This is a genomic window from Collinsella sp. SGI.241 (assembly GCF_050312955.1).
Lineage (GTDB): Bacteria > Actinomycetota > Coriobacteriia > Coriobacteriales > Coriobacteriaceae > Collinsella.
In genome coordinates this window covers 1-95,604 of the sequence record NZ_JBNPKM010000007.1, presented here as the reverse complement: position 1 = coordinate 95,604, position 95,604 = coordinate 1, and the positions used below count along the sequence as shown (strand labels likewise).

Sequence of the window (95,604 nt, the reverse complement as noted above, 5' to 3'; positions counted from 1 at the left end):
TGCCCTTCACCAAAAAATGAGCGTGGATAATCTTCCGTTTTTGGCCTCGTACGGGTTCAAAGCGGGAGATTATCCACGCTCGTTCCCATCGGATTACATTGCCCGTGGCCGGCGGCCGTGCGGCATCGGTCCGCGTGGCGGCGTATAATCGGCGGCAGATGACTTGGACGTTAGGAAACCATGACCGATAGCATGCAGCAGATGGCGCTCGATACGCTCGGCGCCTATTTTGGCTACACCTCGTTTCGCCCGGGGCAGGACCGCATGGTCGATGCGATCCTTGCCGGCCGCGATGCGCTGGGCGTTATGCCCACGGGGGCCGGCAAGTCCATTTGCTACCAGGTGCCCGCGCTCATGCTGCCCGGTATCACCTTTGTGGTGAGTCCGCTGCTGTCGCTTATGGAGGATCAGACCCGTGCATTGCTCGCGGCGGGTGCGCGACCCAGCTATCTCAACTCCAGTCTTACTCCGGCCCAGCAAAACACCGTGCTCAAGCGGGCGCGCGAGGGCCGCTACCAGCTTATGTACGTGGCGCCCGAGCGTCTGCTCGAGCCGCGCTTTTTAGCTTTTGCGCGGGAGGCCGCGGCCGCCGCCGGCATTGGCGTGCCGCTCGTGGCCATTGACGAGGCCCACTGCGTAAGCCAGTGGGGCCAGGATTTCCGTCCCGCCTACCTGCAGATTCGCGAGTTCATCGATTCCCTGCCGCAGCGCCCCATCGTGGCGGCCTTTACCGCTACGGCGACCGAGCGCGTGCGTGCGGACATTCAGCAGATGCTCGGCCTGCAAAACCCCGCGACGGTGGTGACGGGCTTCGATCGCAAGAACCTCTACTTTGGCTGCGAGGAGATGGGCGACAAGGCCAAGGCCGCGTGGGTGCGCGACTATGTGATCGCACATTCGAGCGAAAGCGGCATCGTGTATTGCTCGACTCGCAAGACCGTCGATGCGCTGGCAAGCGAGCTTGCCGAGGCGCTGGGCTCCAGCGGCATTCGCGTTGGCCGCTACCATGCCGGCATGGGCAACGACGCCCGCCGGCAAAGCCAGCGCGCCTTTATCGACGACGATATCCAGGTAATGGTTGCCACCAACGCCTTTGGCATGGGTATCGACAAGCCCAACGTGCGTTACGTGATTCACAACAACGTGCCCGAGAGCATCGAGGCGTACTACCAGGAGGCGGGCCGCGCCGGCCGCGATGGCGACCCAGCCAGCTGCCATTTGCTGTGGAACGGCAATGATTTTCGTATGCGTCGCTTTTTGATCGATCGCGGCGATGTTGCCGACGAGGCGCTCGATGACGAGCAACGCGCGTGGGCGCTCCAGAATCGATACCGTCTGCTCAGCCAGATGGAGGGCTACTGCAATACCACCGGCTGCCTGCGCGAATACATACTGCGCTACTTTGGCGACGAGGCTGCGGCCGAGCATACCGCCGCAGCCGGTGCTAGCGGTGCCGCCACGGACGACGCCGAGGGCTGCGGCAACTGCAGCAACTGCCTCACGCAGTTCGAGGTCGAGGACGTCACCGATATGGCCCGTGCCGCCGTGCGCTATGTGGCTACGCGTCCCATGCGTTTTGGCAAGTCGCTGATCGCCGACGTGCTCCACGGCGGTAACACCGAGCGCATTCGCCAGATGCATCTGGACGAGGACCGCGGCTACGGTGAGCTGTCGAGCGAATCGGTCGGGCGCATCAAGGACATTATCGGGCAGCTGTGCGGCCGCGGTTATTTGGCAACCTCACAGGGACAGTACCCGGTCGTGGGGCTGGGCCCGCGTGCCGGCGAGGTCGAGGACGAGGCGTTTGCCTTTACCGTTAAGCGTCGTGCATCCAAGCGCAAGGCCTCGGCCCGCGCCCGCCGTGCGGTGGATCTGCTGCGCGAGGAGGCCGAGCTGGATCAGCGCCCGCGCGTGGGCGACGATGCCGAGCTGTTCGAGCGCTTGCGGGCACTCCGCAAGGAGATTTCGATCGAGCTGGAGATGGCGCCGTACATGGTCTTCTCCGATAAGGCCCTGCGCGGTCTGTGCCGCCTGCGCCCTCAGACGCGCGACGAGCTTATCCGGGTCAACGGCATTGGCGAGAAAAAAGCCGACGCCTTTGGCGAGCAGTTTATGGCGGCGATTGAAGAGTTTGAATCCGAGCATGCACGGGATGGAGCGTAACGATGGCAGCCGATAGCAAGACCGACCGTACTGACGTGTCCGCCGTGCCGCTGTACCAGCAGGTTATGGACGACCTAAAGGGCGAGATCGCGCGCGGCGTGTACGCTGCCGGCTCGCGCATTCCTTCCGAGATGGAGCTCGCGAAGTCCTACGGCGTGGGGCGCATTACCGTGCGTCGCGCCATTGAGGAGTTGTCGCGCGCGGGATATCTCAACCGTCAGCAGGGGAGGGGCACGTTTGTGTGTGCGCCCAAGCTCAAGCGCAAGATTGTCCAGAAAGGCGACGTCCAGAGTTTTACCGAGGCCTGCGCTGCCAACGACATGGCGGCCGGAGCGCGCCTGGTATCGCGCACGGTGGTTGCGGCGACGCGAGAGGACGCGGCGTTTTTTGGCGTGGAACCCGGCTGCGAGCTCATCGTGGTCGAGCGCGTGCGCACGGCCGATGGCGTGCCCGTCATGCTCGAGAACAACGCCTTTGTGCTGGCCGACCATCCCTATCTGCAGCAGCTTGCCGACGAGGACCTCGCCGACAATTCGATTTTTGCGATCGTTGCCGTGCATTCGGGCCGCGCACCGCTCAAGTCCGATCCCTGTACCGTGGAGATCGCGCTCGCTGATGCCCAGACGGCCCCGCTGTTGGAGGTGCCGGTCGGCGAGCCGCTCTTTTATATGGAGGCGTACTTTACCGATGCGGACGAGCGGCCCTTGCTGCTCGGGCGCCAAAAGATCGTGGGCTCGCGCTACGTGTTCGACATCTAACGTCCATAGATAGAACAATACAGAACAAGTTTGGTGAAATGAATTCACCTGCGACAGCTTGCGTGTTATAAATAGGACAACATAGAACGACCGCAGGTACGAGCTTTCGTCGCTCAAAGCCGCCACACAGGGAGGAACGTCACCGTGAACGCACACGATCTGGTTCAGGAAATTATCGAGCGCAAGGGTAAGATCGAGAATGTCTTTTGGATCGCCTGCGGCGGTTCGATGATTGACCTTATGCCGGCTAATGAGCTGCTCAAGCGCGAGGCAACCACGTTTACCTCGACGGTCTACACGGCGCGCGAGTTTTGCCTTATGGCCCCCAAGAGCCTAGGGCCGAAGTCACTCGTCATCGCCTGTAGCCACAGCGGTAACACGCAAGAGGTCGTCGACGGCTGCGAGATGGCGCTGGCCGCCGGTGCCGAGGTCGTGACTATGACTGACTACGCGGGCTCCAAGATCGATAACGGCAAGTGGACCACCTGGGTTTACCCGTGGGGCAAGGGCGAGTCGCAGGCCGAAGTTCCGCAGGGCATCGGCGCTCTGATCGCCGCCGAGCTGCTCGACCAGCAGGAGGGCTACGAGGCGCTCGCCGACATGTACGCCGGCCTTAAGCAGATGGACGCACTGCTGCCCGCTGCCCGCGAGAAGGTCAACGCCGAGCTGGGCGATCGCTTTGCCGAGCTCTGCCAGCAGCACAAGTTCTTCTATATCCTGGGCTCCGGCCCCAACTTTAGCCAGACCTACGCCATGGCCATCTGCTCGCTCATGGAGATGCAGTGGCAGCACTGCTGCTACATCCACTCCGGCGAGTATTTCCACGGTCCCTTCGAGGCTACCGAGCCCGGCGTGTTCTACTTTGTGCAGCTTGGCGCTGGCGAGTGTCGCCCCATGGAGGAGCGCGCACTGGCATTTCTCAACACGCACACCGATACAGTCATGGTGCTCGATGCGCTTGAGTACGGCGTGGGCGAGGTGCCCGCCAGCGTGCGTTCGTACCTGGAGCCGATCTTCTTCTATGCGATGAGCTGTGAGCTGCGCGCCGCCCGCGGCAAGGTATTTGACCACAGTCCCGAGGTTCGCCGCTACATGGGCGTCGAGCGGTACTAGGTAACGGGGAACGCGATTTTTCATGACGGGTCCTTCGCCAAGCGCGGGCTCCGTTTGCGTTACGGCGCCCCTTTCTGTTTGTCGAAAAACGAAGTCAAATACTTTTTCCGAGAAGTGAACGACCTATTTTGAACCCCCGAAGCATCGACATTTTTTGACGCCAAAACAGCAGGAAAATCTTAATGGAACTGCAGGAAATGGTCTCCACAAAGTGCCGATGCTTCGGGGGCTCGTTTTTGCTCGTTCACTTTTCGGGAAAAGTATTAGACCTAAATCTGCAAGCGTGTCGCGTGAGTCAAAAAACGGGCTGCGCCGGTGGGTTTCCGGCGCGGCCCGCTTTACATTGTGTCCGTATGAGTGAGTTGTCGCATCAACCGGCGGACTACCTGGCGTCGTAGGCCTCGGCGTCCCACCAGTCGAGCTGGGCGATGTTGTCGCGGATATGCTGACAGCTCTTGTGGAAGCCCTCGAGCTCGTGCTCGGAAAGGTCGAGCATGTAGACCTCCTCGACGCCCTCGGCGCCGATCACGCACGGCAGGGAGGTAAAGATGCCCTCCTCGCCATACTGGCCGGTCATAAGCGTAGAGGCCGAAAGCACGGCGTGCTCGTTGTGCAGCACGGCGGCGCAGACGCGCGCGGCGGAGTTGGCAACGGCGTACTCGGTGCACTGCTTGCCGGCGTAGGTCACATAGCCGCCCTTGCGTGCGAGCTCCTCGACCTCCATGTGGTCGAAGGCGTACTTGTCGGGGTTCTCGGCCTGAAGCTCGTTGAGGCTCTTGCCGGCGATGGTTGCGGCCTTAAAGGCGGCCAGCTGGCTAAAGCCATGCTCGCCGATCATGTAGGCGTCGATGGACTTGGGGCTCACCCCGACCTTCTTGGAGATCTCGGTGCGCAGGCGGGCAGAGTCCAGGCCACAGCCCGAGCCGATGATCTTCTTGGGATCGTAGCCGGTCAGATGCCACAGCTCAGTGCACACGACGTCGCAGGGGTTGGAGATGCTCACGAAGATGCCGTCGAAGCCGGCATCGACGATGCGCTTGGCAAAGGTGCGGGCGGCGTCGGTGGTAAAGAACAGCTCGCCGTCGCGGTTGCCGGCGGCCAGTGCGACCTTGCCGGCGGCGTTGACGATGACGTCGCAGCAGGCCAGCTCCTCGTAGTGGTCGTAGCAGTTGACGATCTTGGTGTTGTACGGAACAAACGAAAGGGAGTCGCGCAGGTCCTGGACCTCGGACGTCACCTTTGCTTCGTTGATATCGCAGAGGTACAGCTCATCGGCAATGCCCTGCATGAGCAGGCTGTTGGCGACATGTGCTCCTACGTGGCCCTGGCCGACCACACCGATCTTACGCGTCTGGTACATATACGTATCCTTTCGGCCGAGTTTTTCGCATCGAACCATTGTAGCGTCCTGCTGCCACTTTGCTAGGCTAAAGCGCCGTAGATTTTTGGGACATGCCTTAATCTCTACTTTTGGAGTGATTTGGGCCGCTGACGGTGTCTCGGGGCGATGCACTCGCGCGGATGGGGCCGCTCGTTGTACCATAGCTGCAACTGACTCGTAAGGAGCATCCATGCCCATTCGCATCCCCGACGCCCTCCCTGCCGCCGCGCAGCTCGAGAGCGAGAACATCTTTGTCATGACCGAGTACCGCGCGCTGCACCAGGACATCCGTCCGCTGCGCGTGCTCATCCTCAACCTCATGCCAACCAAGATCGCCACCGAGACGCAGATCATGCGCAAGCTCTCCAACACGCCGCTGCAGGTAGAGGTGGACCTGCTACGCACCAAGACGCACGAGGCCACGCACGTGTGTGCCGGCCACCTGGAGACGTTCTACCGTACGTTCGACGACATCCGCGATATCCACTACGACGGCCTGATCATCACGGGCGCGCCGGTGGAGCAGATGCCGTTCGAGGAGGTCGACTACTGGCCCGAGCTCTGCCAGATCATGGATTGGTCCACCACGCACGTGCACTCTACGCTGCATATTTGCTGGGGTGCACAGGCAGGGCTCTACCATCATTACGGTATCCAGAAGTGCGACCTGCCGGCCAAGGCGAGCGGCGTGTTTGAGCATTATCTGGTGAAGCCGCAAAGCCCGCTGGTCCGCGGCTTTGACGACCGCTTCTATGCCGTGCACTCACGCAATACCGATGTGCGCCGCGAGGACGTGGAGGCCGAGCCGCAGCTTGAGGTCGTGGCCGTATCAGACGAGGTGGGCCTGTACATCGTCAAGTCGACCGACAGCCGCCGCTTCTTTGTCTTTGGCCATCCCGAGTACGATACCGACACGCTACGCCTGGAGTACGAGCGCGACGTGAAGCGCGGGCTCAACCCCCAGGTGCCGGCGCATTACTTCCCAGGTGACGACCCCACCGCCGAGCCGCGCAACGTCTGGCGCAGCCAGGCCCAGCTGCTCTACACCAACTGGCTCAACTACTACGTCTACCAGACCACGCCCTACGACCTGGCCCGCGCCGGCGAGGAGCACTAGGCTACGGCCGCGGTTGCGGTTGTGGCTGCGGCGTGACGAGCGTGGATTTTCGGATGCCCATCTTGCGGGTGCGATACAACGGCGGTTAGGCGCTGATGATGTGGGGTAGCGGCAGGTCGTGGGTGTCGGTGGGAACGTGGTCGACACGCTGCTCGTCAAAGGCGATGCCGATGATTTGGCATGCGGGCGAGATCGTGGGCAGGTAGCGGTCGTAGCAGCCGCCGCCGTAGCCCAGGCGCGCGCCGGTGTGGTCGAAGGCTACGAGCGGCACGACGATCATATCGAGCGCCTCGGCAGGCACGATAGGAAAACGGCTGCTGTCGACGTCCGTGGCTGCGAAGGCCCGCGTAGGGTGGGCGATAAACGGGGCCTCGGACGCATCGCCGGCAGCAACTGCCCGCATGTACATGCGCTGGCCACAAGCCACGGTGTCAGCTGCCGAGAACATGCACGGATAGGCCACGCGCCAGCCGTGTTTTGCGGCCGCTGCGGCAAACGCGGCAGGATCTGCCTCGGAGCCCATGGCGGCATAGACGGCAACGGTGCGCGGGGCCACGGGACCCGAGCCGCCCAGCAACTCAACGAGCCGCGCGCATACAGCAGCAGACTTTGCCGCCCGCATATCCAAATCTAGAGCATCGCGCCGGGCAATTACCGCCCGCCGCAACTCGGCCTTATCCATCCCGGCCCCTCTCTCAAACCTACCAAAAAGGGACAGGTTTATTTTGGTAGGTTTTATCTGGTCAAATGACGAAACCACCACGCAAACCATCGCAAGGGGAGCAGTTCATGGACACCTTCGTGGGTTTTGACGAAGAGTGGGTGTTCGCGGCGGTGTGTCTCGATCTGTAACAGTAACTCGGCAAAATCGGGCCTAGATGTTACAGATTTAGACAAAGGGCCGGCGTCATCCGAAAACGTCTCGATTTGTAACATCTGGAGCCAATATTCCCGCCTGGATGTTACAGATTTAGACAAACTGGTGTGACGGGCTGAGCTGCCCCGCCCAAGCATCGGCAAAAGAAAAGGTAGATTTTCAGGCATGTCCCAAAAATCTACCTTTGCTGTGCGTTAGCCCAGCAGGTCGATGACGTTGAAGCCGGCGTTGCTCTTGGCGATGACGTCTCGGCCGCCAAAGACGCAGGTGGGCGAGACGGCTGCGATGCGCGTCACGTCGGCGCCGAGCGAGCGCAGCTCACCGGGCGTGGCGGCGAGCATCTGGGCGCGGCGCTCCTCGCGTGCATGTGGATCGAGTCCGGCCAGGTAGGTCGTGTTGCGGCGTTTGGTGAGCGCGTACGGCTTCACCGGCGCATCCATGCCGCTCACGCAGCTCACGATAAAGCCCTCAAAGGCTGCCTCGTCGGGCTCAAAACCGCCGAGCCATTCGCCTGCGCGCGCCACGCGCTCAATCGAGGGGTCGATTGCCGGGTCGCGGTAGGTGTAGAACGCCGCCTGACGCTCACCTGCCGCGCGGAATCCGCAGCCGTACGCCCCGCCCTTCACGCGGATCTCGTTCCACAGGTAGTCGTAGGAGAGCGCGTTGGCGGCAACCGCCCAGGCGCCCGTCACGTCAATGCCCAGGCGACGCGGGTCGCACGCGCTTGCCGCAAAGCAGATGTCGCTGGGGATGACGAAAGCCTCGTGGCGGTCGCACGGCGTCGGCACCACGAGCGCGTCGCGGCCGGCAACAGCACCGTCGCCCGCGCCCAACCCCAGGTCGCCCGCGGCGGCCCAGTACGCGTCAAAGTCCTCATCGCTGCCGGTAAAGCTCGCCAGACAGCCATCGGACACAAAGATGCGGCCTGCCAGCTCGGCAAGCTTGGCGCGCAGGTCGTCCAGGCGCTCATCAAAGTGGTCGAGCAGATCGCGCAGGAACAGGTAGAAGTCCACGCCCGAAAGCTGCTCGCGCACCACGGCCGAAGGCGAACTGTAGCTCATCGCGCGACCGAGCGCCGCCGAGTGACCGTTGTTAATGAAGCCCTGCTCAAGCCCAATGCGAATCTGCGTGAGCACGTCGCGCACGCGGTCGGCGTCGGCATCAAGCAACAGCGTGCTCGACCACACCTCGCGCGGCAGGCTCGCCAGCGCATCGATCTTTTCGGACAGGGCGCCGGCGCTCACCAGCAGGTAGGGGCGCACGCCGTCCACGTCGGGCTGGGTCATGACCTCGGTCGTAAAGCTCAAAAAGCCCAGCTTGCCGGCGATAAGGTTGTCGAGCTCCTCGGCCGAGTGCTCGCTCGTGGGCAACTGCTTGAGCAGGCGGCAGAGCAGGGTCACATAGGGCAGGTCCTCAAACGCGACGCAGCTCAGGTCGAAATACTGCATGGCGTAGGCCAAGCGGTTGGTGGGGATGCCGTGGCGCAGGCAGGGGATGGGCGCGGTCGTGTCCACGACCAGCGGCGGCTCGGGGCGCGCCTCGCCAATGTCGGACACGCGCAGGCGTGGCAGCGTGGCCTTGGCCTCGGGCGCGTCATCCGCCTCCTGCGCGGCGCGCAGCGCAGCCGTGCGCTCGACCACATCGGCCAGCTCGGCATCGGTCATGGTATCGCGCTTGGCTGCCAGCTCGGCAGCCTCGGCACTCTCCGCACCCTCGGCGGCATCCACCGGCACCAGCTCGACCAGCGCCATGTGGTCATTCTCCAGCACCAGCTCGCGCAGCAGGTCCTCAAAGTAGCTGCCGTCCAGCTCGCCGCGCAGCTCCTCGTACACCGGGCCGTACTTGAGCGCCAGCGTCGCGGCGTCGTCATCGTAGAGCCAGGTGCTCAGCGCGTCGCACGCAATGGCCACGCCGTCGGCGATACCGTAGTCGCGCTGGCGCAGGTCGTATTCGTTGCTGCTGATGATGGCCTCCAGGCGCTCGCGCGGAACGCCGTGCTCGCACAGGTCGCGGCAGGCGTCCTGGAACACGCGGCGCAGCTCACGCGCCACGCCGGGCTGCGCGTTTTGCAGCATGATGAGCTCGTAGGGCTGCAGGCTCTCGGCCGCGGTGTAGCTCACCACGTTGCCGCCCAGGCCGGCGGCAAGAATGGCCTTCTTAACCGGCGCCTCGTTGGAACCCAGCAGTGCCTCGAACAGGATGTCCGCCGCGATCGTGCGCTTGCGGTCGAGCGCGCTGCCCAGCACAAGACCCAGGCCCACCAGGGCGTTCTCGGGTGTGGTGGCCATCTCGACGCGCTTGTACTCGCAGGTCACGGGCGCCTGCACGACCAGCGGATTGGGCGCCAGCGTGGACGGGTCCTCGCCGGCTGCAACGGCAGCGTCCATGCGGCGGCTCGCGGCACTCGGCTGCGACAGATAGCGCTCGTCCAAAAACGCCAGCGCGCGGTCCACGTCCAGGTCGCCGTAGAGCGTGATGTAGGAGTTGGAAGGATTGTAGTGGCGCGCGTGCGTGTCCAGGAACTGCTCGTAGGTGAGCGCAGGGATCGCGCGCGGGTCGCCGCCGCTCTCGTGCGCATAGGCGGTGTCGGGATAAAGCGCGGCGTTGACGGCGTCGTCCAGCACGCTCATGGGGTCGGACAACGCGCCCTTCATCTCATTGAAAACCACGCCGTTATAGTGTAGGGTTCCCTCGCGCAGGCTCGCGGAGCTGCCGTTGCCCTCGCCCTCGGCGCCCTTCGGCAGGTCCAGCTCGTAGTGCCAGCCCTCCTGCTCAAAAATGGTGGGCTTGGTATAGATGGCCGGGTTGAACACCGCGTCCAGGTACACGTCCATCAGGTTGTACAGATCCTGCTCGTTGGTGGTGGCAACGGGGTAGATGGTCTTGTCGGGGTAGGTCATGGCGTTGAGGAACGTCTGCATGGAGCTCTTGATCAGGTCGACAAACGGCTCCTTGACGGGAAACTTGGCCGATCCGCACAGCACCGAGTGCTCGAGGATATGGAACACGCCGGTGGAATCGGCCGGCGGCGTCTTAAAGCCAATGGCAAAAGCCTTGTTTTCGTCGTCGCACGCCAGGTACAGCAGGCGGGCGCCCGAGGCGGTGTGGCGCAGCACGTAGGCGTCCGAGTCGAGCTCGGGCACGGTCTCGCAGCGCTCGACGGCAAAGCCGTGACAGGTGGTGCCGGGCACCAGCAGCGCGGCGGCAGCGGCGCGCGGGTCGGTTGAGGTGGTGGGCATATGCAGTCTCCTTTGACGCCCCAGCGGGGGCGAATCGAGTCGAATCCTCGTGAGTATACCCATATGGGGCTGCGGCTCTGCGGCGAACTGGAGACGATGTCGGCGGATTGGACAAAGGCCCCGCGTGCCCGCCGCGCGAGCGTGGAAACTTGGACGCCTATCGAATGAGAGTGGATTTTCGGACGGAATCAGCCTCAAAACGTCCAAAAACCGTCCAAATATCCACCCTCATTTCCCGACCGTCCAAAATCCACGCTCATCCGCCGCCCGCGCATCTCTCATCTCTCATCTCTCATTCGTCACTAATACGAGAGATAACAGAAAGACGAGAGATGAATATGAGAGATAACTGAGCAGCAAAGAGACAAGAAATCACGGTATTGTCTCAATACTGATTGTTCTACCAGCAAAAACATGTTTAAATGAAACAGATGGTAGATATCTTATCTCTCATCTTTCACTCATCTCTAATACGAGAGATAACAGAGAGACAAGAGATAATTACGAGAGATAACTGAGAGACGAAGGAAATCTATTCGCGGCATTCTCCGCCGGACCGAGCGAAAGGACGTGCAGATGAACGAGAACGAACTGATCGGTCTGCTCGAGTCTTTAAGGCGCATGGGCTCGGACGATCTTAGCGTCGAGGTCAAAGAGAGCGCCACGACGCTTTCTCGCGACGTATGGGAAACGGTTAGCGCATTCGCGAATACCGCCGGCGGAATTATCGTGCTCGGCGTGAGCGAGCGCGCGGGCTTTGTCCCGGTTGAGGACTTTGAGACCGAGAAGGTGCTCAACCAATTTGTCGCAGGCATGGGTGATGCCGGCGGTCGCGGAAAACTGGCCAATCCGCCCAAATACACTATTGAGCGCGTGGAGCTTCGGGGCACCGTGGTTCTCGTTATCACGATTGAGGAGCTCGACCCGTCGAGCAAGCCCTGCTATGTAATAGAACGCGGCGCCCAGGGCGGCAGCTACAAGCGCATTGATGACAAAGACGTGCCACTTTCATCGACCGAGGTTTTGGCACTGTCGTCATACGAGCGGACGAGTCCTAGCGATCGCGATGCAGTGCCCGGCGCGGTTGCAGGCGATCTTGACGAGGCACTGGTCGATCGCACGATAGAGCGTGCTTTCTCGCTGACACCTCGGGCAATGCGCGGCGCGCCGGACAAGAAAACGAAGCTGGAGCGCCTGAATTTCCTCGACTCCCAGGGCAAAGTTACTAAGGCCGGGCTCCTGGCTGCGGGTGCCTATCCTCAGCAGTTCTATCCTAAGCTCTTTATCGATGTGGCGGTCTATGCCGGAACGCAGAAGGGCGCGGCGGGGTCGTTGAGGTTCATGGACCGTACGATCTGCGAGGGAACGTTGGGCGAAATGATCTCGGATGCCGTCGCGGCAGTCGCCAAGAATTTGCGGCGAACCTCGACGATCCAAGGCGTCTCGCGTGTCGACTCGCTGGAGATTCCCGAGGAGGTCCTGCGCGAGGCAATCGCCAACGCCGTAATCCACCGAGAATACGGAGATCGGTTCTGTGGGCAGTCGGTCGCTGTTGACGTCTTTGATGACCGTATCGAAGTGACGAACCCCGGCGGCCTATACGGAGGAAAGACTCGCGAGAACTTGTTTGACGGCAGCTCCCGGTGCCGCAACGCGACGCTCATGAAACTCATGTCGATTGTTCCGCTGCCGGATGGCGCAGGTTCGCCGGCTGAGGGCAATGGCTCGGGCATTCCGATGATGATCGACGCCATGTGTGCTCATGGTTTGGCCGAGCCCCTGTTCTGCCCGGGATTCGATCGGTTCAAAGTGGTTCTCTATCGCTCAAAGGTCGAGCCGGTCGACCACGGCGGTGACTTAATTGTGGCGGCACTTAAGCGTTGCGGTGAGCTGGGTACGCGCGAGTTGGCGGAGCACACAGGGCTCACAATTTCCCAGGTTAGGTCGCGCGTCAACACACTCATTGCTCAAGGCGAGCTTGAGCCTACAGCGCCGGCGACGAGTCGCAACCGCAAGTATCGACTGTCGGAGCGTGCGGAATAAATGCGCCAGCGGACGAGGTGACCCAATAATCGACTCTCGATTGGCGCCCGCTAAGGTAAGGCGGTTGTTGCCCAGTCGACGGCGAAGTTAAAAATCCGGCTTACGCTGGCATAGTCCCGAACCCATCCATCAGGAACAGCCTAAGAACCAGCTTGATGACATTTCCCGGTTTGATTTCTGCCGTGCCAAAGACGTGGCGCTCGGCGAGCTCGCTGCAGTATGCATAGATGTCGCGGATAAGGTCCGCGCCCGAAAGCGTAAACATGTAGCCCGCGTCCGAAAGTGCATTGGGCGCGGCGGGCAACTTGGCCATGTGGCAGAACGTTTGCAGGTCGGGCGCCATAACATTCTGGTAGTCGAGGTGGCCGCTGGCATCCTGTGCGGCAAGCTCCAATTGGCGCACAAAATCCAGCGCCGCCGCTAACACAAAGCTCGGCGTAGGCGCATTGACGTCCTCCGTGGTCGCCACGAGCCTGCCCGCCGCCTGCGTGACAAGCCAAGCGACCTCGCGCTGGCAGCGCACGGCCTTGCGCGTCACCGGCTTGATGGACGAAGAAGAAACGCTTCCCTTAGGCGGATTCGAAGCAGCCATAAGACCCTCCCATGAACAATCCGGCCCAATAAGCCCGGATGAAACATGTGCTACATCAGTATACAGGGGAGTGGGATAGCGGGGTATGAGCGCGCCAGCGGCAAACCGAGAGCATCAACGATGTGCCGATCGCGGAATGAGATCTCGTAATAATTGACTCTCGGCCATATTATTGAGGGGCATGACTCGCGTTCGTATGGTTGTAGGTGCTGGCGATGAACGACATTGACCTTGCTGCTCCGTTGATGGATGGACCAAGCTATGACCGTGCCTGCAGTCTCGTGCCTTCCGAATACGTTGAGGCATGGGAGTGGTTTCTGGGTGAGGAGCAGCGCGGCGGCGTTTGGACCAGCCTTCCGCACCGCACCAAGGAAGATAGCCCTCAGTATCAGTATCGTTTGAGAATTGGCGCGGACTTCTTTCCCGTAACGCGGGATTCAGGGATCTTCTGGCCGGGCCAGGATCGGGTGAAGCAAGATCCCAATAAGATCTTTGCGCTTTCGGTCCATAACTCTAAAAAGAGCTTCTACACCGATGTTCCTCCGCTCTATTTGGATGACGGTACGTGGGTCATTAAGTATTCGGTTCAAACGCCAGGTGTCGTTGGTTCTCGAGACCAGAATTACAACCGTAAAATGCTCAACTGCATGGAATATGGCGTTCCAGTTGGAGTCATATTTGCAACCGAGGTGGGCTATAAGGTGCTCGGCCTTGCGTTTGTTGAACGGTTTGAGCCCGAAAACGGCTGGTTTGTTCTGCATGGTCCCGTTCATAAAGGCGGGCCTGATCCTCGTTTTGCGTCCGACATGAGCTATCTGAAGCACATGTCAGCCGACATTGAGTTTGCCGGACAGAGTGCGACCGATGACGAAAAAGCTCGCTATGCGTTGAGACGCGAGCGATTGGGGCAGCAATGGTTCCGCAAGCAGCTCATTGCCGCCTATGATGGTCGCTGCGCGGTGTCGGGTTGTGGGGTTAACGAGGCACTGGAGGCTGCACATATCGAGAATTACTCGGGACCCAAATCGCAGGTTGCCAGCAACGGCATTCTACTTCGGCGCGACTTTCATGCTCTATTCGATGCTCATCTGATTTCGTTTGAGCCTGTTTGCGGCGAATATCGACTGTGCGGATCGTACCTGCTGGATAAGACCGACTACGCTTCCTTTGCAGGTGCGACGCTAAGGCAGCCGAATGAGCGTCAGTGGCGACCCAATGCGGTGTTTCTCGAGGCCCATCGCATTGAGTTTGATCGCTCGGAAAAGAAGCGTGAAAAGGCGGGGCTTCTGCCGTATTAGCGTATTTGGCTTCGGCGGTCTTTTACGATCGTGTTGTTTGATCGGATCGCGTGGCGATGCAATCTCGTGCACGCCCGCCGGTGCATGCTCTTCCTGATTTGGATAGCGAGAGAGGAGCGCGTGTGAGCTGGCGAGGCGATATTGCGATGGGGAAGTACGGAAAACTGCCGTGTGCCCTTATCGACAACAATATGTTTCCGGGCGTAGAGGTTGATTGCGGGTCGTTTGCCGTCGCCTGTCCTTATTGCGGCTCACAAATATCGTGTCTCGATATTCGGTTCATCGATGCGCGCGACAGACTCAGCGACGAAGTGAGAAAACGGACGGGCGTTCATATGCCGGTGTATCCGGAGAAATGCCCTGTTTGCGGCCTCGATATCGTGTATGACGTTTGCGACGAGGGATAGGCGATGCGGAGGAGCTGGCTGTGAAGGCCTCTCCGTCTCTACAAATAAATTCCCTCACCGAGCTTCTTGTGGAACTCGGCGTGATGGTCGCGTGCCCAGGTAAAGAGTGCCTGGTCAAAATTGGTACGCGTGGCCGGGACGCCAAAGACGCCGGCAACTTCGACGCGCACAAACTCCAGTGCCGGCAGCTTGTTGATGGCAGTGAGGGCAAACGGGGACGTGGGTTCTTCGAACAGATAGCGGCTGCCTTGCAGCGCGTCGCAACTGGTGCACGTGTTGCCGAGCGATGGGGCTTTGGAGGCTCGCGCGCCTACGGGCTTGTAGCCACAGCGCTTAGAAAGATAGTCGCGGATCTCGCCCGGGACGCAGCCAAGAGCGGGAACAATGGCGAGCGCGTTGGCATTGGCTGTGTCGATGGCAATATGCCCGGCCTTGTTGGGTGCGTGCGCAATGGCGATGCCCTCGCTGTCATCGGTTCGATAGGGAATGCCGAAGGCCGCGACCGAGGTCTCTTTGTGACATTTCCAGCATTCGCGCTTGCCCAGTACTAGATATATATACGGCGCAGAGGGGTCGGATCGGTCAACACCGGGCAGCCACTCGGCAAAGGGCTCGGGGTTGACGCCGCTGGGTACATACCAGATCTTCTTGGTCCGGTCCCATTTGGCGCCCAACGCTTTGGCTTCTTCTTTGTGTGAAAAGGGAACATCGAGCTCGGTGCGCATGGTGGCTCCTTGGTGCTGCAGGTGTAAGTGGCTCAAGGATACCGCAGGGTGTGGACGTTGTGGCGTTTTGCCGAGAAGCCGCGGTGCGGACTGGTTGGTTACGCCTTGGATAAACTGGCAAGTAGATGGTCGGCTTTTGGCCAGTTGGGCGGCAACCTTGCCAAAAGCTTGACGGATTGCGGTTTGGGCATCGGCGAATGAACACTTTGGCGCACCTCGGCGAAAAAACCGCCGGTCGTTTACCGGAAACTTAGCAGAACCGCCAGCCGCCGCCGGCGTGCGTGCTATCTTCGCGCCATGAGGTACTTTATCGTTTCACATAACGCCGCATTGGCGCTGTTGGCGCACATGCCGAACCCTCGCTTTGGGGATTCGGAGCCAGAGGTCGTGTCGATTGCAGGTGCCTGTGCGCTCTTGGACCAAGAAGCGCAGGAGGTTATCGATCGCTATGACCTGGGGATCGAAACGCTGGATTTGCTGGTGCCGTCGCGCGCCGGCCGTCGGCAGAGCAAGCATGTTAAGACGCATCTGTGCACCAACGAGCTCCCGGCGGGTTCGTTTATCTCGCTGGGCCACTGGATGGGCGACCTTGATGCGTATGTGTGCTCTCCCGAGCTGGCGTTTTTGCAGGCTGTGCACGATGGCGATGTGGCAGCGGCCGTCTATGCCGGCTATGCGATGACATCGGATTACCGGCTGGATAACCTTGCTCCCGGTGGGGTAACAGGCAGGGATGCGGGCATGCGCGATAGCAGGCTCACGACTAAGGAGCTCATCGCGGCGTATATCGAGAAGTCACCCAAGGTGAGGGGTATCGCGAAGGCAAAGGCGCTGCTTGCATATGTGATCGAGGGGTCGCGCTCTCCGAGGGAGTCGGGGCTCTGCATGTTTATGTCGCTGCCTGCGCGCTACGGCGGGTATGCATTGGGCAAGGCCGAACTTAACAAGAAGGTCTTCATTCGCGATGGATACAATGACGGACGTGATCACAAGCTTCGCGTGTTGGAGCGCACACCCGACATAACGCTTACGGCTAAAGTCGAGGTGGGCATGGATAAAGTAAAGGCCGGGCTGCTGCCAGAGGTGCTGACCGCGATGGTCGATTACGACAGCGATGCCATTCATGACGGACGCGAGAAGATTTACAAGGATGCCGAGCGCCGCAACGAGTTGGAGCTGTTGAGCGGCGTGGCACACTTCACCGTGACGACTGAGCAGGCAAATGACTACGACAAGCTCATTCGGCTGTGCGAACGCATCCGACGGAAGCTGCACCGGAACAAGCGACCCATTTTTAACAAGCCCATGAGCGAGGAGCAGCGATACTTTGCCCTCAAGCGCGTCGAAGCGAAGCGGTTTAAGCTTTGGCAGGCCGTAATCGAGGCGCGTCAACATTGGTAGGGGCGGTTGCTGGGCATGGGACCAAGGGCCTCATTGTCAGGTCTAATACTTTTCCCGAGAAGTGAACGAGTCAAAACGGACCCCCGAAACATCGACACTTTTGGTGGCTTATTTCCTGCGGTTTTATCATTGGAATCCTGCGGTTTTGGCTGTAAAAAGTGTGGATGCTTCAGGGGTCCAAATAAGGTCGTTCACTTCTCGGGAAAAGTATTAGACCTGGTTATGGGAAGGCTGTCCGGATGTGGCCGCGAGGCTTGCGAAGGCCAGATCGGGGCGGTCGCCAAGGCTGTTTGGGTAATTTTGGGGCTGATTGGGGCGGTCGCCGGGGTTGTCTGGGCGACTTTGGGTGTGGCAGGGGTAATTGCCGGCGATACCGAAGCAACTTGGGGTCTGCCGGGATGATTGCCGGTTATGTAGAGGCGGTATCAGCCTCGATTGGGATGGTTATTGGAGCTGCCGAAGCGGTTTTGGGTGCCACGGCGCCCTTTTGGCTTAGCACATAAAACAAAACAGCCCAGAGGCATAGCATCTGGGCTGCGAACATTTGGTGGGCGTTAGAAGATTTGAACTTCTGACCTCTTCCGTGTCAGGGAAGCGCTCTCCCCCTGAGCTAAACGCCCGATCAAGGGTGCGCAAGTGCGCAAGGGATAATATAACGGAGCTTGAACTCGGTGGCAAGAATATTTTTTAAAATCGCTAACGTTGTGGAATCAAAGGGCTTTGTCGCGCCCATTTTAAAAGAGCTCGCTGCCGTGATTTGGCTATCGCATAATGCAAAGCCGTTGCGATGCCGAACCATGGAAGAGACGTCCGCGGAATTGTCCTACCGATAAGCGGACAAGCCCCCAGCTGGTGCCTTCGCCGTGGTAAGGTAAGCCGAATTGTTTCCAGGCTGTTTCGGGGGAGCGGGATGAGCAAAGAGCGTGTCGAGCAGGTCGAAGGCGCAGGGGCTTCGGTGCCGATGACCGATATATCGAACATTGATGTGCCCGAGGGCACCGATGAGCTCAGCCGCAGCACCCGCCGTGCATGGCGCGACCGCCTCAACGATGCCCAGACGCGCAAGATGATCGTGGGCATGTTGGCTACGCTCGTGGGCGGCTCGTTTTGGGGCTTCTCGGGCACCAGCGCGAGTTTTTTGTTCGATACCTACCATGTCGATACGCTGTGGCTTATGAGCATACGACAGATTCTCGCCGGCCTGCTCTTTATGGTCGTGGTTGTCACGCGCGACCGCGCACGCCTGGTCAAGCTTTGGACGACGCCCGCTGATCGCAAGCAGCTGCTGCTCTTTACCGCTTTTGGCCTGCTCTTTAACCAGTTTTGCTATCTTTCGGCCGTGCGCCTGACCAATGCCGGAACCGCGACGGTCCTTCAGTGCCTGCAGCTGGTCATCATCATGGGATATACCTGCATCACCGATCGCCGCAAACCGCGCATGCGCGAGGTTATCGGTATTGGCCTGGCCCTTGGCGGCACGTTTTTGATCGCCACCGGCGGCGACCCCACGAGCCTGAGCATCTCGCCGCTCGGTCTGGTGGCGGGTCTTATGTGCGCGGTGAGCGCCACCTGCATGGCGGTGATTCCCGCCAAAATTCTGCCAGAATACGGCAGCCCCATCGTTACGGGCTCAGCCATGCTCACGGCAGGCGTGGTCTCGTGCGTTTTCGTGCAGCCGTGGGCCCATATGCCGGCGCTCGATGCCGCCGGCGTCGAGGCGCTCGCGGTGTTTGTGGTCGTGGGCTCGTTTTTGGCGTACATGCTCTATATGCAGGGCGTCAAGGACATCGGCTCGGTGCGCGCGAGCCTCATCGGGACCGTGGAGCCGGTCTCGGCAACCATTACCAGCGCCGTTATGCTGGGCACGGTATTTTTGCCGACCGACCTTATCGGCTTTGCCATGATTATCGTAATGATGTTTTTAACGGTGTAGCCCCCGCGGTTGCTATTAAAGGATAATGGGCTGGCGGCGCGTTGCTTTGGCGGCGCGCCTTTGTCTATAGAGAGGACCTCTTATGAAGTACTTTGGCACCGACGGATTTCGCGGCGAGGCCAACGTTGGGCTGACCGTGGAGCACGCGTACAAGATCGGCCGCTTTGTGGGCTGGTATTACGGCGCCAGGCGCGGGGCCAAGGCGCGCGTGATCGTGGGTAAGGACACGCGTCGCTCGAGCTATATGTTCGAGGCGGCGCTGGTGAGCGGTCTGGTTGCGAGCGGTGCAGACGCCTATATGCTGCATGTGATTCCTACGCCGGGCGTGGCGCACCAGACCGTGGAGGGCTGCTTCGATTGCGGCATCATGATCAGTGCGAGCCACAATCCGTTTTGCGATAACGGCATTAAGCTGGTCAACAGCGACGGCTTTAAGATGGACGAGGACGTGCTGGAGCTCATCGAGGACTACATCGATGGCAAGAGCGAGGTGCCGCTGGCCACGGGCAACCACATTGGCGCCACGGTTGACTACATGCAGGGCCGCAACCGCTACATCGCCTCGCTCATTGCAAGCGCGAACTTTTCGCTGCAGGGCGTCAAGATTGGCATTGACTGCGCCAACGGCTCGGCGTCCTCTGTCGCCAAGCCGGTGTTCGATGCGCTCGGCGCCGATGTGCGCGTGATTAACGCCGCACCCGACGGCTTTAACATTAACGTCGACTGCGGCTCTACGCATATGGAGCGCCTGCAGCGCCATGTGGTGGAGCAAGGCTTGGACGTGGGCTTTGCCTACGACGGCGATGCCGACCGCTGCCTGGCCGTGGACGAGCGCGGCCGCGTGGTCGACGGCGACCAGATTCTGTACGTGTGCGGCGTGTATCTTAACAAGCACGGGCGCCTCTCGGGCGGTACCGTGGTGCCGACGATCGCCAGCAACTTTGGCCTGATTAAGTCGCTGGAGCTTGCCGGCCTGAGTGCCGTGACCAGCGGCGTGGGCGACCGCCACGTGTATGCCAAGATGCGCGAGGGCGGCTACAGCCTGGGTGGCGAGCAGACGGGCCATACGATCTTTGGCGATATCGAGCGTACGGGCGACGGCATTATGACCTCGCTGCGTGTGATGGAAGTGATTCGTGCCGAACGCGAGACGCTTTCGCAGCTCGCGGTGCCGTGCAAGCTGCTGCCGCAGGCGCAGGTTGCCGTACGCGTGGCGGACAAGGATGCTGCGCTGGGCAACATGGGCGTGCAGGCCGCCATTGCCGAGGCCGAGGCGGCGCTGGCGGGCGAGGGCCGCGTGCTGGTGCGCAAGAGCGGAACCGAGTCGGTGATTCGCGTTTTGGCCGAGGCCCCCGACCAAGACGCCGCCGACGCCGCCATGAAGCGCATCGCCGCCGCGCTGGAGGCTCTGTAGTTACGCGGTTTTACCAAACCGCGTAACCGCTCGACGCTACAAACGGCCCCAAGCGGCAATCTGGCGTTCAATTTCAAGGGCGCGACCAGAAGGTCAGCGCCCTTTCATTTCACGTCACCTTGCTCGCTTGGGGCCGTTTTCGCTGACGTTGCCAAGACATCGACGTCAACATGGTTGGCGTTGGCGATGGCGTGCTGGTCAATCCTTACAGCTGGTACAGCGTGGTGAACTTGTCCTGCAGGTAGCTGCAGTAGTAGCGGGCATCGAATGCCATACCGCACGCGCCCTTGATGAGCTCCGGCGCGTCCTTGGCGCGGCCCCACTGCCAAATGTGCTCGCCCAGCCAAGCGCGGACGGGTGTCAGGTCGCCGCTCGCACAGGCGCCGTTAAGGTCGACACCGTCGCGGCACATGGCCGGCACAAACATGGCATCGTAGGCGCTGCCCAGCGCATACGTGGGGAAGTAGCCAAACGAGCCGCCGCTCCAGTGCGTATCCTGCAGGCAGCCGCGCGTGTCGTCGGGAACAGGAATGCCCAGGTACTCGTCCATAAAGCGATTCCAAAGCGCGGGGATGTCCTTGGCCGTGGCCTCGCCGGCAAACAGCATGCGCTCAATCTCGTAGCGCACCATAATATGCAGCGGGTAGGTGAGCTCGTCGGCCTCGGTACGGATCAGCGACGGCCGAGCGATGTTCACGGCGTGGTAGAGCGTGTCCTCGTCCACGTTGCCGTAGACCTCGGGCGCGTGACGGCGCAGCACTTCGAGCAGCGGGCCCATAAAAGCGCGACTACGGCCTACGGTGTTCTCGAAAAAGCGGCTCTGGCTCTCGTGAATGCCCATGGAGGTGCCGCCCTCCAGACACGTGCGCGCGTAAGCGGGATTGACGCCCAGCTCGTACATGGCGTGCCCCGCCTCGTGGATGATGCTATAGACGTTGGAGATGCAGTCGTCCTCGTAGATGTGCGTGGCGATGCGCGCATCGCCCACCGAGAAGCCCTCGCTAAACGGGTGCTCGGTAAAGGCGAGCGTGGTGTCGTCCAGGTTAAGGCCGACGAGCTTCATCAGGTCGAAGCTCATGGCGCGCTGGGCGGCCTCGGGCACGCGGGCATGCAAAAAGTCGGCAGTAGGCTGCTGTCCGCGCTCGCCGATGGCGTGAACGAGCGGCACGACGGTGGCCTTGACCTCGTCACAAAACGCATCGAAGCTCTTGGCGGAAAGGCCGCGTTCGTACTGGTCGAGCCAAACATCGTATGGGTCGTGCTTGGGGTCCATGAGCTGGGCCTGATGCTTGAGCTGGGCGACGATTCTATCCACGTAGGGCTCAAAGCTCGCCCAGTCGTTGGCCGTCTTGGCCTTGTGCCACACGGCGTCGGCCTCGCAGGTGAGCCTGGTCCAGGCCTCGGCCTCCTCAGTAGGGATAACGCTTGCCTCGCGCTGGTCGCGGCCGAGCACACGGATCTCGTCGAGCAGCTGCGGGTCGTCGATCTTGCCGCCGGCGACGGTCTCGTGTGCCAGCGAGCCTACAAGCTCGACGGACTTTTTGCTGGTCAGGAGCTTGTGATGTTCGCCGGCAAGGGTGCCCATGGCATCGGCGCGGGCCGCAGCGCCGTTGGCGGGGGCAATCGTCGCGCCATCGAACTCGGCAATCTTGAGCAGGTACTCGCGGGTCCATAGTTTGCCTTCGAGCTTGCGGAGCTTCTTGATGCCCTTGCCCGCCTTGGCGTTCTTAGAGGCCTTGGCCACGGCGGCCTTGGCCTTCTTATCGAGTTTCTTTCCCATACCTATATCCTTGATCTCGCAGACCGGACGCCACGGGTGGGCGTGCGGCCAGTTTGCACAGCTACCTGCCTTGTACCCAGTGCGAACAAAACGGAACGCGGCGATATGCTCGCAGAATGTGTTATCCTATAGCCCAATGCGTTGACGGAGAGGGTTTTGCCCGCCGCGTCGCCGGCAAGAGAGGGAAGGTCATGGGCTGCAAGCCTTCCTGCGGTGGCAAGGGCCAAGCGTTCACTCCCGAGCAGCAACCTCAACGGGCGCGCGGCCAGTGGCGGCGAAGCCCCAGTAGGGAAGCCGTGAGCCTCGCGATAAGGGGCACAGAGTGGGCACGGCGGGCCAGACATCCGCCGGGTCAAACAAGGTGGTACCGCGGAATTCAACCGTCCTTGGGCAATGCACATGCCCGAGGACGGTTTTTTGTTACCGAACCGGGCCGCGTTTTTGCAACGCCAGACGGCGGCAGTCGTCCTGGCGAGCGGGGAACGCGAGAGACGAAAGGGAAGACATGAGTCTGATTGATGATCTGGTCAAACTCGAGGAAGAGGCCAAGGAGCTCGTCGCAGGCGCCGACGACGCCGCCAAGCTCGAGGCTGCGCGCGTTGAGCTGCTCGGCCGCAAGGGTCGTATTACCGGCCTGATGCGCATGATGGGCAAGCTCGCCCCCGAGGATCGCCCCGTGATGGGCAAGCGCGCCAACGAGATGCGCCAGCTGATCGAGGGCATGCTCGACGAGCGCACCACCGAGATGAAGGCCGCCGCCCTCAAGCACGCACTCGAGCACGAGGCCGTCGACATCACGCTGCCGGGCATTCGTCCGCAGATCGGCCACCAGCACCTGATCAAGCAGATCATCGAGGAGGCCGAGGATATATTTAGCGGTATCGGCTACACCGTCGAGTCCGGTCCCATGGTCGACACCTCCTACTACAACTTCACCGCGCTCAACGCCCCCATGGATCACCCGAGCCGCTCGGCCCGCGACACCTTCTATGTGGTCGACAACAACCCCGGCAGCGTCGCGCACCCCGAGGCGCATGCCCACGGCGAGTCCGACGTGCTGCTGCGCACCCAGACCTCGGGCGTGCAGATTCACACCATGGAGTCTCAGAAGCCGCCCATCTACATGATCTGCCCGGGCACCGTCTACCGTCCCGACACGGCCGACGCCTGTCACCTGCCGCAGTTCAACCAGATCGAGGGCCTGGTCGTCGACGAGGGCATCACCTTTGGCGATCTTAAGGGCACGCTCGACTACTTTGTTAAGTGCATGTTTGGCGAGGACCGCAAGACGCGTTACCGCCCGCATTTCTTCCCCTTCACCGAGCCTTCCTGCGAGGTGGACGTGAGCTGCCACGTCTGCGGCGGCAAGGGCTGCAACTTCTGCAAGCACAGCGGCTGGATCGAGATCTTGGGCTGCGGCATGGTCGACCCCAACGTCCTGATCAACTGCGGCATCGACCCCGAGAAGTACACCGGCTTCGCCTTTGGCATTGGCGCCGAGCGCGTCGCTGCCCTGCGCTACGACCTGCCCGACCTCAGAACGCTCATGACAGGCGATATGCGTTTCCTGAATCAGTTTTAAGTTGACCTGTCCCGGCGGCTTCCCGAGCCGCCGCACCTTGCCCCTCAAACCGTCGCTTGCGTACCCAAGTACGCGGCGCTCCTCTTTCGGGGCAATCTGCGGCACCTCGGAAACCCGTCTCCGTAGCTGGAGTTTTCCGTCTGTTTATTGCAGACGTTACAGATGAAAGGAGACCAGTTAGATGCGTGTTTCTTACGACTGGCTCAAGACCATGATCGATATTCCGGAGGATCCCAAGACCCTTTCGGACGAATATATCCGTACCGGCACCGAGGTCGAGGCGATCGACACCGTGGGCGAGTCCTTCGACCACGTGGTGACTGCCAAGGTGCTTACCAAGACCCCGCACCCCGATAGCGACCATATGTATGTGTGCTCGGTCGACGTGGGTGACAAGAACCTCGACGCCGACGGCAACCCCGCTCCGCTGCAGATCGTCTGCGGCGCGCAGAACTTTGAGGCCGGCGACCACATCGTCACGGCCATGATCGGCGCTGTCCTGCCCGGCGACGTCAAGATCAAGAAGAGCAAGCTTCGCGGCGTCGTGTCCATGGGCATGAACTGCTCCGCGCGCGAGCTCGGCCTGGGCGGCGACCACTCCGGCATTATGATCCTGCCCGAGGATACGCCCTGCGGCATGCCGTTTGCCGAGTACGTGGGCTCGAGTGATACCGTGCTCGACTGCGAGATCACGCCCAACCGCCCCGACTGCCTGTCCATGATTGGCATGGCCCGCGAAACCGGTGCCATTTTCGATCGCGATTTCCACGTTGAGCTGCCCGCCATCAAGGCGGAGACCGGCCGCGCGACCGACGACGAGCTTTCGGTCGAGATCGCCGACGAGGGCCTGTGCGACCGCTATGTCGCCCGCATTGTGCGCAACGTGAAGGTCGGCCCCTCGCCCGACTGGATGGTCAAGCGCCTTAACGCCCTGGGCGTGCGTCCGCACAACAACATCGTCGACATCACCAACTATGTGATGATGCTCACCGGTCAGCCGCTGCACGCCTTTGACCTGGACACCTTTGCCGAGCGCGATGGTCATCGCCGCGTGGTGGTTCGCGCCGCCCAGCAGGATGAGAAGTTCACGACCCTCGACGGCGAGGAGCGCACGCTCGACGCCGGCATGGGCCTTATCACCGACGGCGAGCGCCCCGTGGCGCTGGCCGGCGTTATGGGCGGCATGGATTCCGAGATCGAGGACGACACCGTCGACGTGATGGTCGAGAGCGCCTGCTTCGACGCCGGCCGCACCTCGCACACCAGCCGCGACCTGTCGTTGATCTCCGACGCTTCCATCCGCTTTGAGCGCCAGGTCGATGAAACCGGCTGCGTGGATGTGGCCAATGTTGCCTGCGCGCTCATCGAGGAGATCGCCGGCGGCGAGGTCGCTCCCGGCTACGTAGATGTGTTCCCCGCGCCCAAGACCATCGACAGCATAAAGCTGCGCCTGGCCCGCGTGCACGCCATCTGCGGCGCCGACATCGAGCCCGATTTTATCGAGCGCTCGCTCACCCGCCTGGGCTGCACCGTCGAGCGCGACGGCGAGGACTTTATGGTTACCCCGCCGAGTTTCCGCCCCGACCTGCCGCGCGAAATCGACCTGATCGAGGAGGTCCTGCGCCTGTGGGGCATGGGCCGCGTGACGGCGACCATCCCGGCTGCCAAGAACCACATCGGTGGCCTGACCCGCGAGCAGAAGCTTACCCGCAAGGTCGGCGAGATCCTGCGCGCCTGCGGCCTCAACGAGACCACGACCTTTGGCTTTGCCGCGCCGGGCGACCTGGAGAAGATCGGCATGTCCACCGAGGGCCGCGGCTGCCCCGTGGTACTTATGAACCCGCTGGTGGCCGAGCAGACCGAGATGCGCCGCTCGCTGCTGCCGGGCCTGCTGCAGTCTGTGGCGTATAACGAGGCCCATGGCACGCCCAACGTGCACCTGTACGAGGTCGGCAGCCTGTTCCACGGCCGCGAGAACGCCAGCCTGCCCAAGGAGACTAAGTCCGTGGCGGGCGTGCTCTCGGGCCAGTGGAGCGAGCAGTCTTGGAACATGAAGTACCGCAAGTTGCGTTTCTTCTTTGGCAAGGGCATTGTCGAGGAGCTGCTCGCCCAGCTGCGCATCGAGAAGGTTCGCTTCCGTCCCATCGAGGGCGAGGGCTATGCCTTCTTGCAGCCGGGCCGTGCCGCCGAGGTTCTGTCTGGCGGCACCGTGCTGGGCTGGGTCGGCGAGATCCACCCCGAGGCGCGCGAGGCCATGGGTATCGACGAGGTCGTCGTTGCCTTTGAGCTCGACCTGGACAAGCTGATCAAGGGCGCCCGCAACCAGGAGAACTACCGCGAGTTCTCGCAGTACCCGGCTGTTGAGCACGACCTGGCTATCGTGGTCGACAACTCCGTGACTTGCGAGGACCTTGAGCGCCGCATTACCAGCGCCGGCGGCAAGCTGCTCGAGGGCGTGCGTCTGTTCGACGTCTACCGCGATCCGGTCCGCGTGGGCGTGGGCAAGAAGTCCATGGCCTTTGCGCTTACGTATCGCTCCGACGACCACACGCTTACCAGCGAAGAGGTCGAAAAAGCGCACCAGAAGATCGTCACCAAGGTGTGCAAGGGCGTAAACGGCGAGGTCCGCGGCTAGGTCCTGCACTGGGGTATGGGTCAGCGGTGGTTGCTGCCGAGCCTTACGTGACTGCTATCCTCGGTATAAGGCGCTGCTGAGCCTGCATATATGACACGCGCATTGCATAACGGCGTGCTGCTTTGTCGGCAGTGCGCCGTTTTGCTATGATAGCCCGTGGCGTGTTACGAATCTGACAATACGTAACACTGGCAAGGTGATTTAAGCGGCGTTGTAATTCTGTGCGCCGATAACCGGGAGGCGTACATGCACATTCCAGATAATTATCTGTCCCCGCAGACCGATGTCGTCATGGCAGTGGCGATGGTGCCCGTTTGGGTTCACTGCATCAAAAAGGTGCGCGCCACGCTCGACCGCGAGCACATGGCGTTCCTGGGTATCTGCGCCGCGTTCTCCTTTTTGCTCATGATGTTCAACGTGCCGCTGCCCGGCGGTACCACGGGTCACGCCGTCGGCGGCGCGCTCATCGCGCTGCTGCTGGGCCCGGAGGCCGCGGCCATCGCGGTTTCGGTCGCGCTGGCGCTGCAGGCGCTGCTGTTTGGCGACGGCGGCATCCTGTCCTTTGGCGCCAACTGCTTTAACATGGCCTTCGTGCTGCCGTTTGCCGCCGCTATCGTGTTCCGTGCGCTCAACAGCCGTTTGCACGACAAGAGCTGGGGCACCTCGGTTTCGGCCGTCGTAAGCGGTTGGGTCGGCCTGTGCCTGGCGGCCCTGTGCACGGCGATCGAGTTTGGTATTCAGCCGATGTTCTTTACCAACGCTTCGGGCGCTCCGCTGTACTGCCCCTTCCCGCTCTCTATTGCCATTCCGGCCATGATGATCCCTCACATGTTGGTAGCCGGCGTGGTCGAGGGCGTGGTGACGGCCGCCATCTACGGTTTCATTAAGAAGACGGCGCCGAGCGTTATCGTCGGGCCCGAGGCCGCCGATGGCCAGCTTGCTGCCGAGGGCGCTGCTGCCAAGAAGACCTCACTGGTCCCCACGCTCATCCTGGTCGCCGTGCTTGTCGTGGCCACGCCGCTCGGCTTGCTTGCCACGGGTGACGCCTGGGGCGAGTGGGACGCTGAGGGCGCCGCGACCGCCGTTCAGGAGGCTGGTGACGACAGTCTGCAGACTTCGGTCGGTCTCGATACCCCGACCTTTGCCGATGCACTGCCCACGGGCGATTATCTGCAGGCCTATTCCGAGGAGCAGGGCCTTGGCTTTGCCGGCCAGGCCGCGATGTATATTCTTTCGGGCGTGATTGGCGTGGCGGTGCTCACCATCGCATTTCGCCTGATCTCGCTGACGGTTAAGGAAAGCGGTGCTCATGGCGACGGTCGAGCTGCCTAGCTGGCTTGCGGCCGAGCAGCGTTATGAGCCCGCGGGGGCTCGGCATCGTGTGATGCAAAAGAATGTCCTGCATCTGGCGAGCCTGCTTGAGCGGGTTCGCCTAGGTGGCGGCGTGCATAAGGGCGGGTCGATTATCGACCGCGCCCTTTCTTCCGTTTCGGCGCCAGTGCGTTTGGTGGGGATGTTCGTCTGCGTCCTGTGCGTATGCCTGACGCAGAGCCCGCTGTACTTGATGCTGATGACAGCGATCGCGTTGGTGCTCGTTGCGGTGCGCCCCGTACGCGGGCTGCACGCGACCTTTGTGCCGGCGTTGGCTGCCGCGGGGTTTGCCGTGGTTTTGGCGCTGCCTGCCCTGCTGCTGGGCGCTTCTGCCACGGGCGCCATGCTCAAGATTGCGCTCAAGACCTTTGTTAATGTGTCATTGGTGCTGGGCGTTTCGTGGACGCTTACCTGGAGTCGCATGTCGGCGGCGCTTAAGATGCTGCACCTGCCCGACGAGGTTATCTTTACGTTTGATATGGCGCTCAAACACATCGAGGTGCTGGGTCGCACGGCGCACGACCTGTGCGAATCGGTCATGCTTCGCAGTGTGGGCCGCGCGCCTGCAGGATTTTCGCGTACCGATTCGATCGCGGGTATCATGGGCATGACCTTTATCAAGGCGATGGAATGCAGCCGCGCGATGGACGAGGCTATGCTTTGCCGCGGTTTTGCCGGCGCATATCCGGCGCCTACACGGAACGGCTTTGGCTGGCGCGACGCGGTCTATGCGGCTGTTGTGGTGCTGCTCGCCGTGTTGTGCGCGGTGCTGTAGCGCGGGCGGTCAAGCCGTCGATGTGAATAGGGAAGGGCGACGTTTTGGCAAACGATACAAATGGTGCGATGGGTGCGAGCGGTGCTGCCGGCGCCAAGGCCACGCCGCTCATCGAGTTTCGCGACGTGGTGTTTTCCTATGCGGGCCATACGGTGGTCGATGGCGTGTCGCTGCAGGTTAATCGCGGTGAGCTGGTTGCGCTGCTTGGACCCAACGGCTGCGGCAAGACGACGATCATGCGGCTTATCAACGGGCTTGAGCTTGCGGATGCGGGTACGTACCTGTTTGATGGACATGTGGTCGATGCGGCATATCTCAAGGATTCCGCGATGGCCCAGCGGTTCCATCAGCGCGTGGGCTTCGTGTTCCAAAACGCCGATGCACAGCTCTTTTGCGCCACGGTCGGCGAGGAGGTCGCGTTTGGCCCGGCTCAAATGGGGCTTTCGGCGGACGAGCTCGGGCGCCGCGTCCGTGATGCCATGGAGCTGTTTCAGGTTGCCGATCTGGTCGATGCTTCGCCCTATCAGCTTTCGGGCGGGCAAAAGAAGCGTGTGGCGCTGGCTGCCGTCGTGTCGATGAACCCCGATATTCTGGTGCTCGACGAGCCTACCAACGGACTTGACGAGGACTCTTGCGACATCGTGGTCAACTTTCTACTGGCCTATGTTGCTGCCGGTAAGACGGTCTTGATGAGCACGCATCATCAGGATTTAGTACGACGTCTTGGGGCCCGTGCGATTTATATCGATCGATATCACCACGTGGTCGAGGCTCCCGTGCCATCATATGGAACCGAAAACGGTGCAGCAGAATAGTTGCCGCATAGTGGGGTTGCGGCCGCGCGCGTGACTTGCTGCGAATGGTATAGTTATCCGGGTTTTTACGGGGGTAGCTATGCCAAGTTGGAATATTCATATCGCTCAGACGGAACGACTTCTGGCGCGTGCCGGCGCGCTTGCCGATAACGTGCGCGACCGCAATGCCTTTTTGTTTGGCAGCGTGGTTCCGGACATTTTTGTGGGGTACATGGTTCCCGGTATTGCCGACCCCATCCCGTATCGCATCACGCACTTTGCCAAGCCCGAGCCCATTCCTAAGCCACGCGAGCATGAGTTTTGGGACACCTATGTGGCGCCGTTGCTTAAAGGTGCGCCGGCGGGTGCGCCGACTGCAGCGACCTCGATTGTCGAAGAGCGTGAAAGGCTCAATCGGGTGCACTATCCGCAGCGCTACAAAGACGCCGAGCCGGTTGACGGCCCCGGCGCCGCCGAGTTTTCGCTTGCGCCCGATGACGTGGCGCAGTCGCTGCTCGATTTGACGCTGGGCGTTTGGTCGCATCTGGTGGCCGATACCGTGTGGAACACGCGAGTGAACCAATATCTCGAGGCGCGCGGCGGCAAGCCGTGCGAGGAGTTCCGCATTAAGAAGCAGGGAGACTTTGACTGGTTTGGCAAGACGCTCGGCATCGTTTCTATCCCGCGTGTGACCGATCGCCTCTATACCGCGGCGGCCCAGTTTGGTCAGTATTCGATTCCACAAGAGTATGTGCTCAAGACCATTGGCGTTATGCACGAGATTGTGCGCGAAAACCCCGGCGATCCGGATCATCCGCCGTACCGTCTGCTGACCGAAGAGTTCTTTGACGCAACGTTTACCGAGGTCGTCGAGCTAACCGAGGCGGGTTTTGCCGCCCGCGTTGCCGCTTCTGACGTCCCCGCAGTCCCTCTGATCGCTAGCTGCTAACCGGCTGACTTCGCGGTGAACAGTTCATCCCAATTGACCAATAGCTCCCGCCGAAGGGTTTCTGCGGCAGTGAGTTCCAGCTTAGATTTTGGAACGTAAGGGAGCCCCGCCTTTTTATGAATTAGCTCGGCGATGCTGTTAAAGCTCTTCGTGTCCTTGATTTGATCATAGGTTATCTGGATAGCGTCATAGCCCATGCTTGTGAGGGCGGTGGTGCGCTCGGCATCGGAGAGGCTCGCGGCTTCGCTGTCATGGGCGGAGCGGCCTTGGCATTCCAGAATGACGCCCATGCTGTCGGTGCTGCTCTCTATGAGGATATCGGCGTAGCAGCAGGTTTTGTCATACAGTGAGCGCGCGGCGTCGCTGAGTGGGATGCGCACGTTGTTTGCGATATTGATGCCCATGCCGCCCTCGTTGCGGGGGAGCGAGACAAGCATGGAGGTCTGTACTTCGAAGGGCGAGGCGGTCTGTCCCGTCATGTGCTCGGCCGCCCAGCGCAGTTGTTTAACGCCGCGCAGGCCTGCGGCCTGCTTGGCGAACGCGGCGATATCCGCTGCGGAAAGAAGCGGCGTGCGCTTCCACAAGTTGGTGTCATTGCCCTTGGTGTCGACAACACGTTTCCAACCACAGTCGGGCGGAATGAGCTTAAGCGAAATTGCTTCATCGAGCTGCTGCTGCGCCCGTTTACAAGGCGTGAACACTGCAAAGGAGCCGCACATCTCGTAGCAAGCCATGAGTAACTGGTTGCGTGAGACCTGCGTAGCAAGGTTGAGCAGCGTAAACTCGGGCGACGTGACATCAAATCCATGCTCAGTCTGCCTAAACGACCCAGGAGGCGGTTCCTGGGTTAGCAGACGGCTATGAAATAGCTTTCCGTTCGCGCGCTGTTTTCTTTCGCCCACGAATCTCCAGACTGGTGTGCCGAGCAAGTCTTTAAATACTGGTTGTTTTGAGTAATGCACCAAGCGATGGTCATGGTCGGGCGGCAGGATTGCCGGATAGAGTCCCAGTATCTGGGGCGGTATGCGATAGTACTGAAAAGCCGTGGGTCCGCAGGCAAGAAATGACATAGCGATCCGATCGTTTGAGCGTAGTTTGGGCTAGAAAAGCCATCGGTTTCGGAAGTGCGGGGAAAAAGACAAACAGGTCAACCACAAGCGGTATTTAAGCCAACTTTATCAGGGGTTTTGTTGAAATAAAAGGGCTTGTGCTCGGGGGTAGGCAATTTTTCCCCGCACTTCCGAAAACGTGGTAGATTTAGACCTTGCTAAAACGATTTATCAGCCCTGTGTGAGGTGCGGGTTTGCCACCGGGCGAACACTTTTAGCGCTTGGGGCTTTATTTTTTGGGCCTCGGAGGGCGGATTTCGCGCTTTTGGTAAAGAAATGGGTGCGTGTCATGCCGTGCGGTAGGCATCGGCGCACAGAAAAAGGGCCCGGAAGGCAAAGCCTTCCGGGCCCTTTTTAATGCAAATGTGCTTGCAAGTGCGATTTAGCGCACCTGAGCGACGTAGGCGACGTTGGTCGAGGAGACCTTGTCCTCAAGCTGGACGCTCATACGGGGATCGCCGGCGGTAGCGACGGTCAAATCGCCGGTCTCGACGTAGCCGAGCTCCTTAGCGGTCTCGATCGCCTTGACGATCGTGCCGTTGACGGTGCCCTGGGTAATCTCGGCCTTGTGCGGGATAACGCCCCAGTACATGATCATCTGCTGGACGGCCCACTCGTGGCGGGAGAACGCGCAGATCGGCATGTTGGGACGGAAGTGCGAGATCAGGCGAGCGGTACGGCCGGTGGTCGTCGGCACGGTGATGCACTTGGCGCCAACGGTGGTGGCCATGTTCACAGCGGACATACCCACAACGTTGTTGACGACGCGGGTGCCGTGAGCATCGGTCGGAACCTCGAGCGGAGCGTGAGCCGGGAGGTACTTCTCGGTCTCGAGAGCGATGCTGGCCTGCATCTTGACGGCCTCGACCGGGTACTTACCGGCAGCGGACTCGCCGGACAGCATGACGGCGTCGGTACCGTCGTAAATGGCGTTAGCAACGTCGGCAACCTCGGCGCGCGTCGGGCGCGGGTTCTGCTGCATGGAGTCGAGCATCTGCGTAGCGGTGATAACGGGCTTGTAGGCCGCGTTGCACTTGGCGATGATCTCCTTCTGGATGTGCGGAACGAGCTCGGGCTTGATCTCGATGCCCAGGTCGCCACGGGCGACCATGATGCCGTCGGAAGCCTCGAGGATCTCATCGAAGTTCTCGACGCCCAGGGCGCACTCGATCTTCGGGAAGATCGTCACGTGCTCGCCGCCGTTCTCGCGGCAAAGCTCGCGGATGCCGCGGACAGACTCGCCGTCACGGATGAAGGAAGCGGCGATGTAGTCGATGTTCTCGGTCAGGCCAAAGAGGATGTCCTGACGATCGCGCTCGGTGATGGCGGGCAGCGAGATGTTGACGTTGGGCATGTTGACGCCCTTGCGCTCGCCGATCAGGCCGTCGTTCTTGACGACGCAGGTCATGTCCTGGCCGTCGACGGACTCGACCTCGAGAGCAACCAGGCCGTCATCGATCAGGATGAGGGAGCCCTTCTCGACCTCGGAGGGCAGAGCCAGGTAGTCGAGGGAGATGTGCTCAGCGGTGCCGTGGAAATCCTCGGACGTGGGCTGAGCGGTGACGACGATCTTGTCGCCGGTCTTGACGGCAACCTTCTTGCCGTCGACCAGAAGACCGGTGCGGACCTCGGGGCCCTTGGTGTCGAGCAGGATGCCGACGGGCATACCGAGCTCCTTGGAAATACGACGGACGCGCTCGATGCGACCGTGGTGCTCGTCGTAGGAGCCGTGCGAGAAGTTAAAACGGGCGACGTTCATGCCCGCCTTGATCATCTCGCGGATGGTCTCGTCGCTATCGCAGGCGGGACCCATGGTGCATACAATCTTAGTGCGCTTGTACATTCAGACCTCCATCTGACATCGTCTTGCGCTGATAGATAAACCATAAGAAATAAAACTGAGTTGATTATAACGAAATACCGACCGAATACCCCAAAAAATCGACCGTATGCCGAATTAGAAGTTCTTTTTTTACGGGAAAAACGGTATATGAAAAAACTTTACCAACCGCTCTAACCGCTGCTATCTGGGCGATATTTTAGTTTGGCGACGCGCCTAAGAAAAACGTTTTATCAGTATTGAGCATCACACGGTCCGCATCGTTGCATACGGACCATATTTCCAAATGGATTGTTTTGGCTAGACGCGTCGCTTTGGGGTACCATAGCTCCACTATCAACTGCCGCTCAGCACGGCAGCCTTGATGAGCCCTTGCCCTTCTCCTGGGAATTATGATCGGGCATCAATCTGCTGAGTGGCCCGAATCCCAGGAGGGGACTCTATATGCAAAAGGAATACCTGTCCGCCGCGGCGGAGGTGCTCAGCGACCAAGGTGTCGATGAGAACCTCGGCCTGAGCAACGACGAGGCGTCGTCGCGCCTCGCCAAGACAGGCCCTAACAAGCTTGAGGAAGCCGAGAAGACGCCGCTGTGGAAGCGTTTCTTTGAGCAGATGGCCGACCCCATGGTCATCATGTTGATCGTTGCCGCCGTTATCAGTGCGCTCACGGGCATGGTTAAGGGCGAGGCGGACTTTGCCGATGTCGCCATCATCATGTTCGTCGTTATCGTCAACTCGGTGCTGGGCGTGGTCCAGGAAGCCAAGAGCGAGGAGGCCCTCGAGGCCCTTCAGGAGATGAGCGCGGCGCAGTCCAAGGTTCTACGCGACGGCAAACTCGTGCACCTGCCGAGCGCCGAGCTCGTACCCGGCGACGTGATCATGCTCGAGGCGGGCGACTCCGTCCCGGCCGACTGCCGCGTGCTCGAGAGCGCCACGATGAAGATCGAAGAGGCCGCGCTCACCGGCGAGTCGGTGCCGGTCGAGAAGCACGCCAACGTGATCGAGCTTGCCGCGGGCACCGATGACGTGCCGCTCGGCGACCGCAAGAACATGTGCTACATGGGCTCCACCGTTGTGTACGGCCGTGGCCGCGCCGTCGTGGTCGGCACCGGTATGGATACCGAGATGGGCAAGATCGCCGGTGCCCTGGCCGAGGCCAAGGAAGAGCTCACGCCGCTGCAGGTGAAGCTCGCCGAGCTCAGCCGTATCCTCACCATTATGGTGATCGTCATCTGCGTCGTGATCTTTGGCGTCGACATCGTCCGCCACGGCGTGGGCAACGTCCTTACCGACCCGACTGCCCTGCTCGACACCTTTATGGTCGCCGTCTCGCTCGCCGTCGCTGCCATCCCCGAGGGCCTGGTCGCCGTCGTGACCATCGTGCTGTCGCTTGGCGTGACCAAGATGGCCAAGCGCCAGGCAATTATCCGCAAGCTCTCTGCCGTCGAGACTCTCGGCTGCACGCAGACCATCTGCTCCGACAAGACCGGTACCCTTACCCAAAACAAGATGACCGTCGTCAAGCACGAGCTCGCTGCGCCTAAGGAGAAGTTCCTGGCAGGCATGGCGCTGTGCTCCGATGCCCAGTGGGACGAGGAACTGGGTGAGGCCGTGGGCGAGCCGACCGAGTGCGCGCTCGTCAACGATGCCGGAAAGGCGGGCCTCACTGGTCTGACTGCCGAGCACCCGCGCGTGGGCGAGGCCCCGTTTGACTCGGGCCGCAAGATGATGTCCGTGGTCGTTGAGACCCTGGACGGCGAGTACGAGCAATACACCAAGGGCGCGCCCGACGTGGTGATCGGCCTGTGCACCCACATCTACGAGGGCGATAAGGTCGTCCCCCTGACCGAGGAGCGTCGTGCCGAGCTCGTGGCCGCCAACAAGGCCATGGCCGACGAGGCCCTGCGCGTGCTGGCGCTGGCAAGCCGCACCTACACCGAGGTCCCAAGCGACTGCAGCCCCGCCGCGCTCGAGCACGACCTGGTCTTCTGCGGCCTGTCCGGCATGATTGACCCGGTCCGCCCCGAGGTCGCCGACGCCATCCGCGAGGCCCACGATGCCGGTATCCGCACCGTCATGATCACGGGCGACCACATCGACACCGCCGTGGCCATTGCCAAGCAGCTGGGCATCGTCGCCGATCGCAGCCATGCCATCACCGGTGCCGACCTCGATCGCATGAGCGACGAGGAACTCGACGCGCACATCGAGGACTACGGCGTGTACGCCCGCGTCCAGCCCGAGCACAAGACCCGTATCGTCGAGGCTTGGAAGTCGCGCGACCAGATCGTGGCCATGACGGGCGACGGCGTCAACGACGCCCCGTCCATCAAGCGCGCCGACATCGGCGTCGGCATGGGCATCACCGGTACCGACGTTACCAAGAACGTCGCCGACATGGTGCTTGCCGACGACAACTTCGCCACCATCATCGGTGCCTGCGAAGAGGGTCGCCGCATCTACGACAACATCCGCAAGGTCATCCAGTTCCTGCTTTCGGCCAACCTTGCCGAGGTGTTCTCGGTATTTATCGCCACGCTCATCGGCTTTACCATCTTCCAGCCGGTGCAGCTGCTGTGGGTGAACCTGGTCACCGACTGCTTCCCCGCGCTCGCGCTGGGCATGGAGGATGCCGAGGGCGACATCATGAAGCGCAAGCCGCGCAACGCTAAGGACGGCGTCTTTGCCGGCAATATGGGCCTGGACTGCGTGGTCCAGGGCTTGATCATTGCCGCGCTGGTGCTGGCGAGCTTCTTTGTGGGCGTGTACTTTGACATGGGCTACATCCACATCTCCGATATGATCGCCGGCGTCGCCGACGAGGAAGGCGTGATGATGGCCTTCATCACGCTCAACATGGTCGAGATCTTCCACTGCTTTAACATGCGCAGCCGCCGCACGTCGCTGTTTAAGATGAAGAAGCAGAACAAGTGGCTGTGGGCCTCTGCCGCGCTGGCGCTGGTGCTGACGGTGATCGTAACCGTGCAGCCGACGCTTGCCGAGATGTTCTTTGGCCCCGTGACGCTTGAGCTCAAGGGCGTTATCGCCGCGCTGGGCCTTGCCTTCCTGATCATTCCGCTGATGGAGATCTACAAGGCGATCATGCGCGCGGTGGAGAAGGAGTAGGTCGAAAGGCCATCCTTCCCACCGGCCCGACCGCCTGCGGGGTTTCTTCTTCGATGGTCCTCGCGCTTCGCGCTGCGGGATCGTTCGGGAGAAAGGGCTTCCGGGGCGGGCCCTGCGGTATCCTTGCTGGCTTTTCTCCCGCGCGGATGATAAAGGGCTGAGGGAAAGTATGTGAGCTGGTCGGGCTTTGCCCGGCCAGCTCTTTTTGATTTAAAATACCTGCTCAGTTGTGATTTGTGGTGCTGGGAGGCGCTTGTGGGCAAGGCTAGGGCTAAGGCGAAGAAAAAGACGACGGGGGCGCGGGCCAAGCGTGATCGTCGTCGGAAGCTTGCGACCGAAGCCCCCGCGTCTGCCGAGGAGCTGCTGGCGAGCGTGCCGGGACTCGATGCGCTGCAGGATGTTCCGGCGTTTGGCGATCTGCCGGTCGCCGCGGCTCAGCAGGCAGCATTTGACGATTTTTGCGCCCAAGCCGAGGAGCCCGAGCAGATGCAGCTGGGTGCCGTGGTGCGCTTAGATCGCGGGTTTCCGCTGGTGGCGACGGCCGACGATACCTTTCGTGCCGAGCATGCCGTGGGGTTTGCCAAGTCGCGCGGCGAGGACGAGGTGCTGCTGCCGGCTGTGGGCGACCGCGTGGCGGTGCGTCGTGCGCCCGGGCACGACATGGGCGTAATCGAATGCGTCCTGCCGCGACGCACGAGTTTTGAGCGTTGGCGTGGCCGCGCCCGCGGCGAGCGTCAGGTGCTTTGTTCCAACGTGGATAGCGTGCTGATCGTGCAGGCACTTGGCGCCGGCGAGGTGCTGCTCGACCGCGTGGCGCGCTCGCTGGTGTTGGCGCTCGACTGCGATGCCGAGCCGGTGGTGGTGCTTACCAAGGCCGACCGCTGCGAGGCCGCGGAACTCGAGCGCGATCTGGATCGCGTGCGCCGTCTGGTGGGCCCGGACGTGCGCGTTATCGTGACGTCCTCTGCCGAAGGCCGTGGTTTGGATGAGGTGCGCGCCTGTGTTCCGGCGGGAACGTGCGCCATGATCCTGGGTGAGTCGGGGGCCGGAAAGTCGACGCTGCTCAATGCGCTGCTGGGCCACGATGCGCTGGCTACCGGTGGTGTGCGCGAGCGCGACGACCAAGGCCGCCATACCACGGTCGCGCGCGTGATGGTGGCGCTGCCGGGCGACGCCGGCGTCATTGCCGACGCTCCGGGCCTGCGCAGTTTGCCACTCGTTGGTCACGAGCGGGGCCTGGCGCGTGCCTTCCCCGAGATCGTCGAGGCGTCGCGTGCGTGTCGGTTTGGCGACTGCACGCATACCCACGAACCGGGCTGCGCCGTTCGCGAGGCCGCCGATGCCGGGCAGATCGATGGCCTGCGCCTGGAAACGTTCCAAAACTTGGCGTCATCCATGCGCGTGAGTGCCCAAATGCTCGATCCCGATGTCCATCTGTAATTGAATTTATCTATGACAGCCGTCTTCCAACTGTGCGGGAGGCGGCTTTTTTGCTGCCGATGCACCCTTAAATGAGCGTTTTGCCGAGACGCTGACCAAAACCTTGCCGCGGGCTTGACGGGTTGGTCAGCTCTTGGCTGGTAATTGGTTTGACACTTAAAACCAAGATGGTGATCGCGCTGTTTTGTTGCTTGGCCGCTCGGACAATAGTGGTACGGGCATCCCATCCGCCCAGTGCTGTCTTGAGAGGAGCTGCCGTGAACAAGAGCAAGCGCATCGCCATCAGTCTGGCAGCGGGCGTGCTCGCCGCGGCACTTTGCATGGTTTACGGGTCATCGGTTCGTTCGCGGGCTGAGCAGGCCCAGGCCGAAACCTTGGCCAAATACGGCGGCGATCGCGTCGAAGTTTGCGTTGCCGCACGTGATATCGATGTGGGTGAGACCCTCGACGAGACCAATGTCATAACCCAAGAGTGGCTCGCGAGCCTGCTGCCGCGCGATGCGGCGACCGAGCTGCGCCAGGTGCGTGGCGACGTGACGACCTCGCGTATTCCCAAAAATGCCGTGGTCTGCGATGTCTACACCAAAGCCGAGAGCCATACGCTCGAGGTGCCCAAGGGCAAGGTTGCCGTTTCGGTGGCGGTCGATGCCGAGCATTCGGTGGGCGGAGCCGCAGGCGTGGGCAGCTACGTGGATGTGTACGTGCAAAAAGACGGCGTGACCGATCGGCTGTGCGGCGCGTATGTGATCGATACCAGCGACGAGGCCGGTGCCACGCGCGAAGGCAAGGTCGAGTGGGTGACGCTGGCGGCCGACCCCAAAGACGTCAAGGAATTGCTGGGAGCCTCGGGCAAGGGAACGGTCAGCTTGACGATTCCCGCCACGGCACGCGGCAAAAAGAGCGGAGGCGACGAGTGATGAAGGCGATCTGGCTTGCGTGCTGCGCGTGTGGCGATTACGGACTGCTGCAGCAGGAAGTCGAGGGCCGCGATGCGGGCGCGCAGGTGCTTCGCGTGGGCGACCTAGACGGGTTGGTGTCTATGGCTCGGGCGTTTCCTTCGCGCCGTGGCGCTGCCATTATCGCGGCATCCCTGTTTGATACTAAAGATGTGCGAGAGACCGTCGCGCGCCTGACTGCCGAAGGACGCGTGAGCCGCGTCGTCGTGTTGATAGAGGCGCTCGATCCGTCGGATATCGAGGGGCTGTTTCGCGCGGGGGCGACCGAGGTCATCGCTGCGCACAGCATATGCGGCAGCGGACATGTGGGCGAGGGAGCGGTTGATTCCGATTGGGGCGTGTCGCCTGAGCCCGATGTTTTTGTTGATAGGGAACCCGGGGCGCCTCGCGCTACAAGAGGCCCGCGTGTTGATGACTATGGGAAAGCGGAAGCCGAGCATGTTCGGCGCCCCCCGGGCCCCCTTGCATGTGATGACGCCGGAGCGTCGGTGCCGTATGGTGAAGACCTCCTGGCCGTAGATATGGGATACGTGCACGGCGTGAGCCTGGCCGATGGACTCGATGAGGTCGAGGGCCTTGTCGCGGGTGATGGTCCGCACGTCGACGTGACAGCGGAATCCCCAGTTCCGCCCCTACCGTTTGAGCAGCCTGCCGTGCCGGCGTGGACGCAGCACTTGGGTGCGGCTGGCGAGACGGGGACGTTGCCGCCCACGTCGTCAGCCCCTGCACCGCTGGCAGACACTGCGTCGACGTCGCATCGAGCTCCGGTCATCTGCGCCGTCTCGGGATCGGGCGGATGTGGCAAATCGACGATTGTCGCCACGATGGCGCATGCCGCTTCGTTGCTGGGTCTGCGAGCTGCCGTACTCGATTTGGACCTAATGTTTGGAAATCTCTATGACTTGCTGGGCGCCGATGCCCCGCATGACATGGCGACACTTATCGAGCCGTCGGTCGCGGGCGCACTTGCGGAGCAAGACGTGGTCGCTGCATCGATGCGCGTTGCCCCAGGCGTTACGCTTTGGGGGCCTGTCGCAGCGCCCGAGCGCGCCGAGCTCATGGCGCGTCCGGTAGAGCTGCTGCTCGACATCTTGCGTCGTGAGTCCGACGTGGTCCTTATCGATACCTCGGTCTTTTGGGGCGATGCCGTGGCGGCTGCGGTGGCGGCGTGCGACCGTTGCCTTGTCGTGGGTGATGCGGCAGTTTCTTCCGCGACGTCTGCAGCGCGCGTCATTGAGCTGGCGAGCCGTGTGGGCGTGCCGCGCACGCGCATGAGCGCCGTATTCAACCGATTTGGCGCGCGTGGGGCGGACGAGGATGTCGCCATGCGCTTTGAGATTGCCTGTGCGTTGAGCTCCAAGATTCGTATCGCCGATGGCGGGCAGGATCTCGCCGCGCTCATGGCGTTTGGGCGCGCTGACGAGGCAGTGGGGCAGACCAGCGCTTTTGCGACCAGCGTGCGCGAGGCCACGCGTGAGATGCTCGTGGAACTGGGGTGCGCCGTAGGGCCTTGGAGCGATATGGTCGCCGACCGTGCAACGCGCACCGAACGCCCGCGCATCCGCCTTCCCTGGTCGCGTGAGGGTGATTGCCGATGAGCCTGCAAACGAGAATCAAAGCAGCCGGTGCGGCAGCGGCGACGGCACCTGTCGATGTGGGATGGCGCCGTGCGGTCAAGCGCCGCACCAAGCGGGCCGTGATGGACCGCGTGGGCTACGACGAGGTGGCACGCATCAGTGCCTACATCGATCCGGTTCTTGCCCGCTCGGAATTGCGTCCTGCGGTGGAGGCGGCACTCAACGTGGAAGAACCGACCGACCTGGCGACGCCCGAGCGTGAGACCATCATCAACGAGATCTTGGATGACGTGGTGGGCTTGGGCCCGCTGCAGCCGCTCATCGAGGACGACACCGTCACCGAGATTATGGTCAACGGTTGCCGCTCGGCTTTCTTTGAGCGCGGCGGGGTCTTATACCCCATCGAGCATGCGTTTGAGGATGACGAGCAGATCCGCGTGCTCATCGACCGCATCATCTCGCCGCTGGGCAGGCGTATCGACGAGCGCAGTCCCATCGTCAACGCCCGCCTCAAGACAGGTTATCGCGTCAACGCGGTGATTCCGCCCGTGGCGATCGATGGGCCGATCCTCACTATCCGCAAGTTCTCGGATCGCATCTGTTCGTTGGACGAGCTTGTGGGCCTGGGGTCGCTGCCGCTTTGGTATGCGCAACTGCTTTCGTGTGCGGTGTCGCTGCGCCAAGATTTGGCGGTTGCGGGCGGTACGGGGTCGGGCAAGACTACGCTGCTCAACGCGCTATCGTGCGAGATATCTACCGGCGAGCGCATCGTGACGATCGAGGATTCCGCCGAGCTCAAGTTCGCGCATCACCCGCATGTGGTTCGCCTGGAGGCGCGCGAGGCTTCAATTGAGGGTGAGGGTGCGGTGACAATCCGCGACCTGGTGACCAACGCCCTGCGTATGCGTCCCGACCGTATTGTGGTGGGTGAGGTACGCGGTGCGGAATGTTGCGACATGCTGCAGGCCATGAACACCGGGCACGATGGGTCGCTCACCACGCTTCATGCGGGCACCGAGCAAGAGACCGTGGTGCGTTTGACGCTGCTTGCGCGCTATGGCATCGATCTGCCGAGCGAGCTTATCGAGGAACAAATCGCTATGGCGCTCGACGGCATCGTGATGTCCGAGCGCCATGCGGACGGCCGGCGTTTTGTGTCCTCCTATTCGGGGGTGCGACGCGGCGCGTCGGGTGGCGTGGAACTCGAGCGCTACGTGACCTTCGATGCCGCCGAGCGCACCTGGACCCTCAACCGCGAGCCGCCGTTTATCGCAGAGGGCTTGCGCTCGGGAACGCTTACGCAGGAGGAGGTGGACGAATGGAGGTCGTTGTGCCCCTCGTCGTAGGGGGCCTTGCCGGGTTTTCGGTCGCGACGGTATGCGGAGTGGAGCCTCATGTGCCGCAGGTGCCGCCGGCGGAGCTGGTGCGCCATATGTTTGAATCGGTGGCCGAGAAGCTGCCACGCGAGCTGGTGAAAAATGATCTTCTAAAAAAGATCGCCCGCTCCTGGGTATCGTTGGTTCCCGTGCGCCGCATCGGTCTTGTCGTTGAGGATGATGCTTCACGCTTAGCGTTCCTGTTGCTATCGAGTGGCGTCTGCTGCCTTGCGCTTGCCGTGGTGTCGCTATCGCCCATCGGCTTTGTTTTGGGGGCGGTTGCGCCCTTTGCCGCGGGTGTCGCACGCGACATCTTTGACCACCGACGCGAGCAGCGCGATGTGGAGGAAGCTATGCCCGAGGCCTTTACGGCACTTTCCATGTCGCTTGCCTCGGGACATTCGCTGGCCCAGGGCATGCGGTTTGTGGGCGCTCACGCGCAAGAGCCGGTGCATACCGAGTTTCTGCGGGTGGCGGCGGCGATCGACTGTGGCATTTCGGCTGCCGATGCGCTCGACGACCTGCTTGTCCGCATCGACGCCCCCGGGCTTTCGCTTGTCACGTTGGCGCTCAAGGTGTCGCAGCGGACCGGTGCCCCGCTTGCCGATCTGCTGTCCGAGGCGTCGAGCATGGTGGGGGAGCGTATCGAGCTCAAGCGCCGCCTGGATGTCAAAACGTCGCAGGCGCGCATGTCGGCGCATATGGTCGCGGCGATGCCGGCGGGTATGTGCGCGGTGCTGGCCCTGCTTTCGGCAGATTTTCGCTACGGTCTCGCAACGCCGGTAGGCGCCGGCGCCGTGGTTCTGGGGCTTGCCCTTAACGGCGTCGCCCTAATGGTTATCCGGCGCATTATGCGGGTGGAGCTGTGAGCGCCCTGGTTGCCGCCGCGGCTTGCCTGTGCGCCTTCGGCGTATTTGTCGCGACGGGCCTGGAGCGCTCGGATGTGCGCAAGACCATGGAGATTTTCAGGGGCGAGGCGGTGCTGGTCGTTGCTGCGGCCCATTCGGTGATCGATGCCGCTATTGCGCGGGTGAGGGGCGCATTTGGCGTGGACAACTCAGCGCAGGTTTCGCTCGGTGAGGTGTCCGAGATGATTGATGTGGTGCGCCTGGGGCTTTCCGCCGGCCTTTCGTTCGATGCGGCGCTCGAGATCTTTTGCGCCAATCGTCGATCGGCGCTGACTGTTCGGCTTGAACGGGCATGCATGGCGTGGCAGGTGGGCGTGGGAGCGCGCGAGGACGAGTTGTTGGCGGCCGCGCAGGACCTGGACGTGCGGGCGCTCGAGACCTTTGCCATTACGGTGGGTCAAGCGCTCGCCCTGGGTGCCCCGCTTGCCGAGACCCTTGCTGCCCAAAGTCGCGAGATCCGCGCCGCCCATCGTGCCGCGGTCGAGCGCGAGATTGAACGAGCGCCCGTCAAGCTGCTGGTTCCCACCGGCACGCTCATCTTGCCGGCACTGCTGTTATCCATATTGGGCCCGCTGCTGGGAGCAGGCGGGATGATGTAGGGAGGAATACATGAACAAAATGGCTGACGTTATGGGTAGGGTTTGGAGTCGGACGCTTTACCGTGCAATGCGTTCCTGTCAACGTGCCAAGGCGCTGGTGCAGGAGGAAAGCGCGCAGGGTACCACCGAGTACGCCATCCTGGTCGGCGTGCTCGTGGTAATCGCGATCATTGCCATCGTTGCATTTAAGGGCAACGTCGAAAAGCTATGGAACGCGATCAAAGACGGCATCAACAGCCTGTAGAAGGCGGGCATTCTGTTGGCGTGCTGCTGGTGCTCGCTTGCCTGATTGTGGCGATAGCGGCGACGCTCTGGGGGCTGAATGCCGTGCGACAGCAGCGTTCTGGGGCCGTCGCGGATGGGAGCTCGGGTGCGGTGGCGCCTCCCGATGACAAAGCGCGGGACACGGCCGACAGGGATGCCGCCGTCACGGCACAAACTTTTCTGCGCGCCCTCGACGAACGGGCGGATGCTGCGGCGGGTCCATCTGCGGACAACGCAGTCGCAGCCCGGCTGACATGGGCCGAGGAGCGACCGATGACCGAGGCTGCCGCGGACCTGTTGCGTGTCTATCGCGAGGTGCCCACAGCCCAGCTCGCTCTAAGCGGTTACCTCGACATCAAGGGCAACGTATGGGGCGCCATCGTGCGCGATGGGCGCGGCTGGGTCGACATGGTGACGGTTGCCGCGGATGCCGGCGACGCCTCGTGCCGCTTACGCGCGGTGCGCTTGGTTCCGCAAGCATCGGGGTCAAAGGAGGGATCGTGAAATGCATGGCGTTCTGCGTGAAGAGGTTGCCCAAGCGACTGTGGAATACGCCATCGTCACGGTGGCGATGTTATCGATCGTGCTGGCGATCGCGGGGCTTTGGCGTGCTGGCACCGATGGGCGCTTGGCGGCGCTGGTTGAGCGGGCGGCATCCCATGGCGTTGCCTCGACATCGGTTATCGACGCCGCCGCAGGCGCCAAAGACATCGCGCTCTATTGATATCGCGCGCGAGGACCGGGCGCAGTCTACGGTCGAGGCCGCTTTTTTGCTGCCGACGTTTCTGACGCTCATCCTGCTTGCGCTGCAGCCGGTGTGCCTGCTCTATACGCGCGCGGTCATGGAGTCTGCCGCCGCCGAGACCGCGCGGCTCATGACCACGACGACGGCGGAGGACGACGACCTCAAGGAGTTTGCCCGCCGCCGTCTCGCCGCGGTGCCCGATGTCTCGATCTTTCACGCCGGCGGACCGTTGTCGTGGGATATCGAGCTTGGCCGGGCGGGCGCAGGGGGCGTTTCGTCTGTATCTATCGCGGGTGATGTAAAGCCGCTGCCCGTGATCGGCGCGTTCGCGCAGGCCATGGGCAATGTGGGGGGAGGAGGAGATGTTGAGTTGAAAGTCGACGTTTCGTACCGATCGCGTCCCGGATGGCTGGAGGGAGACTATGATTCGTGGATTGCCGCGTGGGATTAGGCGTCGCCTGCTGCGAATGATGCGAGGGCTCGTGTGCCGTTGCCGGTCGAATGCCCGCCGCAAGCGGGGCGGCTTCATGGGCCGCTCCGGTATCGACTTGTTTATCGAGGACGGTGCCTACACTACGCTTTCTTCGGCGGTCGTCATACTTGTGGTGCTTACGCTGCTGTTTTCGTCGACGGCGGCGATATGGAGTGTGTCGCGTGCCGGGGATACCCAGGTGGCGGCCGATAGCGGTGCTCTGGCGGGTGCCAACGTGATATCGTCCTACCATACAGCGGCCACGGTGGTGGATGCGAGCATTTTGAGCTTGGGCCTGGCGGGGTTTGCCACAATCGGCACCGGCTTGGTTGCCATGCTGGTGCCGGGTGGGAAAATAGCCGCAAGCGATATGGTCGATACCGGGATTGAGATTATTAAAACGCGCAATAGGTTTGCCAAAAGTGCGTCGGAGGGTTTGAAAAAAGTCGAAACGGCTCTGCCATATCTGGTTGCCGCGCGAGCTACGCAGGCTGTTTCGGCGCAGGATACCGATAACGTGACCTATACCGGCACAGCGCTCGCCGTGCCCAGGACATCGGAGTCGGACTTTGTTGCGCTCGAGGGGTCAGAAATCTCGACCGATGCCATCGAGAGCACCTCAAAAGACCTTGACTATGCTGCCAAGGAACTGAAGAAAGCGTCCGAGAAAACGTCAAAGGCCAAGGAACGCGCCTGGCTTGCCGACTGCGGCGGATCGGACAGAGGCGCAGTCGGAAGCTGTTCGTGCATGTGGGAACGCGCGAGGAGCTTGGCGAAGCTTTCGGATATTGAGAATCCGCACTATGCCTCGAGTGTCACATGGGAGCCGCAAGTGGCGCTCGATCGCGCGAAGGCCTATTACCGCTCGCGCCTTGCAAACGAGGCACCTCAGGGCTCAAGCGTCGAGACGAAGGCGGAGTCGGCGGCGCGCAAGGCGTTTTACACCTATGCGAGTACAGAGGTCAATCGTGCATATGTAACCGAGGACGGAGATGAAGTCACTTCCCATATCCCGCTGTTGCCGCGCAACTCTGAAGAGGTGCGAGCGACGGAACTCTATACCGATGCGGCGTGGCCAATTAGTACCATCGATGACAAGACGTATCTGCATTACGGAACGAGTTGCCCCAACTATAAGAAGGGGTCGCCAGGCGGGTTAGCCTCGGTTGCCGATTATGACGGGCAGGACAGATGCAACAGATGCCATTTTGGCGTTTCGTCGCTCGGTGCCGTTGCAGCGCCTTCGACTTCTATCGAAAACGGCTTCGAATACCACTTTGACAAGTTCAAAGATGCCCTGGAAGACTACGTCGACTGCCGCAACAAAGAACTCGAACTTGAGCGTCAGACCGAGGATGAGGCCGACCGTGCGGGCAATGCGTTTGACCAGGCCATCAAGGCGCTTTCGGGCGAGCGGCCGCGTATCGCCCCGCCCGGCCGAAGCGGCGTGGTCTCCTTTGCGGTCTCGGGCGATATGACCAGTCCCGGTAAGCTCAACTCTTCATTCAATAAGCCGGTTACGCTCGGCAGTCGCGGTGCAATCTCTGCCGCGGTCTTGGCTCCCGACAACGCGACGGCGCAAAACAACGTGCTCTCGCGGTTTTTCTCGACACTGGAAGAGCGCTCGGGCGGCGTTGCCGGCGTACTCGATGGCGTCATGGATGTTTGGGGACGCCTGCTTGTGGGATACGGAGACATCCAAGGTTCGGCCGACGAACTTATGGACGAGATGATTAAAGACCTAGGAGGGGGCAGCGGCGCGTTGGGCTCCATTGCATCGTGGCTCGGCGATACCGTTTCGGCGTCCGTGGCGGCGCTGGGTTTGGAACCGTGCGACTTGCGCCTGCGAAAGCCGGTGCTGACCGATTCCGCTAACGTCATTAAGAGTCCGGGGTCTGACATTGCCGGTCTCTCTCAAGCGCAAGACAAACTGCGAAGTATTCCGTTGGGCGTGACGGATCCCAAGGCGCTCTGCGAGGCGTTGGAATATCAAGTCGAACGCACCATTAGCGGTACGGTGTTCACACTTGCGGAGATTCCGTTGCCCGGCGGTGGTTCCATCCCGCTTACCGTCGATGTCGCTACGCTGGCGGGCGCCTTGGGCGGTGGATCGTAATGGGCGTTGGTGCAGTCTTGTACGAGGAGCGCGCCCAGGCGACGGTCGAGATGGCCGTGGTCGCTCCCGTTTTGCTGGCGCTTGCGCTCATTGTGTACAGCGTCATGGTCTTTGCTGGCGCCGTTGCGCGCTTCGATCGCGTGGTGCCCGATATCGTGCTGGCGCACGCTGTGGCGCCGGAAGGGGAGGGCGATGAGAGCTCTGTCGATGCCTCGATGCGTGTCCAGTCCGAGATTCAGGCGGCTATGCAGGGCTATAATCTGCAGGTCGAGGTCTCGAGCGAGCAGAGCTCGGCGTCGTCTGACGGCGGCTTGCTCTCTCTGTCCGGGACGTTTAGGACCTATGCCTGCGTCATGTACTATGAGCCGTGGCCTAGATTGCTCAGCATTGCCGGCGTTTCTCTGGGGACGCCGGCGAAGCTGTCGCACGAGCGCGCGGTTACGGTCGATCCGTGGCGACCGGGGGTGGTCATGTGAGCGCCGTCTTGTCTTATATCGCCTACGCGCGTGCGCTCAATAGGCTCGGTTGGTCGCCGGCAGAGTTTATGGTGGCAGAATCGTTTGGCGCACGCTTGCGCGGCATGCTGGGCCGCGTGCCGATTACGGCTGACGGACTGCCGCTCGTCATGGCGTTTCCGTGCTGCTCTTCGGTTCACACCTGTTTTATGGCTTATCCCATCGACATTGCCTTTATTGATTGCAGCGGCAATATCCTTGCACGCTACGAAAATGTCCGCCCCTGGCGCATGTGCTCCTGTCCCGGTGCTTGGGCGGTGCTGGAACGCCCTTCAATCCTTGTATCGCCCACTGTCTTGCAACGAGTGCAGGCTTGAAGGCCCTGGGCGAAAAACTTTTTGCGGCCGGTTGATGTCTCTGACGTGCTGCTTTACAGAACCGAGGCGGTGTCCAAAAACTTTTTTCAAATTCTCGGTTGACCGGAGCGCGTCCTTGGTTATACTAATCAAGCCTTGAAACAAGGCACACCTCAAATGGCTGGGTAGCTCAGTTGGTAGAGCAGAGGACTGAAAATCCTCGTGTCAGGGGTTCGATTCCCTTCCCCGCCACCTTGAATTGACTAGGACCTCTGCAAAGAGGTCCTTTTCTTTTATGTAGCCCCTGCACGGAATCGAACCCCGCGAGGGCGCGGAGCTGAGGAAACGCGATAGCGTTTGCCAGCGTAGCTCGCAAGGCGCGCAAGCGCCGCAGCGGTCCGTCCGCGCAGCGCGCGGACGCGATTCCCTTCCCCGCCACCTTGAATTGACTAGGACCTCTGCAAAGAGGTCCTTTTCTTTTATGTGGACCCGCGGAAAACGCATCCCAGAATTTCAATCCTGAGCGGGATGCGCTTTCCGCTTTAGGGGCGCTTGGGAAAATGCGACCCGGAATGACGTGAAATTACGGGACATGCTTTCCGGTTGGGCCTGCTGGCGGAAAATGCATTCCATTATTGAGCAAGAAAACGGGATGCGCCTTCCGGCGCCTGCCTTCGGCGTGCGTGCACATCTTGGCGTACCATCTCGGGTGTGCCCGCCCAGACATTACTCCTACTTTTGCGCCACTTTGCAGACCGTTCGATCGGCTGTCCGTGTGCGCGGGTATACTCAAAACGATACTTTTCCTATGCAATACGATGCGGGTTCGCCCTGCACGATTCGAAGGGGGCCGTGATGGAGAGGATACTCGGCGTTAATCTCTCTGGCTGGTTTATTCCCGAGCCTTGGGTGACCCCGTCGCTGTACGCGGCGACAGGTGCGTCCAATGCGGCGGAACTGCAAGAAGCCATGGGCACTGCTGCCTATAACGAGCGCATGCGTCGCCATTATGAGACATTCGTAAGCGAAGATGATTTTCGCCGTATGGCGCAGATTGGTCTCAATGCCGTGCGTTTGCCGGTGCCCTGGTATGCCTTTGGCTCGCAGGAGTCCGATGCGTCCTACATTTCGGTTATCGACTACATTGACCGTGCAATTGAGTGGGCTGCCAAGTACGACATTCGCGTGCTGCTCGATCTAGCGACTGTGCCCGGTGGCCAGGGCGATTCCAACGATTCGCCCACCACGCCGGAGGCTGTTGCCGAGTGGCATTCGTCCACCAACGGTCGTCACGTTGCGCTCGACGTGCTGGAGCGTTTGGCCGATCGCTACGGCGAAGCCGAAAGCCTTCTGGGCATTGAGCTGCTGGATGCACCTCGAATGAGTGTCCGCAAGAGTCTCTTTACCATGACGGATGGCATTCCGGCCCACTACCTGCGCAATTTCTATCGCGATGCCTACGAGCTCGTCCGTTCGTATATGCCCGAGGACAAGATCGTCGTCTTTTCGTCCTCAGGACATCCCAGCGAGTGGAAGCATTTTATGCGCGGCGCCAAGTACAAGAACGTCTACATGGACCTTCACCTGTACCATTACCGCGACGAGCATGCGCTCGACATCACGAGCCCCCGCGGGCTGACGACGGCGATTTCCCGCAACAAGCGCGAGCTTAAAGAAGCGATTTCGACAGGGTTCCCCGTGCTGGTGGGCGAATGGTCGGGCGCGGCGATCTTTGCCAACTCGTCGGTTACGCCCGAGGGCCGCAATGCCTACGAGCGCGTGTTTATCGCCAATCAGCTGGCTTCGTTTGCGCCGGCTGCCGGTTGGTTCTTCCAAACGTGGAAGACCGAGAAACGCATCGCAGCATGGGACGCCCGCGCGGCGCTCGGTACGCTCGAGCGCGGCATGATTGAATAGGTTGATATGACGCAAAACAGCGCCCGTACGGGCAAACTCTATGTGGTCGGAACACCCATCGGCAACCTGGGCGACCTGTCTCCGCGCGTTGGCGAGGCGTTTGCCGCCGCCGATGCGATCTGCTGCGAGGACACGCGCGTGACCTCAAAGCTACTGATGCACCTGGGCATTTTCAAGCCGCTTGTCCGTTGTGACGAGAATGTGATCGCCAGCCGCGCCGCCGGCCTGGTTGACCGCCTGCTGGCGGGGGAGACCCTCGCTTTTGCCTCGGATGCCGGCATGCCGAGCGTGTCCGATCCCGGCCAAGCGCTGGTCGAGGCGGCGCGTGAGGCCGATGTGCCCGTCGAAGTTATTCCCGGGCCCTCTGCTTGCGTCACGGCGCTCGTTTCGTCCGGCATTCCCTGCGAGCATTTTTTCTTCGAGGGCTTTTTGGGCCGAAAACACGGCGACCGTGTACGCCGTTTGCAGCGCCTTGCCGTGGTGCCTGGCGCGCTCATCTTCTACGAGTCTCCACATCGCATCGTGGCGACGCTCGAGGCCGTGGCAGAGGTCTTTCCCCAGCGTGAGGTTGCCGTCTGCCGCGAACTCACCAAGCTGCACGAGGAGGTCTTGCGCGGGCCCGCCGCCCAGCTTGCCGAGGGGCTGCGTGCTCGCGGCGAAGTAAAGGGCGAGATTGCGCTGGTCATCGCGCCACCGAGTGAAGATGAGGAGGCCGGCATCGTGCCGGTTGGCGCAGCGGCAGCGGATCCCGATGAGGCCCTGCGCGCGGATATCCGTGTCGCGCTCGAGGAGGGGGAGCCCGCCTCTGCGGTGGCCAAGCGCCTGTCTCAGAAGTATTCACGCCGCAAGCGCGATGTCTATGCCATGGTGCTCAATATGCAATAGATGGAGGATATCCAGCCCTTGCGTTAGAATCATCCCCTGTATGCAACGTTTTTCTGGAGGACAAACCCCATGGATCAAAGCAAGCCTTCGTTCTTTATCACGACGCCCATCTACTACGTCAATGCCGATCCGCATCTGGGCACGGCTTATTCCACTATCATCGCCGACGTCCAGGCTCGCTATCGCCGCTCCGCCGGCTATAACGTCAAGTTCCTGACCGGCATGGACGAGCACGGCGAGAAGGTCGCCGAGGCCGCAGCCAAGCATGGCATGACGCCGCAGGAGTGGACCGACAGCCAGGCTCCGCACTTCAAGGAGCTTTGGAGCAAACTCGAGATCTCCAACGACGACTTCATCCGCACCACCGAGCCGCGCCAGCATCATGCGGTGCAGTATCTATGGGAGCGCATGAAGGAGTCTGGCTACCTGTATAAGGGCAGCTACGACGGTTGGTACTGTGTGCCCGACGAGACTTACTTTACCGACACGCAGGTCCAGAAGGGTGACGAGGAATACGGCAGCGTCGGCCAGCACCTGTGTCCCGACTGTCATCGTCCGCTCGAGCGCGTGCAGGAGGAGTCCTACTTCTTCAAGCTTTCCGCTTTCCAGGACAAGCTGCTCAAGCTCTATGACGAGCATCCCGATTTCGTCGAGCCTGCATTCCGCATGAACGAGGTGCGTAGCTTTGTCGAGGGCGGCCTCAACGACCTTTCCGTGAGCCGTACGAGCTTTGACTGGGGCATCCAGGTTCCATTCGATGAGGGCCATGTGACCTATGTGTGGTTCGACGCGCTGCTCAACTACATGACGGCTGTCGGCTACGGTGTCGACACCGACGAGGCCCGTGCCGAGCTGGCCTATCGCTGGCCTGCGCAGTTCCACATTGTGGGCAAGGACATCATTCGCTTTCACTGCGTCATTTGGCCCGCTATGCTCATGGCCATTGGCGAGGCTCTGCCCGAGCACGTCTTTGCTCACGGCTTCCTGACCGTGCGCAATGCCGAGACTGGCAAGGCCGAGAAGATGTCCAAGAGCCGTGGCAACGCCATTGCCCCGCAGGATGTTATCGACATGCTGGGTGTCGAGGGTTATCGCTACTACTTTATGACCGACGTGGTCCCCGGCACCGACGGCGCTATCAGCTTCGATCGCATGGAGCAGGTCTACAACGCCGATCTCGCTAACAGCTGGGGCAACCTCATCTCGCGTTCGCTCAATATGAGCGGTAAGTACTTTGATGGTTGCGCGCCCGCCAAGCCCGCATCGTTCGATGCGTTCGATAACCCGCTGGCAAAGATCGCCGATGGCCTGGCCGAGCGCTACATGGCCAAGATGGATGTGCTCGATTACGGTGGAGCCAAAGACGAGGTTATGGAGCTCATCCACGCCGCCAACCACTACATCGAGGACTCCGAGCCCTGGGCACTTGCCAAGGACGAGGCCAAGGCCGACGAGCTGGCGTTTGTGATCTACAACCTCCTCGAGGCCATCCGCATTGCCGCTCACCTGCTGATGCCGCTCATGCCCCAGACTTCTACCGAGGCCCTGCGCCGCCTGTCGTGCGAGGACGAGGCCGCGAGCGACGATCTCAAGGGCATTTGCGCTTGGGGTCTGCTTGCCGGTGGTCAGCCCGTCGAGAAGGGTGAGCCGCTGTTCCCGCGCCTGGGTTAAGACGCCGCGCGCCATATCGGCAATCTGCTGTTTAGGTGTAAGGGCATGGCCGCAACGGTCCATGCCCTTTTGTTTCAAGACGCCGCCACCATGCTAAGGAGGCAACTATGACAACTTCGCCTTTGGCAAACCCCACGGCAACAAGGGAGCTGCTGGAGGAGTTTGGCCTTGCGACCAAGCATCGCCTGGGCCAGAACTTCCTGATCGACAACCATGTGATCGAGCGTATTTGCGAGCTTTCCGAACTTGCGGGCGATGAGCGCTTGCTCGAGGTCGGTCCGGGCGTTGGAACGCTCACGCTTGCGCTGCTTCAGGAGGCGGCGTGCGTCACGTCGATTGAGGCCGATCCCGAGCTCGAGCCGGTGCTCGATGCCCATGCCGCCGACTATGCTAACTTCCGCTTTATCATGGGCGACGCGCTCAAGGTGTGCCCGGAGCAGATTGAGCAGGCCGCGGGCGGTGAGCCGACGGTATTTGTCGCGAACTTGCCCTATAACGTGGCAGCGACGATCATTCTGCAGTTCTTCCAGACGATGCCCGCGCTCAAGCGCGCCGTCGTCATGGTTCAAAAGGAGGTTGCCGATCGCATTGCCGCAACGCCGGGCAACAAGACCTACGGCGGCTATACGGCAAAGCTCGGCCTGTATGCGCAGGTGACGGGTCGCTTTGAGGTGCCGCCGCGCTGCTTTATGCCGGCGCCGCATGTGGATTCGGCCGTCGTGCGCATCGACCGTGTTGACGGCGTAGCGCCCGAGGGGCTTGATCGTGAGTTTGTGGCCCGCGTGATTGACGCTGCGTTTGCTCAGCGTCGCAAGACCATCCGCAATTCCATGAGCGCCAACGGCTTTGCCAGGGACGTGCTCGATGCCGCCTTTGAGGCTTGCGGCATCGCACCCAGCACGCGCGCCGAGACGCTTGGCGTTGCCGATTTTGTCCGTCTAGCTCAGGAGCTAATCCATGATGCCTAATGACGAGCGCGTGACGTTTACCAAGAAAAAGAAAACGGTTGCTTGCCCCGTGCCCTTGGCGCCGCTTGCCGATACGCACGCGCACTTGCTCTCGTTTTGGGGCAAGGAAGTACCCGAGACGCTTGTGCGCGCCAAGGCTGCAGGCGTCGACCTGTTGGTGACGATTTTTGATCCCATTGCCGACAAACGCAGCGTGACGGACTATAGCGACTGGCTGGTGCGCGAGATCTTGCCGATGCGGGATATTCCGCAGATAAAATATCTCGCCGGTGTGCACCCCTATGGCGCGCCGGACTATACCGATGACATTCATGCACAGGTCGTTGCTGCGATTGATGATCCCTTATGCGTCGGTATCGGCGAGATCGGTCTGGACTACCACATGGATTACGACGACGACATCGCGCCGGCGCCCCACAGCGTGCAGATTGACTGCATGGCACGTCAGCTCGAAGTTGCCGTACGCCGCAATGTGCCGGTGGAGTTGCATCTGCGCCACGAGGACGCGGATGGGGAGCGCTCCTCGCATGTGGATGCGTACAACGTGCTGCGCGAGGTGGGTGTGCCTCAGGCCGGTTGCGTGCTGCACTGCTTTGGCGAGGATCGCGCCACGATGGAGCGCTTTGTGGGTTTGGGCTGCTATATCGCCTATGGCGGCGCGGCCACCTTTAAGCGCAACAATGATGTGCGCGAGGCATTTGCGTCAACCCCGCTCGATCGAATTTTGTTCGAGACGGATTGCCCGTATATGGCTCCGGAGCCCATTCGCGGTCTTGAGTGTGAGCCGGCAATGATTTCCATCACGGCAAACGCGCTGGTCAACGACCGTGTCGATCGTACTGGAGAGAAAGCAGAGACAATTGCGCAAGCTGCGTGGGACAATGCCTGCAAACTTTTTCAAAAATAGTTCTTGCGTTCACGGTGGCGCTCCGTTATTCTAATTCCTGCACGCGGGCGTGGCGGAATTGGCAGACGCGTACGGTTCAGGTCCGTATGGGGGCAACCCCATGAAGGTTCAAGTCCTTTCGCCCGCACCATTGATTGAAAGAGCTCCCAGCAATGGGAGCTTTTTTGTTATGGGCCCATCGCAGGGACTTGAACCTGCGAAGGAGCGAGCGTCAAGAAAACGCGGAGCGTTTTTAGCGAGCTGGCGAGTCCGCCGGCAGGCGGGCGAAGCCGGTGCGGATCCGCGCAGCGGATACGCGGACGTCCTTTCGCCCGCACCATTGATTGAAAGAGCTCCCAGCAATGGGAGCTTTTTTTGTTATGGGCCTCCTGATGGTGTCACATGGCTGCTTTGTGCGGGTATCCTAGTGCCAACGTGTGCCCATCGGAGGAGAGACCATGCTGTTATCCGGTATTATCGCTGCCCTTACGAGCCTTCTACTTCCCATCATCATTTTGTTGCTACTGCTTCCCAACGCCTGCTATGTCGTTGAACAGCAGCATGCTGTGATCATCGAGCGCCTGGGCAAGTTTAACCGCATCGTCAACGCGGGTTTCCACATGAAGGTGCCCGTGATCGACCGCAAGGCCGCCACGGTGAGTCTGCGCACCATGAAAAACGGTTTTGGGATCGACGTTAAGACCCAGGACAACGTGACTATCGGCCTTGAGGTCTCTGCTCAGTACCACGTGAGCTATGACATGGGAGCCGGCCCGGCAGATTCGGGCATCTACAAGAGCTACTACATGCTGCAGGAGCCCGTCGACCAGATGCGCGACTTCATTACCGATGCCCTGCGCTCTTCCATCCCTGTCTATACCCTTGATGAGGTCTTTGCCAAGAAGGATGACATCGCCAAGGACGTCAACGCCACCGTATCCGAGCAGATGGCCGCCTACGGCTTTACCCTCGTGTCGACGCTCATCACCAAGATCGCGCTGCCGACCGAGGTCGAGAACTCTATGAATGACATCAACGCCGCCCAGCGTAAGCGCGCTGCTGCGCAGGAGCTCGCTGAGGCCGACCGCATCAAGCGCGTTACCGAGGCGACCGCCGAGGCCGAGGCAATGGAAAAGGCGGGCGAAGGCATCGCCAACCAGCGCAAGGCCATCGCGCTGGGTATCAAGGATTCGCTCGAGATTATCCAGGAGACGGGCGTCGGCAACGATGAGGCCAACCAGCTGTTCATGTTTACGCAATGGTCCGAGATGATGACGGAGTTCGCTCGCACGGGTAAAACATCGACGGTCGTGCTGCCGAGCGACTTTTCGCAGTCGGCCTCTATGTTCGAGCAGATGCTGACCGCCGGCAAAGTTCAAAACGATTCGAAGGAGTAGGCGCGCGTGAAGTGCACCGTTGTATGCGTCGGTAAGCTCAAAGAGCGTTTTTGGAAGGATGCCTGCGCCGAGTACACCAAGCGCCTGGGCGCCTATGCCAAGGTGGATATGCGCGAGGTGGCCGATATCGACCCGGCCAAGGCGGGCGGCGTGGATGCCGCGCGCGACAAGGAGGGAGCGGCGATTCTTGCAGCCCTGCCGCCCCGAGCGCATGTGATCCTGCTGGCCATTGAGGGCAAAGAGCGCTCGAGTGAGGAACTCTCGGCGCGGCTCGATGATCTTATGTTGCGAGGCAACAGCGACATCGCCTTTGTGATTGGCGGATCGGACGGCGTGAGCGACGATGTTCGCTCACGAGCTGACGAAATGCTCAGCTTTGGACGCATTACCTTGCCGCATAACTTGGCGCGCGTGGTGCTGCTGGAGCAGGTCTACCGCGCCTGCAAGATTAGCCGTGGTGAGCCGTATCACAAATAGGTCGGCAACACGAAACAATGCCGTGGGACAATAGCTCTCGATTTGAAGAACCTGTCTGAGAGGACTATGAGATATGAAGATTGGATTTGTCGGTTTTGGCAATATGGCGAGCGCTATGGCCGATGGCTGGATTGCCGCCGGTGTGGCTGCGAGCGACATGTGTGCCTGCGCGGGCCGCTACGATGCCCTGGTTGAGCGCTGTGAGGCGCGTGGGATACTTGCCTGTCGTAATGCGGCGGAGGTTGTCGCTGTATCCGATATCGTGGTTGCTGCGGTCAAGCCGTACATGATCGAGAAGGTCTTCGCTCCGCTCAAGGATACTCTTGCCGATAAGGTCGTCCTTTCGGTCGCCTGGACTTGGGACAGTGTCAAGTGGGAGCAGGTTCTGCCGGGTGTCGCGCACATCTCGACGGTCCCCAATACACCGGTTTCGGTGGGCGAGGGCGTCATCGCCTGCGAGAAGTCCTCTACGCTCAACGGCGAGCAGCGTGCCGTGGTGCTCGACCTGCTCGGAAAGCTTGGCACTGTCGTTGAGCTCGATACGAGCTTGCTGTTTGTGGGCGGTACCGTGGGCGGTTGCGCCCCGGCATTTGTTGCCATGGCGATTGAGGCCCTGGGCGACGCGGCCGTCAAGCACGGCATTCCGCGCGCCGACGCCTATCGCATTGTGAGCCAGATGGTTCTGGGTACGGCGAAACTGCAGCTTGCAACTGGGCAGCATCCTGCGGCGATGAAGGATGCCGTGTGCTCGCCCGGCGGCGCAACCATCAAGGGCGTCGTCGCGCTCGAGGACGCCGGCATGCGCAGCGCCCTGGTCAAGGCCATCGACGCCACCCTTCAGTAAACCTGCCATTTAGGGACAGGTTTATTTTGGCAGATTTTTCCTGCGGTTTTATCTCTATAGCGAAAAGCGCCCCGCAACCGGGTTGATACCGGTTGCGGGGCGTTTGCGTTTGCCCAGATGAAACCGACCAAAATAAACCTGTCCCTAAATGGCAGGTTAGTCCCAGAAGCTGTCTTGATCTTCTTCGGATTTGGGCCCGCGGTCGACGTAGAGCTTATGGGTGCGCTTCTCCATTACAAAGGCAAGAATCGCAAACAGCAGGATGCCGCCGGCGAAAAGGATGGCAAAACCGGTGCGGGTGCCAAACAAAAAGGAAAAAACTGCGTCCATTGGGTGCCTTCTTGCGTAGTTGAGTTGGGTCGTAAACGCTCATAAGTATATACTTGCCCATACATGTACAAGGTTGCAACCTAAATGGAATGTATATCGCCGGAGGATCTAATGCTTGATATCAAGTTTGTTCGCGAGAACCCCGATGCCATCGATACCGCCATGGCTAACCGCCAGACGTCTTGGGATCGCGAGAAGTTCTTTGAGCTCGACGATGAGCGTCGTGCCGTCATCACCGAGGTCGAGGAGCTCCAGGCCACGCGTAATGCCGAGTCCAAGAAGATCGGCGCCCTGATGAAGGAGGGCAAGAAGGACGAGGCCGAGGCCGCCAAGGAGGCCGTGCGCGCCGTCAACGAGAAGATCGACGGTCTGGCCGAGCGCCGCACCGCTCTCGAGCAGGAGCAGTACGACTTTATGGCTCACCTGCCCAACATCCCCTGCGAGGCCACCCCGTACGGCAAGGACGAGGACGAGAACATCGAGCGCCGTCGTTGGGGCACCCCGCGCGTGTTCGACTTCGACTTTAAACCGCACTGGGATCTGGGCACCGACCTCGACATCCTCGACTTCGAGCGCGGCAACAAGCTCTCCGGTAGCCGCTTCACCGTTCTCGGTGGCGCCGGCGCCCGTCTGGAGCGCGCCCTCATCAACTTCTTCCTCGATACGCACACCAGCCGTGGTTTTAAGGAGTGGTGGCCGCCCATCGTCGTCAAGCGCCAGACCATGTTTGGCACGGGCCAGCTGCCCAAGTTCGAGGACGACGCCTATCATGTCTCGGGCGATAACTTCCTGATCCCCACCGCCGAGGTCGTGCTTACCAACCTGCACGCCGGCGAGGTTCTCGATGCCGACACCCTGCCGCGCCGCTACACCGCCTTCACCCCCTGCTTCCGCGAGGAGGCCGGCTCTGCTGGTCGCGACACCCGCGGCATCATCCGCCAGCACGAGTTCGACAAGGTCGAGATGGTCAAGTTTGCCAAGCCGGAGGAGTCCGACGAGGAGCTCGAGAGCATGACCGCTGAGGCCGAGTTCCTGCTTCAGCAGCTGGGTCTTCCGTATCGCGTGATTAGCCTGTGCACCGGTGACCTGGGCTTCTCTGCCCGTCAGACCTACGACATCGAGGTCTGGCTGCCGAGCTACAACGCCTACAAGGAGATTAGCTCCTGCTCCAACTGCGGCGACTTCCAGGCTCGCCGCGCCAACATCAAGTATCGCGATCCCGAGAATTTCAAGGGCTCGCGCTACCTGCATACCCTTAACGGTTCCGGTCTACCGGCTGGCCGCACCATGGCCGCCATTCTGGAGAACTACCAGAACGCCGACGGCACCATTACGATCCCCGAGGTTCTGCGTCCTTACATGGGCGGCCTCGAGAAGATCGAGCCGGTCGCGTAGGTTTGCTGCATAAGCGATTTTCGGGGGCGCCCCTATCCGGGGCGCCTTTTTTGTGCTCGGAGCCTTACCATGTCGCGCGGACAGCTCAATAGAAAATACACGAACAAGTGTTCTGTATACGGTCGTCTACCTGCTATGCTTTTACTAGATACGAGCGAGAGAAGGGGGATGTGATGGACCTGTTTGATGAGCGGGTAGTTTTGTTTGAGAGCGATGAAGGTGGGGAGCACCTGCTAGTTACGTGTGAGCCATCGGGTATGGGTGGCTTGGTGGTGAGGCAAACGAGTGAGGGTCCGTTGACCCAATGGTGCTTTGAGGAGTCGCCACATGTAGTTGAGACCTTTGTGACGCACGAAGGGCTTGCAACACTCGAACGGTTCTATGGAGTCGGGACTTCTAACCAGGTGGCACGCATGCTGAGTATCTCGTTTGCCGAGTATGATTGCGCCCAGCGGGTGCGCTCGCTATTGAGGGATCTCGGTGTTGGGTTCGATGTGGTTGAAAAGCCGATCGATCGTATGGGAAACGGTGATACATGCGGAGCTGCATGAGGAAAATGGTCTAGAAAAAAATCAAGATTGTGCTTGACTCCAATTAACTAAAATGGTTTCATATGTCTTGCGCTGCGGCGTTACCTCAGCTGGATAGAGGGTCTGACTACGAATCAGAACGTCATAGGTTCGAATCCTATACGCCGCACCAATCGAACTTAAAGCCTCCGGCAACGGGGGCTTTTCTTTTTTGGAAGCCATGCATGGATTCGAACCTCGGTCGAGGCGCGAGCGTAAAGAAAACGCGGAGCGTTTTTAGCGAGCGGGCGAGCGCGCCGGCAGGCGGGCGAAGCCGGTGCGGATCCGCGAAGCGGATGCGCGGAATCCTATACGCCGCACCAATCGGACTTGAAGCCTCCGGCAACGGGGGCTTTTCTTTTTTGGAAGCCATGCATGGATTCGAACCTCGGTCGAGGCGCGAGCAGCATAATCACCACATCGTAAAATTTTTTCAAATTGTCGCTTGACCCGTCGGGGCCTCGCGTGCATAATAATCCGTGCGTTGCGGCGTTACCTCAGCTGGATAGAGGGTCTGACTACGAATCAGAACGTCATAGGTTCGAATCCTATACGCCGCACCAATTGACTTTAAAGCTCCCGGCAACGGGGGCTTTTCTTTTTTGGAAGCCATGCATGGATTCGAACCTCGGTCGAGGCGCGAGCGTAAAGAAAACGCGGAGCGTTTTTAGCGAGCGGGCGAGCGCGCCGGCAGGCGGGCGAAGCCGGTGCGGATCCGCGAAGCGGATGCGCGGAATCCTATACGCCGCACCAATTGACTTTAAAGCTCCCGGCAACGGGGGCTTTTCTTTTACGCCGCCATTCGACCCCAGACACTCGACTGGAATCGTGCGCCTCCGCCCGCGGGAGACTATTTCTTATCGACTCGTGTAAGATTCCGAGTAGATGTCGCGGTCCATCCGCGACCACTCCTTCGCTAGACGACCGATCAGGGTGATATTTCGTGGCAGAGCGTCCGACATACAAGCTCAGGTTTCTCGACCCCAAAAAGCGTTTTCCATCGATGCCAGAGCAACCCGCGGGGCGCTCGTATGGTGTTGTCTGGAAAGTTTTTGGCGAGGATCCTAAAGAGTCTTGCTACGTCGTCGAATTCGTAGGCAAAAGCCACATATCGCTTTTGGGCTACGTGAGCGTGTCAGGTGAGGTCTATAAGATTGACGGCCCTGTTCAGAAAGTGCCATTGCCCAAGAACCCCGACATGAAATTGGTCCTTGACGAGTCCGATTCCAGTGTTGGCGAGATTTTGGTGCGGGGAGCCAACGGTGCAATGCGCGCTTGCGCGCGAACGGTCGGCTCTCCCAAAGGGCCCATGCGTGAGCAGTCCGACCACGAGACATGGAATTCGAGCCGTGCTCTCCCTTATGGCGAGTTTATGGCCTCGATGTTCTTGCGCTACGTGATATTTGCCGACCCCGAAAACGCTCTTGCGAACACGGTACCTGCCGACGAGCTCGATGAGGGTATAAAAAACACCGCCAACAAGATCAAACTCGTAAAGTTGCCCGAGCCGGTCGAGGTGTTTTTGGGCTTTAACACGGCACCGCTCCCCGATGCTATCGAGACGCTGCTCTACCGCGTTGACCATGCCGATAATCCGAGCGGTATCGAGCGTTATGCCGCCGCCCTTATGAGCGAGGTCGATTTGCCCCGACTGCGCACCATCGCTGCCAAGTCCGAGATGGGCCTAGCGCGTATCGACCGCTCAAAGCTGTTCTATCTCAATTTTGATCGTAGCCTGCTGGACCAGGACGAGATTGACATGCTGCTTGCTATCGAGTGTCGTCTTAACCGCCTCTCCGGCATCCTTGAGCGCATCGGGGCCGGATTGGCCCCTGCGGCATCCTCGCCGAGCCTTGAGGGCTGCGCGCTCTTTGACGCGTGGCATATCGCCAAGACGACCAACGATGTTCCCCGACTGCTCGATACGGCCTCGAGTGACAACCCGTGGGGCAAACCGGGTACGGTAGCTTGCCAGCCAGGCGGTGAGTGGGACGTGCGCACCCGTTTTGCGCGCGCGGTCGAAGCCCTCAACGTTGTCTCGCGGCTTGACTATACCTATCGGGCAAACGTTGCCGAGGGGATTATGCTCGTTCGGTTTGGGCGCTCGGTCGTGGATGCCATGCCCCAACGTGAATACGACGCCCAGGATGACGTCTGGCGTGAGTTGGACGAGGACGTACGTGCGATTTGGGCCGCGGAGCACGACGCGCGCGTGGCGCTCACGCTGGCAGCGGCTTGTTTTGCTGCCGGTGCCAGCATTACGCGCTGCTACGTTCAGATTGCGGCTCCCGATGGCGAGCAGGGCGAGCGCGTCATTGCAACATATTCCTTTGGGCGTGCGGCCTATCTGGCCAATTGCGTTCCCGCCGCTAAGAATTTTGAAAGCATGGATATGGATGATATGCCGTGCAAGCGCATGCTTGAGGCATATGAGTCGGCCGCGCCGGATGCGATTGAGCCCGCTGAGGTTCATGCTCGCCCGCGTGACGACCACCGTTCGCTGCCGCCGGCGTTGCGCGACCTGCTGCTTGCCGATACGGCTGATGAGCTTGAGGTTATGGAGGAGGGCGATGACCCGTATGTGGCGCGCGTCGCTGAGTTGCGCGAGCGGGCAAAAGTCGACCGCGCGGGTGCGTTTGAGGGCTTTTCCCGTCTTGTTGAGGAGCTGGAGGCCAAGTGCGCCGTTGCCGAGCTTTTGGCGACAGGACCGGTCCAGACGCTGTTCTGCGACAACCAACTGGTGCGTATGGTGCTGCCGGTAATGGAGGAAGACCGCTCCGTTCGTATTTTGCGCGCTCCCGATGCGCTGTACTTTGCCCAGCATGAGATTTGCAGCTTTTACGCCGATCAGGAGGATTTTGAGCGGGCATTGCCCGAGGTGCGTCATCTTTACGATCTGGCGCGCTCATCCATGCAATCACACTTTGCACTCATCAACGTGCTGGCGCGTCTGGAGCGCTATGACGAGGTCATTGAGGTGGCGCGCCACGGCCTGCGCATTGCCAGTGACCGTTCCTCAATCGGCTACCTGTTCTATCGCCTAGCGTTTGCCTACTGGAACTGCGATCAGCTCGAGCTGGCGTTGGCGTGCTACCGCTTGGTACCGCGCGGTGAGGAGTCGGGTGGCAACGCACTGGAGGAAATGCAGGGCCTTATGAACGAGATTGGTGTCAATGAGCCACCGACGTTCGAGGAAGCGGTTGAGACCATCAGTAAGGCGGGGCTCGAACTGCCGCCGGTGCCCGCCGTGTCCAACCAGCTGGCAGACGCTGCTGTGCAGCTGGTCGATAACGGTTTCTTTTTCCTGGCACGCGTCTGCATCTTCCAAATGTGGCGCACGATGGGAAACGATGAGCTCGGCTCCCTCAGCCGCTCGTTGGGGTAGGGGTTTGATTTATGGGGGAGGAAAGCCTGCCGGCCAATTATCAAAATTTCCCCTTGCCCGGATTCGAGTGTTTGGTTACTATGGAACGGCTGTTACGGAGAGCTGACCGAGAGGCCGAAGGTGCTCGCCTGCTAAGCGAGTATGCCCCAAAAGGGCATCTGGGGTTCGAATCCCCAGCTCTCCGCCAGTATGACTTGAAAGAAGGGTCCCATTTGGGGCCCTTTTTTGATTAGAAGAATGTTAACTGGGGATTCGAACCCGAGAGGGCACGGGCGTTAAGCAAACGCGAAAGCGTTTGTAGCCCGTGGGCGAAAAGCCGCCAGGCTTTGAAGCCGGAGGGCATGCGCAGCATGCCCGGACATCCCCAGCTCTCCGCCAGTACGAATTTGAAGAAGGGCTCCGTAAGGGGCCCTTTTTGGTATGGAGAACGTTAGCTGGGGATTCGAAACCTCAAAAAATGAGGCGCCCCGTTGGACGCCTCATTTGGTTCGATGTGATAACGCTTTGGCCCTACACCTCAGGAGCCTTGGCTACGGTCTCGCTCTCGGCTGTGAGCGGGCGGTTGTCGATGCGGCGGCCCAGGCGGTCGAGCTTCACGAGCAGCCACTCGATGGGATTGGGCCCCGTTCCTTCCTCGTCGGCAACCAGGTCCATGACGGCAATCTTGGTGCCGTCCTGCTTAAGCGTAACGCTGCCCACCTTATCGCCAACATGCACCGTGCCCGAAAGGTCATCGTAGCTAACCTTTTCGGTCACTTCGCCGGCGAGTGAGAACACCGTTGCCTGCGCGGTGGGGTCGGCAAGCGTGGCGTCGATCGTTTTGTCTGTCCAGTCGGTTTGACTGACACGTGCCATCAGCGGATTTCCGTTGGCGGTCTTCTTTTGCGTATTGGCGATTTCGACCGTTACCTTGTGGTCGTAATACCAACTAGCAAGTGTAGCCGTATCGGCAAAACGCTGGTCGGTGGTGCTGGAGTTCAAGACAACGGTATAGATCTCGTCGCCATCGCGATTGTAGGCGCTTGCAAAGCAGTATCCGGCATCGTCGGTGGTGCCGGTCTTACCGCCGATATTGCCGTCTTGGTCCAATAAAACATTGTGCGTATCCATGGAATGCGAATGATCGGAGCCGTCGGCGCCCGTCACTTCGATCCAGGGATCTTTGATCGCCATGACTTCGCGAATCGTGTCGTCCTTCATGGCCTCTTGCATCATCAATGCCACATCGTGTGCGGTTGAATGCATATCGCCGGCCCATTCGTCAAAATCCAGCCCGTGCGGGTTTTCGAAGAGCGTTCCCGTGCAGCCGAGCTTCTTGGCCCGCTCGTTCATGGCTTTTACAAACGTAGCGACGGCATCTTTGGTCTTGGGGTCAAGTTTTTTGCCCACGTGTTCGGCAAGCGCGATGGCGGCGTCGTTGCCTGAGGGGATCATCAGGCCGCGCAGCGCTTGCTCGACGGTGAGCTCGTCGCCTTCGAGGAGTCCCGCGGTCGAGTTGCCTACGGCTGCCGCCGCGTTGCTCACGGTGATTTTCTCGTCCATTTTGCAGTTCTCGACCGCGAGGATTGCAGTCATGACCTTGGTGATCGAGGCGATTTTGACTTGCTCGTCAGCGCTACGGGCATAGTAGACGGTGCCGTTTTTACCCATGACAAACGCATTGGAGGCATCGATATCGGGCAGGTCTTCGGCTGCAATGCCGCGTGCATCGGCGGCTTTGCCGCAGATGTTATCGGTCGTGAGCACTTGGGCGCCGGCGACGGACGGAATACCGGCGACAAGGGCGACGGCGCAGGCAAGGCCAACGGTCAGCTGCGCGGAACGCTTTACAAGAGGGGTAAGATGCTTCACTGATTTCGCTTTCGACGGGATGGTCTCCTTTGGCTCTAGAGTATATCGTTTACCGGCTGTGCCGCTTGGGGTTTGGCGCGTAAGGTTTATCTTCGTGTCTGAGCGGACGCTTGGGTGTGCACGGTCGATATGATTGCCCGTCGCGTATCGAGGAGGTCCTTACAAATACTTGACAATACCCTCACGCATATATGAGCTGCGATTTTTACTATCGATACTGCTGATTTGATATCGATGTGGAGGTATGCGGTATGACGGCTGCTGCGGCTGTGGGGCCCACGGAGCTCGAGGAGCTAATGGAAGCGCAGGCCGAGGCCGCGCATGAGCGCGAAGTTGGGGATGCGACTCGCCCCACGGCAGAGGACCTTGCCGCCTCGCCGACGCGCATCGATGTCGAGGGCCTCGACCTGTTCTATGGCGATCACCACGCGCTTAAGGATGTGTCCATCAAGATCCGCGACAAGCAGATTACCTCGTTTATCGGTCCTTCGGGCTGCGGCAAGTCGACGTTGCTGCGTTGCTTTAACCGCATGAACGACGGCATCAAGGACTGCCGCATCGAGGGCAAGATTGCGCTCGATGGTCAAGATATCCTGGGCGATTACGACATCTGCCGCCTTCGTCAGCGCGTGGGCATGGTGTTCCAGCGCCCCAACCCGTTTCCCATGAGCATCTACGACAACGTCGCCTATGGCCCCCGCGGTATGGGTGTGCGCGATCGCGCTGTGCTGGATGAGCTGGTCGAGGATTCCCTGCGCCGCGCTGCCCTGTGGGACGAAGTCAAGGACAAACTCAAGGAGTCTGGTCTGGGGCTTTCGGGCGGACAGCAGCAACGTTTGTGCATCGCCCGTGCGCTTGCCGTGCGGCCCGATATTCTGCTGATGGACGAGCCGACCTCGGCGCTCGACCCCGTGTCGACGCTCGTGGTGGAGCAGCTGGCCTGCGAGCTCAAAGAGACCTGCACGCTCGTGGTCGTTACACACAATATGCAGCAGGCGGCGCGCATATCCGATTCCGTCGCGTTTTTCTTGCTAGGTGAGTTGGTGGAGCACGCGCCCACCGCTCAGCTTTTCAAAAATCCTACTGACCCGCGTACGGCGGATTACTTGACGGGACGTTTTGGCTGATACCATCTAGTAAAGGTACCTTTAGGATTAAGATGCGGTCATGCCGGCCGCAAAGGGGTTCAACATGATCTATTACGTCGAGGACGATGACAACATCAGGGATTTGACGGTCTATGCACTGCGCAAGCAGGGGATCGAGGCCGAAGGCTTTTCGTGCGACGGTGAGTTTAAGGCTGCCGTGGCGCGACGGGTGCCCGATGCCGTGCTGCTCGATATCATGCTGCCCGATACCGATGGCTTGGCGATTATGCGTCGCCTGCGTGCCGATCGCCTGACGGAGACGGTGCCCATCATGATGCTTACCGCCAAGGATACCGAGCTCGACAAGGTGATGGCGCTCGATGGCGGTGCCGACGATTACCTGACTAAGCCGTTTTCGCTCATGGAGCTTGCGAGCCGCTGCCGCGCACTGCTGCGTCGCGGCGGCATGGTCAAGCAGGCGAGCGATGTGCTCAGCGTGGGCGATATCGTGCTTTCGCCCAGCCATCGCGAGGTGACCGTTGCCGGCGAGCCGCTTAAGCTCACCCTGCGTGAGTTCGACCTGCTCGAGTACCTCATGCGCAAGCCCGGCGTGGTCTTTACCCGTGAGTCGTTGCTGCAGAGCGTGTGGGGTTGGGATTTCGACGGCGGTTCGCGCACCGTTGACGTGCACGTGCAGACGCTTCGCCAAAAACTGGGCGAGCATGCCAGTGCCATCGAGACCGTGCGCGGCGTGGGCTACCGCTTGGCCGAGCCTTCTGCCGGTGACGGTGCCGAAGGTGACGACACCGCGGCCACCGCATCGGAGGAGTAACCCGTGGTCTTCACCCCCCAGGGAAAACATACGCTGTCGCACCGCGTTTTTGTGACGATCTTTGTTTGCGCCATGGCGGTTATCGTGGCGTTTACGGTGCTGGGTGCGTTCTTTGTGCAAAACACCTTGGCGGATGCCACGAGTGCCAATCTGGCGCAGGAAACCGAGCTCATTGCTGCCGCCCTCGACGAACAGCAGGAGCCCATCCCGTTCTTGCGTAGCCTCGATCGCGAGGACTTGCGCATCACGCTGATTAACAAGGATGGATCGGTTGCCTACGACAACGAGGCGTCGCCTTCCTCACTGCCCAACCATGGCGATCGCCCCGAGGTCATCGAGGCCTTTGAGAGTGGTTTGGGTTCCGCGGAGCGCGCAAGCTCTACGCTCGACGAGATTATGCTGTATCGCGCCGTCGCCCTTGATAACGGCCAGGTTGTCCGCTTGGCGCAAGCCCAGCCTGGCGTTGCGGCGATTTTGCTGTCGATGGTGGCGCCGATGCTGCTTATCGCAGCAGCGGGTGCAATGCTCTCGTTTTTTATGGCGCGCCGCGAGTCCCGTGCAATCATCGCGCCGTTGCAAGAGGTGGATTTGGACCACCCACGCCGTAGCTATGAGCACGCCTATGCCGAGATGGTCCCCATGCTTGAGCGTATCGAGTCGCAGCGCCAGGAACTCAAGCGCCAAATGGCGGTGCTAGCGGACAACGACCGAATGCGCCGCGAGTTCACGGCCAATATCACCCATGAGCTCAAGACCCCGCTTACCGCGATTTCGGGCTATGCCGAGCTTATTGCAAACGGCATGGTTGAGGGCGAGGACGACTTGTGCAACTTTGGTGGCCGCATCTATCGCGAGGCGGGCCGCCTGGCAGCGCTCGTCAACGACATTCTTACGCTTTCCAACTTGGACGAGGCGGAGCGAGCATCCGAGGGCGAGGCGGTGCCCATTGGGTCCACAGAACCCATCGAGCTCTCTCGCGCCATTTTGACGGTGGAACAGCGTCTTGAGCAAGTTGCCCGGCAGTCGAATGTGACCATTGGGCACGAGACGAAGCCCATGGTGATCGAAGGCGTGCCGCGCCTGATTGACGAGCTGATCTACAACCTTGCAAGCAACGCCATTCGCTACAACCGACCTGGCGGTACGGTCACGCTGCGCTGCGGGACCAATGACGAGGGTCATCCGTACCTGTCTGTTGCCGATACGGGTATCGGTATTGCGCCCGAGGAGCAGGGTAAAGTGTTCGAGCGTTTTTATCGCGTGGACAAGAGTCGTTCTAAGGCGCGTGGCGGAACCGGCCTGGGTTTGGCGATCGTCAAACACGCCGCTCTGTACCATCATGCCAATATCGACCTGTCGAGTGAGCCGGGAGTGGGGACAACCATCACGGTGACGTTTCCCGCACAGCAGAAAGAGCCGTTTGCATAGCGCTTGGCCGCTGGCCTTGATGTAAACGCCGCATCGGGGTTGCCGGTGCGGCGTTATTGTTGCGCAAGATTGTTATAAGCGCTGTAGCTTATGTATAGAGTTTGGACATGGGAAAATATGCGATAACAAATGGACAGTTTTGTCAATACGAACTCGGGAACTGAAAGGCACGCTGCATGGCCCTTCTCGAATTGTTCCAGCTGCTTAAAAAGCATCTCAAGCTGGTCATTACCCTTCCGGTGGTCTGTGCGATCGTCATGGGTATCGCGTCCTTTGCCATGATGGACAATACCTACACCGCCACGACGAGCATGTACATTCTCGCTAAGACCGACGGCGGTCAGATGAGCTATAACGACCTTTCGGCGAGCCAGATGCTTTCCAACGATATCGCCACGCTGCTCGACAGCAATAGCGTTAAGAGCGGTGCTGCCAAGGATCTGGGCCTTTCCGATTTGGATGATTACAAGATTGCCGTTTCGTTCGAGACCACGACGCGCGTCATTACGCTTTCGGTGACGGGTACCGATGCCAAGGAGACGGCCAAGGTTGCAAGGGCAATGGCCAACTCGGTAAGCACGGTTGCTCAGAATGTTGGCGCCGCCCAGAGCATTAACGTGGTCGATGAAGCCAAGACCCCTGAGTCTCCGAGCGGCCCCAAGCGCTTGCTGTATGTTGCCGTTGCGTTCCTTGCCGGCGTCTTTATCGCAATTGCCTACGTTGTTTTGGCAGATATACTCAACATGCGTATCTGCGGTGCCGAAGAGGCAGAAGAGCTCCTGGGTATTCCCGTTGTTGGCCGAATTCCGGCTATGAAAGGTGGTAAATAGGCATGGCTAAGGCGAAGAACACCGATAAAGGGGCCGCCTTGGATATCCAACTTAAGACAGGTTGCTTTGAGGACGCGGCGCTGGTGCGCCGCGCCGTTTTTATGGACGAACAAGGCTATGAAAACGAGTTTGACCAGATTGACGAGGACCCGGGCTGCATCCATGTGACGCTGTATGTGGATGGCCAACTCACCGGCTGCTCGCGCGTGTTTCCCGAGGAGCTGGAGCGCGCGGCAGATGCGGAGGCTCCGGTGCCACCGGCGTGCGACTTGGACGAAGGCGTCGCCGCGGGGGAGACCTACATTATGGGGCGCGTCGCCGTGCTGCCGGCTATGCGTCGTCGCGGATTGGCAAGCGCGATCGTCGAGGCCAGCGATACATGCGCACGCGATGCTGGCGCTAGACTAATTAAGCTGCACGCGCAGGAATACGTGTTGCCGCTCTATGAAAAGGCTGGCTACACACAAATTGCCCCGGTTGACTACGAAGACGAGGGCCAGCCCCATGCCTGGATGGCCAAGCGCGTAGATGGCAGATAGGGACGTTCCTTTTCTGTCGACAGTTGGGGACACTCCTCGGCAATTGGCGCATCGGAGTGCTCGGACATACAGTTTTTCGATTCCGCATGTATATATGCGCGCTAATGGGTTATAAAATCTAAGTCTGAACATAGCAGGTCTGCGATACGGCTCGGGTAACCGGGCTGTTTTTGCGGACGGGGGTAGCGCGAAAGGACTGCACATGCGTCAATTTAAGACCGAGAGCAAAAAGTTGCTCGACCTCATGATCAACTCCATCTACACCAACAAGGAAATCTTCCTGCGCGAGCTTATTTCTAACGCGAGCGACGCCGTCGACAAGCTCAACTTTAAGAGCCTGCAGGATCCGAGCGTCAAGCTCGACCAGGGCGACCTGGCTATTCGCGTCTCCTTTGATAAAGACGCCCGCACCATTACCATCTCGGATAACGGCATTGGCATGACCGCCGAGGAGCTCGAGCGCAACCTGGGCACCATCGCCCATTCCGGCTCCGAGGAGTTTAAGACCGAGAACGCCGAGCAGCAGGGTTCGGATGTTGACATCATCGGTCAGTTTGGCGTGGGCTTCTACTCGGCCTTTATGGTCGCCAGCCACGTGAAGGTGGTCAGCCGCGCTTATGGCGAGGATGTCGCCCATGTGTGGGAATCCGACGGTCTTGAGGGCTATACCATCGAGGACGGCGAGCGCGCCGAGCACGGCACCGATGTCATCCTGACGCTGCGCGAGAACGAGAAGCTCGACGCCGATGGCGAGGCCGAGACCTACGATCGCTTCCTGACCGAGTGGGGCCTCAAGAGCCTGATTCAGCAGTACAGCAACTATGTGCGCTACCCGATCCAAATGATGGTCTCCAAGAGCCGCCAGAAGCCCAAGCCCGAGGACGCGCCGGAGGATTACAAGCCCGAGTACGAGGACTACCAGGAGCTCGAGACCGTTAACTCCATGACGCCGATCTGGAAGAAGCGCAGCTCCGATGTTGAGCAGAAGGACTATGACGAGTTCTACAAGTCTACGTTCCACGACTTTGACGATCCTGCGCGCACCATCAGCTTCCACGCCGAGGGTACGCTCGAGTACGACGCCCTGCTGTTTGTGCCGGGCCGCGCGCCGTTCGATTTGTACAGCAAGGACTACGAGAAGGGCCTGGCGCTCTACAGCTCCAACGTCCTGATCATGGAGAAGTGCGACGACCTGCTTCCCGACTACTATAACTTTGTCCGCGGTGTCGTGGATTCCGCCGACGTGTCGCTCAACATCTCGCGCGAGACGCTGCAGCAGAACCGTCAGCTCAAGGCCATCGCCAAGCGTGTGGAAAAGAAGATTACCGCCGACCTTGAGGATATGCGTGACAACGACCGCGAGGCCTACGAGAAGTTCTTTGAGAACTTTGGCCGTGGCCTTAAGTACGGCATCTATTCGAGCTATGGCATGAAGGCCGATGAGCTCGCCGACTTGCTGCTGTTCTGGTCTGCCAAGGAGCAGAAGATGATTACCCTGGCCGAGTATGCCAAGGGCATGCCCGAAGATCAGAAGGCCATCTACTACGCCGCCGGCGACTCGCGTGAGCGCTTGACCAAGATGCCCGTGGTAAAGGGCGTACTCGACCGCGGCTATGACGTGCTGCTGCTGACGCAGGATGTGGATGAGTTCACGTTCCAGGCTATGCGTGAGTACGTTGCCGTCGATATGCCCAAGATCTACGAGGACGACGCTGCCCGCGAGGCTGCCGAGAAGGCTGTTGCCGACGGTGCCGAGCCCGAGGTCGAAGATCGTCACCTGGAGCTCAAGAATGTCGCTACCGGCGATCTTGACCTGGCGACCGAGGACGAGAAGAAGGAGGCCGAGGACGCCACTAAGGAGAACGAGGACCTCTTTAGCGCCATGAAGGAGGCACTCGGTGACAAGGTCGAGAAGGTCGCCGTCTCTGCGCGCCTGACCGATGCTCCCGCGTGCATCACCACCGAGGGTCCGCTTTCGCTCGAGATGGAGAAGGTGCTTCAGAAGGGTCCCGAGGGTGCGCCCGACGGTATGCCCAAGAGCCAACGCGTGCTCGAGCTCAACGCCAAGCACCCGGTCTTTGCCAAGCTCGTCGCTGCTCAGAAGGCGGGCGACGCCGACAAGATCAAGCAGTACTCCGGCCTGCTCTATGACCAGGCTCTGCTCGTCGAGGGTATTTTGCCCGAGGACCCCGTTGCCTTCGCGGCGGCTGTCTGCGAGCTTATGTAATTGGTTCCGCCGTTCTGCCGAACGGCGGAACGGCTCGACGCTGCCCTCAGTTCCGCCGTTCTAACGAACCTATTGGTTCTGCCGTTCTAACGAACGGCAGACCGGTCGACGCTGCAAACGCCCCTAAGCGGCAATCTGACGTTCAATCGTCGGTCGCGTACCGAAGTACGCTTCCCTCCTCTTTCACGTCACCTTGCTCGCTTAGGGGCGTTTTCGCTGACTTATGCTCAACCAGCGACGCTTTCGTGATCCTAAGTAGTCATTGGGGGCGTTCTTGTTTGACTAGTCGTTTAAGAACGTTCCCAATGACTAAAGAACGTCCCCAACGACTAGTTGGGTTGCTAATTTGTGCGGGTTGTGGTTTTGTGACCTGCTGAAATTTAAGATACTGTACAACTGTACGTTAACTCATCTTCGTAGTATATTGCTACCCGCAAAACTCAATACCATTGTGCATCGAGACGTTAAAACGCCTTCGTACAATGGTTATCGATAGTACGATTCGATTCAACGACAGGATGGATGGTCCAAGCGTGAGTCTCGGCAGCAAACTATCCGATGCAAAGGTCTCCTTTGCGATATTTAAGCGTGACATCAAGCGATTGATCGTGAACCCCGTCGCTCTGGTGGTTACCCTCGGCGTGTGTGTTATTCCCTCGCTGTATGCCTGGTACAACATCGTGGCCAACTGGGATCCGTACGGAAACACCCAGGGTATCAAGATTGCCATCGCCAACAACGATCAGGGCACCCAAAACGACTTGGTGGGCGAGCTCAACGCGGGCGATAAGGTCGTCGATCAGCTCAAGGAGAACGATCGGCTGGGCTGGACCTTCGTCGATTCGGCGGCCGATGCCAAAGAGGGCGTCGAGAGCGGTGAGTACTATGCGGCCATCGTAATCCCCAAGAACTTCTCGGATAACCTGGTTTCGATGCTCGACGGCAACTACCATCAGCCCAAGCTTACGTACTACGTCAATGAGAAGAAGAGCGCTATTGCGCCGAAGGTTACCGACACCGGTGCAAGCACCATCGAGGAGCAGATCAACTCGGAATTTGTCTCCACGGCGGGCGAGACCGTTGCCGGTATTGCCAAGGATGCCGGAGTCGATTTAAAGGACAAGGCAACCCTGACCCAGGATTCGCTGGCAAGTTCGGTGTCCGAAGCATCCGATACCTTGGGCGAGGTGCGTGGTTCGATTGGCGACATGAATGCCGCCATCGATAAGACGAGTGGTTCCATTGCCTCGGCAGATGCAGCACTTGCCGGTCTACAGGGTCAGGCGCCGTCGCTGACGCAGTCGATCTCCCAGGGCAACGACCTGCTGGGCGAGGCTCGCGCCACGGCGGGTAATTCCATCACCTCGCTCTCCAAGGCGCTCTCGGAAGGCAGCCTTGCGCTCACCAAGACGTCAGCCTCCGCGAACGCTGCGATTGGCAAGCTGACGGGCACGGTCACATCTACGACCACCCGTATCGACAACTCGCTTGAGTCTCTCCAGGCGACGATCGACCACAATAAGGCCGTTATCGGGCACTTGGAAATTCTCGTTAATGACACGTCGACAGGTTCCGAGGAAATTGACGCGCGCATTGTATCGACCATCGATTTGCTCCGCGAGCAGAATGAAAAGCTTCAGAGCATCAAGGATAGTCTGTCTGCGCAGTCGAGCGCCATGGCGAATGACGCCGCGGCTGTCTCGGGTGCCAGCGACGCTATCAATAACGCAATCCAGACCGGTGCGACTAACCTTGGCCAGGCCCAGACGGACCTGGGTCAAAACGCGCTGCCGAAGGCCTCGAGCGCGCTTGATTCATTTGCCGCCGTCTCGGGTGATCTGACGGGAATCGTGTCTGGCCTCACGCCTACTATTGCAAGTGCGCGCGGTACACTTTCGCAACTCAACGCTACGCTCGGTCAGGCCAAGACCACGCTGTCTCAGACCGATGCCTCGCTTGCCAAGGTCCAGGACAAGCTCGCAACCGCCGCCAACGACATTGCGGCGCTGCAGACCTCCGAGTCCATGGGCGAGCTGGCTGATCTGATGGGTGTCGACGTCAATGACGTGGCAGACTTTATGGCATCTCCCGTAGAGCTGACTTCCAAGTCAATTTTCCCGGTCAAGAGCTTTGGCTCGGGCATCGCTCCCTTCTATACCAATCTGGCGCTTTGGGTGGGCGGCTACGTGCTTATCGCTATCTACAAGCTCGAGGTCGACCGCGAAGGCATCGGCAGCTTTACCGCGCGTCAGGGCTACTTTGGCCGCTGGCTGCTACTGGTGATCCTGGGCGCGTTCCAGGCCATTATCGTTACGGTAGGCGATCTGGTGATTGGCGTGCAGTGCGTCAGCCCGCTGCTGTTCGTGCTGGGCGGCATCGCCATTTCGTTCACCTACGTCAATATCATCTATGCGCTGTCCACCACGTTTAAGCATATCGGCAAGGCGATCGGCGTCATCCTGGTCATTGTGCAGATTCCGGGCTCTTCGGGCATGTACCCCATCGAGATGATGCCCGGCTTCTTCCAGTGGCTGCATCCGCTGCTGCCCTTTACCTACGGCATCAATCTGCTGCGCGAGACGGTCGGCGGCATGTATTCGTTCAACTACCTGTTTAACCTGTGCATTCTGGGCGTGTTCTTGATCGTGGCGCTCTTTATCGGCCTACAGCTGCGTCCGCTGCTGCTCAACCTTAACCTGCTCTTTGATAAACAGCTTTCCACGACCGGTATGATGATTTGCGAGTCCAACGACCTGCCGCGCCAGCGCTACTCGCTGCGCACGGCCATGCGTGTCATGCTCGATTCTGATTCGTACCGTCGCGAACTGCTCGATCATGCGGTCGCCTTTGAACATCGCTACCCGTACTACATCAAGGGCGGTTTTGCCGCCGTGGTGGGCGTTCAGGTCCTGCTCTTTGTCCTGTCGACGGTTCTCGATATCGACAATAACGGCAAGATCATCCTGCTTGTCATTTGGATCATCTCGGTTATTGCCATCTGCGGCTGGCTTATCAATATCGAATATATCCGCGCGAGCCTCAATACCCAGATGCGCATCTCGGCGCTTTCGGATGAGGACTTGCGTCGCGAGATGCGCGAACACACGGCCGCCATTCCTGCCGCCCGCCACATGTTTGGCCTCAACGCCAGCGAGCGTGGTGCCAAGGGCGGCGATCAGTCCACGGGCCGCTTGCCGCATATAGGCTCGCACCATAAATCTCAGGGCAGCGACAGCACAGCCACAAATGATGGAGATACCACCGCGCTTGGCAAGCACTCCAAAGGAGGTGAGGCATAAATGAAGAACATCCTGCATCTGTTTAAGCGCGATGTCCAAAACGTGTCTCGCTCCGTGATCGGCTTGATTGTCGTGATGGGTCTCATTATCGTGCCGTGTCTGTACGCGTGGTTTAACATCGCCGGCAGCTGGGATCCGTACGGCAACACCGGCAATCTTAAGATTGCCGTGGTCAACACCGACGAGGGCTACGAGAGCGATCTGATTCCCGTCGAGGTCAACGTGGGCGAAAACGTAACCGCCACCCTGCGCGGCAACGAGAACTTCGACTGGGTTGTCCTCAACGACCGCGATAAGGCGATCGAGGGCGTTAAGTCGGGCGCGTACTACGCTGCCGTCGTTATCCCTAAAACGTTTAGCGCCGACATGATGACGCTTTTCTCGACTGAGGTGAAGCACGCCGATATCGAGTTTTACGAGAACCAGAAGGCCAACGCCATTGCCCAGATTGTGACCGAGAAGGGCTCGAGCGCCGTCCAGAGCCAAGTCAATGAGACCTTTACCAAGACCATCACGACCATCGGCCTTAAGACGGTGTCCAGCCTGCTCGATTACATGAGCACCGACCAGGTGAGCAACTTTATCGCCAACCTGTCCTCGACGCTTGGCGATTCGGTCCAGGACTTGCAGGACATTCAGGCCAGCGCAACGTCGCTTGCGGGCATTTTGAGCTCCACGTCCGATTCGCTGACGTCGGCGAGCGGTATGCTCAAGCAGTCCGGATCGACCGAGGAGTCGGTGAAGCAGCTCATGCGGCATGCCGAGAGCGGTATTGCCGATTCCGAGCAAGCGCTCAAGTCCGCCAGCGATGCGATCGATGCCGCTATTGATGGGAGCGCGGGTTCGTTCGATAAAGTTTCTACCGAGCTCGCAAATGCATTCGATGCTGCAAACCAGCATGTCAATCTTACGGTGTCTCAGCTCAAAGATGGCGCTAAGTCACTCAATAAACGTGCCGACGAGATTGAGAACACGGCGAATGAACTCCGCAGCCTTGCCGACCAGGTGAGCGATGAGAATTTGAAGGACGGCCTCAAGTCCGCTGCGACGTCGCTGGGCGGAATTGCCGATGAGTACCGCAACAATGCGAAGGACCTGACGGCGACTGAGGAGTCTCTCTCCGACAGCATGGCAGAGGTAAACAGCACGCGTGCCGAGGTCGATCAGGCCATCGCCGATGCCAAGGCCGGCATCGCGGGCGCCAAATCCGATTACGATTCCACGTTCTCGGTTAAGGCCAAGGAGCTCAAGAAGACCGTCTCGGGCGTTCTAGACTCGCTCGATGGTATCTCGGTCGATTTGGATAGCGCCGTAGATGGCCTGACCGACGCATCCGGTTCGCTGTCAAAGGGCCTCTCCAAGGCTGCAAAGCTGGTCAACAAGGCTTCTGATCAGCTGGGTGAAGCTTCGGACAAGATTAGCGCGTTTAAGGACGAGCTCGACGGTGCCCTTATGTCGGACGATCTGGCCACGATCAAGACGATGATCGGCAACGACCCCGAGGGTCTCGCCGCGTCGCTTTCCGGCCCCGTTGCGCTCGATCGCAAGCCGGTCTATCCGATCCGCAACTACGGTTCGGCCATGGCGCCGTTCTACACGATTCTGTCGCTGTGGGTGGGCTCGATTGTTCTGGCAGCCATGATGAAGGTCTCGGTTAACGATGAGCTCATCAACGAGCTCGTCCCCGTGCGCCTGCACGAGATCTACCTAGGCCGTTATCTGTTCTTTGGCGGTCTGGCCTTGCTACAGGCAACGCTCGTGTGTGCGGGCGACATTCTGTTCTTTGGCATCCAGTGCGACAACCCGTTGCAGTTTGTGCTGGCGGGCTGGGTCGCGAGTCTCGTGTTCTCCAATATCGTCTACACGCTTACGGTTTCGTTTGGCGATATCGGCAAGGCCCTCGCTGTCGTGCTGCTGGTCATGCAGGTCGGCGGTTCGGGTGGCACGTTCCCCATCGAGATGACCGGTCCCGTGTTCCAGGCGATCTATCCGTTCCTGCCGTTTACCCACGGCATCAACGCCATGCACGCCGCCATGGCCGGTGCCTACCATATGGAGTACTGGATTGAGCTGGGTATTCTGGCGAGCTATCTGATTCCGTCACTGGCCCTGGGTGTGGTCTTCCGTCGTCCAGTCATCAAAGCCAACGACTGGATTATCGAAAAGCTGGAGAGTACAAAACTAATCTAGCGCAACAATGTGAACACTGACATTGCCGGAGCATCGAGGCTTTTCTGTTCGATACTTTAGTGGGCTGAATTGCGTGGGCTGCTTGATTGTTGCTACAGTTGCGGGGCGTGCCGGGGGTCCGGCGCGTCCCGTTTTTATTTGACCATGAGGCGGCATGCGGTCGCGCGCGTGCGGACACCACGCCCAGACCGAGCGCGAGGATGCCCTATGGCCCATCATGCCGTTATTGAAATCGAAAATATGCCCGATAGCCCTGTAGCCCGCGAAGACCTGGGTGCCGGCGGTGCCTCTCGCGGTGCCGGTGCGCGCTCGCCGCTGTTCTGGAAGGTATTGCTGCTTTCGATAGCGGTCATCTGGGGTTATTCCTTTACCACCATGAAGGACGCGCTCGATACCATTCCGGTGTTCGAGCTGCTCTACATTCGCTTTCTTCCGGCGTCGCTGGTCATGCTTGCCGTCTTCCACAAGCGCATTGTTGCCCATTTCAACGCTCGAAATCTGATTGTTGGACTTGGCATGGGCGCGCTCATGTGGGGTGCCTACGGTTTGCAGACGATTGGCCTGGCGCAGACCACGGCAGGCAAAAGCGCGTTTTTGACGGGCACGTACTGTATCTTGGTTCCGTTTGCGAGCTATGTCCTAAGCGGCGAAAAACTTACCCGTTACAACTTGGGCGCCGCGTTGCTGTGTCTGGCGGGCATTGGCTTGGTGGCGCTTGATAGCGTCGAGTTCAATGCCGGCGATGTTATTACGCTGGGCGGCGCGGTCTTCTTTGCCATCCAGATGGCGGTGGCCGCTAAGTACGGTCGCAAGATGGACATCAACGTCATCACGTTTTGGATGTTTGCGGGCAACGGTGTGCTGTGCCTGATCTCTTCGCTGCCGTTCGAGACCCAGGCGCCTTTATCCGTGTGGACGCCGAGCTTTATTGGCGTGATGGCATTTCTCTCGGTAGGCTGCACATGCGTGGGTTTGCTCATCCAAAACGTGGGCTTGGCGCATGTCCCGGCCTCGACGGGCTCACTACTGCTTTCGATGGAGTCGCCATCGGGCGTGCTGTTCTCGGTGCTGCTGATGGGGGAGGTGCTCACCTCGCGTTTGCTTGCCGGCTTTGCGCTCATCTTCCTGTCGATTATCTTGAGCGAGACGCACTTTGACTTTTTGCGTAACTCTCCGTTAGACCAGCGTTGACGTAATAATGTCCCGTCCCCGCCCTAAGATGAATGTCGCCAAACATCAACATCGAAGAGACGGGGACGGGATGCTGGACATCATACTCCATGAGATGGAGGGGCTCTCCCTCGGGGAGAAGCGTGATCTCATCTGTGCCACGAAGGCGGCGGTCGCGCGCGAGCTTGGCAAGCAGGCAGATGGCGCGACGCCCAGATCATGCCCCCGGTGCGGCTCTTCCTCCTTCATCAGGAAAGGGCACAATGCCGACGGCTCCCAGCGCTGGCTCTGCAAGGGGTGCGGGAGGACATTCTCGTCCAAGAGCAGGGGCCTGCTCGCCGCCTCGAAGCTCGATGCCACGACCTGGGCGCTCTTCGTGGAAGCAACGCTTTCGGGCTCAAGCCTGAGGCAGTGCGCGAAGACGTGCCATGTGTGCCTCAGGACCTCCTGGTTCATGCGCATGAGACTCTGCGAGGTTATGGAGCGCTCGCTTCTCGCCTTCAGGACCGGACCTTCGGTCTCCTGGCAGGTAGACGGCGCCTACCTCGACGAGTCCCTCACGGGAAACAGGGCAAGGAGTGCTGCCAAGATGCCGAGGAAGCCCCACAAGCACGGCGGCGCCGTCCATGCGCGCGGCATCTCCAACCTCAAGGTCTGCGTCATCTGCGGAGCCAATGATGCCGGAGACGAGCTCTGCCGCGTGGCCGACAGGGGAAGGCCGAAGGATGAGGCCCTGAGAGACGCCATCAAGGGTCTCGGTCCTGGCACCTGGGTGGCGACCGACGCCCATCAGGGCTACAAGCGCGTGCTTCCCGCCCTCGGCATCACCGAGCATGCCGCCACCGACACGCGCCTGCAGAAGGACGGCGAGCTTGGCATGGTCAACGCGATGCACCAGAGGCTGCGCATCTTCCTTGCCCCATTCCACGGCGTATCCACCAAGTGGCTGGACCGCTACCTCTCCTGGTTCCTTTGGCTCGAGCAGGCAAGGCGCTCGGACGCAGACGGGCTTCAGACGCTTTCCGGCCAGAGCGCCTGCGGCTTCTACGAGCATACGAGGCGCCAGATGATCGATCGTCCCCAGCCCTTCTGGGACTATTGGCAACGGCAGGGAGCGGCTACGTCAATGCTGGTCTAACAGAGAGTTCTTTGTAAACGGTCATGCAATAAACTGCTGTCCATGCCAGAAAGATGTACACGCATCCATAGACATTCAGCGCAGTGCCCGTCACAGACGCTCAGCACCCATTGCAGCTATGAGCTGCGCCTTTGCAGATTGCAGGGGCTATGGCCATGTTCTTGGACAGCGTTTCAGCAAGCCAGCGAAGATATCCTCTCGATTCCGTAAACGGCATACGATGCTCCGCCGCAGGTTCGCAGAAAAGTCTCCGGCAGCAAAGAAGGCCCGCACAGATGGCGGGCCTTCGCTTCCTATCTCTTCTTCTGTCCAGGCAAAAGGGTGTCTGGCTCATCGCTGCCGGATGGTCCCTGATCCCGTGCCTTCTTCTTGAGCTTTGCCTTCTTGCGGAAACGGTAGACAACGATATCGAGGACAAGGGCAGCGGCGGCAACGACCACGATGAGGATAGCCCATTCACGGGCACCCCAGTGCCTGTTCTGAAGCATTGATGCTTCCTGTGCTTCCTCCTGCGAATAGTCGGTCCTCACGCAGTGGACCAGAAGCCGATGGTCATTCACGCCGTAGGGCGTGCAGGTGACAAGCGTCAGGAGATCCTGACCTGGCTGGATGGCAAGAGACTCTGTCTCGTCTGGCCAGACCACCTCCGAAGAGGTGACACGGTAGGCCAGGATGTCTCCCATCGTATGCAGCAGGACGATGTCGCCTTCCTCGAGCTCGTGGATATCATCGAACATTCTGAGGTTCCGCATGCCGGAATGTGCCGTGAGGACCGCATGCGTCGATGTGCCCCCGACAGGCAGGCTCGAACCTTCAAGATGTCCCACACCTGCCATCAGGGCTGCATCGGAGGTGCCGTGATAGATCGGCATGCTGACATTGATGGAAGGAATCTCGATCCAGCTCATCATGGGGTCGTTCTCATAGGTGAGCTGCTGACCATAGGAAACGATATCCTCTTCGAGTATCGAGGGCTCATCTCCGGCAAGCACGGCATTGTAGCTCTGTGCCTGCTGGAGATACCACTGCTTCTGGTCAGCAGGAAGCGCATCGACCTCGGCTGTGACCTTCGAGATCGTAGCACCAACGCCCTGGCTTTCGAAGTAATCGACCACCCACGGCCACACAAGAAGGCCGACACCGAAAAGGATCACCAGAGCCGTGATGAGCCGGTCTGCCCAGCGCGGCAGCCTGCGCCTTGCTTTCTTCTTTCTTCCCTCACCTTTTCCCAAACGATCTCACCTTCTCAAAGAACAGGCCCCGTACAAGCGGGGCCTGCCAGAGCATGAATGACGTGCAGGGCAGATGCTACTCAGCGCTGTTCTCGTCACGCTTGCGGGAACGCACAAGGTGCGTGATACCGAAGGCAAGGACGACACCGCCGGCAACCCAGGTAAGGGTCACGCCCGCCTGGCCGGTAAGGGGCAGGCTCATGCCCGCCTTGTCCTTGACGGTGACGGTGACGGCGTTATCGCTGCCCACCGAGGCGTCGGCAGCGGTGGCGTTCGTGGTGCTCGCACCGACCTTGGTGAGTGCGCCATTCTCGTAGGTAGCCGTAATCGAGAAATCGAAGCTCGGTACCGTGTTGTAGCCATCCGGAGCCTGAGTTTCGACCACCGTGTAGGTGCCCACATCGAGGCCAGACACGGAAATGGAGCCGTCGTCACTCGTCGTGAATACGTGAGCGTCGGTACCCAGGGTACCATCTGCCTGCACGTACTGCGTCTGCGTACCGGCGCCCTCATCGGGATTCTTCGCCTGGATGGTGAACTTCGCGCCGGAAAGCTTCGTGCTCTGCTGCGAGCTGTCGACCTTCACCAGATTGAGCTTGTAGGTGTAGTCGCGCACGCTCGATGGCGTAGTATCGCCCTTGCTGTCGGTACCGGGGTTGTTGGAATAGGTGAGCGTGACGGAGTTGTCGTTGTAGTCGCTGGCCACCTTGTACGCCTTGTCCTTATCGAGCTTGGCGTTATAGGTCACATACACATGGGTGGTTGTATTCACCGGAATCGTTGTATTGGGGTCATCCTTCTCTTTCAGGTTCTTGAGGTCGGTGAACTCCACACCGAGCGTGCTCGTGCTGTCGGTGTTGGACGCAAGCGACGTCTTGTATGAAGTTGACGCGACCGCATACTCCGTCCCGTCCGTTTTCACCGTGACCTCAACAGACGTGCTATCAGCAGTAAGGCCGGCGGAAAGGGTATCGGTGAACTTGTAGTAGTAGGTGGTGTAGCTGGGCAGTGCGTCGGCGACCGTGCCGGTCAGACGATACTGCAGGTTCTGGCCTACCTGTGAATCGGCGACGTTGCTCCATTCGGCGCCCGTCGCGTCGTTCTTCACTTCCTTGGTCACCGTGGGAAGGTCGGTCTTGGGCGAAATGGTGAGGGCGCTGCCGCCTACCACTGCGTAGATGGGAGCGGTGCCCACCTGGTTGACCTTGGATGCGGAGTCCGTATTGGCGGTCGATGTTGTGTCAGTCAGGAAGAGCCAGTAGCCTGCGGAGAGGTTTTGCGCCACACCGATCATGAGCGTCGTCGGGGTCAGGTTCGTGTCAGCACGCAGGGCGTTAGCGATATTGGAATAGAGCTTTCCGCTCTCGATGATCGTGCTCGTGCCAGAGCTTCCTTCCGCAGGAAGATGCGTCGCCAGGTAGTCTGCGGCTTCCTGGGCCTTCGTTCCCATATAGGAGCTGTCGAGCGCTTTGATCTGGGCATTGACCACGGTTGCGACCTCATCGCTTGCCCAGGCGATATTCGAGGCGGTCTTCGATGTCCCGTTTTGCACGACATCGGCCTTGAAGATCTGATAGCCGATCGTCGTCGTGGTATCGGAGGTGTTGTTAGCGTTCTTCTCGATGGTCACAGAGCCCGTCTTGCTAGCCGCGGTCGTCGTGGTGTCACTCGCAGAAGTGCTTGTGTCGTCTGCCAGTGCGATCGTGACCGGTGCTGCCACGCCCCCCATCGTCAACGCAAAGCTCAGGCCTGCTGCTATGGCCTTGGCGGCAATGCGTGTGTGCTGCTTCATAGTGTCCTCCATTTATTTCGTACACGAATCTACGTCTGTCTGCAATCGCAGGATGTTTGCTGCATTCCGCGTCCGTACCTAGTGCTTGTCTCCCCCTCTTCTTCTGAGAACGCCTGCCGCTATCAGAATGGCTGCTCCTAGGACCACAAGCCCCAGAGCAAGGCCAGAAGGGTTCAGATCGCTCATGTCGGGAAGACCAAGCTTCTCGAGAATGGAAGTCTCTTCATGTGCATTGGGCACCGATACCGTAGCTATGCCGCTCGCGCTATCGAAGCCAGACGCTTTGAGCGGAGATTCAGCAGAAAGCTCAGCTGCAGCTGAGTTCCCCGTAGCAGGGCCAGACACAATCTGGTTCGGCTCATAAGGAACCGCTAGCGTGATGGTCCGCGTCCCCGCAAATGCCTGGTATCCAGACGGTGCCGAGACTTCCTCCACTATGAAGGTGCCTGCATCGACACCTCTGGCAGAGATTGTACCGTCACTCCCTGTCGTGACCGTCGTCTCATCAGAAGACCAGGTACCATCCGGGGTCAGATAGCGTCCCTTGTCGTCTCTGATCCTCAGCACCGCTCCGGACAGCGGCGTGCCCCCGTCTGCATCGCGCTTCGTGAGGGTGAGGTTCCAGCTATAGGCAACCGCCTTGGATTCCTGTGTAGTGGTTGTCTCAGTCGAATAGGTCGACTTTGGATAGATGAGCGTGACAGTGTTCACGTTGCCGTTCCCCATGCCGGTCCCGAGAGATGCACTCAGGGGCGCATCATAGACAACGACAACCTGCACTCCTTGGGAGGCATCGATTGCATGGGCCTTGATAGCCTCCATCAGATCGAGCGCAACCTTGAAGCTTCCGCCATCTGCTGCGGGCGTATAGGTATATGCATATTCCTCATCATCGAGCTCTGTCCAGCCTTGGGAAACCTCAAGGCCTGCCTCCCACACATCTTCAGCTGCAAGAGCAATATAGACATGGATATCGGAAGGCTCGGCAAGGCCAGCACCAAGCGTGTCATCGAAGACGATCTTGTAGGAGGTGTAGCTCGAGAGAATGGAAGGCACTGTCGCATCGAGACGCCAGTAAAGGTCGTCTCCTGCCGTGGCATCTGCCTGCTTCTGCCAGGTATCGTTCGAGTCCTCGAGCACCTGCTTTTCCACCGTCGGCACGCCGGACTTGGCAGCAACCGTCACATCGGAGCCGCCGACCACCACAAGGATGGCAGAAGTACCAGACTGGTCCTGGCCGACGCTCGAATCTTTGCTCATGACAATCCAGTAGCCTGCGCTCAAAGGCTTGGACACGCCTGCTTCAAGGGCCTCCCCACCAGCTGATGTCTGCATAAGGGCCGAAGCGATTGCGTTGGGAACAGAGCCCTGGGCAGCAGCAGAGCCGCTCTGGACATTGTTTCTGATCCATTCAGCAGCATCGTCTGCATCTGCGATGCTCTCGACGTTTACAGACGGATTGACGCTCTTGATTGCCTCGGGGACAACCGAGGCGACTGTGTCGGTTGCCCACGCGATGTTCGCGACAGTCTTCGTGCCATTCGAGCCATCTGCCACATCGGCAGCGAAGATCTGGTAGGCGACAAATTCAGTCGATGAGCCATCGGCAGCATTGACGGTCAGATTTCCGGCACCCGATGCATATGCACGGCCAGGCATAGCGAGAAGGAGCGCGAACGCTGTGATGGCAGCGAGGACGAGGCAGTGCTTGATAGCAGAGAAGTTGTTCTTCCTAGTCACGGCCATCACCACCCTTCGCAGAAGCATTGCGGCGGATGTGCATCCAGACTGCCGCGCCAGCAAGCACGGCAATGCCTGCAAGGTAGGACGGTCCCACTCCATCAGATCCGGTAAGAGGAAGCGAAGACATGCTGCGCGTGTTGGTGAAGCTTGCCTGAGACGTTTCATCCTTTGCAATCGTGCCTGACGCATTCTCGAATGTTGTGGTGTAGCTATCGTTCGACTCCTCGGTCACTTCATAGGTAGCACCTGCCGGCAGATCCGATGCGGTTTTAGTCTGGCCGTCAGCAAGCGTGAAGTTTGCCACTCCGTTGGAGAATTCCATGCCGCCGTATGTGCCCGTGAGGGTTGCACCCGATCCGCCGAGCTTCACCGTAAAGGTGAAATTCTTCGTGGAGTTCACTTCGCCCTCCACATGCTTGGTTACCGAGAGGGTGCCAACCTGTACTGTATTGGTGACAGCGACGGTCGCATCGGCCGAAAGCGTGCCTGAAGGGACAGCCTGCGCTCCGTTGTATGTGACGTCGTACTTCAGGGCATTGTCCTCATCGCTCGTGGCCTCTTCCACCGTATAGCTGCTGCCGGAGGGGATGCCCACGATCGTGATCTGCTGGCCGCTGCTCAGGCTGACCGGCCCCTCGCCGTTGGCGTCGAACGTGATCGTGCCATTTGCAGGAGCTGTGGCAGAAGAGCCTGACACCGAGCCACCGGTATAGGCATACGTGCCGGAGAGCGGCTTTCCGTCCGCACCCTTCAGCGTGACCGTGAAGGCAAAGGTCTGCGAAGCATCTGCCGCCTGGCCCGAGACAGTCTTGCTCACCGTAAGCTTGTAGAGGCGGGTGTTGGTGAAGGCAGCCGTAGCGGTCGCGTCCTTCACAATCGCGCCCGTATCGACAGTCTTGTCAGGCGAGTAGTCTGCATTTTCGGTTTCTGTAACCGTATAGGTCGTCCCTGCAGGCAGATGCTCGGCCGTTGCAGATTCGCCGTTCTTCAAAGTGACAGTCGCCACGCCGTTCGTGAACGCCATATCCCCGTATTGCCCGTTGATGGCAGTGTTGCCCAGCGTGACCGTGAAAGAGAACGAAGCTGCGGAGCCCGTCTCCCCTTCTACCGACTTAGAGACAGTGAGGCTGCCCTCCTTTGCAGGGATGAGCGTGAGCATGGCACTCACCGGCTTCTGTTTGATGACAGCGCCGATCATGTGCTGGAAATTCTTGCCGTCAGAGGCAGTATAGGTTTCGGGATTGGGCGAGTACTGGCGGTATTCCTGCAGCCAGGTGAGCGTGCTCGATGCCGTAATCTTCATGTCGGTCGATGTTGGCTTGGTCGAGGAGACCAGATAGAACGAAATTCCTGCGGCGATGCTTGTCACTGTTGACCCATTTGCCGTCTGGGCCGTCACGCCATCAGGCAGCGTGAGCGTGTACATGCCGTTGTAGTTCGTGCCTTCGGCGATCTTGAGAGCCCCTGTCTTCCACGTACCCGAACTGGGATCGTAGACAAAGGCCGCATCGCCTGTGATCGACACGTTGGATTCATCGGGTTCGCTGCGCAGAACCTGGTCGGCGGTCGCGTAGTTGAGGAGCTTGACGGCAAGCGCCTTCTGCGTGACCTCGCTGCTATCCGACTTGAGCGTGTTGTATTCGATGCCGTAGTCGCCGAGCGCCGCCCAGATGGCATACTGGGTGGCCTCGTAGGCCTGTGCCTCGGTGACGTAGTACTCGCCCGAGTGAAGCGCGTCATACATGCCGAGCGGCGTGGTGTTGTACGAGTCCGACCAGGCAAGGCACAGCGCCGCTTGATAGAACGGCATCGACTGGATCTGGGCTGCCGTGAGGCCAGAAGTGCTCGTCGTATTTCTGAGGCTCATCATGATGACCTGCTGGATGAATTCGCTCAGCCTGTTAAGGTGATCGGTGTTCTTGTTCGTGTAGTCATCGTAGGAAAATACTTCGTTGCCGATGGTGCTAGGGAAATCGGTGCGCAGGACATCAGGCACCGTAAGCATTGCATTGAACTGGTCCTCGGTGATGCCGGTGGCCTTATCAACGATCTGATACATGTTCAAGCCGTTATAGGGATAGCCAGCATAGAGAATAGCGAGAAGCTTGTTCATGCACGCTTCGTAGTCTTCCGGGGACTTGAATTTATCCGGCGTCAGATAGCCTTGGATGTAGGAAGGCACGGTCGGAATGGTCGGCGCGGTATGCGGCCAGTGCGACGAGTTGTTCATGCAGTAGAGGATGATGCGGCCATTGGCGCTTTCTGAATCCACAACATAATGAATCTCGGTAGCTGTGTCGTATTTGATTTCGATGCCGCCTGTCGCCGTCAAGGGCGATGCCAGAATCTGTGCAGCAAGTGTCGTGGCAGCATTATCAGAACTGCTCTGCTCGCCAGCAGAAGAGCTTGAGCTCCCAGGGTCTTCAGAAGCGCTCGAAGAGGACGACGTATCAGAAGATGCTGAAGAGGAAGAAGGGCTGGCACCTGCCGTTTCTGATGCAGACGAAGTGCCTGCGGCTGCTTTGGCAGACGTGCTGCCTGTGGAGCTGCCGGCAGTCCCTGCACTATCGTCTGCGGATGGCGTGACGGTGGCATCTGCCGATGCCGCAGTCTCCGCTGCGCTTTCCTCGCCCGCAAAGGTACGTATAGGCACCAGGAACAATGCCAGAACAATGGCGCACATTGCTGCAATAAGAGCAGTGCCGCTCCCTCTCCCCAATTTCATCTATCCGCCCTAATCTGTGCCTATCGCTATCCCTTAGTTTTGAGAACTATTTAGTAGCGCTTATCGTTATGAATACTCCTACAATCAAGCTCGGAATTGTGCGGACCGCAGCTGCTATTCATGCTGTCTCTACAAATATTGGCAAAACTGTCAGTTATTTTCAGGTGTCTGAGTCCGTTTCTTCCTACGGGACAGCTCCACGAACTCGGCAGGTATAGAATCCTGAAAGAATCTGGGCAACACCTTTTCTGAAACTCTCCGTTAGACCAGCGTTGACGTAATAATGTCCCGTCCCCGCCCTAAGATGAATGTCGCCAAACATCAACATCGAAGAGACGGGGACGGGATGCTGGACATCATACTCCATGAGATGGAGGGGCTCTCCCTCGGGGAGAAGCGTGATCTCATCTGTGCCACGAAGGCGGCGGTCGCGCGCGAGCTTGGCAAGCAGGCAGATGGCGCGACGCCCAGATCATGCCCCCGGTGCGGCTCTTCCTCCTTCATCAGGAAAGGGCACAATGCCGACGGCTCCCAGCGCTGGCTCTGCAAGGGGTGCGGGAGGACATTCTCGTCCAAGAGCAGGGGCCTGCTCGCCGCCTCGAAGCTCGATGCCACGACCTGGGCGCTCTTCGTGGAAGCAACGCTTTCGGGCTCAAGCCTGAGGCAGTGCGCGAAGACGTGCCATGTGTGCCTCAGGACCTCCTGGTTCATGCGCATGAGACTCTGCGAGGTTATGGAGCGCTCGCTTCTCGCCTTCAGGACCGGACCTTCGGTCTCCTGGCAGGTAGACGGCGCCTACCTCGACGAGTCCCTCACGGGAAACAGGGCAAGGAGTGCTGCCAAGATGCCGAGGAAGCCCCACAAGCACGGCGGCGCCGTCCATGCGCGCGGCATCTCCAACCTCAAGGTCTGCGTCATCTGCGGAGCCAATGATGCCGGAGACGAGCTCTGCCGCGTGGCCGACAGGGGAAGGCCGAAGGATGAGGCCCTGAGAGACGCCATCAAGGGTCTCGGTACTGGCGCCTGGGTGGCGACCGACGCCCATCAGGGCTACAAGCGCGTGCTTCCCGCCCTCGGCATCACCGAGCATGCCGCCACCGACACGCGCCTGCAGAAGGACGGCGAGCTTGGCATGGTCAACGCGATGCACCAGAGGCTGCGCATCTTCCTTGCCCCATTCCACGGCGTATCCACCAAGTGGCTGGACCACTACCTCTCCTGGTTCCTTTGGCTCGAGCAGGCAAGGCGCTCGGACGCAGACGGGCTTCAGACGCTTTCCGGCCAGAGCGCCTGCGGCTTCTACGAGCATACGAGGCGCCAGATGATCGATCGTCCCCAGCCCTTCTGGGACTATTGGCAACGGCAGGGAGCGGCTACGTCAATGCTGGTCTAACAGAGAGTTGCGTAAAAAGCCGCGAGCGCGTTTGTAAACAATCTGTTGCGCCGTCCTTCTGGGGCGGCGTTTTTTATGCGTCGCCTTTAAAGTTATGCCTTGCACTTTAGAGTATGAAAGTGCTTGCTGCTAAAACTTTACTGGAGGGCATCTATGGCACCAGCTCTGTCCGATTTCCAACCACAACCAGCGCTTCAGACCTCAGCGGTGGCGCAAGCCGCCATTGGTGACGGTCTGGTCAAAGAGGCTCAGGCTTTTGCCGATGAGCTTGCCGCATGGCGTCACGATCTGCATCGGATGCCCGAACTCGGTAACGACCTCCCACAGACCTCTGCGTATATCCAAGCGCGCCTGAACGAGATGGACATCCCATTTTCCACGCTCGTCGATGGTTCCTGCGTTGTGGGCCTTGTCGGTGCCGGTGCCGCCGCGGCCCAGGGCAATGGCGTCTGCACGGACGAACAGGCCGGTACGGTCGTTATGCTGCGCGGCGACATGGATGCCCTGCCCGTTGTCGAGGAATCCGGCGAGCCCTTTGCATCTACCAATGGCTGCATGCATGCTTGCGGTCACGATATGCACGCGACGGCGCTGCTTGGTGCGGCGCGCCTGCTCAAGGCTCGCGAGGCCGCGCTTGTCGACGCCAATGCCACCGTCAAGCTGTTGTTCCAGCCGGGCGAGGAGACCTTTGAGGGGGCACGTGCTGCCATCGCCGACGGCTTGCTCGAGAACCCGCGTCCTCAGGCGGCTTTTGCCATGCATGTCAACAGCCAGTCGCCGCTTGGCCTGGTGCTCTACGGCAGCCCGGCGCTTTCGGGCGTGTACGGTTTCCGCATCACGCTGCAGGGCAAGGGCGGCCACGGTTCGAGCCCCGAGATCTGCATCGACCCCATCACGGCAGGCGTGCATGTGCACCTGGCGCTCCAGGAGCTTATCGCTCGCGAGGTGCCGGCGGCCAAGGAGGTCGCGCTCACCGTGGGTAAGTTTGCCGGCGGCCAAGCGGCCAATGTGATTCCCGACACCTGCGTGCTCGAGGGAACATTGCGCGGCTTTGACGTTGAGCTCATGGAGCACCTCAAGACCCGCATCGCGGAGGTCGTCAAAGGCGTTGCCACGACTTATCGTACGCCGGCGACTATCGAGACGCTCTCGGATGTTCCCCCGCTCGTGCTCGATGACGATATGACCCAGGCTTCGCTTGGCTATGTGGGTGCGACGTTGCCCAAGGCCGCCTTCCTGCCGCTGTTCCATGCCATGGCGAGCGAGGACTTTGCGCTTATCTCGAGCGAGATACCGAGCGCGTACTTTACGTTCGGTGCGGCTGTGACCGATACGGACGAGCACTTTGCCCAGCACCATCCCAAGGCACGCTTTAGCGATGCCGAGTTGCCGCTCGGCGCCGCGGCTTATGCGGCGGTCGCCCTGGGCTATATCGCCGACCACAAGGAGTAATCCATGTCCCAGCAGCATAAATTCTTCCCCGGTTGGCTTGTCGTGGCTTCCGGCTTTGTCATCATGGCCACGTGTTACACGATTTTCGTTAACTGCATGAGCCTGTTTCAGCCGCTTATCGTGAGCGACTTGGGCATTTCCCTTGCTCAGTACAACATCTCCAACGCCATCTCAACCGTGGTGAGCGTTGTCGGCTCGCTTGTCATTGGCCATGTTGCCGACAAAGTGAGCGGTCGCATCTTGGGTTCCCTTACCGTTATCGCCACCTCTGCCGTTCTTGCCGGGATGAGCTTTGTCGGTGAGCTGTGGCAGGTCTACGTGCTCTTTGCCGTCTCGGGCTGCTTTGCCGTCGCCTCGACCCGCCTGCTCATTAGCCTTGTGACCGCCAACTGGTTTACGGCCAAGCGAGGTCTTGCGATCTCCATAGCACTTTCGGGCTCGGGCTTTGGAGGCGCTGTTCTGTCTCCCACCGTGAGCTCGCTTATCGTGAGCGTTGGCTGGCGTTCCGCCTTCCTGGTGCTCGCGGCTATCTGCATGGTGGCGGCGCTGCCCATCACGGCCTATTCCTTCCGCACCAAGCCTTCTGAGATAGGCCTTAAGCCGCTCGGCGAGAACCCGGGCGATCCGTCCGTCTCGACAGCTGGCGACAAGGACGAGCACACGGCTCCCGAGGTTAACGTCGGTTGGTCTCTCATCAAGAAGAGCCCGGCGTTTTGGCTGCTTGTCGTCGCCTTTCTCTTTATGGGCCTCGTTAACGGTGCCATCTTGCCCAACCAGGTCACCAACATGACGAGCGTTACCGTCAACGGCGCCAAGATTGTCACGGGCGGTCACGATCCCGTGTGGGCGGGCACTGTGCTTTCGGCCTATATGGTCACCGTCGTTATCGCCAAGATTTCGCTCGGCGTCATTTACGATCGCTTTGGCCTACGTTTTGGCAACGTGTTGGGATCCGTTGCGTGCATTATCGCCTGCGTCGCCCTGTGCTTCCCCGCGACCGATCTTGGTCCCATCGTGGCTGCCGTGAGCTTTGGTGTCGGAACGTGCATGGGCACCATCACGCCCACTATCGCCGCGTCCAAGCAGTTTGGCATGGCCGATCTGGGCAAGGTCACGGGCGCCATTACCTCGCTCGAGATGGTCGGCGGCACCGTGGGTGCCATTGTCTCGGGCGTGCTGTTCGATGCCACGGGCTCCTTTGCGAGCACCTGGATCGTGTGCCTGGTGTGTTCTGTGGTCATGCTCGTATTCCTGCTGACATCCGAGCCTATCGCCGCTAAGCTGCGTGCGAGCGTGGCGGGGGAGTAGACGTCCGTCGCTCTTTTCTGTTCGCCCCGTGTTCTGTCCGTGGCCGCCTTGGAAGCCGAATGGATGCTCGTACCATCATTCGGTTTCCAAGGCGGCCACGGGCATACAAAATGATCCGTTTTCCTCTGTCCCCAACAGATCGTGTGATTCGAAGGGGGCGGAGGAAAGCGGATCGGCTGCAGCGGCGGCACGTCTGGCCGAACGAGCTCCCATACCCTCGTTCGGTCAGACGCGTCGCCGCGTTTTGTTTTTGTGCCGTATAATGACCACTACCTATGACGCGATACTAAAAGAAAGGTGTTTGCCCATGCAGGCACAGAAGGCGGAGGGAACCCGCGACCTTATCGGCGCCGAGATGCGCGCCTGGCAAAAGATGCAGCGGATCGCTGCCGGCGTGTTCGAGCCGTTTGGCTTTAAGCCCATCGAGACGCCCGCGATCGAGCAGGTGGACGTGTTTGTCCACGGCATCGGCCAGTCGACCGATGTCGTGCGCAAGGAGATGTTCCGCGTGTTTAGCGGCGCCAACCTGGAACGTGTCTTTACCGAGGGCACCGATGCCAAGCTCAAGCCCAAACAGCGCTTGGCGCTTCGTCCCGAGGGCACTGCCGGCGTGGTGCGCGCCGTCGTGGAGAACAACCTGGTGCCCCAGGGCTCCACGCCGTTTAAGGCCTACTATGCCGAGGCCATGTTCCGCGGCGAGCGCCCCCAGAAGGGCCGCCTGCGTCAGTTCCATCAGGTGGGCATCGAGTGGCTCGGTGCTCCCGATCCGGCTGCGGACGCCGAGTGCATCATTATGCTCATGGAGTTCTACAAGCGTCTGGGCTTCGATCTTTCCAAGCTCCGTCTGCTCATTAACTCGATGGGTGATGCCCAGTGCCGTCCGGCCTATCGCGAGCAGGTCAAGCAGTTCATTCTCGATCACGCCGACGAGATGTGCGATGAGTGCCGCGAGCGCGCCGAGCTCAACCCGCTGCGCGCCTTCGACTGCAAGAACGACCATTGCCGCGAGATCATGGCCGAGGCCCCGCTGATGGGTGACAACCTGTGCGACGAGTGCCGCGAGCACTACGAGCAGGTCAAGCGCTATCTGGATGCCGCCGGCATCGAGTATGTCGAGGATCCCACCCTGGTGCGCGGCCTGGACTACTACACCCGTACCGTCTTTGAGGTCGAGGCCCCCGGCGCCGGCGTCGGCTCCATCGGTGGCGGCGGCCGCTACGACGGCCTGGTCGAGCTCGAGGGCGGCAAGCCCACGGCCGGTGTCGGCTTCGCCGTCGGTTTTGAGCGCGCCCTGCTGGCCCTGCAGGCCTTTGGCAGCGACCTGGGTGCCGATGAGGCTCCGTGTGTCTACGTTGCCAACGCCGGCAAGGAACTGCGTCAGAACGTTTTTGCCATTACGCAGAAGCTTCGCGCCGCAGGCATCGTGACCGAGGCAGACTATCAGGGTCGTTCGCTCAAGGCTCAGTTTAAGCAGGCCGACAAGGTGGGCGCCAAGCTCATTTTGGTTTTGGGCGGCGACGAGCTTGCCGCCGGCAAGGTCAAGGTGCGCGACATGCAGAGCCATGACGAGGTACTGGTCGATTTGTCCAACGTGGTCGAGGCGGTTCGCGAGCGTCTGTAGCGCATCATTTTGAGCTGCGGGTCCGCTAACGCGTCCCGCTCGCGGCGAACGATTGTTACGGGGGTGTTTCGCTTTTATGCGGAATGTCCCCGTTTGCATATGCCGCCCACCGAGAAATACGACCATTTGGGGTAAAAAGCCTTGCAATGCAGAAAATACTTTTGTGTGGTAAAGCGCAATCAGTGTCGAAAGTGTTTCTCAAGTGCCTATAATGAATACCGCATGTTACGTGCATAGAAGGAGGAATGGGAGGAAACGTGGCTGAGAACCTAAGCAACCAGTCTGTACCCGAAGCCGCGGCGCGCGTCGCTGCCGTGGTCAACCGCCTCGTTAACCGAATCGGCTCGAATGCCGAGTCCAGGGAGCGTCTCGCCGAGATTGAGATTCCCGAGGAGCTGCGCGACAACCTTGCGCTGTTCCTGCGCCTGGAGCGCCGTGTGCTTAGCGAGTATGATCCCGAGATCGCGGACCTGTTCGACAAGATTCTGTCGGCCGAGATCGTGGCCAATGCCGGCAACCCCGGTAGCCGTGCCGCCGACGAGGCCGTCGACGAGCAGGGCGTGCCCACCGCCGACGAGCCCACTGCTGTGGCGTTTCGCGAGGTCGTCGATTTGATCGACAGCCTGCCGCTCGATAAGCAGCAGGTTATCGTCCGCGCCTTTACGAGCTTCTTCCATCTGGCAAACCTGTCGGAGGAGAACTACCGTGTGAAGCAGCTGCGCGAGCGTGAGGCCGGCGCATCGACCGATACCGAGGTCGATCCCGCCAACGAACTCACCGTCGCCTATCACCAGCTGGTGGATGAGATGGGTGTCGAGGGCGCCAACGAGCTGCTCGGCAAGCTTGAGTTCCATCCCGTCTTTACCGCGCATCCCACCGAGGCCCGTCGCAAGGCCGTCGAGGGCAAGATTCGCCGTATCTCTAACCTGCTGGAGGAGCGTCCGCGTCTGGGCGGCTCCGACCTGGTGGAGAACGAGCGCCATATGCTGCAGGAGATCGACGCCCTGGTGCGTACGAGCCCCATCGCGCTCAAGAAGCCCACGCCGGTCGAGGAAGCCGATACCATCATCGACATCTTCGATAACACGCTGTTCGACGTCATCCCCGTCATCTATCGTCGCTTTGACGACTGGGTGCTGGGTGACAAGGCCGGTACCGTGCCGCCGCTGTGCCCGGCGTTCTTCCATCCCGGCAGCTGGATCGGTTCCGACCGCGACGGTAACCCCAACGTTACCGCCAAGGTGAGCCGTGAGGTCGCCGCCAAGTACTTCACCCACATGGTGCTCAAGCTCGAGGACAAGTGCCGCCGCATCGGCCGCAACCTCACGCTCGAGGCCACCTACAGCAAGCCGTCTGCCGAGCTCATCAACCTGTGGAACCATCAGGTCGAGATGAGTGCCCATTACACGGCCCGCGCCGAGCTTATCTCCGAGCACGAGCCGCATCGCGCCGTCATGCTCGTCATGGCCGACCGTCTGAACGCCACCGTACGCCGTATCACCGACACCATGTATCACAGCGCCGACGAGTTCCTGGATGACCTGCGCGTCGTCCAGCGTTCGCTGGCTGCCTGCGGTGCCGTCCGTGCCGCCTACGGCCCGGTGCAGACCATCATCTGGCAGGTCGAGTCCTTCGGCTTCCATATGGTCGAGATGGAGTTCCGTCAGCACTCCGTGGTGCATGCCCGCGCCCTTAAGGATATCCACGAAAACGGTATCCATGGCGACCTGCAGCCCATGACGCGCGAGGTCATCGACACCTTCCGCGCTATCGGCTCCATCCAAAAGCGCTACGGTAAGAAGATGGCACACCGCTACATCATCTCGTTTACCAAGAGTGCCCAGCATGTGGCCGACGTCTTTGAGCTGGCCCACCTGTCCTTCGCACACGAGGAGGACGTTCCCGAGCTCGACGTGATCCCGCTGTTCGAGCAGCTCGAGGACCTCGAGGGCTGCGTCGACGTGCTCGACCAGATGCTTACGCTGCCCGTGGTGCAGAAGCGTCTTGCCCAGACCAACCGCCGCATGGAGGTTATGCTGGGCTACTCCGACTCCTCCAAGGATGCCGGTCCTACCACGGCCATGCTTGCGCTGCACTCCGCGCAGGAGCGCATCGCCAAGTGGGCCGAGAAGAACGATATCGACCTGGTGCTCATGCACGGTCGCGGCGGCGCCGTGGGCCGTGGTGGCGGCCCGGCCAACAAGGCCGTACTGGCGCAGCCCAAGGGTTCGGTCAACTGCTTCTTTAAGCTCACCGAGCAGGGTGAGGTCATCTTTGCCCGTTACGGCAACCGCACGCTGGCTCAGCGCCATGTTGAGTCCGTTGCCGCCGCAACGCTTTTGCAGTCGGCCCCGAGCGTCGAGAAGACCAACACCGAGACCACGCAGAAGTTCTGGGATATGGCCGAGAAACTCAACGCCGCAAGCCACGAGCGCTATCTGGACCTGCTGAACACCGAGGACTTTGCACCGTGGTTCTCGACTGTGACGCCGCTGACCGAGGTCGGTCTGCTGCCGATTGGCTCGCGTCCCGCCAAGCGCGGCTTGGGTGCCAAGTCGCTCGACGACCTGCGTACCATTCCGTGGATTTTCAGCTGGAGCCAGGCACGCATTAACCTGGCCGCTTGGTACGGCCTGGGCACCGCCTGCGAGCAGCTGGGCGATCTTGACCAGCTCAAGGCTGCCTACCAGGAGTGGCCGTTCTTCCGCACATTTATCGATAACATCGAGATGTCGATTGCTAAGACCGATCAGCGCATTGCCAAGATGTATCTGCATCTGGGCGACCGCGATGATCTGTCCAAGAAGGTCTTTACCGAGATGCAGCTCACCCGTAAGTGGGTCCTTGCCATCGTTGGTGACGAGTGGCCGCTGCAGCGTCGTCGCGTGCTCGGCTGTGCCGTTCGCGTGCGTAACCCCTACGTCGACGCCCTGTCCATCGCCCAGGTCCGCGCCCTTCGCGAGGTGCGTATGAACCAGGACGAGATGGCCGAGGAGAAGAAGGCCGAGTACATGAGCCTGATTCTTTCGACTGTGACCGGCGTCTCGGCAGGTCTGCAGAACACGGGGTAATCGATAGCCCTGTGGCTCTCACCGGGGCCCGACGGGTTTCCCTCTGAATGCGTCCTCGCACTTGAAGCCCCCTTATCCTGCTCCTTCGGAGCTGCGGATAAGGGGGCTTCGTGCTGCGGAATGCATTCAGAGGGAAACCCGTCGGGCCCCTTCGTCCTCGGTCTTCTGGAATTAAAGCTGAGGGGAAGAATGGCGCGCTTCGCGCATAGCGTGGAGTGCGGCGAGGGCTTCTTGCGTCCTGCGGAGTGTGCCTAAAAGTAAACTG

70 protein-coding genes and 6 tRNA genes are annotated in these 95,604 nt (G+C 60.3%); 60 read left to right on the top strand and 16 right to left on the bottom strand.

What is annotated here, in order from left to right; translation table 11 throughout:
* Nucleotides 1–180: 180 nt before the first annotated feature.
* From ACQQ92_RS04915 to ACQQ92_RS04905, 3 genes are all read left to right on the top strand, one after another.
* Nucleotides 181–2,163: a RecQ family ATP-dependent DNA helicase gene (locus ACQQ92_RS04915; RefSeq protein ID WP_427795935.1), complete on the top strand. Its 1,983-nt coding sequence runs from the start codon at nt 181–183 to the stop codon at nt 2,161–2,163.
* A 2-nt stretch (nt 2,164–2,165) separates the two neighbouring features.
* Nucleotides 2,166–2,921 carry a GntR family transcriptional regulator gene (locus tag ACQQ92_RS04910; protein ID WP_427728462.1) on the top strand — a complete coding sequence of 252 codons (756 nt, stop codon included), beginning with the start codon at nt 2,166–2,168 and terminating at the stop codon, nt 2,919–2,921.
* A gap of 144 nt (nt 2,922–3,065) precedes the next feature.
* A complete protein-coding gene (locus ACQQ92_RS04905) occupies nt 3,066–4,034 on the top strand; it encodes an SIS domain-containing protein (RefSeq protein ID WP_427747838.1) in 969 nt (322 codons plus the stop codon).
* A gap of 382 nt (nt 4,035–4,416) precedes the next feature.
* Here the strand turns inward: ACQQ92_RS04905 and ACQQ92_RS04900 are convergent, their stop codons facing one another.
* A complete protein-coding gene (locus ACQQ92_RS04900; protein ID WP_427795934.1) occupies nt 4,417–5,394 on the bottom strand; it encodes an L-lactate dehydrogenase in 978 nt (325 codons plus the stop codon).
* A 211-nt stretch (nt 5,395–5,605) separates the two neighbouring features.
* Between ACQQ92_RS04900 and metA the strand changes: the two genes are divergently transcribed.
* Nucleotides 5,606–6,532, top strand: a complete 927-nt coding sequence (gene metA, locus ACQQ92_RS04895; protein ID WP_427795933.1) for a homoserine O-acetyltransferase MetA — start codon at nt 5,606–5,608, stop codon at nt 6,530–6,532.
* Nucleotides 6,533–6,617: 85 nt separating this feature from the next.
* Here the strand turns inward: metA and ACQQ92_RS04890 are convergent, their stop codons facing one another.
* On the bottom strand, nt 6,618–7,214 hold the full coding sequence (locus ACQQ92_RS04890; RefSeq protein ID WP_427795932.1) for a 5-formyltetrahydrofolate cyclo-ligase: 597 nt from the start codon (nt 7,212–7,214) through the stop codon (nt 6,618–6,620).
* Between the two features lie 389 nt (nt 7,215–7,603).
* On the bottom strand, nt 7,604–10,648 hold the full coding sequence (locus ACQQ92_RS04885) for an insulinase family protein (RefSeq protein ID WP_427795931.1): 3,045 nt from the start codon (nt 10,646–10,648) through the stop codon (nt 7,604–7,606).
* Between the two features lie 576 nt (nt 10,649–11,224).
* Here ACQQ92_RS04885 and ACQQ92_RS04880 point away from each other — a divergent pair.
* Nucleotides 11,225–12,691, top strand: a complete 1,467-nt coding sequence (locus tag ACQQ92_RS04880; RefSeq protein ID WP_152067326.1) for an ATP-binding protein — start codon at nt 11,225–11,227, stop codon at nt 12,689–12,691.
* A 100-nt stretch (nt 12,692–12,791) separates the two neighbouring features.
* Here ACQQ92_RS04880 and ACQQ92_RS04875 read toward each other — a convergent pair whose 3' ends face one another.
* Complete coding sequence (locus ACQQ92_RS04875) at nt 12,792–13,283, bottom strand: hypothetical protein (protein WP_427728452.1); 492 nt, start codon at nt 13,281–13,283, stop codon at nt 12,792–12,794.
* Between the two features lie 215 nt (nt 13,284–13,498).
* Between ACQQ92_RS04875 and ACQQ92_RS04870 the strand changes: the two genes are divergently transcribed.
* The gene (locus ACQQ92_RS04870; RefSeq protein ID WP_427728450.1) at nt 13,499–14,581 is read left to right on the top strand and encodes an HNH endonuclease; all 1,083 of its coding nucleotides are present in this window, start codon (nt 13,499–13,501) and stop codon (nt 14,579–14,581) included.
* A 445-nt stretch (nt 14,582–15,026) separates the two neighbouring features.
* Here ACQQ92_RS04870 and ACQQ92_RS04865 read toward each other — a convergent pair whose 3' ends face one another.
* On the bottom strand, nt 15,027–15,713 hold the full coding sequence (locus ACQQ92_RS04865) for a DUF5710 domain-containing protein (RefSeq protein WP_427728448.1): 687 nt from the start codon (nt 15,711–15,713) through the stop codon (nt 15,027–15,029).
* A gap of 297 nt (nt 15,714–16,010) precedes the next feature.
* On the opposite strand from ACQQ92_RS04865, the gene ACQQ92_RS04860 reads away from it, so the two are divergent.
* Nucleotides 16,011–17,114, top strand: coding sequence for a hypothetical protein (locus tag ACQQ92_RS04860; RefSeq protein WP_195838592.1), 1,104 nt, complete (start codon nt 16,011–16,013; stop codon nt 17,112–17,114).
* Between the two features lie 545 nt (nt 17,115–17,659).
* Here ACQQ92_RS04860 and ACQQ92_RS04855 read toward each other — a convergent pair.
* Nucleotides 17,660–17,734: transfer RNA gene (locus tag ACQQ92_RS04855), tRNA-Val, on the bottom strand.
* Nucleotides 17,735–18,024: 290 nt separating this feature from the next.
* Between ACQQ92_RS04855 and ACQQ92_RS04850 the strand changes: the two genes are divergently transcribed.
* Complete coding sequence (locus ACQQ92_RS04850) at nt 18,025–19,047, top strand: DMT family transporter (RefSeq protein WP_427728446.1); 1,023 nt, start codon at nt 18,025–18,027, stop codon at nt 19,045–19,047.
* An 82-nt stretch (nt 19,048–19,129) separates the two neighbouring features.
* The gene (gene glmM, locus ACQQ92_RS04845) at nt 19,130–20,461 is read left to right on the top strand and encodes a phosphoglucosamine mutase (protein WP_427747843.1); all 1,332 of its coding nucleotides are present in this window, start codon (nt 19,130–19,132) and stop codon (nt 20,459–20,461) included.
* A 205-nt stretch (nt 20,462–20,666) separates the two neighbouring features.
* Here the strand turns inward: glmM and ACQQ92_RS04840 are convergent, their stop codons facing one another.
* Nucleotides 20,667–22,241: a carboxypeptidase M32 gene (locus ACQQ92_RS04840; protein ID WP_427795930.1), complete on the bottom strand. Its 1,575-nt coding sequence runs from the start codon at nt 22,239–22,241 to the stop codon at nt 20,667–20,669.
* 505 nt (nt 22,242–22,746) lie between these two features.
* Between ACQQ92_RS04840 and pheS the strand changes: the two genes are divergently transcribed.
* The 6 genes from pheS to ACQQ92_RS04810 all read left to right on the top strand — a co-directional run bounded on the left by pheS (nt 22,747) and on the right by ACQQ92_RS04810 (nt 30,347).
* Entirely contained in the window at nt 22,747–23,823 is a 1,077-nt protein-coding gene (pheS, locus tag ACQQ92_RS04835) for a phenylalanine--tRNA ligase subunit alpha (RefSeq protein ID WP_154517607.1), read from the top strand.
* A gap of 181 nt (nt 23,824–24,004) precedes the next feature.
* Nucleotides 24,005–26,458, top strand: coding sequence for a phenylalanine--tRNA ligase subunit beta (gene pheT, locus ACQQ92_RS04830; RefSeq protein WP_427795929.1), 2,454 nt, complete (start codon nt 24,005–24,007; stop codon nt 26,456–26,458).
* Between the two features lie 246 nt (nt 26,459–26,704).
* Entirely contained in the window at nt 26,705–27,790 is a 1,086-nt protein-coding gene (gene cbiM, locus ACQQ92_RS04825; RefSeq protein WP_427795928.1) for a cobalt transporter CbiM, read from the top strand.
* Nucleotides 27,768–28,604, top strand: a complete 837-nt coding sequence (locus tag ACQQ92_RS04820; RefSeq protein ID WP_427795927.1) for an energy-coupling factor transporter transmembrane component T family protein — start codon at nt 27,768–27,770, stop codon at nt 28,602–28,604. Before cbiM ends, ACQQ92_RS04820 begins: the two co-directional genes overlap by 23 nt.
* 44 nt (nt 28,605–28,648) lie before the next feature.
* Entirely contained in the window at nt 28,649–29,419 is a 771-nt protein-coding gene (locus ACQQ92_RS04815) for an energy-coupling factor ABC transporter ATP-binding protein (protein ID WP_427795926.1), read from the top strand.
* 79 nt (nt 29,420–29,498) lie between these two features.
* Nucleotides 29,499–30,347 (top strand): hypothetical protein, encoded by an 849-nt coding sequence (locus ACQQ92_RS04810; protein WP_427795925.1) that lies wholly within the window; start codon nt 29,499–29,501, stop codon nt 30,345–30,347.
* Here the strand turns inward: ACQQ92_RS04810 and ACQQ92_RS04805 are convergent.
* Both ACQQ92_RS04805 and pyk read right to left on the bottom strand, forming a co-directional pair.
* On the bottom strand, nt 30,344–31,417 hold the full coding sequence (locus tag ACQQ92_RS04805; RefSeq protein ID WP_427795924.1) for a hypothetical protein: 1,074 nt from the start codon (nt 31,415–31,417) through the stop codon (nt 30,344–30,346). The genes ACQQ92_RS04810 and ACQQ92_RS04805 overlap by 4 nt on opposite strands.
* A 421-nt stretch (nt 31,418–31,838) precedes the next feature.
* Nucleotides 31,839–33,299 (bottom strand): pyruvate kinase, encoded by a 1,461-nt coding sequence (gene pyk, locus ACQQ92_RS04800; protein ID WP_427793920.1) that lies wholly within the window; start codon nt 33,297–33,299, stop codon nt 31,839–31,841.
* Between the two features lie 441 nt (nt 33,300–33,740).
* On the opposite strand from pyk, the gene ACQQ92_RS04795 reads away from it, so the two are divergent.
* Together ACQQ92_RS04795 and rsgA are read left to right on the top strand one after the other, a co-directional pair.
* A complete protein-coding gene (locus ACQQ92_RS04795; protein ID WP_427795219.1) occupies nt 33,741–36,422 on the top strand; it encodes a cation-translocating P-type ATPase in 2,682 nt (893 codons plus the stop codon).
* A gap of 486 nt (nt 36,423–36,908) precedes the next feature.
* On the top strand, nt 36,909–37,862 hold the full coding sequence (rsgA, locus tag ACQQ92_RS04790; protein WP_427795936.1) for a ribosome small subunit-dependent GTPase A: 954 nt from the start codon (nt 36,909–36,911) through the stop codon (nt 37,860–37,862).
* Between the two features lie 67 nt (nt 37,863–37,929).
* Here the strand turns inward: rsgA and ACQQ92_RS04785 are convergent, their stop codons facing one another.
* A complete protein-coding gene (locus ACQQ92_RS04785) occupies nt 37,930–38,127 on the bottom strand; it encodes a hypothetical protein (RefSeq protein ID WP_427795923.1) in 198 nt (65 codons plus the stop codon).
* On the opposite strand from ACQQ92_RS04785, the gene cpaB reads away from it, so the two are divergent.
* The 22 genes from cpaB to proC all read left to right on the top strand — a co-directional run bounded on the left by cpaB (nt 38,120) and on the right by proC (nt 56,731).
* Nucleotides 38,120–38,779 (top strand): Flp pilus assembly protein CpaB, encoded by a 660-nt coding sequence (gene cpaB / locus ACQQ92_RS04780; RefSeq protein ID WP_427795922.1) that lies wholly within the window; start codon nt 38,120–38,122, stop codon nt 38,777–38,779. The genes ACQQ92_RS04785 and cpaB overlap by 8 nt on opposite strands.
* Nucleotides 38,779–40,416, top strand: a complete 1,638-nt coding sequence (locus tag ACQQ92_RS04775) for an AAA family ATPase (protein WP_427795921.1) — start codon at nt 38,779–38,781, stop codon at nt 40,414–40,416. Before cpaB ends, ACQQ92_RS04775 begins: the two co-directional genes overlap by 1 nt.
* Nucleotides 40,413–41,741: a CpaF family protein gene (locus tag ACQQ92_RS04770; protein WP_427795920.1), complete on the top strand. Its 1,329-nt coding sequence runs from the start codon at nt 40,413–40,415 to the stop codon at nt 41,739–41,741. The genes ACQQ92_RS04775 and ACQQ92_RS04770 overlap by 4 nt, the downstream gene beginning before the upstream one ends.
* A complete protein-coding gene (locus ACQQ92_RS04765; protein ID WP_427795919.1) occupies nt 41,714–42,640 on the top strand; it encodes a type II secretion system F family protein in 927 nt (308 codons plus the stop codon). Before ACQQ92_RS04770 ends, ACQQ92_RS04765 begins: the two co-directional genes overlap by 28 nt.
* A complete protein-coding gene (locus ACQQ92_RS04760; protein ID WP_427795223.1) occupies nt 42,637–43,278 on the top strand; it encodes a type II secretion system F family protein in 642 nt (213 codons plus the stop codon). Before ACQQ92_RS04765 ends, ACQQ92_RS04760 begins: the two co-directional genes overlap by 4 nt.
* A gap of 10 nt (nt 43,279–43,288) precedes the next feature.
* Complete coding sequence (locus ACQQ92_RS04755; RefSeq protein ID WP_427719148.1) at nt 43,289–43,522, top strand: hypothetical protein; 234 nt, start codon at nt 43,289–43,291, stop codon at nt 43,520–43,522.
* Between the two features lie 293 nt (nt 43,523–43,815).
* On the top strand, nt 43,816–44,046 hold the full coding sequence (locus ACQQ92_RS04750; protein WP_154517646.1) for a hypothetical protein: 231 nt from the start codon (nt 43,816–43,818) through the stop codon (nt 44,044–44,046).
* Between the two features lies 1 nt (nt 44,047).
* Nucleotides 44,048–44,266 carry a hypothetical protein gene (locus tag ACQQ92_RS04745; RefSeq protein WP_427795918.1) on the top strand — a complete coding sequence of 73 codons (219 nt, stop codon included), beginning with the start codon at nt 44,048–44,050 and terminating at the stop codon, nt 44,264–44,266.
* Nucleotides 44,202–44,738 carry a TadE/TadG family type IV pilus assembly protein gene (locus tag ACQQ92_RS04740; protein ID WP_427795917.1) on the top strand — a complete coding sequence of 179 codons (537 nt, stop codon included), beginning with the start codon at nt 44,202–44,204 and terminating at the stop codon, nt 44,736–44,738. Before ACQQ92_RS04745 ends, ACQQ92_RS04740 begins: the two co-directional genes overlap by 65 nt.
* A gap of 76 nt (nt 44,739–44,814) precedes the next feature.
* Nucleotides 44,815–46,875: a hypothetical protein gene (locus ACQQ92_RS04735; protein WP_427795916.1), complete on the top strand. Its 2,061-nt coding sequence runs from the start codon at nt 44,815–44,817 to the stop codon at nt 46,873–46,875.
* The gene (locus ACQQ92_RS04730; RefSeq protein ID WP_427795915.1) at nt 46,875–47,351 is read left to right on the top strand and encodes a hypothetical protein; all 477 of its coding nucleotides are present in this window, start codon (nt 46,875–46,877) and stop codon (nt 47,349–47,351) included. Before ACQQ92_RS04735 ends, ACQQ92_RS04730 begins: the two co-directional genes overlap by 1 nt.
* Entirely contained in the window at nt 47,348–47,707 is a 360-nt protein-coding gene (locus ACQQ92_RS04725; RefSeq protein WP_427795914.1) for a DUF192 domain-containing protein, read from the top strand. The genes ACQQ92_RS04730 and ACQQ92_RS04725 overlap by 4 nt, the downstream gene beginning before the upstream one ends.
* Before the next feature lie 158 nt (nt 47,708–47,865).
* A tRNA-Phe gene (locus tag ACQQ92_RS04720) sits at nt 47,866–47,938 on the top strand.
* A gap of 603 nt (nt 47,939–48,541) precedes the next feature.
* Entirely contained in the window at nt 48,542–49,603 is a 1,062-nt protein-coding gene (locus ACQQ92_RS04715) for a glycoside hydrolase family 5 protein (protein ID WP_427794304.1), read from the top strand.
* A 6-nt stretch (nt 49,604–49,609) separates the two neighbouring features.
* Nucleotides 49,610–50,488 carry a 16S rRNA (cytidine(1402)-2'-O)-methyltransferase gene (gene rsmI / locus ACQQ92_RS04710; protein WP_427794305.1) on the top strand — a complete coding sequence of 293 codons (879 nt, stop codon included), beginning with the start codon at nt 49,610–49,612 and terminating at the stop codon, nt 50,486–50,488.
* 69 nt (nt 50,489–50,557) lie between these two features.
* Nucleotides 50,558–52,159: a methionine--tRNA ligase gene (metG, locus tag ACQQ92_RS04705; RefSeq protein ID WP_154517665.1), complete on the top strand. Its 1,602-nt coding sequence runs from the start codon at nt 50,558–50,560 to the stop codon at nt 52,157–52,159.
* Between the two features lie 107 nt (nt 52,160–52,266).
* A complete protein-coding gene (rsmA, locus tag ACQQ92_RS04700; RefSeq protein ID WP_427794306.1) occupies nt 52,267–53,127 on the top strand; it encodes a 16S rRNA (adenine(1518)-N(6)/adenine(1519)-N(6))-dimethyltransferase RsmA in 861 nt (286 codons plus the stop codon).
* On the top strand, nt 53,117–54,034 hold the full coding sequence (locus tag ACQQ92_RS04695; RefSeq protein WP_427795913.1) for a TatD family hydrolase: 918 nt from the start codon (nt 53,117–53,119) through the stop codon (nt 54,032–54,034). The genes rsmA and ACQQ92_RS04695 overlap by 11 nt, the downstream gene beginning before the upstream one ends.
* A 43-nt stretch (nt 54,035–54,077) precedes the next feature.
* Nucleotides 54,078–54,164, top strand: a tRNA-Leu gene (locus tag ACQQ92_RS04690).
* 307 nt (nt 54,165–54,471) lie between these two features.
* Entirely contained in the window at nt 54,472–55,410 is a 939-nt protein-coding gene (locus tag ACQQ92_RS04685) for an SPFH domain-containing protein (protein ID WP_117848150.1), read from the top strand.
* 6 nt (nt 55,411–55,416) lie between these two features.
* On the top strand, nt 55,417–55,887 hold the full coding sequence (gene rlmH / locus ACQQ92_RS04680; RefSeq protein ID WP_370450649.1) for a 23S rRNA (pseudouridine(1915)-N(3))-methyltransferase RlmH: 471 nt from the start codon (nt 55,417–55,419) through the stop codon (nt 55,885–55,887).
* A gap of 73 nt (nt 55,888–55,960) precedes the next feature.
* Nucleotides 55,961–56,731 (top strand): pyrroline-5-carboxylate reductase, encoded by a 771-nt coding sequence (gene proC / locus ACQQ92_RS04675; protein ID WP_427795912.1) that lies wholly within the window; start codon nt 55,961–55,963, stop codon nt 56,729–56,731.
* Nucleotides 56,732–56,887: 156 nt separating this feature from the next.
* Here proC and ACQQ92_RS04670 read toward each other — a convergent pair whose 3' ends face one another.
* Nucleotides 56,888–57,061: a DUF6724 family protein gene (locus tag ACQQ92_RS04670; RefSeq protein ID WP_195838594.1), complete on the bottom strand. Its 174-nt coding sequence runs from the start codon at nt 57,059–57,061 to the stop codon at nt 56,888–56,890.
* Between the two features lie 111 nt (nt 57,062–57,172).
* Between ACQQ92_RS04670 and serS the strand changes: the two genes are divergently transcribed.
* The 6 genes from serS to ACQQ92_RS04640 all read left to right on the top strand — a co-directional run bounded on the left by serS (nt 57,173) and on the right by ACQQ92_RS04640 (nt 62,597).
* Complete coding sequence (gene serS, locus ACQQ92_RS04665) at nt 57,173–58,456, top strand: serine--tRNA ligase (protein ID WP_427729163.1); 1,284 nt, start codon at nt 57,173–57,175, stop codon at nt 58,454–58,456.
* A gap of 173 nt (nt 58,457–58,629) precedes the next feature.
* Nucleotides 58,630–59,007 (top strand): hypothetical protein, encoded by a 378-nt coding sequence (locus ACQQ92_RS04660; RefSeq protein WP_154517675.1) that lies wholly within the window; start codon nt 58,630–58,632, stop codon nt 59,005–59,007.
* A gap of 74 nt (nt 59,008–59,081) precedes the next feature.
* A tRNA-Arg gene (locus ACQQ92_RS04655) sits at nt 59,082–59,158 on the top strand.
* A 353-nt stretch (nt 59,159–59,511) separates the two neighbouring features.
* A tRNA-Arg gene (locus ACQQ92_RS04650) sits at nt 59,512–59,588 on the top strand.
* 635 nt (nt 59,589–60,223) lie between these two features.
* Nucleotides 60,224–62,410 carry a tetratricopeptide repeat protein gene (locus tag ACQQ92_RS04645; protein WP_427795911.1) on the top strand — a complete coding sequence of 729 codons (2,187 nt, stop codon included), beginning with the start codon at nt 60,224–60,226 and terminating at the stop codon, nt 62,408–62,410.
* A 96-nt stretch (nt 62,411–62,506) separates the two neighbouring features.
* Nucleotides 62,507–62,597, top strand: a tRNA-Ser gene (locus ACQQ92_RS04640).
* Nucleotides 62,598–62,920: 323 nt separating this feature from the next.
* Here ACQQ92_RS04640 and ACQQ92_RS04635 read toward each other — a convergent pair.
* Entirely contained in the window at nt 62,921–64,261 is a 1,341-nt protein-coding gene (locus tag ACQQ92_RS04635; protein WP_427795910.1) for a D-alanyl-D-alanine carboxypeptidase family protein, read from the bottom strand.
* A gap of 251 nt (nt 64,262–64,512) precedes the next feature.
* Here ACQQ92_RS04635 and pstB point away from each other — a divergent pair, with 251 nt between their 5' ends.
* The 10 genes from pstB (at nt 64,513) to ACQQ92_RS04585 (ending at nt 79,002) form a co-directional block, all read left to right on the top strand.
* Nucleotides 64,513–65,388, top strand: a complete 876-nt coding sequence (gene pstB / locus ACQQ92_RS04630; RefSeq protein ID WP_154517678.1) for a phosphate ABC transporter ATP-binding protein PstB — start codon at nt 64,513–64,515, stop codon at nt 65,386–65,388.
* Between the two features lie 64 nt (nt 65,389–65,452).
* Entirely contained in the window at nt 65,453–66,181 is a 729-nt protein-coding gene (locus ACQQ92_RS04625) for a response regulator transcription factor (RefSeq protein ID WP_154517679.1), read from the top strand.
* A gap of 3 nt (nt 66,182–66,184) precedes the next feature.
* Entirely contained in the window at nt 66,185–67,609 is a 1,425-nt protein-coding gene (locus tag ACQQ92_RS04620; RefSeq protein WP_427795909.1) for a sensor histidine kinase, read from the top strand.
* Between the two features lie 176 nt (nt 67,610–67,785).
* Entirely contained in the window at nt 67,786–68,439 is a 654-nt protein-coding gene (locus tag ACQQ92_RS04615) for a YveK family protein (RefSeq protein ID WP_427795908.1), read from the top strand.
* 2 nt (nt 68,440–68,441) lie between these two features.
* Nucleotides 68,442–68,978: a GNAT family N-acetyltransferase gene (locus ACQQ92_RS04610; protein ID WP_427794314.1), complete on the top strand. Its 537-nt coding sequence runs from the start codon at nt 68,442–68,444 to the stop codon at nt 68,976–68,978.
* Nucleotides 68,979–69,180: 202 nt separating this feature from the next.
* A complete protein-coding gene (gene htpG, locus ACQQ92_RS04605) occupies nt 69,181–71,205 on the top strand; it encodes a molecular chaperone HtpG (RefSeq protein WP_427719038.1) in 2,025 nt (674 codons plus the stop codon).
* Between the two features lie 533 nt (nt 71,206–71,738).
* Nucleotides 71,739–74,504 carry a YhgE/Pip family protein gene (locus ACQQ92_RS04600; RefSeq protein ID WP_427748320.1) on the top strand — a complete coding sequence of 922 codons (2,766 nt, stop codon included), beginning with the start codon at nt 71,739–71,741 and terminating at the stop codon, nt 74,502–74,504.
* The gene (locus tag ACQQ92_RS04595; RefSeq protein ID WP_427795907.1) at nt 74,505–76,694 is read left to right on the top strand and encodes a YhgE/Pip family protein; all 2,190 of its coding nucleotides are present in this window, start codon (nt 74,505–74,507) and stop codon (nt 76,692–76,694) included.
* 207 nt (nt 76,695–76,901) lie between these two features.
* A complete protein-coding gene (locus tag ACQQ92_RS04590; RefSeq protein ID WP_427795906.1) occupies nt 76,902–77,885 on the top strand; it encodes a DMT family transporter in 984 nt (327 codons plus the stop codon).
* Between the two features lie 70 nt (nt 77,886–77,955).
* Nucleotides 77,956–79,002, top strand: a complete 1,047-nt coding sequence (locus ACQQ92_RS04585; RefSeq protein WP_427795905.1) for an IS1595 family transposase — start codon at nt 77,956–77,958, stop codon at nt 79,000–79,002.
* A 293-nt stretch (nt 79,003–79,295) separates the two neighbouring features.
* On the opposite strand, the gene ACQQ92_RS04580 is transcribed toward ACQQ92_RS04585, so the two are convergent.
* From ACQQ92_RS04580 to ACQQ92_RS04565, 4 genes are all read right to left on the bottom strand, one after another.
* A complete protein-coding gene (locus tag ACQQ92_RS04580; protein WP_427795904.1) occupies nt 79,296–80,234 on the bottom strand; it encodes a class C sortase in 939 nt (312 codons plus the stop codon).
* Nucleotides 80,235–80,310: 76 nt separating this feature from the next.
* Nucleotides 80,311–82,026, bottom strand: coding sequence for a SpaA isopeptide-forming pilin-related protein (locus ACQQ92_RS04575; protein WP_427795304.1), 1,716 nt, complete (start codon nt 82,024–82,026; stop codon nt 80,311–80,313).
* A 78-nt stretch (nt 82,027–82,104) separates the two neighbouring features.
* Nucleotides 82,105–83,772 carry a SpaA isopeptide-forming pilin-related protein gene (locus ACQQ92_RS04570; RefSeq protein WP_427795903.1) on the bottom strand — a complete coding sequence of 556 codons (1,668 nt, stop codon included), beginning with the start codon at nt 83,770–83,772 and terminating at the stop codon, nt 82,105–82,107.
* Nucleotides 83,759–86,494: a DUF7601 domain-containing protein gene (locus ACQQ92_RS04565; protein ID WP_427795307.1), complete on the bottom strand. Its 2,736-nt coding sequence runs from the start codon at nt 86,492–86,494 to the stop codon at nt 83,759–83,761. Before ACQQ92_RS04565 ends, ACQQ92_RS04570 begins: the two co-directional genes overlap by 14 nt.
* 346 nt (nt 86,495–86,840) lie before the next feature.
* On the opposite strand from ACQQ92_RS04565, the gene ACQQ92_RS04560 reads away from it, so the two are divergent.
* The 5 genes from ACQQ92_RS04560 (at nt 86,841) to ACQQ92_RS04540 (ending at nt 95,339) form a co-directional block, all read left to right on the top strand.
* Nucleotides 86,841–87,887, top strand: coding sequence for an IS1595 family transposase (locus tag ACQQ92_RS04560; RefSeq protein WP_427795902.1), 1,047 nt, complete (start codon nt 86,841–86,843; stop codon nt 87,885–87,887).
* Nucleotides 87,888–88,094: 207 nt separating this feature from the next.
* Complete coding sequence (locus ACQQ92_RS04555; RefSeq protein ID WP_427795901.1) at nt 88,095–89,339, top strand: M20 family metallopeptidase; 1,245 nt, start codon at nt 88,095–88,097, stop codon at nt 89,337–89,339.
* A 3-nt stretch (nt 89,340–89,342) separates the two neighbouring features.
* Entirely contained in the window at nt 89,343–90,647 is a 1,305-nt protein-coding gene (locus ACQQ92_RS04550; protein ID WP_427795900.1) for an MFS transporter, read from the top strand.
* 307 nt (nt 90,648–90,954) lie between these two features.
* Nucleotides 90,955–92,268 (top strand): histidine--tRNA ligase, encoded by a 1,314-nt coding sequence (gene hisS, locus ACQQ92_RS04545; protein ID WP_154517690.1) that lies wholly within the window; start codon nt 90,955–90,957, stop codon nt 92,266–92,268.
* A 257-nt stretch (nt 92,269–92,525) separates the two neighbouring features.
* On the top strand, nt 92,526–95,339 hold the full coding sequence (locus tag ACQQ92_RS04540) for a phosphoenolpyruvate carboxylase (RefSeq protein WP_370450652.1): 2,814 nt from the start codon (nt 92,526–92,528) through the stop codon (nt 95,337–95,339).
* Nucleotides 95,340–95,604: the final 265 nt, after the last annotated feature.

Bases quoted from the DNA above. Each gene is read 5' to 3' on its own strand.
- ACQQ92_RS04560 (WP_427795902.1), top strand. From the start codon at position 86,841: ATGCTGGACATCATACTCCATGAGATGGAGGGGCTCTCCCTCGGGGAG.
- metA (WP_427795933.1), top strand. From the start codon at position 5,606: ATGCCCATTCGCATCCCCGACGCCCTCCCTGCCGCCGCGCAGCTCGAG.
- ACQQ92_RS04860 (WP_195838592.1), top strand. From the start codon at position 16,011: ATGAGGTACTTTATCGTTTCACATAACGCCGCATTGGCGCTGTTGGCG.
- glmM (WP_427747843.1), top strand. From the start codon at position 19,130: ATGAAGTACTTTGGCACCGACGGATTTCGCGGCGAGGCCAACGTTGGG.
- ACQQ92_RS04865 (WP_427728448.1), bottom strand. From the start codon at position 15,713: ATGCGCACCGAGCTCGATGTTCCCTTTTCACACAAAGAAGAAGCCAAA.
- ACQQ92_RS04745 (WP_427795918.1), top strand. From the start codon at position 44,048: ATGCATGGCGTTCTGCGTGAAGAGGTTGCCCAAGCGACTGTGGAATAC.
- ACQQ92_RS04755 (WP_427719148.1), top strand. From the start codon at position 43,289: ATGAACAAAATGGCTGACGTTATGGGTAGGGTTTGGAGTCGGACGCTT.
- pheS (WP_154517607.1), top strand. From the start codon at position 22,747: ATGAGTCTGATTGATGATCTGGTCAAACTCGAGGAAGAGGCCAAGGAG.
- ACQQ92_RS04610 (WP_427794314.1), top strand. From the start codon at position 68,442: ATGGCTAAGGCGAAGAACACCGATAAAGGGGCCGCCTTGGATATCCAA.
- ACQQ92_RS04685 (WP_117848150.1), top strand. From the start codon at position 54,472: ATGCTGTTATCCGGTATTATCGCTGCCCTTACGAGCCTTCTACTTCCC.
- rsmA (WP_427794306.1), top strand. From the start codon at position 52,267: ATGACAACTTCGCCTTTGGCAAACCCCACGGCAACAAGGGAGCTGCTG.
- ACQQ92_RS04730 (WP_427795915.1), top strand. From the start codon at position 46,875: ATGGGCGTTGGTGCAGTCTTGTACGAGGAGCGCGCCCAGGCGACGGTC.
- hisS (WP_154517690.1), top strand. From the start codon at position 90,955: ATGCAGGCACAGAAGGCGGAGGGAACCCGCGACCTTATCGGCGCCGAG.
- ACQQ92_RS04590 (WP_427795906.1), top strand. From the start codon at position 76,902: ATGGCCCATCATGCCGTTATTGAAATCGAAAATATGCCCGATAGCCCT.
- ACQQ92_RS04695 (WP_427795913.1), top strand. From the start codon at position 53,117: ATGATGCCTAATGACGAGCGCGTGACGTTTACCAAGAAAAAGAAAACG.
- ACQQ92_RS04890 (WP_427795932.1), bottom strand. From the start codon at position 7,214: ATGGATAAGGCCGAGTTGCGGCGGGCGGTAATTGCCCGGCGCGATGCT.
- ACQQ92_RS04875 (WP_427728452.1), bottom strand. From the start codon at position 13,283: ATGGCTGCTTCGAATCCGCCTAAGGGAAGCGTTTCTTCTTCGTCCATC.
- ACQQ92_RS04585 (WP_427795905.1), top strand. From the start codon at position 77,956: ATGCTGGACATCATACTCCATGAGATGGAGGGGCTCTCCCTCGGGGAG.
- metG (WP_154517665.1), top strand. From the start codon at position 50,558: ATGGATCAAAGCAAGCCTTCGTTCTTTATCACGACGCCCATCTACTAC.
- proC (WP_427795912.1), top strand. From the start codon at position 55,961: ATGAAGATTGGATTTGTCGGTTTTGGCAATATGGCGAGCGCTATGGCC.
- ACQQ92_RS04645 (WP_427795911.1), top strand. From the start codon at position 60,224: ATGAAATTGGTCCTTGACGAGTCCGATTCCAGTGTTGGCGAGATTTTG.
- ACQQ92_RS04850 (WP_427728446.1), top strand. From the start codon at position 18,025: ATGAGCAAAGAGCGTGTCGAGCAGGTCGAAGGCGCAGGGGCTTCGGTG.
- ACQQ92_RS04840 (WP_427795930.1), bottom strand. From the start codon at position 22,241: ATGGGAAAGAAACTCGATAAGAAGGCCAAGGCCGCCGTGGCCAAGGCC.
- ACQQ92_RS04915 (WP_427795935.1), top strand. From the start codon at position 181: ATGACCGATAGCATGCAGCAGATGGCGCTCGATACGCTCGGCGCCTAT.
- ACQQ92_RS04735 (WP_427795916.1), top strand. From the start codon at position 44,815: ATGGGCCGCTCCGGTATCGACTTGTTTATCGAGGACGGTGCCTACACT.
- ACQQ92_RS04750 (WP_154517646.1), top strand. From the start codon at position 43,816: ATGACCGAGGCTGCCGCGGACCTGTTGCGTGTCTATCGCGAGGTGCCC.
- ACQQ92_RS04575 (WP_427795304.1), bottom strand. From the start codon at position 82,026: ATGAAGCAGCACACACGCATTGCCGCCAAGGCCATAGCAGCAGGCCTG.
- pheT (WP_427795929.1), top strand. From the start codon at position 24,005: ATGCGTGTTTCTTACGACTGGCTCAAGACCATGATCGATATTCCGGAG.
- ACQQ92_RS04885 (WP_427795931.1), bottom strand. From the start codon at position 10,648: ATGCCCACCACCTCAACCGACCCGCGCGCCGCTGCCGCCGCGCTGCTG.
- ACQQ92_RS04870 (WP_427728450.1), top strand. From the start codon at position 13,499: ATGAACGACATTGACCTTGCTGCTCCGTTGATGGATGGACCAAGCTAT.
- ACQQ92_RS04900 (WP_427795934.1), bottom strand. From the start codon at position 5,394: ATGTACCAGACGCGTAAGATCGGTGTGGTCGGCCAGGGCCACGTAGGA.
- ACQQ92_RS04820 (WP_427795927.1), top strand. From the start codon at position 27,768: ATGGCGACGGTCGAGCTGCCTAGCTGGCTTGCGGCCGAGCAGCGTTAT.
- ACQQ92_RS04625 (WP_154517679.1), top strand. From the start codon at position 65,453: ATGATCTATTACGTCGAGGACGATGACAACATCAGGGATTTGACGGTC.
- ACQQ92_RS04660 (WP_154517675.1), top strand. From the start codon at position 58,630: ATGGACCTGTTTGATGAGCGGGTAGTTTTGTTTGAGAGCGATGAAGGT.
- rsgA (WP_427795936.1), top strand. From the start codon at position 36,909: ATGCAGCTGGGTGCCGTGGTGCGCTTAGATCGCGGGTTTCCGCTGGTG.
- ACQQ92_RS04595 (WP_427795907.1), top strand. From the start codon at position 74,505: ATGAAGAACATCCTGCATCTGTTTAAGCGCGATGTCCAAAACGTGTCT.
- serS (WP_427729163.1), top strand. From the start codon at position 57,173: ATGCTTGATATCAAGTTTGTTCGCGAGAACCCCGATGCCATCGATACC.
- ACQQ92_RS04715 (WP_427794304.1), top strand. From the start codon at position 48,542: ATGGAGAGGATACTCGGCGTTAATCTCTCTGGCTGGTTTATTCCCGAG.
- ACQQ92_RS04570 (WP_427795903.1), bottom strand. From the start codon at position 83,772: ATGGCCGTGACTAGGAAGAACAACTTCTCTGCTATCAAGCACTGCCTC.
- pstB (WP_154517678.1), top strand. From the start codon at position 64,513: ATGACGGCTGCTGCGGCTGTGGGGCCCACGGAGCTCGAGGAGCTAATG.
- ACQQ92_RS04550 (WP_427795900.1), top strand. From the start codon at position 89,343: ATGTCCCAGCAGCATAAATTCTTCCCCGGTTGGCTTGTCGTGGCTTCC.
- pyk (WP_427793920.1), bottom strand. From the start codon at position 33,299: ATGTACAAGCGCACTAAGATTGTATGCACCATGGGTCCCGCCTGCGAT.
- ACQQ92_RS04615 (WP_427795908.1), top strand. From the start codon at position 67,786: ATGGCCCTTCTCGAATTGTTCCAGCTGCTTAAAAAGCATCTCAAGCTG.
- ACQQ92_RS04565 (WP_427795307.1), bottom strand. From the start codon at position 86,494: ATGAAATTGGGGAGAGGGAGCGGCACTGCTCTTATTGCAGCAATGTGC.
- ACQQ92_RS04775 (WP_427795921.1), top strand. From the start codon at position 38,779: ATGAAGGCGATCTGGCTTGCGTGCTGCGCGTGTGGCGATTACGGACTG.
- ACQQ92_RS04880 (WP_152067326.1), top strand. From the start codon at position 11,225: ATGAACGAGAACGAACTGATCGGTCTGCTCGAGTCTTTAAGGCGCATG.
- htpG (WP_427719038.1), top strand. From the start codon at position 69,181: ATGCGTCAATTTAAGACCGAGAGCAAAAAGTTGCTCGACCTCATGATC.
- cbiM (WP_427795928.1), top strand. From the start codon at position 26,705: ATGCACATTCCAGATAATTATCTGTCCCCGCAGACCGATGTCGTCATG.
- ACQQ92_RS04810 (WP_427795925.1), top strand. From the start codon at position 29,499: ATGCCAAGTTGGAATATTCATATCGCTCAGACGGAACGACTTCTGGCG.
- ACQQ92_RS04765 (WP_427795919.1), top strand. From the start codon at position 41,714: ATGGAGGTCGTTGTGCCCCTCGTCGTAGGGGGCCTTGCCGGGTTTTCG.
- ACQQ92_RS04740 (WP_427795917.1), top strand. From the start codon at position 44,202: ATGGCGTTGCCTCGACATCGGTTATCGACGCCGCCGCAGGCGCCAAAG.
- ACQQ92_RS04670 (WP_195838594.1), bottom strand. From the start codon at position 57,061: ATGGACGCAGTTTTTTCCTTTTTGTTTGGCACCCGCACCGGTTTTGCC.
- ACQQ92_RS04770 (WP_427795920.1), top strand. From the start codon at position 40,413: ATGAGCCTGCAAACGAGAATCAAAGCAGCCGGTGCGGCAGCGGCGACG.
- rsmI (WP_427794305.1), top strand. From the start codon at position 49,610: ATGACGCAAAACAGCGCCCGTACGGGCAAACTCTATGTGGTCGGAACA.
- ACQQ92_RS04805 (WP_427795924.1), bottom strand. From the start codon at position 31,417: ATGTCATTTCTTGCCTGCGGACCCACGGCTTTTCAGTACTATCGCATA.
- ACQQ92_RS04795 (WP_427795219.1), top strand. From the start codon at position 33,741: ATGCAAAAGGAATACCTGTCCGCCGCGGCGGAGGTGCTCAGCGACCAA.
- ACQQ92_RS04910 (WP_427728462.1), top strand. From the start codon at position 2,166: ATGGCAGCCGATAGCAAGACCGACCGTACTGACGTGTCCGCCGTGCCG.